Genomic DNA, 113,859 nt, shown 5'->3' with positions numbered 1-113,859 from the left:
GGGATGGAACTTCTGTCGGTCACCATCGCCGTGCTGGGCGGCGCGCATATCTTCGGCGGAATCGGGCGCATCTCTGGCACCGTTCTTGCCGTGCTGATCGTGACGACACTTCAGGTGGCCCTGCAGTTGGCGAACATCTCGCAAGCCTGGCAACTGGCCGCCATCGGAATTCTGCTGATCGGCAGCGTCATGGCCGACAATGCGGTGGGCGACAAGCTGCGCGCGCGGGCCCGACGCGCAGCCTCCTGATCAGCTTGCGGTCCAGCCGAACCAATCGTTCTGAACAGCGCCCGCGTCCGAGCCGCGGGCAGGATCGGTAACATCGAGCCCCCGTGCCTCGGCCAAGGCGAGGCAGAGCGTCTGGCAAAACAGCCCGGCCTCGAGCGCGACGAGCAGCGGGCCTTCTTCGCCCGCGAACCCGGCATGGCTGACCGATAGCCCAAGCCGCCTAAGGCCGTCCTTCATCGCCAAAGTGCGCGAATCCGCCACGTGTCCTGACCCGCACAGCACTGCATGATCGCCTGGTCGCAGCATGAATTGCGCGCCGTGCGCGAAATTCTCGGCCTCGAACGTCCAGGCCGGAAGGCCCCCCGCCTCGTGCAGCTTGGCCGCGCCGTATCCGGCCGAGCCCAGCGCCGCGTCGCCCCCTAAAAAGAAGAACCGCGCCTCAGGGGACAGATCCGTAGCGGCCGATTGCGCCTGGTCCAACGCGGCTTCGGTCCGTCGTTCGAACATCGCGCGTATGGACGGGCCGTCGATCTCGCCCGCCAGCGCAGCCAGCGCCAGAAGCGTGACGTGATAGTCCAACCCGTGCGGGATCGCGCGGCTGACCGGCTCGTAGGGCAACGGCAAGACATCGTCCGCGGTCCGCGCCAAGGCGCTGTCGGTCTTGAGCGTCACGGCGACGGTACGCGCTCCGGTCTTGCCCGCCGACGCGACCGCCTCGATGGTACGACGGGTGGAGCCTGAAATACTGACAGCTACCACTGTGTCGCCCGCCTCGATCTCGCCCGACCAAAGCATCTGGGCGGCGGAGGCAGCGCGGACGGTCCAGCCCTTCGCACGATAAAGATGCGTCAGGCTCTGTGCCGCGAAGAGACTGTCGCCGCACCCGCCAAGCCAGATCGTGCGGTTTTTCGGCGGTCGGATACGCGCGGCCGTCTCCGACAACGGGGCCGCTGCCTCGGCCAGGGTGCACGGCTGCTCGTCCAGTTCGCGGCGCATCAACGCGTGGCTTTCCGAAGGCGTCATCGGCCGTGCTCCTTTCAGGCTTCGCGGGTCGCTACGGCGGCGGCAACGTCTGCGGGCGCGAGCGACCCAATCTCGGTCAGGATAGATGTGACCAGTTCGGGCGGAACGATCTCCAATTCCGGCGCGGCGGTACTGGCCGCCTCACCATCGCGCAACAGGAAGTCGTAGTCCCGCAACGCGGGCGGCGGCAGGTTGGCGGCAAGCCTGTCGCCGACCTTGAACAGGTCTGCAGCCCCGTGGACCGGGACGCCCAGCGCCCTTGCACAACGCGCTGCAAGCGTCGAGCCGATGGTGTTGCTGATGCCGCCGTCTACTGTGACGCTCTCGGCGCCCAGTAGCACCGCGTCGGACTGCGACACGGCATAGTCCAGCGCGGCGTCGGGCAGGAACCGTATCGGAACGCCGAGATCCGCAAGCGCGGTCATGTAACGTCGCCCCCCGTCGATCGCCCGGCTCTCGGGTATGACGATGGCGTCGAGCCCGTCGTCGCCCGCCATCGCGCGGACAAGATCAGCGACCGTGCTCGAATAGTCGTAGATCAACGGGCACCTGACCCCCGAGAGGGCCGCGACGCCCTTCTCGATAAGATCGCTCCGCCTGCGATTGGCAGCGTCGCCCCAGTCGGCCGCCCGAGTCTCTAGGAGTTCGGCCGCCTCGTCCGCCGACATCTCCGCGACGCCAGCCGTCTGCCAGCGGAGCGCGTTTGCGACGATGGGCGCCCCGATCCCCCGCGTTTCTTCGATGAACCGTGCCAGTTCCAGCGCCTCGTCGCGCCCCGTCGGCCGGGCCACTCGCGCGACGCGCGCCACCAGCGGCAGTGCGAGCGACACATGGTTCGACGCCCCCAGAACGCCTTCATCGACGATGTCACGCAGGCCGTCCATCGTGTGTTCGTCGGGCGGGGGAAAGTCCTTGTCACGGCACAGCTTGGCGAACTCGAAACGGCGGTCAGGCATTTGACCTCTCCGGTGCCCGGCGCCCGAGAAAGGCCTCGACTTCGGCACGTGTGGGCAGACCGTCTTGCGCGCCGTATGACCGGATCGATATCGCGGCCGCTGCATTTGCAAAGCCGAGCGCAGCCTCAGCACTCTCGCCGCCTAAATGCGCGTGAAGATATGCGGCGGCGAAGGCATCGCCCGCGCCTGACGTGTCCGTGACGCCAACGGAATGGCCGTCGACCTCGGTCGTCGTATCCGCGGTCTCGACGCGCGCACCCTGGCTGCCCAGCGTGGTCACGATAGTCCGGTTGGACTGCGCCCTTAGCGGAGCCAACCGACCTTCGATCTGCTTGCGGCTTTGTTCGCTGACGAAAAGGAGGTCGACCTGCTCGACCAACTCCGCCACCTGTCCGCCGTCGGCTGGCAAATCTGCCGCCTCAAGGTCCAGCGAGATCGAAACGCCGGCTGCGCGCGCCAGCGAGATCGCCCGCTCGGCAAGGTCGTGTCGCGTAAAGGTCAGGTGCATGTGCGCAACCCCGTCGAAGGCCGCAGGCTTCACGTCGCGGGGCTGCGGCAGATAGGCCGGGCTGACCGCTTTCACCAGCGACTTCTCGCCCTCGTCGTCCACCATGATGACGCAAAAGAACGTCGCCACGCCGGGCAGGTTGGTGACGTGGGAGAGGTCGAGCGCTTCGCGCCGCAGCGCCGCCAGCGCCTCTCGCCCCATGGCGTCGTCGCCGACTGTTCCGAGAAGGCGCGTCTTTGTTCCCAGGCGGCTGGCCCCGACAGCAACGTTTGCGGCCATGCCACCGGCAGTCTGCGCCACGCGCGCGCCATCTACCTTCTGATCCCGACCGGGCGGGCTTGGCACCCGGATGATGATGTCCATGTCGATATCACCGATACACAGGAGCACGGGCGAGTGGGGCAATTCGGTCATGCTATGCGCCGGCCTCCGCTACCTCGATCGCTCCAAGCTCCCGCGCGGTCGCTAACCTGCCCTGTGCGCCAAGCGACGTCATCGACAGGCTGGCCCCGTGTACGGCATGAGAGAGCGCGGCGTCGAAGGAGCCGTGCGCGAGCCACGAGGCGAGGAAGATTCCCGTGAAGGCGTCGCCTGCGCCGGTGGCGTCGGCGATTTCGACCACGGGAACCGGGCAGTCGACCGCGGGCAGGCCCGGCCGCAGAAGCGTCGCGCCATCGGCTCCACGGGTCAGCAGAATTGCCTTGCTCCGCGCGCGGGACGTGAAGTCGAAAAGTTTCTGGGGGTCGTCGGAGAGACCGGGCACCAGGCGAGCGAGGCCATCCAGCGTATCCTGGTTCAGAAAAAGCAGATCGAAGGTCTCGATCATCGCCCTGGCAGCGTCCTCCGTCCATTCGACGGGCAGACCGGCGGAGTGCAGCGAGATCAAGTAGCCGGCGGCGTGCAGATCGTCCTTCACCTCCTTGGCGGCCGAGAGATGAAAGCCGTCGAAATGAACGCATGCGGGCGCCTCGTGCGGTGCCCGGTGCGACAGGTGCCGGGCGAGAAAGTCCACCGGGATCTCGAAGGGCTCATTGACGATTGTCCGCCGACCGCCATCCTCGACCAGCACGATGCACCGCGACAGCCGGGCCCCCGGTTGCTGAAATGCCCCGCTGACGTCGATCTGCACGGCGGCCAGTTCTTCTAGGACCCAAAGACTGTCGGCGTCGTTGCCCAAGTGCGTTACCAGTTCAACGGCAATATCAAGAGGTGCGCCTAGCCCCGCCGCGAAGGCTGCGACGTTGGCCGCCGGTCCGCCGAGCATCTTTTCGATGGATTGCGAGGTCGCGCGATCACCCGGGTGGGGAACTTCCCCGATCCGCACCATGTAGTCGATAGAGACGTATCCGACCGAGATCAGCCGGGGCACGTCAAGCCGCGCCGCCGGCTTTTGACGTGGCCGGCGCGCGATAAGCGAACGCGCAAGGCTGTTTGGACGGTAATCCAACGTGGTAATCGCATCGAGTACGGCCTCTCGCGCCGACTTGGAGACCGACTTGCTGTTGTTGAGGACATGCGAAACCGTTCCGACCGATACATTGGCGAGACCCGCCACATCCCGGATGGTGGCGCGACGACCCTGTGATCTGCCTTCAATCTTTCCCAAGGCCACCTCGCGATCACGACTCCGTTGAAACGTTTCACCGATCCCACCTTGCCTGTCAACGACTACACGCTGAGCGTTCCAAACCGAAACCTAGAAACACGCCTTTGCGGAGATTAACGCGTGTCCTCGGTTATTTCGGCCAGTCAGCAACTGCCAATCGAACCTGCAACTTCGGCACTAAACTTTATTGCAGCCTAGGTGGTCTGTCCCGGCTGAAGATGGCGATGGCCCCGTTATACTGAATTAACGGAATACGGGATGTTGGGAGCGACTGGCTGCCCAAGCGCTCCACCGTAATGCTTGACGCTAAGCTATACCGCTTAAGCGGCGTGAACCGCCCCGGCTTTATCGGAGAGCGTTTCGTTCAACGGGTCAGGCGGCCTTATCGCGGGGTTGGGGCTGTTCAAGATGTCGTCGCTCAGCTTCTGCCGGCGGGATGTAACCTATCGAGCCCAAGAGCCGATGCTGGTTGCACCAATCCGCCCAATGGAAGGTCTCCCATTCGACCGCCTGCATGGTTTTCCAGGGGCCGAGCTGCTTGATGACCTTGGTCTTGAACGGGCCGATGACGCTTTCCGCGAGCGCGTTATCGTATGAGTCACCCACCGTGCCGACGGATGGATCGACCTCTGCATCTGCCAGGCGTTCAGGGTACTTGATGGAGAGATATTGCGATCCGCGGTCCGAATGATGGATCAAGCTCTTGTTCCCTATGGGCTTTCTTTGCCGTAGCGCCTGCTCGAGTGCATCGAGGACAAACTGGCTGGTCATCGAGGTCGATACCCGCCAGCCCACGACCCGACGGGCGAATACGTCGATGACAAACGCGACGTAGACGGTCCCCGACCAAGTCGGGACATTCGGGCGGTTCAGGAGCGATGTAGGTTTCACGGCGGGGCGTCGACCGGACCAAAGATGCCAGATGGACGCGAACGGTTAGCCGAGGCGCAAATGCAGCGCTGGGCGAAATGGCGGCTGAGAGGCTGCGAGTTGATTGAGGCAGGTTTGGTCGCTCCCAGCTTTGCCAAGATGATAGCGCTGGTTAATTGATTAGGACATGCCGGGCATGGAACCGCTTAGCGCGGCAACCGTAGAGACGAACACCTCCTTGGAAACCTCGGGCGAGCCCTCATCTGCCAGCACTTCGCATGGCACGATAAAGCCCCAAGTTCCATCAGCGCGCAGAAGCAGCATAGAACCAGGTTCCGGCTCCAAGGCCGGAATAGAGCGGTCGACTAAAAAAAATCGCATCTTCGGCGGATTGGCTCCGGCTTGTTTGTCCATTGTTCGGGTCAACGCTACCCGTTCATTCTGTTCTCGATCCTGCCGAGCGAGATCAGCACCCATCGCGGCCAAGTCCCAAGCGCCTGCTTCCGGCATTTTGCGCAGACTTTCTTGAAGGCCTTTGAGGGCCAGGTTCGGTTCGTCCAGTTTATCGGGGCGTTAATTCTTGCGACGAGCTTCCAGCCAGCGCGACAGGTCGTGAATGCGGCGCATCAGCGGCGGTCTAAGGAGCAACAGTGATGCAGCTTGGAGGAAAATAACGACACCTGCGACGGTTTCGCCGTAGCCCCCAGACCATCTAAGAAGCTCATCCCAGAAGAACCACAACGGAATTCCAGGCAGGAGAAGGAGACCAACTGAAAACCATCCCTCGTAAGCGTCTGCTACATTCCTTGGGGTCATGGCCGCCGGAATTTAAGTTAATTTGCCCGCACAGTAGCCTCCCAGCCGGCTCAAGTCATCCGGCTTGTTCCGGGGCAAACCGTGTCGAGATGAGGGATGGCTTGGGGGGCGAGGCCGCCGGGCTAACGAAATATGTGCGAAATCTCAACAAGATACGCCGAAGCGATGGCGGAGACGAAGGGATTCGAACCCTCGAGACGGTTTCCCGCCTACTCCCTTAGCAGGGGAGCGCCTTCGACCACTCGGCCACGTCTCCGCTGATCCGTATAGCGGGGCAAGCCACGGAATTACAAGGCGAAATTCCCCGTTCCGCCAAAAGGGTCATTTGGGCCCTCAAACCCTTGAAATGGCACCGAAAGGAACGGGAAAGCACCGGTTGTAGGTAAAATTTGTCAACTGAAATCTCACTTCCCAACGACAGCTGCGCCGGGCTCCTGCCGTTCGGACAAGCGATTCACGGCGCACCTTGAGCCGGCGACTTGCCCGTGTGGCTGACCCTCTGCCGATCTGCACAACCGGCTTCAACTGATTGGTGACCATCGCCGTCGCGGGGCATTTCCGCAGCCGGAAAACGATCCGAGTTCTTCATCCAGTAGGGCCGAACATGACCAAGATCAGGACAGCCACAAGCTTGAAGGCGGATCGACAGGCCACGACGAAACCAAGCCGTGCTAAACAGTGGCGTCCTGGGGTCGCTTATAGCATATCGGTGAGGCCAGCCGTTTGATCGCAGAGAGTCAGCGTCGCGAGTTCCGCCGCGATCACAAGCTTTCCTTAGGAAGCGCTTTGGCCGGGGCCGCAGCTCAAGGGCCGGGTTGCATCGGGTCCCTCTCGCAAGTCGGTGTCGGTTTCCGCTCTATAAGTGAAACCCGCGTCCTCGCGATCGCCCTCCAGCGCCCTCCAATACTGGGTCTGATGGAAGGCACTATTGCTGTACGCTGGCGTGTCGGCCCCGAAGGTAGCTTAAACTTCGTCGGTTCCTGTCCAAAGGATGGGGAGTAGCTCAAAAAGCGGACGAAGATAGGCCCTTCCAGGTTAAGGTGAAGCGAACCAAAACGGTTTACGGACATCCCCAATCTTTAACGTGCTCGGTCGATCCCCAAGTCGATCTCGACACGCACCGGCCACGCTTCGTGCAAACGCACTCCAGGAGTGTATCTACGCACGAATGGGGCCGATCCATGTCGGTTTACTGAAAAGACCAATGCCCCTTTTGGCGCGTCATAGGTGCGGTCTCAGGTTTTCAGTTGGCGCCCCAAGAGATCGAGCAGTACGAACTCTGCTGCATGGCGGCCCCGGGAGCGTATCAGGAAGTCTTCGCTCGACGCTGCCCGGTCCGTGTAAAGCCGTGATAGGTCGCGTATCGAAGCGGTCACACCACGGTTCAAGAAATCTAGCACGGAGGCATGTGTGGGGCCGTCCAGAGGTTCGGGCCGAATGACCAGGAGGACGGTGCTCGCTTCGGTGATCTTGAGGCCCAAAAGCGGATTTCGTGTCTGGACTACCAGAGCGGGCTGACCGGCGATATTCACGGCATCGACAGTAACGTCGTATTGGGCAACCGCGGTACCAGCCGCTTGGGCGAGTTGGTCAAAGGCCTCCTCTGCCTTTGTACCTTCTGCCCGGTAGTAGAGTTCGACCGATCCGCCAAGCAAAGGCGCGCTTTGCATCGGTATGGTTACGCCCACGTGTCTTGCTTGCGCAAGGAGGCCAAGCCAGCCTGTGCGATAGTATGTGCCAGCAATCGGCTTGCTATAGCCGTTGTCGATAATCTCCAGAACGCAGTTGACGGCTTTCTGGTAGTTTTCCTTGCCGATGACAGCCTGACCCACGGTCTGGTAGTCGGCGACGATATCATCTGCCAGCGTCCCGACGGCACATTGGGCCAAGAAGACCTCGCGGCATGCAGCTACAGATTCTCGGTTCTTGATCCCCGGTTCTATCTGCTGCCACATCTCGTCGAACTCCGTATTGCCCTTCAAGAGCCTCGGCAAGTTCTCAGCTGCAAACGTATCGAAGGCAGCGACCCATGTCTGGCGCGCCGCATAGATCGCGGTGTCGTTCAAAAGCGCCGCGAGACCCCAGGTGAGCATCATTGACCACGGGTCCGATTTTGTAGGTGTCAATTCGAGCTCTTCTGCCGTCATGGGCATCGCCTTGGTGACGGTCACGAGGTTCCTTTTTAGGTGTTCCATCAGGTTCGCGTCCGGCTCGCTCAGGACGGTCAGCAGACGTTCCAACCGCTTGGCCAGTTTGCGACCGACAGTATTGGTTTGGATCGCCTCGCGGATCATCGTCGAGAAGTCGTCCACGAAATAGGGAAGCGTCGGCACGGGCGTCGCAATGCCGTCAATCCCCTCTGCCTTGACGATGTGGAGCACGCGCCAGTGCTCGCGCAGTTCGACCGTGTTGCGGGCGGAGACACCGATATCGATCAGCTCTCCGTTCACACCAGCTGGCCTGAACGGTTCGGTGGCGCGCATCGGTTCGGCGTGTTCGGCCTGCAAGGCAAGACGTGAAAAGAGCCGCGGACCATCGTGAGCGGCCAGTTGCAGAGGCTGCGGATCGAGAAGCTGGTCCCTATGCCTCTCCAACAGCTCGGTATAGCCGAACCGGGCCTCATCCAAGAATATGGCCACAAGGTCGTTAACCCGCGCGAAAGCGGTGTACCAATCCTCGGGCCTCAGGTCCGGATTAATCAGGATCCCTGTGTCCCAGTCGTTGCCGCCCTCCTGGGGACGATGAAGCGCGGTGTACATCGCGCGCCCGCCCTTCAGGAAGTAGCGCAACACTTCGTTCCCGACGCCGAAATCCTGCTTGAGCCGCAGGTCGAGCGCCTCAAGTCGCTGGCCGAGATCCGTGATCCGTTCCTGGTGCCATCTGGCCATCCAGGTCCAGTCGGGACGGTGCATGACGCCCGTCACGGACCCGCTTGCGTCCCCCTTGGCCTTCAGGTCCATCGGCTTGCCAGGAGCCCCGCCAACGAAACGATGCATCAGCCGGTAAAGATAAAAGGGACCGATATTGTAAAGGCTGCGCGGAGAAGCAGCCGCGGCATTCGGTTTTCCGAGCTGCTCGACAACCTCGGTGTTCACATCGTCAAGCTGTCGTTCGGTCTTGGGCCCGTCGCCCTCCGGGTTCTTGTCGGCCCAAGCTCTGACGATGTCCTCTGTCGATGCCAGATCTTTGTAGCCAAGATACTGGGCGACGTCGCGGATTGGCTCGCTCGCAAACTCGACCGTGTCGCGTGACGTTATCGAATCTAGGATCTCCGCTGCTTCCCCGACGATCCCGCAGAGGGAGTTGTAGGTCCGCGAGGGGTCGCTCTGGGCGATCACCTCCAGACGTCTGATCTCGCTTTGCAAGCCGAGAATTCGCTCGTCGATCAAAAGCTCGGTGTTCGGCGCAAGCAGGATCGGGCTGTCCTTGTGCAAGGCGTAATAGCCTGAAAGGGCTTCGAATGCCGCGTCGAGCTTTTCCTGCGGATCGCCGGCATGGCTGACGGCCTTCTGAACGGCGGCGACATAGGAGGTTTCCATCATGCTCATGGGGTGTACCGCCAAGGCCGACCATGCGGTCGCGGCCGGGTCCTGGGGGCCATCGACGACGGGTGGTCCGTTATCCTCGTCTTTCACAGCATCGGTGGCGATTTCGGCGAGGTGATCAAAGTATTCGCTAAGGGTGGGCATTGTTCTCTCCTACGGGGGCTGATGACCGCCCGGAAGAATCCGGGCGGTCGTTCGGGCGTGGGTGAGATCACTGAGGCGCGGGCTGTACCGTCACACCCCAGATCGCGGTTTTTCCCTTCGGAAGCGTATAATGGTAGCTCAAAGAGCCATCCGCGTTGAGCTGGTAGCTCGACGTGTGCGTCCCGCTCGCCTTGGCCGAGAAGAACGGCCAGACACCGAATTGCGCTTCGGTCTTGATCTGTTCGAACTCGCTTTGGCTGTAGCTCGCCTCGCTGGTGACGGTCAGCTCCAGATCGGTAACAAGGACTATCTGCGACACGCGCCGGGCGAGACTGCCGGTTTTCTCGTTGAAGAAGGTGTACCAGTCGCCCGAGTTCGATTCCGCGTCCCAGACGTTGAAGTCGTCCTTCGCATTATAGCCGTGCGTGACCATCGAACCGTTGTACCACCCCGCAGCCTGCGTCGGCATCGTCGCGTAGGAGCCGATCCGCCCCTTGATCGAGAAGGCGGACTGAGAGGCCTTCTCGTCGCTCGCGGAATACTCGCCGTTCGCGCCGCCGAAAAAGATCTCGTACATACCTGACGCCCCACCGGAGACGATGGTACTTGTGCTCTTAGTGTCCATCGAGTTGGTGCTGAAATCGATGTCGACCGACTGGCCGTTGGCAATCGCCTTGTTCGCGTTGGAGATCGTACCCGTGTAGCTGGGTAGGCCAAATGGCTGGTTTGCATCGTTGACGAAAGTCGTCTGGAAGTTCGGGTTCGCGTAGTCCCTGAAGGCGTTGGAAAGCGGGTCGTTGGCCGCTTGGGCCAGGACCTGACGCCCCGCCTTCGCCATGGTCGGGTCAAGGTTGCCCATCGCAAAGGCGTCGAACATTTGCTCCACCGTCGCGTACTTCGTGGCGTTCGTTTTGGCGAAGATCTTCCACTCGGCATACATCGGCCCAAGGGCTTTCTTCATCCCCGCAGCAGTCGAGGGCAGCAGGCAGTTCAGAAAACTCCCATAGGCATTGTAGCGCGTTCCGCTGCCCGAGGCGTCGAAGAACGCCATGGCGGAGTAGGGCGGGACACTGTCGGCCATGAGAAACAGTCCGCTCGAATCGTCGGTCTGCAAGCCAAGAGTACCCTGTGCGGCCTGAAAGGTCTCCGGATCGAGGCCCATCGCGTCCATGATGTAGTTGCGCCACCCGACGTTCATCTGCTCGACGCGGGCCTGTACGTTGGCCCCGCGCTGCACCTGCATCATGATCTCGTTGTAGCGTTCCTCGATGAATGCATCCTGCATAACTGATCTCCCGGTTGCTGTCTGGCGTGGACGGGATGTCCGCGCTCAGGCGACCGGACCACGGCAGTGCAAGACCACCGCAAGAAGCGGACGAAGATCAGCGCAAGAAATGCGTAAAATCGAAGAGACCCTCTGAGACGAGGGTCCGAGGACTTTCAAATCAGGGCGGCGTCTGGATAGGGGGGCAGGGGATCGAGCCGAAGCGCGGCCTCCCATTCACCAAGCGACATGCCTGAAAGGTCTGCCGGTGCAGCGCCCGTCGGGATGGCTGCCGGGGGCAAGGTGACATAGGGAACGCATGCCAGCGAGCATCCGACAGTGCCCGATGAAATCTGCAGCGCTTTGTGCCCGATGAAGATTTCCTTGTATTTCACCCCCTGGTCCTGGCCGCACCGCAGGATCGACCGAGCGATGTTCTGCTGAAGATCGAGAAGCGCTTTCTCTCCGCTCGCCTCGGTATCCGCGGCGTCCTCGATAAAGAGATTCGCGCAGGATGTCCGATCCTCGGCGATCGCGATGGCCAGACCGGCCCAGACTGTTGTGCTTTTCTGCGGATTGACCGTGCGGGACTTGTTGGCGCAGACGACCATTGCCCCGGGTAGGGGGTTGAACCGCCTTTGGTCCCGCGTACCGAAAAGACGGTAGCCCGCGTCGAGCAAGGGAGCGATTGACCGGATCGGCACCGGAACCCCATCATGCCGCTCCAGCGTCCAGCGGGCCGTGACATCGTCAGCCGCCAGATCATCGTGGCGTGCCAGATCGTAGCCCCACACCGCGCCGTTGAGCCCGCAGAACGAAGAAGCTGTCAGCATATTGATCTGACCGATATATGCATCCTCGCATTCGGCCCGATCATAGGAAACGATCCCCTCTAGTCCCTCGTCCATATCCGCCTCGACCGTCCCGACAGAGAGCTTGAGCGCAGCGATATAGCCAGGCCCGGTCGCGGGCGGGTTCATGTATCCCGCGCAATTGTCGGGGAACGGGCCCATGGCACCGTCGATCACGTCCTTGATGTCCATCCTGGTTATCCTCGGTCTGCTGCTGGCGGAACGACATGTGCGTCGACTTGGGCATCCGGATCATGGCGTCCCTGTGCGGCATCCGAATACTCGACGATCAGCCTGTGTGCCCCCATGGGAAGCATGTGGGGCGGGTTGTCCAACGGCGCCGAGGCGACCTGCGAAAGGGAGGCCGGATCAAAGGACAGCGCCTTCGCAATCTCGCCGAGCTTACGTCCGCGCACCGTGCTCAAGCCGCCGCCGCGATCCTCGAAACCAGAGGCAAGCAACGTGCGCGCGTCCGGCGCCTCCGGTGCGGCCACCGTTGCCGGCGGGTTGGACGCGGCCTCTACGTGTGTGGTGCCCGGAGTCAGCGACAGCCTACGGCGCAAAGTGAAGCGACAGGCCGTCTGAGGATCGTCAATCGTGTGCGGGTAGCAGTCGTGGTAATAGGCGTCCGCGACGCTGATGCGCAGGTTCGCCTCGCTCAACCACGCCGCACCGAGGCCTGAGAAGTGCTGGGTCCCATGCGCGTCCCGACCCATGTACATCGCATTCAGTCCGGTCCAGAACCCATCGGGCGCGTAGTGAAGATAGTCATCCTTGTTCTTGAAATAGAGGTAATCGCCAGGAATCCATGGATCGCCCAGATCGGCGGCGATCATATAGATCTGAACCGGATTCTTGCTTGAGCCTATCGACCAAGGGCCGACATACATCGTGCCGAACGCCTTGGCAGCCTCGTCGAAATATGTCGGGCCCAGCCCATTCAAAAGGCCCAGATAGACGGCCATCTGAAAGGCACCGGCGCATTCGCCACGAAAAGGAAAGATGTTCCCGATCGAGGGGGCCATCACCGAATGCGGTGGCGCGGTATCCCTCTGGACGAACATCGCGCTGTAGGGCTGGCCGGGCCGCATGAGCGTCCAGTTCGGCGACTCGGTTTGCCCGTGCTCGGGGTACCATCCCATCGAAGATTGCAGGCCGATCGTCGCTGAGAAATAGTCGGCGTCATACGCGCCTGAGTTGAAATTCCTCATTGTCTGCATGGCCTCGATCCGGAACGAGATTTCGCTCTGTGCATCCTTGAGTGTTGCGAACTCGATCGCCGTTTTTGCGCCCTGCATCGCCTGAACGATCTGCAACCTCATTGGGTCGACAAGCGGAGAGGCCTCCCCGGGCTTCAGCGTCGCGAAGCCAAGGTCACCGTGTTTCTCGGGTGAAACCACGAGGGGTCGGATCACGGTCTCGAAACTATCCGGATCGTTGCCGATAGAGCGCCCCGCCACCCGAAGACCTTCTTGATACGACATTTGTATTCCTCCTGACCGATATGGTTGCTCGAACGCGGGACCGCTAGCGGACCACCCTGCTGGCGCCACCGAAACCGATCGTCGTCAAAGCCTACAAAATCTTCATAAGCTGTCGAGGATCTGATTGTGTCGTAGGGTAAACTAATCCCACGGAGACGATCATGACCGAGGTGCCCCAAGCAACGTCATTTCGCCTTCTCGGGCCGTTCGAGATTGCGGCGCATGGCGGCCGTCTCACGCGATTTCCCACGCGTCGCGCGCAGGCCCTCCTTTGCGTCCTTCTCCTGGAACACGGTCGCTCTGTTTCGCGTGAGCGGCTGTGCGACATGTTCTGGCCGAACGCCGATGCCGAGGGCGCGCGAGCGAGCCTGCGGCAAGAGCTGGCGGTCGTGCGGCGGGCGCTTCGTCAGATCGGAGTCGAGCCCCCTGAATCGGTGCAGGACGGGGTTCGATTCACTTTATGCGGGTGCGTTTGCGACATCCTGGAGTTGCAGGCGCTGGACAGCGCGCCAAGTCTGGACCTGTTGTCCGCCCTTTGCCGTGGCCCACTCTGCGAAGGCATGGTCGGCCCGACGGAAGCGTTCGAGGACTACGTCTCGTCCCACCGCCTGCGCCTCTCCGAGCGAGCGCTGGCGCTTGGCCTGAATCTCATGGAACGGATGGCGCTGGGCAAAGCCGAAGGTGATTTCGTATCGACCGCCAAATGGGTGTTGGAGCTCGATCCGGCGCAAGAGGTCGCGCATCGCGCCTTGATGTCCCACTACGCCAAAATCGGTCAGGCGGTCCTTGCCTTGCGCCAGTACGATCTCTGCCGAGAGATCATGAAAACCGAATTCGACATCGACCCGGAGCGGGAAACAGAGGCGCTTGCGGCGCGCATCCGGGCCGGCACACAAGGCGGTGAAGCCAGCGCTGCCGTCGACACGGTTACGTCGCGCCGTCCGCTCGCCATACTCGCTATTGCGGCAACGCCAAGCAGGTCTGCGGGTAATCCCGAAGGTCCCGACGCCTTGCGTATTCTGTCAGACGCGTTGACCGAGCTTGCAGACGAAGTATGCGTCCCGCTCGGAGGAGAGCTCGCCGGTGCCTTCGGTGCGCAGGTTTTCGTGGCCTTCGGTGTAAACGGGGCCCAAGAGCACGATCTGGAAAGCGCGGTGCGCGCGGGGCTGCGGCTCGTGCATCAGGGCATCGCGCCGGACGGACCCATCATTCGCTGTGCGCTTGACTACGGACCCTGTGTCTTGGGGCGGGGAAGCGATATGGGGACACGGTTCGACGGGCTGCCGCTGCTATGGACGCAATCCCGTCTTGGCACGATCCCGCCGGGCGAATTCTGGATATCCGATGCCATCCGGGCCGCCTTGCCTTGGATCGTCGCGGTTCAAGTCGACAAGGCGGCGGCGGCCTGGAGGATAGACAGGTTGGACGGCCGGGACACGCGCTTCGACCACCAGAAGCGCAGTCAGCGACTCACGCGTTTCGTCGGGCGGGAGGCAGAAACCGACAGGATCGAAGCTGGTTGGCGCGAGGTCGAAGCCGGCAGCGCCGTTCGGCTTCACATTGAGGGTGAGCCGGGCATCGGAAAGTCGCGCCTTTGCCATCAGTTCGCAACCAGCCTCGAACTCCGGGGCGGGCGCATCCTGCGATTTCAAGGCTCGCCGTTCCTGACCGGCGTTGTCTTGGGACCCTTCACGGCTCTCTGGGATGAGGCGTCATCGCCACCCGGCAGCCGTGCCGACGCACGCCTGAACCGGGCCAAGGCGGATATCGCGGCTGCAATACGGCGAGCAAGTGCGGATCAGCCGATGGCCGTTCTGATAGAGGACATCCAGTGGTGTGATCCAACGACTTTGGACTTCATAGAAGACCTCGGCTCGTTGCTGGACGGTTCCCCAATCCTCTTGCTGACGACCGGTCGCGGGTTCGGGCGGGACCGTCCCACCAATGAAGTCTTGCGACTTCAGCGACTCGATCCGGTCAACGCCTGGGACATGGCGGCCACGATCCTGCCAGATCGGGTCGGCAGGCGCATTATGGAAGACATCGTGCGGCGCTCCGCAGGCATACCGCTGTGCATCGAGGAGTTTTGCCGCGTCGCTGCAGAACACCCGCTGGTGCCCAGCCTAACTGACATTCCCGCGAGCATCGAGGCGGCATTCTTTGCGCAGATTGACCGGCTTACCGAACCTGAACGCGCGCTACTCGAAGCCGCGTCTCTCCTTGGTCATCGGTTCGAATACGGTCTGCTCTCTGCCACCTACGATCTTGAACTGGCGCGGATGCGTCCCTTGCTAGATGCGCTGCGGCGCGAGGGTCTGCTTTACGTGACCGGTCGCCTGCCGCATGCCATTCTGGAATTTCGAACAGCTGTTGTCCAAGAGGTCGTCCGGCGGCATCTGTCCCAAGACAGAAGCAGGGCGTTCTCGGCGCGTGCCGCACGCTACCTCGAAGTCCGATACCAAAGCGGAGAACATGCGGCCGCTGCCATGGCTGCGGCGCATTGGGCCGAAGCGGACGCGCCACTCAAGACCGTGGAATGGTCCCTCAAGGCCGCCAGGGGCGCGATCGAGTTGTCCGCCCCGCAAGAGGCCGTGGCGCATCTAGAGCGGGCTCGTGCCCAAATCGTGCATCTCGCGCCACGCCAACAAACCGTCTACGAGATCGAGACGCTCTCGCTGCTGGGCCCTCAGCTATTGGCCGCGAAGGGCTTCGCTGATCCCGAGGTCCACGAGGTGAACGACAGACTGCGAGCGCTCGCCGTTGAAAAGAAAAGCCCGCTGGCGCCGCAGGCCCACTGGGGACTTTGGTCGTACCTCGTCGTGCGGGCGGAGCTGGATCAGGCTGCCGAAGTTGCAACGGCCCTGCGTCGGTCTGAAATCGATGCGCCTCGCGCACCGCGGTGGCTCGGGCCTGGTCTGCATTACATGGATGGCCTCAATGCCTTCTACCGGGGCGAGTTCCGGCGCGCCCTGATCGAGTTGGAGGCGGGGGATAAGACGGTCCCGGACGATCACGACGTTTCGAACGTGGATATCCTGGGCATTGACCTCAGTGTCGCGGCAGGTGCCTACCGCGCCTGGTGCCACGCCTTTCTCAAAGACGCGTCGTCTGCATCGGAGGAGGCCGAAGCCGCGGCTCTGCGCGCGGAGGACGGAGGTCACGGGTTCAGTAGCGCATTCGCCAGGGTAATGGCGGCCGTGTCATATCTTTTTCTGGACCGCCCGGATCTGGCAGCCCCCCACGCCAAAATCGCGGCTTCGCTGGCCGAGGAGTACTGTTTCGCACAGATCAGTTCTCAAGCAACGATCTGCTTGGGACATATCGAGGGGCTCTCGGGCGATCGTGGGGGCCTTTTACGCCTCGAACGCGGCTTGAATATGTATCTTGCGACCGGCGCTCGCCTCGCGGTGCCTTATGCACGGTACTGGCTCTGCCAAGGGTATGCTCGTGCAGGAAGACGGGCAAAGGCGGATGAGCAAATCAGGCTGATCAAAGCCCACGTCTCTCGAACCGGCGAGCGATATTTCGACAAGCACATGCAGCGAGGTGAACAGATTTGAATCTGAGGCTCAAGATTCACGACAAGGGTTAAGGGCCGTCCATTGATATGGAGCTGCGATTCTCGACCTCGGCCGAGCGATTTGATCTCTTTTGCGGCTGTATGGAGCGCCAACGCTTCCGTGCGGTCGTCAGAGCAGCCTGCGTTTTGACAGGTTCCGCATCAACGCGCCGGTGCCGAACGTCCATTCCGGGGCGTCCGTGGACAGGCGCACGACGTTCCGCAAGCTACCGAGGCGGGCCTCGCTGATCGTTACGACGTCCCCCACCTTGTGCGTGAATCCGGCGGACGGGGCGTCGCGATCCTGCGTCGGGGCGAAGAGCGTGCCCAGGAACAGGAGAAACCCGTCGGGATACTGGTGATGCCGCCCGATGGTCTGCGCGACGATGTCGGCGGGATCGCGGCTGATCTTGCGCATGGAGGAGAGGCCGTTCAGCTCGAATCCATCCTCGCCTTCGACACGAAGGGCGACGTCCGCACTGCGCACGTCGTCCAACCCGTAGGTCTCGTCGAACAGCCGCAGCATCGGGCCGATGGCGCAGGACGCGTTGTTGTCTTTGGCCTTGCTCAGCAGCAAGGCCGAACGCCCTTCGAAGTCGCGCAGATTGACGTCGTTGCCCAGCGTGGCGCCCTTGATCTCGCCGCGGGACGTCACCGCAAGCACGACCTCGGGCTCGGGGTTGTTCCAGCTCGACATCGGGTGGAGGCCGATCTCGGCCCCGTGCCCGACGGCGGCCATCGGTTGACACTTGGTGAAGACCTCCGCATCCGGCCCGATCCCCACTTCCAGGTACTGGGACCACAGACCCTCGGACAGCAGGACGCGCTTGACCTTGGCGGCCTGCTCGGACCCCGGGACCAGGCCCGACAGGCTCTCGCCGATCACATCGGCTACGCGGGCCCGGATGTCGGCCGCGCGCGCCGGATCGCCGGCCGCCTGCTCCTCGATCACGCGCTCGACCATGGACTCGGCGAAGGTGACGCCTGCTGCCTTGATCGCCTGAAGGTCGGCGGGGGCCAGAAAGGTGGGCTGCGCCCCGTCGGGGGCCCGCGATGGGTCGGGAAGCGCCAACCGCTCGCCATCTGCATCGCGAACGAACGCCAGCGTATCGTCGCGTTCGAGCAGGTCGCGCAGCGTCGGCGCTTCGCGGCAGGTGATGTCCATCAATTCACCGTCGCGACGCACAACGACGCAAGGGCCCCGGTCGGGCCGCAGCACGCGCCCCACCAAGGTGCCATCGTCGGGAAGGGCCGCGCTCATGCGTTCGCCCGGTGCTGGCGCGGGCGGGCCGACAGGCGCTCAAAGCTGGCCGGAGACGCCCGCCGGGGCAGGAAACATCGTGAAGATAGCGCCATCATGTCCTCCGTTGTGCGGTTGTGCGCGTTGGCAATTGCTATACTCGAGCAGGACGGCACATCAACCGGTGGCCCGTGAACTCGGGGCAGGGCAGCGACGACATGGAACGGAGACCCGGCATGAGCAAACCGACCATCGGCTTCATCGGCGTGGGCTACATGGGACACGGCATGGCGAAGAACCTGATCGCCTCGGGCTATCCGCTGGTGGTCAAGGGCAACCGTAACCGGGACCCGGTCGAGGATCTGCTGACGCGCGGCGCGCAGGAGGCGGCGACCCCCCGCGAGGTCGCGGAACGCAGCGATATCGTGCATCTGTGCCTGTCGAACTCGGCTCAGGTCGAAGCGGTGATCCGCGGCGAGGACGGGATCCTCGCCTCCGGCAAGGACGGCCTCGTGGTCATCGACACCACCACCGCCGATCCGACATCGTCCGACACGCTCGCCGCCGAACTCGAGGCGGCGCAGATGACGCTCGTCGATGCCCCGCTGGGACGAACGCCGAAAGAGGCCGAGGCCGGAACGCTCGACACCATGGTCGGCGCAACCCCGGAGATGTTCGAGCGTCTTCGCCCCGTGATCGCGTGCTGGGCCGGCAACATCAGCCATACGGGCGGAACCGGGTCCGGCCACCGCATGAAACTGATCATGAACTTCATCTCGATGGGGTACGCCGCGCTTTATTCCGAAGCGCTGGCGACCGGGGTGAAGTCCGGGCTGACACCGCAGACGATCCACCGCGTGATCGGGTCCAGCCGCATGGCGAACGGCTTCTACGAAACGTTCATGGCCTATGCCATCGGCCGCGACCCCGAAGCGCACAAGTTCACCATCCAGAACGGCGCCAAGGACACGCGCTATGCCGCCTCGATGGCGCGCGACGCCGAGGTCGCGAACCTGCTGGGGGCGGCCATCGCCAACAGCTTCCAGCTTGCCGAAAGCGCAGGGCATGGCGACGATTACGTCCCGATGTTGGCCGATATCGTCGCCCGTCAGAACGGCTTCGACCTGGCCAAGGCGGTGCGGGCGGGACACCGCGAAGAAGACTGAGGAGGACATCATGAGCGACACGAAGGCCAACCGCCGATTCCGCTCGCAAGAGTGGTTCGACAACCCGAACAACCCCGGGATGACGGCGCTGTATGTCGAGCGTTATCAGAACCAGGAGTATACCCGGGAGGAGCTGCAGGGCGAAAAGCCGATCATCGGGATCGCCCAGACCGGCAGCGACATCGCGCCGTGCAACAAGATCCACGTCTTCCTGATGGACCGGATCAAGGCCGGCATCCGTGCGGCCGGCGGCATCCCGATGGAGTTCCCGGTTCATCCCATCCAGGAGACCGGCAAGCGTCCCACGGCCGCGCTCGACCGCAACCTGACCTATCTGGGGCTGGTCGAGGTGCTTCACGGCTACCCGATCGACGGGGTCGTGCTGACCACCGGCTGCGACAAGACCACGCCGGCGCTGCTCATGGGCGCGGCGACGGCGGACCTTCCGGCGATCGCGCTGAATGGCGGGCCGATGCTGGACGGCTGGTGGAAGGGCAAGCGCGTCGGGTCGGGCACCATCATCTGGGAAAGCCGCCGCCTGCTGGCCGAAGGCAAGATCGACTACGAAGAGTTCATGAGCCGGGTCTGCGCGTCCGCCCCGTCGCTCGGTCACTGCAATACCATGGGCACCGCGTCCACAATGAATGCGATGGCCGAAGCGCTTGGCATGACGCTGACCGGGCAGTCCGCGATCCCCGCACCGTTCCGCGAGCGGATGGAGGCGGCCTACCGCACTGGCCAGCGCATCGTCGAGATGGTCCATGAGGATCTCAAGCCGTCCGATATCCTCACCCGCGAGGCCTTCGAGAACGCGATCGTGACAAACTCGGCCATCGGTGGCTCGACCAACGCGCCGCCGCACCTTGTCGCCGTGGCGCGTCATGCGGGCGTCGAACTCGACACCCGCGACTGGCAGACCGTCGGCTTCGACGTTCCGCTGCTTGTCAACATGCAGCCCGCCGGTGAGTACCTGGGCGAGAGCTTCTATCGCGCCGGCGGCGTCCCCGCCGTGATGGCCGAGCTTGCGAAGGCCGGGCGCCTTCATGGCACCTGTATGACGGTGTCGGGACGCAGCATGGGCGACAACCTCGACGGGATCGCGGTCATGGACCCCGAGGTGATCCGGCCCTACGACCGGCCGCTGCGCGAGAACGCCGGCTTCCTGGTCCTGGGTGGCAACCTCTTCGACACCGCCCTGATGAAGACGTCCGTCATCTCGCCCGAGTTCCGCGCCCGCTTCCTGGAGCAGCCGGGCCACGAGGGCATCTTCGAGGCTCGTGCCGTGGTCTTCGAAGGTCCCGAAGACTATCACGCGCGCATCAACGACGCGGCGCTTCAGATCGACGAGCAGACGATCCTGTTCATCCGCAACGTTGGCTGCATCGGCTATCCCGGATCGGCCGAAGTGGTGAACATGCAGCCCCCCGACGCGGTGTTGCGCAAGGGCATCAAGCACCTGCCGACCGTGGGGGACGGGCGGCAATCGGGCACCTCCGAAAGCCCCTCGATCCTGAACGCCTCGCCCGAGGCGGTCGTCGGGGGCGGCCTGGCCTACCTTCAGACCGGCGACCGGGTGCAGCTGGACCTGAACGCCTGCACGTTGAACGCGATGGTCGACGACGCCGAATGGCAAAGCCGCAAGGACGCGTGGCAACCGCCCGAGATCCGCAACCAAACCCCGTGGCAAGAGATCTACCGGACCCACGTGGGTCAGCTGGGCGAGGGGGGATGCCTGGAACTTGCCACCGCCTACCGCCGCGTCGCCCGCGACCTGCCGCGCGACAACCACTGAAACGGCGTGAGGGCCGGTCATGCGAATGGCCGGCCTCGATTCCTATACCGCGCATCTCCCGCAAGATACTGTTCGGGCCAAATGTGGTATGGCGGCCCTTCCATAGTGCGCCTGGCTCCCCGTCCGCGAACTGCCTTTGCGGGGTCGTTCTACCACGCCGCTGGGGCGAATCGTATGCCTCTCAGAACGCCGATCACTAGCTCGCTGGTTTCCGTTGTGTTTCGACCCAAGGGGTTCGGGCCGCCAAGCGAAGTCGCCGTGCGTCTCATCGCGTAGCGGACGTCATTTTGATCGCCGCTTAAATCAGCAGTAATCTCCGCGCGTAAGGCTTAGGCAAATGGGTCCTTGGGGCTAAGCATCGATGAGAGTCCTGGCGCCAGATGCGTGGGCGAAATCAGCGGTAGATTTCGATCCTAGCATCCTCGCCCGATCGGACGGCGGCCCGGTACATCCCTTCGCAATTGAAGGGCAGCGCAAGATTTCCGTGGCGATCCACGGCGATCACCCCGCCCGAGCCATCGTTGCGGCCTAGGTCTTCCATTACGACATGGCGCGCGGCGTCTTCAAGAGATTGCTCTCCATGACGCATTCTGGCGGCAATCTCGGCACCCGCGGTCCAGCGGATGAAGATTTCGCCATGGCCGGTGCCCGAGACTGCGCAGGTCGCGTCGTCGGCGAAGGTGCCCGCCCCGATCATCGGTGTGTCGCCCACGCGTCCCGGCGCCTTGGCGGTCATACCCCCGGTTGAGGTCGCCGCGGCTACATGGCCCGAGGCATCTCGCGCCACCGCGCCGACCGTTCCGTGCCGACGGGCGGGGTCGTCGTTCGTCTCGCCACGGGCCAGCAGCGCAAGCGTTTCCTGCAGGGCATCCCATCGGGCCTGAGTGAAGAAATAGGTCTCGTCCTCGAAGGGCAGGCCCGCGTCGTGGCCGATCTTCAGGGCATTGGGGCCGATCAGGCAAACATGGTCGGTACGCTCCATGACGGCCCTCGCCAAGCGGATCGGGTTCCGGGGGCCGAAGATCCCCGCGACCGCACCGGCGCGGCGGTCGCGTCCGTCCATCACGGCTGCGTCCATCTCGTGCTTGCCGTCGCTGGTGAAGACGGCGCCACGGCCCGCGTTGAACAGCGGTTCGTCTTCCAGCGCCGCGACTGCCTCGACCACCGCGTCGAGCGCCGCGCCGTTGTCGCGCAGGACCACCTCTCCGGCTTCCAGGGCGCGCGCCAGGGCGGCGCGATATTGGGCCTCGCGGTCCGGTGTCATGGTGGATTTCAGAATTGTGCCGGCACCGCCATGAATGGCAAGGGAATAGCTCATTTTTTCCTTTCGGCCCGGCCATGACCATGCAGTGGCGGGCGATTTCGGCATGGGTGGCGATCCGGGCCAGAAGTGTCTCGGGGATGAAGATCCGCGAGCGATAGCCGATGATATGCAGGTGCACTGTCACCAGAACAAGCCATTCTCGGCGCGCGCTCCTTCGAATTCGCGGATAAAGATGTCGAGGACATCGCCGGGCGGCGTGTAGGGCCGTTGCGCGCCCTGCCGGTTCATGAAGTAGACCGCGTCATCGCGGATCCATTTGACGGGAAGTTCGACGATCCCGGTGGGCCGCCCCTCTGCGACGATTTCGTAGGGGTCGCGCCAATATGCGACCTTCGTCGGCAATGTCGCGCAGGGGGATCTGGGCACGTTGATGGTCTATAATATTCCCATTACGGACCTTGTCTTTTCACGCCTTCCGGCGACGCTGGAACTGGTATTCGTCTCGGTCTGCATCGCAACGCTCATCGGCATTCCCTCCGGCCTCTATTCCGGATACCGGCCCGGAACAGCCGGGGCGCGGGCGATCATGGCCTTGTCTGTCCTTGGATTCTCGGTGCCGACCTTCTGGATCGGGATGCTCCTCATCATGACTTTCGCGGTCCAGTTCGGCTGGCTGCCCTCCGGGGGCGCGGCGATCTGGGAACCGTCCTGTGGTTCCAGACCTCGCTGGCGACTGGCGCGGGCTGAAGCCTCGTGATCATGCCGGCGGTCAACCTGTCGCTGTTCAAGATGGTCCTCCTGATCCGCCTGGCCCGCGCTGGAATGGTCGAGGCAATGTCCACCGACTACGTCAAGTTCGCCCGGGCACAAGGGCTGCCGGATCGTCAAATCGTGTTCCGCCATATCCTGCGCAATATCTCGATCCCCATCGTGACCGTCTTCGGGCTGGAGCTTGGATCGACTCTGGCTTTCGCGGTCGTGACCGAAAGCCTGTTCAACTGGCCGAGGGTGGGCAAGCTGATCATCGACTTAATTCTTCAACTCGATCGTCCGGTAATGGTGTCGTACCTCGTGCTGGTCGTGATCCTGTTCGTGTTGATCAACCTGACCGTGGATCTGGTCTATGCGCGTCTTGACCCCCGTGTTCGCCTAAGGGGAGGCAGCGCATGACGGACGCCGCCACGCCCCGCGACACCGCGACCACGACAGGAGAGACGCTTGCCATCCCGTCCGCCGCGTCGCGTGAGATCCGGGCCGAGCGTCTGCGGAACTTCTGGGGGACTACCGCCAGTCGCCCGTGGCCGTCCTGTCGCTGGTGGTCATCGTCTGCCTGCTGCTTCTGTCGTTCGGCGCGCCGCTCGTCGCGCCGCAGGATCCGTACGACATGGCGGCCCTTGATTGGCTTGATGCGTTCCTGCGGCCAAGAACCGAAGGTTCGGGCGGTTATGTCCATATTCTGGGGACGGACAATGCGGGCCGGGACATGCTGTCGGCAATTTTTTAGGGCCCGAGGGCCAGTTTCGTCATCGGGCTGACGGCGGGCGCGTTGGCCCTGACCATCGGGGTCGCGGTCGGACTGACAGCCGCCTATTTCCGGGGCCGGCTGGAAAGCTTGCTGATGCGCATCGTGGCTCTGCAACTCTCGATGCCGGCGATCCTGTTGGCGTTGGTGATGGTGGCGGTGCTGGGGCAGGGGGTCGGGCAGATCATTGCCGCCCTCGTCGTGGCGCAATACGCTTATTTCGCCCGGACGACCCATGGCGCGGCGACCGTGGAGCGCAGCAAGGATTATATCGAGGCGGCGCGGTCCACCCCGCTGCCTACCTCACGCGTGCTCTTCCGCCATCTTCTGCCCAACGGCATGCCGCCCCTGATCGTCGTCGCCACCGTGCAGGTGGCCAGCGCGATCGCGCTCGAGGCGACTTTGTCCTTTCTGGGCGTGGGCCTGCCGCTGACCGAACCGTCGCTTGGGTCACTGATCTCGAACGGGTTCAAGTACATCCATACCGACCGCTATCGGCTGTCGATCTACCCCGGGATCTTCCTGATGATCACGGTCGTCGCCATTAATCTGGTCGGGGACCAGGTGCGCACGGTCCTCGATCCGAGGCATGCGCCATGACCGCCGCGCTGGACGTCCAGTATCTGACCACCCGCTTCGTGACCCGAACGGGCCACGTCACCGCAGTGAACGACGTGAGCTTTTCGGTCGGTCCGGGGCGTATCCTCGGCCTCGTCGGGGAAAGTGGATCAGGCAAGAGCGTCACGGGCTTTTCCGTGATGGGTCTGATCGACCCGCCGGACAAAAATTTCCGCCGGTTCCGTGCTGGTCGAAGGCGAGGATATGCGCCGCATGTCACCCGAGGCCCAACGCCGGATGCTCGGTCGCAAACTGGCCATGGTCTTTCTGGATCCGATGATGACCCTCAATCCGGTTCTACGGGTGGGCGACCAGATGGCCATGGCGGTGCGCGTGCATGCCAATGTCTCGAAAACGGCCGTATGGGAGCAAGCTCGCCAAAGGGAGCATGCATGACGATTTCCAAGGAACTTCTGGACGAACTGCTGAAGGGCGTAGAGCGCCCTGAGGACTTGCTCGGCGACACCGGGCTGATGAAAGAGCTGAAGATTAGGCTCATGGAGCGAATGCTGGGCGCCGAGCTGACGGCGCACCTTGGCTATGAGGATGGCAAGGAAGCGCCTCCGGGTCAGAGCAACCGCCGGAATGGCACGTCGACCAAGGTGCTGAAGGGGCAGGACGGCGAACTGCCGCTGGCTGTGCCCCGCGACCGCGACAGCAGCTTCGAGCCGGAGCTGGTGAAGAAGGGCCAGACCCGGATCGACGGGATGGATGACAAGATCGTCGGCCTCTACGCGGCCGGGCTGACGGTCCGGGACATCCAGGCCCATCTGCTGGATCTCTGTGGCCTGAAGGTCTCGCCCGACCTGATCAGCCGCGTCACCGACGCCGTTCTGGACGAGGTCCGGGAATGGCAGAGCCGGGCGCTGGAGAGGATGTATCCGATCGTGATCTTCGACGCTCTGCGGGTGAAGATCCGCGATGCCGACAGCCGGACGGTGAAGAACAAGGCCGTTTATGTCGCCCTCGGCGTCACCCGAGACGGCCAGCGTGAGGTTCTGGGCCTGTGGATCGCCGAGAACGAGGGCGCCAAGTTCTGGCTCTCGGTGATGAACGAGCTGAAGAACCGGGGCACGCAGGACATCCTGATTGCGGTCGTCGACGGGCTCAAGGGCTTCCCCGAGGCCATCACTGCGGCCTTCCCGGACGCCATGGTTCAGACCTGCATCGTGCATCTGGTGCGCCATTCCTTGAATTTCTGTTCCTGGAAGGACCGCAAGGTCGTGGCCGCCGATCTGCGACGGATTTACAGCGCCCCGACCGCCGATCTCGCCGAGGCCGAGCTCGATGCCTTCGAGGAAAAGTGGGCCGGGAAATACGCGTCCATAGCCCCGGCCTGGCGCAGGGCCTGGCAGGAAGTGATCCCGTTTTTCGGATTCGACCCGGCGATCCGCAAGATCATCTACACGACGAATGCCATCGAGAGCCTGAACCGCGTGATCCGAAAATCGATCAAGGCGCGGGGTTCCTTCCCCGCCGACGAGGCCGCGACCAAGCTGATCTATCTCGCGATCCGCAACTTCGAGAAGGACGGTCGAAATGTCAGGGAATGGTTTGCGGCCCGCAATCAATTCGCCATAATGTTCGGCGAGCGCTTCGACGCTTGAGTATCCCAAACCGCATGGACCGGGCCGGATACACAAAGTTCAGGACACTCCCCAAGCCCCTAGGGGCATTGCTCAGCAATGCCCCGCCGACCAGTGGATGTCCTGCACGATGCTGCTCGATCAGAAGCACATGGTCCGTGACTTTGACAAACAAGCCGCCGAACACCAAGTCCGTATCGTTATCCTCAACCGGTGTACCGGCTTCTGCATCCCCGTTGCGGATCACTTCGCGGAACGTGGATGTCCGGCCTTCAGGCGGTTCAGGCAATAGTGCCCGTCAACTCGCTTCGCGCAAACTATTGGGTTGGGAAAAATCCGCAGCGGCATCCGCGGCGACTGCTTCGACCATTGCTCCCTCGTCGGTCCGTTCGATGTAGGACGTTGGTGAAGCCGGAACATCGTTCGGTCGGGTTTCGGCGTTCATTCGGAAGTAGGAAATGACCCCCGTTAGTTCCGAGGAATGTGACGCTAGTTCTTGGCTGGTACTTGCGGACTGTTCTGCAGCTGCAGCGTTTTGTTGGATGACAGTATCAAGTTCGCGGATGGCCTGATTGATCTGTTCAGCCCCGATGTTCTGCTCACGCGTAGAGGCGGAAATCTCGGATACAAGATCCGCGGTGCGTTGAATGTTCGGCACCAGGGAATCCAGCATACGGCCAGCCTCACCTGACAGATCCAGGGTTTCTGCGGATAGCGTTCTGATCTCGGCCGCAGCCTGTTGGCTGCGTTCGGCCAGTTTGCGGACCTCTGAGGCTACGACTGCAAAGCCCTTGCCGTGTGTACCGGCACGCGCGGCTTCTACTGCGGCATTGAGAGCTAGAAGATCGGTTTGCCGTGCAATCTCCTGAATGATGTTGATCCGTTCCGCGATCGTTTTCATGGCCTGAACCGCGTTGCCCACGACTTCGCCGGAGCGCTTGGCTTCTTCTGAGGAATGGTTGGCGATCTTTTCGGTCTGGCTGGCATTGTCGGCATTCTGGCGAATGTTCGCAGTCATCTCTTCGACCGACGCCGACGCTTCCTGCACCGCTGAGGCCTGCTGGTTTGAGCCGGCCGACAGCTGGGTTGCCGTCTGGTTCATGTCCGAGGCGCTGTCGGCTACATAGGCTGCGCTGGAAGAAGCCTTCGAAATGACGCTGCGGAGGCGAACCACCATGTCGCGAAGCGCGATGCCAAGTCTGTCCTCCTGGGATCGTGGCACGACTTCGACGTCGAGGTCGCCTTTCGCGATACCTTCTGCCGCGTGGCTCATGCCTTTGAGATCTTCAATCATTATGCGCATTGCCGAAAGCAGCATGCCGATTTCGTCCCGACTGCGGCTTATCGCATCAGCATTTAGATTGCCCCGTGAGACACTGCGAACGACGTCGACCGCCTTTTCAAGTGACCGTCCCAGATAACGCACGAACAGAACGGCCGCGCCCAGCGAAAGCAGGATGGGGACCAGCGCGAACAGGGCAGACCGGAGCGCGAACGACATCCAGTTCGAAACGAGGTCGCTTTTTGTGACCCCGACGTAGAGGATGCCGTCCACATTGCCCGCTGCGTTCCGGATCGGATAGTAAACCGTATAGTAATCTTTGCCCAGGATTTCAGCTTGGCCACGGAATGTCGTACCCGCTGAAACTACCGGATGCACGGCCCCGCCGACGCCGAGGACTGTGCCGACGGCGCGTTCTCCATCTGGCTTGATGATGTTCGTCGTACGCCTGACGAACTCGCCCTGCGTTTCATCGAAAACAAAAATGGTCGCGGTTTCCCCGGTAACTTCGCCGACGAGGTCGATGAGAGAGTGGTCTTCGAACGAGGGTTTCCCGGCCCACGTAATGCTTTGTAGGCCCCCGTTCGCGGCCCAATCCACGGTGATGTCGGGCACGCTGAGGTCCACGAGCGCGGCAGCTGTTTCCAAGCTTCGCTCCAGCTCCTGTGCCGTGCTGACCTTGGCCTCCGTGTAGACCTGCTGGACGAGCAGAATGGCCGCGGTCCCGACACTGGCTCCGATAACGAGAGCAAGTACCTTGGATTTTATCGAGTGAAGAAAAGATAGACGTCTCATGATCGCGCTCTCGTTCGAATGGGCTTCGGAACGGGGATAGAACGGGATTCGAAATATTGAGTAAACGAAAGCCAGGGGCCGTTTCTGCTCTGCCCGGTTGGGGCAGTTCAGATCCGCTTCGCGGGATTTAGGCGTCCCCGGCCACCTGACCCGGCTCGCCCCTGAAGCTTGCAGAGATCGGAAAATGTCGTTGCGATCTGGACGCGCAGGCCCTTCCGGCACGGGACACCTTTGCCCGAACGAACGACGTGCGCGGGCAAGCAGGGCGAACAAATGGGCATATTCTTCTTTCTCGTCAGAGAGTTCGACAGAACTCTGGCAATCACATGGAGCTCAATCGGCTCCCTTCACGACAAGTGGCGTATCGGGATCGGGGCGGGCGATTTTTTGGATCAGGAAGCCGGCCGCCGCGATGCCGAGACCTAGCAGGTCTGTCAGAAGTCCGCCTTCGATCATGAAGAGCGCTGCCACCACGCAGGCTACGCGGATGAACCATGCGGATCGGCTGCCCAGGAACCAACCCTGAACACCGGACGATAGGAAGAACACGCCGACAATCGCCGTCAGGCCGGCTCGGGCCACCTCGAACCACGTACCCTCCATGAGGAGTGCGCCGTTGTAGAAGAACATGAACGGCACGATGAACGCGGCGATCCCGATCTTGAAGGACGTCACCGAGGTCTCCATCGGGTTCGCCCCAGAAATCCCTGCAGCGGCGTAGGAGGCCAATGCAACTGGTGGAGTGATGGCCGACAGGACCGCAAAGTAGAAGACGAAGAAATGCGCCGTCAGGGTGGGGATGCCCAGGTTCACGAGACCCGGTGCGACGACCGACGCGGCAACCGCGTAGGCTGCGGTCGTAGGCATGCCCATCCCCAAAAGGATCGCGATGCACATGGCGAAGAACAGCGCCAGAAGCTGGCTGACCCCCGCAAGACCCAGAAGCACGTTCGAGAATCTCGCACCGACACCCGTCAGAGAGATGACGCCGACAATGATCCCCGCGCACGCACAGACCGCGATGATCTGGATGGACATGATGCCTGCAATCTCGAACGCTTTCCAGGTCGATCGCGGCCCCATGCGGTAAGGCGTAAGCCAGCTGACGACGGCAGCGGATATCGTCGCAAGGGTGCCGGCGCGGATCACGGAATACCCCGCGAACAGGGCATAGATCAGGATTACGATGGGCAGGAACAGGAACACCCGCTTGGCAAGCGCCTTCAGCTTGGGCAGCTCGTCCGAGCTCATGCCCCGCATCCCCAGCTTGGCCGCCTCGAAATCGACCATGAAGTACACCGAGATGAAGTACAGCGCGGCTGGAATGATGGCGGCGACAGCGATGTCGGTATAGGGAATCCCGGTAATTTCGGCCATGATGAACGCGCCGGCGCCCATGATCGGGGGCATGATCTGCCCGCCCGTAGACGCCGCTGCCTCGACCGCGCCGGAAGTATTCCGCTTGTACCCGACCTTCTTCATCAGGGGGATCGTCAGCGACCCGGTAGCGACCACGTTGCCCGCAGAGGTCCCGTTGATCATGCCCATCAAACCGCTCGCGAAGATCGCGACCTTGGCTGGCCCGCCGCGTGACCGTCCAGCTGCCGCGAAGGCGAAGTTCACGAAGTAGTCCCCAACCTTGGACGCCTGAAGAAACGCGGCAAAGATGATAAACAGGATGATGTAAGTCGATGAAACGGCGGTCGTCGGGCCTAGAATGCCGGCGTCGGTATAGACTTGGCTGAAGAACCGCTCCCACGAGATGGCGGGCGAGTTCAAAAACCCCGGCAGGTATTGCCCGGTGAACACGTAAAGCAGGAATATCCCGGCGATGATGATCAGCGCAAGGCCCGTGACCCGGCGCGTCAGTTCCATGATCAGAAGCGTGCCGGCAACGGCGGCGATTGAGATGCCGATGGGGGCGAATGGCGTCCCGGTCGAATTCCGCATGAGAGTGCCGTAGATCGTGACAAGGTACGTCGCCACAGCAACCGAGCAGACACCCAGAACGAAATCGGGGGCCGCAAAGCCGCCGCGATGGCGACGATGCATCCAGCCAAGCACGATGCCGCCGACGGTCGCGATCATCAGCGGGACGCCATAAAGCCAGATCTCGTTGAACCGGATGCCGGGGTCCATTCCGTTCCAGCTGACTCCGCCGGAAATCTGGACGGCGAAATAGATGGCCGCGCCCAAGGACACCAGCGCAGGGACCATCAGCACAAGGCTGAGATATCCCAGAAGGGGTGTCTCCGTCACCTCGTCCTTGTCGTCGTCGAACTGGAAGGAGGCGAACAGCAGGAAGCCCAGCATCAAGGACCCTGCGACGTGGACGATCCGGAAGTTCCACGTCTCCATCGGGAAGGTTGGAAGAAAGGGCAGCTCGATCCCGGTCATCCCTTCGATCGACAGACCGTTCAGCGCGGCCATGTGGAACGCCGCATAGATCGCGGCGAACCCGCTGATCGTATAAAAGCGCCAGCCTTCGAAGATGCGTCGATTGCTTTCGATCGCTTCGTCGTCGACACCATCGGCGATGGCGATGTCATCCTCGGGTCGCTTGGTGTCTGTCATGCCGGTTTCCCCCTGACCATCCTCGGTCAAGCCACGCCTGCGCGCAGCTTCAGCTTACTCGAAAGGGCCGCGCCCCAAGGGGACGCGGCCCGAACCGATCCGCGTGATCCGGGGCTCAGCCCCCGTGGATCATGTCGTCGGGAATGTCAGCGCCGGCATTTTCCTCGAACCAGGCGGCCGCACCGGGGTGCCACATCATGACCTGGTTGCGATCCCAGTTTTCGGGGAGCGTGGACTCGGCGGCGCGGTGGATATTCACCATCCGGTCGTTGTCGGACATGACGACGTCCACCACGGCGTTGACGAAGCTGTCGGGCAGACTGCAATCGGCGATCGCGAAGTTCCACATTGAAACCGACCGCGCCGCCTCTTCCAGCGTGGAATAGGTGTCGGCGGCAATCTCGAACTGGGACACGGGGAAGGCGTCGATCAGCTGCTGCTGTTCCTCTTCCGTGAATTCGATGATGTTAACGTCGGTCTGAACCTCAAGCTGGCTAACCGCAGGGACCGGTACGCCGGCCGCGAACGCGATGACGTCCAGCAACCCGTCCTGAAGCTGTCCGCCCAGGTCGGACCAACCGCCGTTGCGACGCTCGTATTCGACGCCAAGCGTGTCCATCATGCGCGGGAAGTAGGTGTCCGACGTCGATCCCGCCGGGCCGAAGCCGATCCGGGCGCCGTCGGGAATGTCCGAAACGCTCTCGATCCCCGAGGAGGACAACGCCGTCACGGAGAAGGGCGTCTGGTACATCGGGAATATCGCGCAGGCGTTCGTCATCTCGAGGCCGGGGGCGATCGGGTTCTCACCGGCGATCGATTCGGCGGCCGGGCCCATGGTCGTCATGCCGAATGCCGCGTCGCCCGTGTGGACCAGCGCCATGTTTTGCATCGGGCCGCCGGTTACTTCGGCACCGCCCGAGAGGCCAAGCTCCTCGGCGACGAGGTTCGCCCACCCTGAGCCATATGCGAAATACGTGCCACCCTGGCTGGCGGTGCCGACGGTGAAGCTTTCGGGCCATTCGCTGCGGTCGGCCTCGCCCTGCGCTTGGGCGGACCCAAGGGCCAATGCGCTCGCCGCAGCGGCAAAAACGGTCAGTCTGATCGGTGTCGTCATTTTCATCTCCTCCCGGAAGAATGTTTTTATTCGTGGCTCAAAACATGTCGTGACCATCGCCATGGCGCAACCGTAAACGGGAATACGCCTTGTCGCAGGGCTGGCGGGCACAAGGAGATCCCAGAAGAGCTTAGGCCGGCGGCCATTCCGGCCGGGGGAGTGGCCCGGCTTCCCGCGGGGCAGCTCTTTCGAAATGCCGCCAGCAAAATCTTCCCCATGTAAAAGTTCTGCGTCATATATTTGACCGAAAGTTCACGGAGGGCCTGATGGACGATACGGAAAATGGCGCCGGTAAACCGAGAGGTCCGAAGCCGAAGATCGCGACGATGGAAGAGCTGTCGTCAGCCATCGGCGTCTCGCGGCCGACGTTGTCCCGGTATTTCCAGGACCCAAGCAGCGTGCGCAGTTCGACGGTGGCGCGGATCCGCGAGGGGCTGGACCGGGTCGAGTATGTGCCGAATTTCTTCGCAACGCGCATGAACCGGAAATCTACCGGGATGATTGGCGTGATCATCCCCTATCTCAATGACCTGTTCTTCACGCGCCTGCTGGAGAGCATCGAGATCGCGGCGATGGAAGCGGGCTTCACCGTCATCACCCAGTGTTCCCATTCCGATCCGGCGATCGAGGCGCGCGCCGCCGAGACGTTCATGTCCATGAGCGTCGATGGCGCGCTGGTCGCGCCCCTGGGCAACCAGAGCGATTTCGAGATTCACGAGAGGCTGAATGCCCGGCTGCCCTTCGTTCTGTTCGACAGTCGTCCCTCGACCATGCCGGGCGTCGATTTCGTCGGCACGGATCATACGCAAAGTACGGGCAATATTGTCGAGTACCTGTGCCGGGTCGGTGATCCGCCGGTGTTCCTTGCGATGCCGCGGGTCAACTTCAACGCGGTCGAGCGTGAGGTCGCCTATGTCGCGAAGATGGAAGAGCTTGGCCATGACCCCTTGATCGTCGGGACGGAGGCGGTCCGGCCCGATTGGCATTTCGAACCTCATGGGTTCGCCATCCTCGACCATTTCTTTTCGCGCGGTCAATTTGCCGACCGCTCGATCCTGTGCGTGAACGATCGCGTGGCGATCGGGGCGCTTCAGGCCGCGGCGACCCACGGGCTCGACCCGGGCAGGGCCCGCCGGGGCGGTCTCCGCATTGCCGGGCATGACGATTACCCCCTATGCCCCCATACGATTCCCGCTCTGACCACCGTCGCACAGGACGTCGAAGCCATCGGTCGTGCTGCGGTCGCGCGGTTGGTCAAAAAGATACGCGCGGAAAATAAGCCGGACGATCAACTCGTTACTCTGTTTGACGGCGTACTAAAAGTGCGGGAATCGGCCTGATCGGCTACTTATGCCGCTTTGCAGAAACGAATTTCGGAGATTATTATTGACGACCAATGCAGATTTCCGCATTACTTTTACGTGCGTAAATCGCACCTATGGGAGGATACCATGACGACTAAGCGCACCCTGATGGGGTCGGCCGTGGGCTTCGGCCTTGCCGCTGGCCTCGCGACTGCCGCCATCGCCCAGGACACCACGACCCTGACCATCGCAACCGTGAACAACGGCGACATGATCCGGATGCAGGGCCTGACCGACAATTTCACCGAACAGCATCCCGACATCGAACTTGAATGGGTCACCCTGGAAGAGAACGTGCTGCGTCAGCGCGTCACCCAGGACATTGCGACCAGCGGCGGTCAGTTCGACGTGATGACCATCGGCGTCTACGAGGTCCCGATCTGGGCCGAGCAGGGGTGGCTGACGCCGCTCGATAACCTGCCCGAAAGCTACAACGCGGACGACCTTCTTCCGGCCGTCCGCGGTGCGCTGAGCCAGGATGGACAGCTCTACGCCGCGCCGTTCTACGGCGAATCCGCCATGGTCATGTACCGCACCGATCTGGCCGAGGAAGCGGGCGTCACCATACCCGATCAGCCCACCTGGGCCGAGATCCGCACCGCCGCCGAAGCGATGACTGACGAAGAGAACGGCGTCTACGGCATCTGTCTGCGCGGCAAGCCCGGCTGGGGCGAGAACATGGCCCTGATCGGCGCCATGGCCAACAGCTATGGCGCCCGCTGGTTCGACATGGACTGGCAGGCCCAGTTCGACAGCCCGGAATGGAACGAGGTGCTGACCGACTACCTCGACCTGATGACCAACTACGGCCCCCCGGGTGCCGCCGCCAACGGGTTCAACGAGAACTTGTCGCTGTTCCAGCAGGGCAAGTGCGGCATGTGGATCGACGCCACCGTCGCCGCATCCTTCGTGACCGACCCCGAGGATAGCCAAGTCGCCGACAGCGTGGGCTTCGCGCAGTTCCCCAACAAGGAAGGCGTGGACAACCGCGGCAACTGGCTGTGGATTTGGACGCTTGCCGTGCCCGCCGGCACCGACGCCAGCGAAGCCGCGCAGGAATTCGTGGCCTGGGCAACCAGCCAGGAATACACCCAGCTCGTGGCCGAGGAAGAAGGCTGGCGCGCCGCGCCTCCGGGCACCCGCACGTCGCTGTACGAAAACCAGGAGTATCTGGACGCGGCGCCGTTCGCGCAGATGACGCTGGACTCGATGAACGCGGTGGACACCAGCGCCCCGGCCGAGGGTGAAATCCCCTATACCGGCGCGCAATACGTCGCCATCCCTGAGTTCCAGGGCATCGGCACCGCCGTGGGCCAATCGTTCTCGGCCGCGCTGGCTGGGCAGATGGACGCCGAACAGGCGCTTCAATCTGCCCAGCAGATCACCCAGCGCGAGATCGACCGCGCCGGATACGGCGAGAACTGATCGCATCGGACCGGGGCCGCGTCTTATGGCGCGGCCCTGACCACCGGCCATTGGGGTCGGGCGCGTGGCTTTGCGCAGCTTATTCAGGCGGACATAGGGGAGGGGGGCTTATGGCGACCCAGCATTCCCGCGCAGCTGCGCGGATCATGATCGCACCGTCGGTAGTCCTGTTGCTCGCGTGGATGTTGATCCCGCTGGGCATGACCCTCTACTTCTCATTTCTGCGCTACAACCTATTGATGCCGGGGAACAATCCCTTCGTCGGGTTCGAGAACTACGCCTATTTCGTCACCGACCCCGCCTTCCAGGCGGCCATCGTCAACACGCTTCTGCTGGTGGGCGGCATCCTTCTGATCACCGTCGTGGGCGGCATTGGCCTTGCGGTGCTGCTGGATCAGCCGATGTGGGGCACGGGGATCGTGCGGATCATGGTGATCTCGCCCTTCTTCGTGATGCCCACCGTCTCGGCGCTGGTGTGGAAGAACATGTTCATGAATCCGGTGAACGGGCTTTTCGCCTACATCGCGGACGTCCTGGGGATGCAGCCTTTCGACTTCCTGACCCAGGCGCCGCTGGCCTCGATCATCGGGATCGTCTCGTGGCAATGGCTGCCCTTCGCGACGTTGATCCTGCTGACGGCAATGCAGTCCCTCGATAGCGAGCAGCTTGAAGCGGCCGAGATGGACGGCGCCTCTGCCTGGAGCCGCTTTTACCACATCAAGCTGCCGCATCTGTCGCGCGCGATCACCGTGGTTATCCTGATCCAGACGATCTTTCTTCTGTCGATCTTCGCCGAGATCCTCGTGACCACCAATGGCGGCCCCGGCACCGCGTCCACCAACCTGACCTATCTCGTCTATGCCGAAAGCCTGCTGCGCTTCGACGTGGGCACCGGCAGCGCGGGCGGCGTCATCGCCATCATCCTCGCCAACATCGTTGCGATCTTCCTGATGCGGATGATCGGCAAGAACCTCGACGCGTAAGGAGACCGACCCATGGCCCGTGCCGTCACCACCAAGACCAAGGCGATCAACACCGCCATCGCCTGGACCATCGCGATCCTGATCTTCTTCCCGATCCTGTGGACCATCTTGACCAGCTTCAAGACCGAAGGGACGGCCATCGCCGACCCGCCCGTCTTCCTGTTCTTCGACTGGACGCTTGATAACTACGCAACGGTGCAGGAGCGGTCCAACTACTTCCGGCACTTCATGAATTCGGTCGTGATCTCGGTCGGCTCTACCGTGATCGGCCTGATCATCGCGATCCCCGCCGCCTGGGCCATGGCCTTCGTGCCGGGGCGACAGACCAAGAACGTCCTGATGTGGATGCTGTCGACCAAGATGCTGCCCCCCGTCGGCGTGCTGGTGCCGCTTTACCTGATCTTCCGCGACTGGGGGCTGCTGGACACGCGGATCGGCCTGATCATCGTGCTGACGCTGATCAACCTGCCGATTATCGTCTGGATGCTCTACACCTATTTCCGCGAGATCCCGAACGACATCCTGGAAGCTGCCCGCATGGACGGCGCCACGCTACGGTCCGAGGTCATCTATGTCCTACTGCCCATGGCCGTGCCGGGCATCGCCTCGACGCTGCTGCTCAACATCATCCTCGCCTGGAACGAGGCGTTCTGGACGCTGAACCTCACGGCCGCCAACGCGGCGCCCCTGACGGCCTTCATCGCCAGCTATTCCTCGCCCGAAGGGCTGTTTTACGCGAAACTCTCGGCGGCCTCGACCATGGCCATCGCCCCGATCCTCATCATGGGCTGGTTCTCCCAGAAACAGCTCGTCCGCGGCCTGACCTTCGGCGCCGTGAAATAAGGAGACTTCCCATGGGACGCATCACGCTTGACCAGGTGCAGAAAAAGTTCGGCGACGTGGAAGTTATCCCGCCCCTGGATCTGACCATCGAAGACGGTGAGTTCGTCGTTTTCGTCGGCCCCTCGGGCTGCGGCAAGTCCACCCTTTTGCGCCTGATCGCGGGTCTTGAAGACGTGTCGGGCGGAGAGATCCGCATTGACGGCAAGCCCGCCACCGACCTGCCGCCCGCCAAGCGCGGCCTTGCCATGGTGTTCCAGAGCTACGCGCTCTATCCGCACATGACCGTGCGAAAGAACATTACCTTCCCGCTGAAGATGGCAGGGATGAGCGAGGAGGAGAAGAAGCGCCGAGTCGACCACGCCGCCGAGGTACTGAACCTGACCGACTACCTCGACCGCCGGCCGGGCCAGCTTTCGGGTGGCCAGCGCCAGCGTGTTGCGATCGGGCGTGCCATCGTCCGCGAACCCGCCGCCTTCCTTTTCGACGAGCCTCTGTCGAACCTCGACGCGGCCCTGCGCGTGGGCATGCGGCTGGAGATATCCGAACTGCACGAACGGCTCGCGACGACGATGATCTACGTCACCCACGACCAGGTCGAAGCGATGACCATGGCCGACAAGATCGTGGTTCTGCGCAAGGGCCATATCGAACAGGTCGGCAGCCCGCTTGAGCTTTACCGCACGCCCCGCAACCTTTTCGTCGCCGGTTTCATCGGCTCGCCCACCATGAATCTGATCGACGGGGACGAGGCGGGCAATCACGAGGCCCAAACCATCGGCATCCGGCCCGAGCATATCTCGGTCGGCGATGGGCCATGGCAGGGGACGGTCGGCGTGTCCGAACACCTTGGGTCCGATACGTTCTTCCACGTCCACGACACCGGACTGGCCGAGACCATTACCGTCCGCGCCCCCGGTGAGGTCGAGCATCGGGCCGGCGACACGATCCGCCTCGCGCCTCAGATGGACAAGCTGCACCGCTTCGGATCCGACGGTTTGCGGATCGCGTAACCCGCGGCGATCCTCCCCCCCCCTCTGCGATAGCGTTTTCCCCGGGCCACTATTTGAGGTTTCCGAATGACCATCCCCTTGTCGAATGCCACCTTGAAGGACCTCCCGGATGGTGCGCGAACCCCGTCCTACGACCGCGCGACACTGACCCCCGGGATCGTACATATCGGCCTGGGCAATTTTCACCGGGCGCACCAGCAATGGTATCTGCACCGTCTGATGAACCGGGGGCGGGCCCTTGACTGGGCCATCGTCGGGGCAGGCGTACGCCCCGCAGATGCCACCGCGCGGCAGAAGATGCTGGATCAGGACGGTCTGACGACGCTGATCGAACTGGATCCGTCCGGCAAATCTGCCGAAGTCATCGGCCCCATGATCGACTTCGCGCCCGTTACCGCGGGGAACGCGGACTTGATCGCCCGCATGGCTGCGCCCGAGATCCGGATCGTGTCCCTGACCGTGACCGAAGGTGGATACTTCCAGACCGCGGACGGCTCGTTCGACGCGGATCATCCCGATATTCGACACGATGCCGCGACCCCCGACATGCCGAAAACGGCGTTCGGCGCAATGGTCGAGGCGTTGCGCCGCCGCCGGGAGGCAGGGCAGGGGCCCTTCACCTGCCAGACCTGCGACAATCTTCAGAACAACGGAGAGATCCTGCGCCAGACGGTCGTGGGCCTCGCCAAATTGTCCGACCCGGATCTGGCGGACTGGATCGACCAGTCCTGCACGTTCCCCAACTCCATGGTCGATTGCATCGTCCCCGCCACCGGCCCGGCTGAGCTTTCCCTCGTCCGCGAGTTCGGGATTGCCGACGCTGTTCCCGTCACCCACGAGAATTTCCGTCAATGGGTGATCGAGGATCGCTTCTGCGCGGGGCGCCCAGACTATGACGCGGTCGGCGCCACCTTCACCGACGACGTTCATGCCTACGAGGCGATGAAGATCAGGTTGCTGAACGGCGGGCACCAAGTCATCGCCAACCCCGGAGAGATCCTCGGGGTCGAGACCATCGCCGGCTGCATGGAACACCCTCTGATCCACGCCCTGTTCCGCAAAGTCGAGATCGAGGAAATCGCGCCCCATGTCCAGCCGGTGCCGGACATGACGCCGGCCGCCTATATCGAGCTGATCGGAACGCGGTTCGCTAACCCCGAGATCCGCGACACGACCCGTCGCGTGGCCTTCGACGGATCGTCCCGGCATACCGGCTTCATCCTGCCGGTGGTGCGCGACGCGCTGAAAGCCGACGCGCCGGTCGAAGGCTTGGCCCTGGTCGAGGCGCTCTGGGCGCGGATGTGCGAAGGAACGCGGGAGGATGGGAGCGAGATTGCCCCGAACGATCCGCACTGGGATGACCTTCAGCGCGCGGCAATCGAAGCCAAGTCCCGTCCGCGCGCATGGCTGGAGCAGCGCAGATGGTACGGCGATCTGGCCAATGCGTCCCGGTTCGCCGACGCGTTCGACCGGTGGCTGGACATGATCTGGTCGCAAGGCACCGAAGCCGCGTTGAAACAGTATACGGCGCAGTAGCCCGGCCCGCCGATTCAGCGGGGCAGGGTCACTCCAGCGGAAGACCCACGTAATTCTCGGCAATGGACCGTGACGCGGTCTCGGACCCGGCGATGTATTCGAACTCTGCCCGCTGCATCCGTTGCTCGAATGGGGAGTGGTCGGGGAACTGGTGCAAAAGCATTGAGAGTTGCCACGAGAATCGTTCGACCTTCCACACTCGTGCCAAAGCCCTGGCGGAATAGGTGGCAAGCTCTCGATCGGTTCCGTCGCGGTAAAATGCGATCAAGGCGCGCGACAGCAGTCGAATATCGGCCACGGCAAGGTTCAGGCCCTTGGCGCCCGTGGGCGGGACGATATGCGCGGCGTCGCCCGCCAGGAACAGATTTCCGTGGCGCATCGGTTCGGCGACGAATGACCTCAGCGGCGCGATACTCTTTTCGAACGATGGTCCGGTTTGCAGGTTGGCCGCGATGCCCGGGCCCAACCGCAGGGCAAGCTCGTCCCAGAAGCGCCCATCGCTCCAATCCTCGACGCGATCACCGGGGTCGCATTGCAGGTAGTATCGGCTTCGGCTTTCGGAACGTTGCGAGGCCAGGGCGAAGCCACGCTCGTGATTGGCATAGACCAGTTCATCCGCGACGGGCGGTTTCTCGACCATGATCCCCAGCCAGCCGAAGGGGTAGGTCCGTTCGAACGTCTTCAGGATCGTCTGCGGAATGCAGGTCCGGGAGACACCGTGAAAACCGTCGCATCCGGCGATGTAGTCACAGGAAATCTCGAACTCGCCCCCATCATGGGTGAAGCGGACCGTGGGGCGGTCGGATAAGAGGTCGTCAGGGCGCGCATCGTCGACGTTGAAATAGAAGGCCTGCCCTTTCGCGTTGCGCCGGGCGAACAGGTCCTTGGTCACCTCGGTCTGGCCGTAGACCGTGACGGATTGACCTGTCAGCCCGACAAGGTCGATCCGGTGGCGGTCCCCGTCGAACGCCAGGTTGAACCCGTCGTGTTTCAGCCCCTCGGCATGACACCTGTCGGCCACGCCGGCCTCTTCCAGGGCCGTGACCGTGCCCGGCTCCAGCACGCCGGCCCGGATCCGGCTTTCGATATAGGCCTGATCCCTGCGATCTAGCACGACCGTGTCGATCCCGGCATTCGCCAGAAGCTGCGACAGCAACAGCCCGCTGGGCCCCGCGCCGATGATACAGACTTGCGTTCTGACGGCCTTGGTCACGATGTCCCTCCCAGAAGCTACGTTCACTTGTCCTTGGCCGGCCCGGCGTAGCGTGCCCCAGTCATAGCCTGAAAACGCCCCTTGCGCGAAACGCCGCCGCACCCTTCGGACTGCCGTGCCCTGTATACAAAATTCTGGCGCTGATGCGAATGCAAGCCAAATGTCCCCCCGATAATGAAGTGATTGACTTGATTCTGTATACAGATACGCTTTGACCGACTCGGGAGGAGTTCAAGGTTCATGTCGCGGCATACCCGTCAGGCGCAATTCGCCCGTGCGTTGATCGAGCTTCGGTCCCTGGTGGTCGACGGCTCGATCCCTGCCGGCACGCGCCTGACCGAAACCGCGATGGCCGAACGCTTGCAACTGTCGCGCACCCCCCTTCGCCAGGCCATGGATCGCCTGGTGGACGAAGGGCTTCTGGAGCGGATCGAGACGGGCGGATGCCGGGTGGCACGGTTCACTATGGCCGACATCCTCGACGCGATCGAGATCCGCGGCGTTCTGGAAGGGACGGCGGCGCGCCTTGCGGCCGAGCGCGGGATCTCTGCCGAGCGGTCCGCGCAGATGGGCGACATCCTTGCAGGCCTGGATACGGCCGTCGACCCGGCGCGCTTCGACTTCGAAAGCTATGTTCGCCTGAATGACGACTTCCACAGGCTTCTGCCCGAGCTTTCGGGGTCCGAGATCGTCGCCCGGGAAGTGGCCCGTGCCTCGCGGCTTCCCGCGGCATCCCCCGGTGCGTTCATGCAAGGCCAGGAACTGATCCCCGACTTTCGTACCAGCCTGACCCGGGCCCAGCATCAGCACCGCTGCATCTTCGAAGCGATCCTGGCGCGGGAAGGCACGCGCGCCGAAGCGCTGGCGCGCGAGCATGCGCGGCTGGCGCGGATGAACCTCGAATACATCACGACACAGCGACCGAACCTGGCTGACCGCGTGCCCGGTCTTGCGCTGGTCACCGAATGACCCACTGAATGAAAACGGAGGAGACGAATATGGCAAGCCTCAGCGATGTGATGAGCCAACACCCCAACCCGGTGCAAATGCTGCGCAACAGCCGGATGGGCATCTATGTATATCCTGTGGTGGCGCCCGAATTCACGAACTGGCGCGACGAGCAGCGGGCCTGGCGCGACAGCGCGGTCCTGTTCGACCAGTCCCATCACATGGACGAGCTGATCGTCGAAGGCCCCGACGCCGAGGCGTTCCTGGCGCATGTCGGCATCAACGGCTTCGCAAATTTCGACACCAACCGTGCCAAGCACTTCGTGCCGGTGACGCCCAACGGTCACGTCGTCGGCGACATGATCATTTTCCGCGAGCGGGACGACAAGTTCATCCTGGTCGGTCGCGCCCCCACCGCCAACTGGACGAAGTTCCAGGCCGCGATCGGCAAGTGGAAGGTCCGCCTGCACCACGACCCCCGCTCCCCCTCTCGTCCCGATGGCGAGCGGGTACTGCGCACCCACTACCGTTATCAGATCCAGGGGCCTGATGCGCCCAAGATCTTCGAGAAGATCAACGGTGGCCCGATCCCGGAGGTCCCGTTCTTCCACGTGGATCGCATCAATGTCGGATCGCGCCGGGTGCAGGCCCTGCGTCACGGCATGGCCGGTGCGCCAGGGCTGGAGATCTGGGGCCCCTACGCGGACAAGCACTATATCGAGTCGACGATCCTGCAGGCCGCGCGCGATCTGAAGATCGACATCCACCAAGTCGGCAGCCGGGCCTATTCCACAAACACGCTGGAATCGGGATGGATCCCGTCGCCACTGCCGGGGATCTATACCGGTGACGGCATGCTGGCCGAGTATCGCGACTGGCTGGGCGCCGACAGCTACGAGGCGAACGGCACCATCGGCGGCAGCTTCGTCTCCGAGAATATCGACGACTACTACGTGAACCCGTTCGAATTGGGCTACGGCTTCTACATCGGGTGGAAGAAGGACGATTTCGTCGGCAAGGCGGCGCTTGAAAAGATGAAGGGCGCGTCTTCGAACCGCAAGAAGGTCACCTTCGAGTGGAACAAGGAAGACGTCCTCAAGGTCATCGCCTCGGGGTTCGAGGACGGCACGCCCTACAAGTGGATCGACTTCCCGCAGCCGAACTATGCCTCGTCCTCGGCCGACATGGTGATGCAGGACGACAAGATGGTCGGCATGTCGATGTTCAATGGCTACAGCTATAACGAGCGTTGCGTGCTGTCGCTCGGCGTTGTCGATCAAAGCGTTGAAGTCGGAGACGTGCTGACGATGCGCTGGGGCGAGCCCGAGGAGACGCAGAAAACCTCGGGCGAGAAGCACAAGCAGGCCGAAATCCGCGTGCGCGTCTCGCCCACGCCCTACAGCCGCGAAGCGCGTGAGAACTACGGCGGCGGCTGGCGCAAGACGACGGCCTGACGCAAAGTGAACCCCCGGCCGGGACGTCAGAAGCTCGGCCGGACCGCACATTCAACGTCTTCTGGGAGGAAACGACATGACCCTGACACGCATCCTGGCCGCATCGGCCCTTGCGGGAGCCTTGGCACTGCCGGTCGCGGCGGCCGAGATGAAGTTCGCGAACTTCACCCCACCGTTCCATACGATCAACGCCAGCGTGATCGAGAAGCTGAACGAGGACCTTTCGGCCGCGACGGATGGCGAGCTGACGGTCCGCGGCTATCACGGCGGCGAGCTGGGCGCAGGCCCGGCCGAGCAATATGTTCGCGTCGTTCAGGGTGTTGCCGACATGGCCTGGGGTCTGCCCGGATATACCTCGTCGCAATTCCCCAAGACCATGATTGCTGAGCTTCCGACCGCCCTGGAGCTGGAACAGCCCGGCTACGAGGCCCTCTGGAACGCTTATGGCGAGCTGGAGGAGGAGTTCCCGCGGACGAAGCCACTGGCGCTTTGGACGTCCGAGCCCAACATCTTCATCATGAAGGACCACGAGATCCGCTCGCCTGAGGACTTGGACGGTCTGAAGGTGCGCGTCGCGGGTTCGACCTCGGCCGAGGTGGCCGAAGCGCTGGGTGCGACGCCGGTGCAGATGCCGATCAACCAGGTTTACAACGCCATGCAGACCGGCCTGATCGACGGCGTGATCACCGGTGCCTCGACCCTGTCGGACTTCAAACTCGACGAGGTGGCCAACAGCTATACCCTTGGCGCGAACCTCGGCCGGCTGGTCTTCTACACCGTGATGACGCAGTCGACCTATGACGCGCTGCCGGACGATCAGAAGGCGGCGATCGACGAGGTGGCCGGAGTGCCGCTGTCGCAATCCGCCGAGGATGCATGGAACGCGACCGCGGACAGCGCCATGCAGGCCGCGCGGGACAGCGGCGACAACACGATCGTCGACCTGAGCGAAGAGGAAGCTCAGGCGTTCTCGGACGCCGTGGCCGAAGTGACGCAAGCCTATGTCGACGAGGTCGGCGGGCAGGCCGTGCTGGACGCGATGCAGGCGGACCAGGGCAGCTAAGTGCCGGAGATCCTGCGCAAAATCGCGGACGGGCTGATTGGCCTGTCCGCCTTTGTGGGTGCGCTCGGCGTTCTGTTCGAGGTCGTGGTGATCGGCGTGGACGTGACCGGGCGGGCTTTCGGCACGCCCCTATATGGCAGTCAGGATCTGTCAACCATGACATTCGTCATCGTGGTCTTCGGGGGGATGGCGATCTGTGACCGGATCGGTGGCCATATCTCCGTGGATGTCTTCGAGTCGCGCTTTCCGGCTGCGATGAACCGGTGGATCAACGTCGGCTCCGCCCTTCTGGGGGCCGTGATCTTCGTCTTCATCGCATACGCCGTTGCAGAGAGTGCGAAGCTCAGTCTGCTGCTGAACCTTTCGACAAATCTCCTCGATCTGCCCAAGGCGTGGTTCCAGTGGGCCTTGTGTGCTTTCGCGCTGATCACGGCCTTCGGGATGCTGGTCCGCGCGGTCGAGCTTGCAATTTCGGGGCGCGACGTCACCCGTGAACGACAGCAGCAGGTCCTGGAATGAGCGGTGCCACCCTTGGGACGGCGGGGATCGTCGTCCTGCTTGTCCTTCTGATTTTCCGGATCCCGGTCGCGTTCGCGATGTTCCTCGTGGGCTTCATCGGGATCATCGCCCTGAACGGCTGGAATGCCGCGCTGGGCCTTCTGGCGTCCGAGACGTTCACGCTGGCCTCGAACCCCGAACTGGTGATCATTCCGCTTTTCATCCTGATGGGCAATGTCGCGACCGTCACGGGAATGAGCCGACAGCTCTATGACGCCGCCTATGCCGTGATCGGGCAGGTGCGCGGCGGCCTGGCCTCTGCCACGGTCATCGGATGCGGCGGGTTCGCGGCGCTGTCGGGGTCGTCGGTCGCATCGGCTCTGACGATGGGCAAGGTGTCGCTCGCGCAGATGGACCGGTTCGACTATGACCCCAAGCTGTCGACCGGCGTCGTCGCCGCGGGCGGAACGCTGGGTATCCTGATACCGCCCTCGACAGGCTTCGTGATCTACGCCATCCTGACCGAACAATCCATCGGCCGCCTGTTTTTGGCGGGCGTATTGCCGGGCATTCTGCTTCTGGCGGCGTTCATCAGCACCATCGCGATCATATGCTGGCTGCGCCCTGCGATGGGTCCGGCGGGGCCGTCCACCACGCGGGCCGAGAAACTGCGCGCGCTGGGCGGCGCCTTCCCCATCTTCGCCGTGATCGTCCTGACCATTGGCGGCATCTATGGCGGCTTCTTTTCGCCGGTCGAGGCGGCAGGCGTCGGGGCCGCGCTGGTCATCCTGTTTGGCTTCGTCACCCGTCGTCTGGGGCCGATACGCCTGTGGACTGCGGCCCGCGAAAGCATCGCGACGACGGCGACCGTAATGCTGATCCTAATCGCGGCACACCTGATCAACCCGTTTCTGGCGCTCAGCCACATCCCCACTGCCGTTGGCAACCTGCTGACGTCGCTGGACTTGGGCGCAATCGGAACGCTGGCAGCGATCCTCGTCATTTACTTGGTGCTTGGCTGCTTCCTGGAAGGGTTCGCCATGCTGGTCCTGACCCTGCCAATCTTCTTCCCGGTGATCCTGGACCTGGGCATCGACCCGATCTGGTTTGGCGTTCTCGTGGTTCTGACGCTCGAGATGGGGCTGATCTCTCCACCCGTCGGGATCAACGTCTTCATCGTGAAATCCGTGGCACCGAATGTCGAGTTGGGCCAGATCTTCCGTGGCGTGCTGCCGTTCTGGCTGGCGATGGTGGTGACGCTCGCGATCCTGATCGCGCTTCCGCAGATATCGCTGATCCTTCCCAACACCATGTTCGACTGACGGGGACGTCCCCGCCCGCAACAGAGGAGACCGGACGCATGAAGATCCTGAACTTCTTCCGCAGCTCTCCAGCGGCCGAAAGCAAGGAACTGGCGGCATTCCTGTCGGGCTTTTCGATCGAGGTGATGCCGAAGACCCTGGCCAAGATCGACGACTTCGCCGGTCTTCTGCCCAAGGGCACGCGGGTCTATGTCGCGCATATCGAGGGGACGCCCATCGACGACATGGTCGCCACGACCCGGCGCCTGACGGAGGACGGCTTCAATGCCATGCCCCACGTCCCTGCGCGCTGGATCGACAGCCGGGCAACGCTCGACACGTGGGTGCGGCGCTACGCCGAAGAGGGCGGCGCGCGGCAGGCGCTTGTTCTGGCCGGCGGCGCGCGGAAGGTTACAGGCGATTTCGACAGCTCGATGTCGCTTCTGGAAACGGGGCTGTTCGACAAGTACGGCTTCGACCGGCTGCATGTGGCCGGCCATCCCGAAGGCAATCGCGAAATCGACACCGATGACAGCAATCGGATCGTCGATGATGCCGTGCGATGGAAACAAGATTTCGCCGACCGCACGGATGCGAAGATGGCGATGGTTACGCAATTCGTCTTCGACGCAAAGCCGGTCATCGAGTGGGAGCAGCGCCTGCGCAAGGCGGGGATCCGTCTACCCGTCCATGTGGGCGTGGCGGGCCCCGCCAAGTTGCAGACCTTGCTGAAATTTGCGGTCGCCTGCGGGGTTGGTCCATCCTATGCCGTCCTGCAAAAGCGCGCCAAGGACGTGACCAAGCTGGTCAAACCGTTCGAGCCGAGCGACGTCCTTGCCCAGATCGCCGAATATCGCGCCCGGACGCCTGATACCCTGGTGGAGTCGGCTCATATCTTCCCGCTTGGGGGTATCCGACAGGCGTCCGAATATGCCCGGGGGATGACGTCGCCCGAAGCCAAGGCATGACGCGGGACCGCCGCGCAATATACAGACCGGAGGGACCTATCCTGTGACCCATGACATCGCTCACCTCGGCCATGTTGAGATGCTGACGGACCGTTTCGACGAAAGCCTCGATTTCTTCACCCGGGTCTACGGGCTGAAACTTTCGGGCCAGGACGCCGACAGCGCCTATCTACGCGCTTGGGACGATTACGAATATCACTCTCTGAAGCTGACGCGGTCGGACCGGACCGGCGTCGGGCATATCGGCTATCGCGCCGCCAGCCCCGAGGCGCTGGAGCGGCGAGTCGCCGCCATCGAGGCGTCCGACTACAAGACGCATGGCTGGGTCGACGGCGATGACGGCCACGGCCGGGCCTTCCGCTTCGAAGACGGGTTCGGCCACCTCTTCGAAATCTACTATGACACTTGCTGGTACGACCCCGGGGACACGGCCGATCGTCCCGCGCTCAAGAACACCGCGTCGGCCTATACCGGTGCCCCGCCCCGCCGGATCGACCACGTCAACCTGCTGGCTGACGACATCACCGCCTTCCGCACCTTCATGGAAACGTGCCTGGGGTCGCGCGTGACCGAGTATATCCAACTCGACAACGGGCGGATCGGCGGCTGCTGGTTCACGGTCAACAACAAGACCTATGACCTCGCCTGCACCGAAGAGCATGGGCGCGGGCAAGGGCGTCTGCACCACGTCACCTACGCCACCGACCAGCGCGAGGATATCTTGCGCGCTGCCGACATCTTCCTGCAAAACGGCGTCCATATTGAAACCGGTCCCCACAAGCACGCCATTCAGGGCACGTTCTTCCTGTATGTGTGGGAGCCTGCGGGCAACCGCGTGGAACTGGCGAATGCCGGCGCCCGCCTGATCCTGGCCCCCGACTGGAAGCCGGTGAAATGGACCGAGCCCGAGCGCAAGAAGGGCCAGGCCTGGGGTTTGAAGACGATCGAGACGTTTCACACTCACGGCACGCCGCCTGTCGAATAGGTGGCTTTTACCGGGGCGTGCTCAGGCCCGCAGGTCGTCCGCAGGGAGAAGGTGCTGCGCTTCGACGTGGCCCATGGGCGTCGCCCGCCAGATCATGCTGGTGCGGTTTCTGACGACGTGCCCGCGCCCGGTCGGGGCGCCCAACCGAAATCGCAGGACGGTTACATCGTCTGCCGCCTTCGGAGATCGGCCATGCCCGAGATTGGCCCGTTCCCACGTGCGAAGCTTGTGAAGCCCCCGGGCCGCCCCGAATTGCGTCAGGTCGGCCATCGCGGCCGCCTGCGTCTGTAAGGCGTATTCCGTCCAGACCCGCGCATACCCGTCACTGCCCAGAATGATGTCGGACTCCATATCGACCAACCTCCGGCTTCGGTGACCCCTTACGACGCTTGCCGCGTCGATGGTCACGGCCGTGCTTGACAGATCTCTGACCTGGGCGTCCCGCCGCTGGCGCATTCGTTCGATCATCGGCCCGGTTTCCGGCAACCCGATCTTCGGCAACGGGGGCGGAAGCGGAAAGGCGGGTGAAGGGCGCGTCCGGGCAGAAGGCACAGTCAGGTGGAAGCAATCCGCAAACTCAAGGCTGTCAACCACGTATCGCGCCCCGTCGCGGGAGACCCGTAGATAGGTCATCGCAGCGACCGGAAAATCGTGGTGATCCAGATTGGGCCCCGCGCGGGCGACGAACCGGTCCCGCAGGTAGGACAAGGCACGGCCCAGCGCACCATCGGTCAACTCGCCATGGCGCAAGCACGTCGTCAGTTCCCGGGACAGCGCCCGGGCGAACCAGCCCGCGTCGCTCAGGTGGGGCAGGACCTTGTTTGGACGGGCTGAGACGGACGTCGCGCCATCGATCACCCACGCGTGCAGGACGCCTGGGCGGTACAGCAGGCCGAAAGCATCGTCGCTTGGCGCGGAGCCGGGGGCGCTGTGCACGATCTCGATCGGCGCGGCCGGGATTACAGAAGATCGCGATAACCGTCCCATTTTTCCTCGTTCTTGCTGACGAAGCGGTAATACTCGATGTCCTCCAGCTCAGCCGCTGCGTCCGCGTCCACCACGACCTTGCAGCATGTGTGCATCTGAATGGCCGAGGCGCTGATCCGGGCGGTCAGAGGCCCTTCGACCGCGCGGGCGACCACTTTGGCCTTGGACGCCCCTGACGCCAGAAGCACCAGTTCGCGACTGTCGAGAATCGTTCCCACGCCCATGGTCAGGGCGCGTTTCGGAACCGCGCTGCTGTCACCACCGAACATGCCGGCATTCTGGCCGCGGGTTGTCGGGGTCAGGATCTTGTCGCGCGTGCGCGAGCGCAGCGCGGAAAGTGGCTCGTTGAACCCGATATGCCCCGACTCGCCGATCCCCAGAAGCTGAAGGTCGATCCCGCCCGCCTCGGCGATCCGGGCTTCGTAGGCCGCGCCGGCTGCGGTCAGGTCGGGTGCCATTCCGTCCGGCAAATTCGCGCGGGCGGGATCGATATCGACGTGATCGAAGAGGTGATGCCGCATGTAGCTGATATAAGAGTTCGGATCATCGGGCGGCAGGCCGACATATTCATCCAGGTTGAACGTCGTGCAATGCGCGAAAGAGACGCCGCTGGCCACAAGGTGGGCATAGACCTCTTCCATCGTGCGGCCGGTCGCGAGGCCCAGGACCAAATTGGGCTTGGCCCTCAACCGCGCCTCGATCAGGCGGGCGGTCAGGGCGACGGCGCGCTGGCGGTCGGGGCAGGGAACGATCTCCATGTCTTACCTCAGGTCGGGAATGTCGCGGCCGCCTACGACCACGCGGGTCAGCGACAGATCGGCGTCCAGAACCAGCAGATCGGCGCCGGCGCCCGGCGTGAGACGGCCCAGATCGGGCAGGCCCAGCCAATCCGCGGGATAGGTCGACAGCCGCCGCGAGGCTTCGTCCAGGGGAAGCCCGATGGACACGAGGTTGCGCAAGGCCGTGTTCATCGTCAGCGCCGACCCGGCCAGCGTGCCGTCGGGCAGGCGCATCGCCCCCTCGAACTTCTCGACCTCGTAGGACCCCAGGCGATACGTGCCGTCGGGCATCCCCGCGCCGCCTGTGGCGTCGGTCACGCCGTACAAGTGGGGAATCGCCCGGCGGGCGGCGAGGATCGCGCCGGCCTCGACATGGATCAGATCGGGGATGATCTCGGCAAAGTCGGCATGGGCGAAGGCGGCCCCGCACAGGCCGTTGTCGCGATGGGCCATTACGCTCATCGCGTTGTAAAGGTGTGTGATGCCGGCACCCAGCGCCAAGGCCGCCTTGGCGCGGGCATAGTCGCATAAGGAATGACCCAGCTGCACGCGGATTCCCGCAGCCTGAAGCGCGTCAAGGAGTGCATCGTCGGGATCCATCTCCGGCGCTAGTGTCATGATGCGGATGCGCGCGCGCGCGGCCCAAGCCTTCAGCTGACCGGCATCGGCGGGGCGAGCGAAGGGCGGTTGCGCCCCCAGCTTGCCCGGATTGACGAACGGCCCTTCCAGATGCGCGCCCAGGGGGCGTGCCCCGTCTTCGGGCGGATCCTCCATGACGTCGCGCACGGCATCCAGGAACGCGTCCAGATCGCCGGTCGGCGCGGTGACCGATGTCGGGCAGAACGCGGTGGTGCCATGGCGCGCGTGCAGTCGCGCGGCCGTGCGGATTGCCTCGGTTCCCTCCATCATGTCGGCGCCGCCCCCGCCGTGAACGTGCAGATCGACGAAACCTGGCAGCACGTAGGGTGGCGCGGGCTCCGGCACCGGGTCACCACGCACCGCGGCGATCCGGGTGTCATACGTCAGGCGGCCGTCGATCCAGCCCTGCGGTGTTAGGATCGTGCCGTCGATCTGTCGGGTCATGTCAGCTCCGTCACGAAATCCCACCTGTCCCCGCGGAAGGTCGAGCGTGTAAACTCGACCGCCCGATCCTCAGCGGTATACCCGATGCGGGTGATCAGCAGCGCGGGCGATCCTGCCTGTACGTCCAGCAGGTTGGCCGCGTAGGCATCTATGGCAATTGCCGTCAGGCGCTGCACCGCCCGCACCGGGCGCATGCCCCTGGCTTCCAAAGCGGCGTAAAGCGATCCCGTGATCTGCTCCGGGTCTGGCAGCGCTTCGTTCAGCACCGTCGCGGCTTCGAGGGCCAACGGTTGCCCATCGGCCGAGCGCAGGCGGGTGATGCGCGTGACCGGATGCCCGGGGGCGAGGGCCAACCCGATGACCTCCTCGGGGCTGGCGCGACCGACGCCGCTTTGAATGAGGCGGGATTCAGCCACCATGCCACGGGCGGCGACATCCTCGGAAAAGCTCGTCAGAACCGAAAGCGGCTGCATGACGCGTCGGGCGACGAACGTCCCGGCCCCGCGGCGCTGTTCGATCAGGCCACGGCTGCTCAGTTGCTCCATGGCCTTCCGCACGGTCACCCGGCTGACGCCGTGCTGTTCGGCCAGGGCGCGTTCCGGGGGCAGGGCGATTCCGGGCGATAGCGCGCCATCCTCGATTTGCCGGGCGATGCTGTTGGCCAGCGCGCGATAGCGGGGCAGGCTGCCGTTGGGGCCGTCATCCATGGCGCAACTCGTCTTCGGACACAGGCACCGCCTCGTCGCGCCATCCGCGGCGGCCCATCAGGATCAGACCATCCAGGGCATTCCCTTTGGGTGGTGTTACCCGCGCCGCCAGCCGCGCCGGCAGACGTGGGGCGAAAACCGGCCCCAGTCCCCCCAGAAGGGACAGAGGGCCCCCATCGTCGATGGCTTCGATGGCAATCTCAAGCTCGCGCGTCGCCTCCTCCATGATGCCAGCGGCCACGTCGTCCCCCGCGGCGGCGCAGTCTATGACGACAGGGGCCAGCGTGGCGAACTTCGTGGCGTTCGCATCCGAAAGCCACGTCTGAACCGAATTGAAGGTGTCGCCGACCTTGGATCGCAACGCCTCGAACAATTGCGCGGTTTGCGCAAAGCGGCCATCCATGTGTCGACTGTACGCCGCAACGGCGCGGCGCCCGATCCAGGCCCCGCTGCCCTCGTCACCGATCGCGAAGCCCCAGGCGCTGGCGCTTGACACGTGGCCCTTCCGGCTCAGTGCGTAGGCTGCAACGCCAGTGCCGACTGCCAGGACCACACCCGGCCGCCCTTCGTGCGCGCCCAGCAAAGACGCGAACCCATCCGTGACGATGACGATATCATCGCAGACCTCCCGGCCCAGGGCGCGAAACCGCGCCTGACGTTCCGGCGACCGGCCGCCTGCCAATCCGCAGACAAGGCGTGCGCCGATCTGCGACGCACCGGATTGCGTCGCGATCGAGTGCAGGCCTTTCGCTATATTGCGCCAAGCCTGCTCGACCCCTAGCGTCAGGCTGGAAGGGCCGGAGGCAACCTCGGCCAGAACGGCACCATCTGCGTCCACGGCACGCAGGCGCGTTCCGGTGCCGCCCCCGTCGATGGCGATGATGTCGATCTGGCGCATGATGGTCCGTGCGTTGCGATGCGCCTCCATACTATCAGGCAACTCTTTTTCCGGGCAATACCAAAACGACGTATTGGTATTGCTGTGGCTTTAAATTGGTCTTGATAATGGTCTGGTCATCCGCAATGCTCAACCGTGCTGACGATTCGACCAACGCAAATGTCAAAGGCCGTGATCTACGGGATATATGGCAGGTTGGGCAGAAACGCGACTGAACTTCGGCGTGCCCCTGGCGCGCGCCGGCCGTCTGTTCCGCCCGGAATGCGGAATTTTCGGAAGGGCCAGGCCAAACATAACAGGGAGTACGAGATGAAGCAGATGATGATGAAAACGACGGCGACCGCCGCGCTTTGCCTCGCCGCAGGTGGCGCGCTGGCGCAGGAGGTTACGCTGACCATCGAAAGCTGGCGGTCCGAGGATCAGGCGATCTGGGACGACACGTTGATCCCCGCCTTCGAGGAAAGCCACCCCGACATCAACCTGGATTTCCAGCCGACCGCGCCGACCGAATATAACGCCGCCCTGAACGCGCGGTTGGAAGGCGGCACCGCGGGCGACCTGATCACCTGCCGGTCCTTCGACGGATCGCTGCCGCTGTACGATCGCGGCCAGCTTGCCGATATCTCGGACCTCGAGGGCCTGTCGAACTTCCCGGACTTCGCCAAGGCGGCATGGTCCACCGATGACGGCCAGAACACGTTCTGCGTGCCGATGGCCTCGGTCATCCACGGCTTCATCTACAACGCCGACGCCTTCGAGGAACTTGGCTTGGAAGAGCCCGGCACGGTCGAGGAATTCTTCGAAGTTCTGGAGGCCATCCAAGAGGACGGCACCTACATCCCGCTGGCCATGGGCAGCGCGGACCAGTGGGAAGCCGCCACGATGGCCTATACCAATATCGGCCCGACCTACTGGAAGGGCGAGGAAGGGCGTCAGGCCCTGATCGACGGCGACGCCGCGTTTACCGACGAGGAATTCGTCGCCCCCTACGAGCAGATGGCGCGCTGGACCGACTACATGGGATCCGCCTATCAGGCGCAAAGCTACTCGGACAGCCAGAACCTGTTCACGCTGGGCCGCGCCGCGATCTATCCCGCCGGCTCGTGGGAGATCACGGGCTTCACCGATCAGGCGTTCTTCGAGATGGGGGCCTTCCCGCCGCCCGTCGCGGCCGAGGGCGACACCTGCTATATCTCGGACCACACCGATATCGGCATCGGGATGAACGCAAACACCGATCACCCCGAAGCGGCGCGCGCCTTCCTGGAATGGGTGGCAAGCGCCGAATTCGCCGAGCTTTATACAAACGCTCTGCCGGGCTTCTTCTCGCTGTCGAATGCCGAGTTCGAGGTCGACAACCCGCTGGCGCAGGAATTCATCTCGTTCCGGGAAGAGTGCGAGTCGACCGTCCGCGTCGCCAGCCAGATCCTGTCCCGTGGCGAGCCGAACACCTGGAACACCATGTGGGTGAACAGCGCCAACGTGCTGAACGATTCGATGACGCCCGAAGAGGCCACGGCGGATCTGCAGCAGGGCCTTTCGTCCTGGTACGAGCCGCAGCAGGACTGATCCCGGATCGCGCCCGCCCCTGACCGGGCGGGCGCATCCCCGTATCCGAAGGTTTGTCCATGACCGAGATCGTTTCCGAGGCGAGCGGGCACAGCAAGACCAAGCGCCGGCGCCGCAAGACCGGTGGCATTTCGCATATCGTCGTGTTCCTCGCGCCGGCCGTGCTGATCTATTCGATCTTCTCGATCTATCCATTGATCGAAAGCCTGCGCCTCAGCCTGTTCGACGGGCAGTCCGACGGCAGTTCGGTCTGGATCGGTTTGGGCAACTACGACCGTCTTCTGTTCGACGCGAACTGGGCCGTGCGGTTCTGGAACGCGCTCTGGAACAACCTGATCCTGTTTTTCATCCACATGATCGTGCAGAACCCGTTGGGCCTGCTACTGGCCGCGCTTCTGTCGCTGGCGCCCCGGTTCGGCGGCACCTATCGCACGCTGATCTTCGTGCCGACGCTTCTGTCGGTCGTCATCGTCGGTTTCGTGTGGGAGCTGATCCTGTCACCGCTCTGGGGCGTGGCTGAAGGACTGATGTCAGGCGTGGGGCTGGGCTGGCTCTATGCGCCCTGGCTGGGGCTTGAAAGCTCGGCGCTGACGGCGGTCTCGCTGATCTCGGTCTGGCAATATGTCGGCATCCCGATGATGCTGATCTACGCGGCCCTCCTGTCGGTCCCGGACGAGCTTCTGGACGCCGCGCGGGTGGACGGCCTGTCAGGGTGGGCGATCTTCTGGAAGGTCAAGCTGCCGCTGATCCTGCCGACGCTGGGGATCGTGGCGATCCTGACCTATATCGGCAACTTCACCTCGGCCTTCGACCTGATCTATTCGATCCAGGGGGTTCTGGGGCCGCCCGATTATTCCACCGACATCATGGGTACGCTGATGTTCCGGACCTTCTTCGGACAGCAGACCCAGATCGGCGACATCTACATGGGCGCCACCGTGGCAAGCATGATGTTCTTCATCATCCTGATCGGCGTGACGATCTACCTCGTCGGCGTGCAGCGCCGCCTGACCCGCTACGAGATGTGAGGCACCAGCGATGAGCACCGTCGACACAACCCGCGCAAGACGTGGCCGAATGGGCCGGATCGGTACCGCCGCGGGCGTTCATGCCGTCCTTCTGGGATACACGCTGATCGCGATCTTCCCGGTGCTGATCGTGGTGATGAACTCGTTCAAGAACCGGCGGGGCATCTTCACCGAACCGCTTGCCCTGCCTGGCCCCGAGACCTTCAGCGCCGAGGGCTACGCCACCGTCCTGACGGAGGGCAATTTCCTGCTGTATTACGGCAACTCGCTGATTGTGACCGTCGTCTCCCTGTTCCTGATCCTGCTTCTGGGCGCAATGGCGGCGCACGCGCTGTCGGAATACCGCTTCAAGCTGAACGCGCTGCTGAGCATCTACATGATCCTGGGGATCATGGTGCCGATCCGGCTGGGCACGGTCGCCATCCTGCAACTGATGGTGGACCTGAACCTCGTGAACACGCTGATCTCTCTGATCCTCGTCTACACCGCGCAAGGTCTGCCGATCGCGGTCTTCATCCTGACCGAGTTCATGCGGACCCTGTCGCGCGACATCAAGGACTGCGCCCGCGTGGACGGGCTGTCGGAGTACCGCATCTTCTTCGAGGTCGTGGTGCCGCTGATCCGTCCGGTTCTGGCGACCGTCGCGGTTTTCTCCATGATCCCGATCTGGAACGACCTGTGGTTCCCGCTGATCCTGGCGTCGTCGGATGCGACCAAGACCGTCACGTTGGGCGTGCAGCAATTCATCGGACAATACACCGTCAACTGGAGCGCGGTCCTCGCCTCGCTCTCCATCGCGATCCTTCCCGTTCTGGTGCTGTATGCAATCTTCTCGCGCCAGCTCATCTCGGGGATCACGGCCGGCGCGGTAAAAGGATAACAACCATGGCCCAACTGGTCCTGAACGACGTTCGCAAGCGCTTCGGCAAGACCGAGGTGATCCACGGCGTCGATCTTGAGGTGAAGGACGGCGAGTTCGTCGTCTTCGTCGGCCCCTCGGGCTGCGGAAAATCCACGCTTCTGCGCATGATCGCTGGGCTGGAAGAGGTCAGCGGCGGTGACGTGATCATCGGTGACGAGCGCATGAACGAGATCGCGCCGTCGGACCGGGGCATCGCAATGGTGTTCCAGTCCTACGCGCTTTACCCGCACAAGGACGTCTACGGGAACATGGCATTCGCCCTGCGCCACGCGGGCGAGGACAAGAAGGTGATCGACGAGCGGGTGCGCAAGGCCGCCGATATCCTCGGCCTCGAACCCCTGCTGAAACGCCGCCCCAAGGAGCTTTCGGGCGGCCAGCGCCAGCGCGTCGCCATCGGTCGGGCCATTGTGCGCGATCCGGCGATCTTCCTCTTCGATGAGCCGCTGTCGAACCTTGACGCGGCCTTGCGCGTACAAATGCGGGTCGAGATCCTGCGCCTGCACCAGCAGCTGAAGACCACGATGGTCTACGTCACCCACGACCAGGTCGAGGCCATGACTTTGGCCGATCGCATCGTCGTCCTGCGTGACGGCCGGATCGAGCAGGTAGGCACTCCTCTGGAACTGTATCACCACCCGCAGAACCAGTTCGTCGCCGGCTTCATCGGGTCGCCCAAGATGAACTTCCTGCCCGCGCGGTCTGAAGGTGGATCGGGGAGGGTGACCGTGCCCGGTTCGGACCCGATCGACGTTCCGGTGAAGGGAAGCCCGGATGTCAGCGACCTGACCCTGGGCATCCGGCCCGAGCATGTGGGCATCGTCCCGCCGGACCAGGGCACGATCACCGGCGAGGTCATGGTGGCCGAGCGTCTGGGCGGTGAGACATATCTGCATGTCGACCTTGGCGCCGATGATCCTTTCGTGGTCAAGGCGGACGGCAGCGCGGCGCAGAAATCGGGCGAGCGGATCGGATTGCGGTTCCCGCCCGAGGCGCTGCATCTGTTTGCCAAAGACGGCGCGGCGTTCGAGCATCGCGAACGCCACAGCCTGATCGCCTAGAGCTTCAGGGGCGCGACCGCTTCGGCCGCCCCCTGGATCAGGTCTGCCGCGTCCTCCTGCGATTGCACGATGCGCAGGAACAGCAGGTCCATCAGGGCAAGCTGCGCATCGCGCGACGTGATGGCTGCGGACCGCACACGCTCCTCGTCGGCAACGGTGAACAGGGCGATTCCGGCAAGTTCGGCCAAGGGGTTGGGGTGCAGGCCGGTCACGGACAGGATCGTCGCCCCCCGCTGGTGGGCCGCCTGGGAAATGCGCAGCGTCTCAAGACTTCGCCCCGATTGCGACAGCGCGACCGTCAGGTCGCCGGGGCCAAGGCTGGCGGCATTCGCCATCTGGATGTGGCTGTCGGCATCGAAGCTGGTCACGCGCCCCAGCTTTTGCAGCTTGTACCCGAAATCCCGCGCGACCAGGGACGACGCGCCTACGCCCACAAGCTGCACCCGTCGTGCGTTCGATATCGCGCCACGGGCCGCGTCCAGATCGGACGCAGAGTTGGCGGCAAGGGTTTCGCGCATGGCGTGGATTTTGCTGCCCAGCAGCTTTTGCAGGGTCAGCGCCAAGTTGTCATGCGCTTCGATCGTGCCGTGTACCACCTCGTCCGATCCACCGACCCGGCGCATCGCGATGACTTGGCTGATTTCCATCTTCAGGTCTTGGAACCCGGCAAAGCCAAGCTTCTGGCAAAATTTCACCACGCTCGACTGGCTGCGACCGGCGGCGTTGGCCAGATCCCCCGAGGATTTGCGCAAGATGCCTTCGGGATCGTCTAGGATGACGCGCGCGATCTCTCTCTCGCCCTCGGTCAGACTTTCAAGATGCGCTTCGATCTTCGCAAGAACGGTCATGGCGCCCCCTGGAACGACATTCGATGGAATGGACTATTGCAACCAATACCCTCAGAGGGAATAGTTTATTCCAAAGCCTGATGCGACTCACCGGAGGATCGGCATGTCCGCCGCCACGCAAAGCGATCTTCGCGCCCTCGTGTCCGAGGGGCGGAACCCCCGCACGACAGAGGTCGACCGCCTGCCCACTGAAGACATCGTCGGCCTGATGAATGCCGAGGATGCCGGCGTCGCCGACGCCGTCCGGGCCGAACTGCCGAACATCGCGCGGGCCGTGGACCGCATCGCGGCGGCGTTCGCGGATGGCGGGCGGCTGATCTATATCGGGGCGGGGACCAGCGGACGGCTGGGTGTCCTTGATGCCTCGGAATGCCCGCCCACGTTTTCAGTGCCTCCGGGCATGGTGATCGGCCTGATCGCCGGGGGCGACGTCGCGCTTCGCAATTCCATCGAAAACGCCGAGGATGACGAAGGGCAGGGCGCCCGGGACCTCGAGGGGATCGACCTGAAAGACCGGGACGTCGTCGTCGGGATCGCCGTCAGCGGCAAGACCCCCTATGTCGTCGGCGCCCTGAGACATGCGCGCGGCGTCGGCGCGGCGACGGTCGCGTTGTCATGCAACCCTGACTCTGTCATCGCGCAAATGGCCCACATCGCCATTTCCCCCGTCGTCGGCCCCGAGGTCGTCACCGGCTCGACCCGGCTGAAATCGGGGACGGCGCAGAAGATGGTCCTGAACATGCTCAGTACCGCCAGCATGATCCGCATCGGCAAGACCTATGGCAACTTGATGGTCGAAGTCGCGGTGTCGAACCGCAAGCTGGCCGAACGAGCCGTCGGCATCATCATGGACGTGACCGGTTGTTCCGAGGACGCGGCGCGGGCCACGCTCGACGCGGCCGGCGGGTCGGTGAAGCTGGCGATCCTGATGGAAATGACGGGCCTTGACGCAGACGCGGCGCGTTCAGCGATTGACGCGGAAGGCGGAGTCCTGCGGCGCGCGATAGAGAAAGCGGGGGCCAACCCCGCATGAACCTCAAGGGAGACATTACATGACATTCTCAAGACCTCTTGCTTCGGCCCTCGCCCTCGGTCTTGCGGCCGGGATCGCGGCGCCTGCTGCTGCCCAGACGCTGAACGTCGCCTGGTCGCAGGATGCGACGGGCCTCGACCCCCACACCCAGACGGCCTTCGCGTCGATCCGCCTTCTGGAGCTTCTTTACGAGCCGTTGGTGCGCCTTGGCCCGAACTTGGAAATCCAGCCCGCCGTCGCCGAAAGCTGGGAGTTTTCCGAAGACGCCACCACCCTGACGTTCAACCTGGACCCCGACGCGACCTTCCATGACGGCAGCCCCGTCACGGCGGCGGATGTCAAAGCCTCGTTCGAGCGGATCCTCGATGAGGCGACGGGCGCGTCGGCGCGCGCCAACTATACCTCGATCACCGCGATCGAGACGCCGGACGACCAGACCGTGGTCTTCCAGCTGGATGGTCCGAACGTGCCGATCCTGAACGGCATGGCGTCGATCAACGCGGCCATCGTTCCCGCGTCCGCCATCGAGGCCGGGACCGTCGGGACCGAGGTCATGGGATCGGGTCCCTTCACGCTGGACGCGCGCACGCCCAACGCGAATGCCAGCCTGACGGCTTTCGACGGATGGCATGGCGGCGACATTGCCTATGACGGGATCGAGGTCAGCGTCCTGCCCGACGAGACCGCGATCCTGGCCAGCTTGCGCGCCGGGCAAGCGGATTTCGCACTTCTCAGCGATCCCCTGGTGGCAACGCTGGTCCCGCGCGAGGACAGCCTTCAGCTGAACACCGCCCCGACGCTCAGCTACCATGTCCTGCAACTGAATGCCTCGCGCGACCCGATGGGCGAGCTTGCGGTGCGTCAGGCGATCTCTTGCGCGCTCGACCGGCAGGATATCCTCGACGCGGCGCTTTTGGGCGAAGGTGAAGTCACCGGCCCCCTGACCTCGCCCGCCTATCGCAACGATCCTTCGACCCTGTTCTGTTACGAGCAGGATCAGGACCGGGCACGCGAACTTCTGGCCGAGGCCGGGTACGAGGACGGCTTTTCCGCCACGATCATGGCCGCCAACGGAGAGCCGCCCACCGCCGCGGCCGAGGCGCAGCTGATCCAGTCGCAATTGGCCGAGGTCGGGATCGACCTGACCATCGAGATGCAGGAGATGAACGTCTATATCGACAGCTGGCTGGCCGGCGATTTCGACATGGCCGTCGCGCTGAACGGCGGGCGTGCGGACCCCTACACGATGTACAACCGCTACTGGACCGAAGACGGGAACCTGCAAGGCGTCGCGAACTACATCGACGACACGCTGGACAATCTGATGCAGGAAGGCCGGGTCGAGACGGACGAGGCTGTCCGCAAGGAGATCTTCGCAGAGTTCGAGCGTCATCTGGCCGAGATGGCGCCTTGGGTCTGGCTTTACACCGGCTATACCTACACCGCGCAGCGCGAGGGCGTGGATGGGTTCGAGGCGACGCCGACCGGATCGCTGTTCGGCCTGGTCGACGTGACGCTGTCCGAGTGATCCTGACCGGGGCGCCCGAGGGAACCGCATGAGCTACGTCCTGCGCCGATTGCTAATGTTTCCCGTCGTGATGCTCGGCGTCTCGGTCTTCGTTTTCGTGGCGATCAGGTTGGTGCCCGGCGACGCCATCACGGCGATGCTGGGCACCGAATCCGGCCTTCTGACGCCCGCACAGCGCGAGTCGCTGACGGCGTATTTCGGGCTGGATCAGAACTGGGCGGTGCAATACTGGCGCTGGCTGACCGGTCTGCTTCAGGGCGATCTGGGGCTTTCGGTGACCTACGGACAGCCGGTGTCGCGGATCATAATCGACCGCTTTCCCCTGACGCTGGAGCTTGCGCTTCTGTCCATGGTGATCGCCCTGATGATCGGCTTGCCCGCGGGCGTATTCGCGGCCACGCGGGTCGAGCGTCCTTCGGATCTGATCGTGCGGGTCTTCGCCATGATCGGGCAGTCCACCCCGAACTTCGTGCTGGCGCTTCTTGCGATCTATATCCTGTCGGTGGTCTTCGGGATCTTGCCGACCATGGGCCGGTTCGTTCCCCTGACTGAGGATCCTCTGGGCAACCTTGCGCAGATGATCCTGCCCGCAATTGCCTTAGGGACCGCCTTCGCTGCGGCTGTCACGCGGATCTCGCGCGCGGCGATGCTGGATATCCTTGGCGAGGACTACGTGCGCACCGCCCGGTCGAAGGGGTTTTCTCAACGCTATGTCATCTGGCGTCACGCCCTGCCGAACGCCCTGATCCCGGTGATCACGCTCAGCGGAGTCGAGTTCGGGTACCTGTTGGGCGGCGCGGTGATCGTCGAGCAGATCTTCGCCCTGCCGGGGCTGGGGCGCGTGGTTCTGGATGCGATCCTGCAACGTGATTACGCGCTCGTTCAGGGGGTCGTCCTGTTCATCGCGTTCAACTTTCTTCTGGTGAACCTGCTCGTCGACTTGGCCTATGCCGCGCTGGATCCCCGCATCCGGTACGGGGCAAGCTGATGGCGGTCCTGCGTGCGCTTCTGCGGCATACGTCCGGCCAGATCGGGGTGGTCGTCATCGCGGTTTTCGCCGTCGCCGCCGTGCTGGGTCTGCTGGGCCTGACGCCCCACGATCCGCTGGCGCAGGACCGGCTGGCGCGGTTGCAAGGCCCCGGTGCGACCTACTGGATGGGGACCGATCTGTTCGGCCGCGACATCCTCAGCCGGTTGATGGTGGGGATCGGCCAGTCCTTCGCGGTGGCGCTTCTGTCCGTCGGTCTTGCGGCGGGGGCCGGAACGGTTCTGGGCCTGACCGCGGCGTGGTTCGGCAAGCTGTGGGACGGGGCCGTGATGCGGGCGATGGACGTGCTGCTGGCGTTTCCGGCCATTCTGCTGGCGCTGTTGATCGTCGCGATCCTGGGGCCGGGCCTCGTCACCTCGGTCGTGGCGATCGCCATCGTCTACACGCCGATCTTCACGCGCGTTGTGCGCGGCCCCGCGCTGTCGCTGAAGACCCGCAGTTTCGTGGACGCGGCACGCACGTTCGGCAGTTCGCGCCGCTACATCCTGATCCGCCACCTTCTGACGAACCTCGTCGCGCCCCTGACCGTGCAGATCACCCTGGCGCTGGCCTGGGCCCTTCTGACCGAGGCGGCGCTGAGCTTTCTGGGCCTCGGCACGCAGCCGCCTAGCCCGTCGCTTGGCCTGATGCTGTCGGACAGCCGCAACCTGATGGAGACGGCGCCCTGGATGCTGATCTTCCCCGCCCTTGTCATCATGCTGTCGGTTCTGGGCTTCAATCTGCTGGGCGACGCCCTGCGCGACGTGTTCGATCCGCGGACCAGAAGGGCGCTGGCATGACGCTTCTGTCGGTCAGGGACCTGCGCGTAGGATTCGGGCGGGAAGGGCACGAGACCGAGGTCGTGCATGGCGTCGATTTCGACGTCACCGCCGGAGAGACGCTGGCCATCGTCGGCGAAAGCGGGTCCGGCAAGTCCGTCACCGCAATGGCGATCAATCGGCTGATCGATTTCGGCGGCGGGCGGATCCTGGGCGGGCGGGCGACGTTCGACAGGAAGATCGACCTTGCCACCGCGTCCGAGGGGCAGATGCAGCGCCTGCGCGGTCGCGAAATCGGGATGATCTTCCAAGAGCCGATGACCTCGCTCAACCCGGTTCTGAAGGTCGGCACGCAGATCGGAGAGGTGTTCCGCAAGCAGCATGGCCTGTCGGGACGGGCCGTGCGGGACGCGTCGATCCGGGCGCTGGACCGCGTGCGCATCCCGGACGCCGCGCGCCGGCTGGACCAAGCCCCGCACCAGATGTCGGGCGGGATGCTGCAACGGGTGATGATCGCCATCGCACTGGCGGGCGAGCCGCGACTTCTGATAGCGGACGAGCCGACGACCGCGCTTGACGTCACGATACAGGCGCAGATCATGGGACTTCTGGCCGAGCTGAAGCGCGACACCGGGACCGGCCTGATCTTCATCACGCACGATATTGGCCTCGTGGCGGGTCTGGCGGATCGGATCATGGTGATGCGGGGTGGTGAGGCGGTGGAAAACGGCGCGGCCGACCAGGTGCTGGACCGGCCCGCTCATGACTATACCCGCCACCTGCTGGGTGCGGTGCCCCATTTCCGGGCCGGGCAGGCTGCGCGGACCGACGGCGCGCGCACGGGGCAGGTCCCCGCGCTGGATGTCCGCGGCCTCAGCGTGCGGTTCCCCGTAGGGGGTGGGTTCCTTCGCAAGACCCGCGGGGTGGTTCACGCCGTCGATGGCGTGTCCTTCGACCTGGTCCCCGGAGAGACGCTGGGGATCGTCGGCGAAAGCGGCTCGGGCAAGTCGACCACGGCGCGGGCGATCCTCGACCTCGTGCGCCCCTCGGCCGGGAGGATCGAGACGGGGGGCACGGCTGCCGTCCAGATGGTGTTCCAAAACCCGAACGCGTCCCTCAACCCCCGGATGACGGTGCGCGGGCTTCTGGCCGAACCTGTGATCGCCGCCGGACAGAATGTGGATGCCGATGTGCTAGAGCGAATGCGCACGCTGCTGGGGCGGGTGGATCTGCCCGACGATCTGGATCGGTTCCCGCACGAATTTTCCGGCGGCCAGCGTCAGCGCCTGTGCATCGCCCGCGCCCTGATGCTGAACCCGAAGGTTCTGGTGCTGGACGAGGCCGTGTCGGCGCTGGACGTCTCGGTTCAGGCGAAGGTGCTGGATTTGCTGGTCGATCTTCAGCGAGAGTTCGGGCTGGCCTATCTGTTCGTCTCGCACGACATGGCCGTGGTGGAACGGATCGCGCACCGGATCGCGGTGCTATATGCCGGACGCATTGTAGAGGTTGGCGCGGCACGCGATGTCCTGTCGTCTCCGCGCCATCCCTATACGCAGAAGCTCATCTCGGCGATTCCCTCGATCGATCGCCGACGGATCGACTACACGCTGGACACCGAAGAGGTGCCGTCGCTTCTGCGCCCCGTGGGATTTGTCCCGCCGGACCAGACGTGGCAGGAGGTCGGCCCCGACCACCGGGTCGCCAAGGAGCCATTGTCATGAAGATCGACCGCGCCCTGTCCTTGATCGACGCGGCCATAGACGCGGGCCGCATCCCCGGCGCCGTTCTTGGAGTGATCGACGGGGACGACCGGACCTTGGTCGCACAGGGTCAGGCCGCGCGCATCCCCGCGCCCGAGCCGATGAGGGAGGAGACCGTCTTCGACCTCGCCTCCCTGACCAAGGTGATCTTCACGACCGAACGCATTCTCGGCCACGTTCGGGCCGGTCGCATGGCCCTCGACGCCCCGCTGACCGACGTGATCCCTGATCTGCGCCAATACGACCTTGCGGCCTGGGAACGGCAGGTCACTGTCCGGCAATGTCTGGGCCACCAGACGCCCTTCCCGGCGGTCGAGCCGATCTATACCTACGGTAGCGACCCGGCGACGCTGCGCGCCTTTGTCCTTCAGCGCGAATGGCGCCATCTGGCGACACCGGTCTACTCGGACATCAACTTCATTCTTCTGGGTATCGCGCTGGAACGGATCGAAGGGCGGGGCATCCAAGACGTGGACCCCGGTCCCGGTTTCACGTTCCATCCCGACCCGGAAACCTGCGCCCCGACCGAGGTCTGCTCATGGCGGGGGCGTCTGATCCGGGGAGAGGTGCATGACGAGAATTGCCATGCGCTGAAAGGGTCGGGGCATGCCGGTCTGTTCGGAACGGGGACGGCGGTCCTCGACTTCGCGCAGATGGTGCTGGCCCGCGGCCCGACCGAGATCGCGCAGCCCCTGTCTGACACGCGGACCCACGGGTGGGAACGCCGCCATGCCGGTTGGTCCGGGGGCATGGCGTGTTCGCCCGCGACCATTGGCCATACCGGGTTTACGGGTACCGGTCTTTGGGTCGACTTCGACGCCGGCCGCGCCTGGACCCTGCTGACCAACCGCGTCCACCCCACACGCCATGCCGACAGCGGGATCGCAGACCTGCGCCGCGATGTCGGCGACGCCCTGAACGGAGAGTGACAATGGATCCTGACTGGACCGTCGGACTGATGACCGGAACCGTCCTCGACGGGCATATCGACGTGGCGCTCTTGCGCAGCGACGGCACCCGCGTGATCGAGTTCGGGCCCTACACCCTGGCGCCCTACGACACCGAAACGCGGGACATGCTGGCGCGATGCCTGTCCGAAGCGCGCGCCTGGAATTTCGAGGGCCCCGAGCCAGCGATCTTTGCCGACGCGGAAGACAGAATCACCCGCGCCCAGTCGGACGCCGTGCGCAACCTCGTCACGGATGCAGGCCTTTCGGTGGACCAGATCGCTGCCGTCGGATTCCACGGTCAGACCGTGCTGCACCGTGCCCCGGACGAGGGTCGAAAGGGGCAGACACGGCAGCTTGGCGACGGGAAACTGATGGCCGACATCCTGGGCGTTCCGGTTGTCTACGATTTTCGAAGCGGGGATATGGAGGCCGGCGGCCAGGGGGCACCGCTGTCGGCGATCTATCACGGGGCGCTGCTACGCGATCTGGAAGATGGCGCGGGGACGGCCGTTCTGAACCTCGGCGGTGTGGGCAACGTGACGGCGCGCGATGCCGACGGGACGTTGATCGCGTTCGACACGGGGCCGGCGAATGCCCCGATCAACGATCTTGTGGCTTATCTGGGCCTCGGGGATATGGACCGTGGGGGAAAGCTTGCGGCCGCTGGACGGGTGGACGACGCGCGACTGACCGCGCAGCTGAAGCACCCGTACCTTGCGCGGGACTATCCCAAATCGCTCGACCGGTTCGATTTCGGGCATGACTGGGTACATGATCTGCCCCCCGAGGACGCGGCTGCCACGCTGACGGCCTTTACCGCGTCTGCCGTTGGGCGCGGCCTCGATCTTCTGCCGGAACGGCCGGATCGGTTGATCGTCTGCGGCGGCGGGCGCCACAATCCGACCCTGCTTCGGATGATCGAGACCTATGCCCGCATCCGGATTGAGCCTGCCGAGGAAGTGGGCTGGCAGGGCGACGCCATCGAGGCGCAGTGCTTTGCGTTTCTCGCGATGTGTCGTCTTGGGGGTATCCCGGTGACGTTCCCGACAACGACGGGTGTGCCCGAACCCATGGTGGCCGGCCGTATCGCCAAGGCGGCGAACGCCTGAATCTCGGGTCATGGTCGCCCCGGGCCAGTCCTCGGGAAACCGACGGCGCGAAACTCCGTTGGGCGAGGAAGCCCCAAGGGATTGAAGATGGTCGAAACGCTCGTCACCGACATACCCGACGCCTTGCAGGATCGGATACGGCAGGTTCTGGATCGCGCCTGCGGCCTGGAACGGATGCTGGCCACCGCCGAAAGCTGCACGGGCGGTCTGGTCGCATCTCTCTTCACCGATGTCGAAGGCAGTTCCCATGCCTTTGACCGGGGGTACGTCGTTTATACGGATCGGGCAAAGGCCGACATGCTGGGGGTGCCGCCCGATCTTCTGAATCGGCATGGGGCTGTTTCGCGCCCCGTTGCGATTGCCATGGCCGATGGGACGCTGGACAGGTCCGCGGCCCATGTCGCGTTTTCGGTAACCGGATTTGCCGGTCCCGCGGGAGGCGCCGAAGAAGGCCTGGTTCATTTCGGATGCGCCGTCCGCAACCGCAAGACCTTGCATCGCGAGGAACATTTCGGCTCGATCGGACGTAGCGGCGTCCGCCTCGCGTGTTTGCAGGTCGCGGTCGAAATGTTCGAGGAAGGATTGGAATGACGGATCGTCTTTCGCCGGAAAGCTTTTATGCCCTGCATCGGCACGGGTTCGTCCGGGTGGGGACCAGCACGCCACGCGTGCGGACCGCCGATGTCGCCTATAATCGCGACGCCATCCTCGAAGAGGCCAAGCGCGCCCACGCGGCGCGCGTAGACCTTCTGGTCTTCCCCGAGCTTTGCCTGTCCTCCTATGCGCTCGACGATCTGCACATGCAGACCGCGCTACTGGGCGCGGTCGAGGACGCGCTGGACCGGATCGTGCGGGAAAGCTCGGATCTGGATCCGGTGCTACTGGTGGGCGCGCCGATGCGGCAGGGCGGAAAGCTTTACAACTGTGCGATCGTGATCTCGCGCGGGCGCGTCCTTGGCGTGGTGCCGAAATCCTACCTTCCGAACTACCGCGAATACTACGAGAAACGTTGGTTTGCCCATGGCCGGAACGTCAGGGGCAGAACCATGCGTTTGGGCGACACGGATGTGCCCTTCGGCAGCGATCTGATCTTCGAAGCCTCGGATCTGCCGGGGTTCGTCCTGCACGTCGAGATTTGCGAGGATTACTGGGCAGCCATCCCTCCCTCGTCCGAGGCCGCGCTGCACGGCGCCACGATCCTCGCGAACCTGTCGGCGTCGAACATTACCATCGGCAAATCGGACGAACGCCACATGCTCTGCCGATCGCAATCGGCGCGGGCGATGGCGGCTTACGCCTATTCGGCGGCTGGCCCGGGGGAAAGCACCACGGATTTGGCCTGGGACGGGCAGGGCGCGATTTACGAGCTGGGCGACCTGATGGCCGAGTCCGAGCGCTTTTCCCTCGATCCGCAGCTTTGCCTGGCCGATATCGACACGCAGCGCATCTTGAACGAACGGATGCGCACCGGGACATATTCCGACTCGGCCGAGATGTCGCACCGCGAATTTCGTCGCATCCCCTTTGACCACCGGCCCCATTTTCAGGATGCCGGTCTGATCCGCCCGATCCGGCGCTATCCCTATGTGCCCAACCGGCGCAGCCACCTCGACCAGGACTGCTACGAGGCGTTCAACATCCAAGTCGAAGGCCTGCGCCGCCGGTTCGAGGCGACAGGCGGGGGACGCATGATCATCGGCGTATCTGGTGGCCTTGATTCCACGCACGCGCTGATCGTGGCCGCGAAGGTTTGCGACAAGCTGGGCCTGCCACGCACGACGATCTTGGGATACACGATGCCGGGCTTCGCCACCGGGGACGAAACCAAGGGCAACGCGTGGAAACTGATGCAGGCGCTGGGCATCGAGGCGGCCGAGATCGATATCCGCCCGGCTGCCGAGCAGATGCTGACGGACATGGGGCATCCCTTTGCCGGGGGTGAACCGGTCTATGACGTCACCTTCGAGAATGTGCAGGCCGGGCTGCGCACGGATTACCTGTTCCGACTGGCCAACCAGAATGGCGGCTTTGTCATTGGTACTGGCGACCTGTCCGAACTCGCGTTGGGCTGGTGCACCTACGGCGTCGGCGATCAGATGAGCCATTACGCCGTCAATTCAGGCGTGCCCAAGACGCTGATCCAGTATCTCGTGCGGTGGACCATGCAGACCGACCAGTTCGACGCAACGACGGTCGAAGTCCTCGAAGCGATCCTGGGCACCCGGATCTCACCTGAGCTTGTCCCCCAGGGCGAAGAGGAAGAGCTTCAGTCGACCGAGGACATGATCGGCCCCTACGACCTGCACGATTTCTTCCTGTTCCATATCATGCGCTACGGGCTTGCGCCCTCGAAGGTCGCCTTCCTGGCGTGGCATGCTTGGCACGATGCCGGGCAAGGCAGCTGGCCGATCGACTTTCCGGCGACGGCCAAGCGGGAATACGACCTCGCCGAGATTGCAAAGTGGCTGGAAGTGTTCCTGCACCGGTTCTTCGCGTTCAGCCAGTTCAAGCGGTCCGCCCTGCCCAACGGGCCCAAGGTATCCCCCGGCGGCGCCTTGTCTCCCCGGGGCGACTGGCGCGCGCCCTCGGATGCGGTCGCCGGACCATGGATCGACGAGCTGAAGCGCGGCCTGCCGCCGATCTGACGGAAACCGCTGTATCAGCCATCGTCCAGATGGCGACCGATCGTCGGTCTGATTCTAGAAGTCCCCTGTGCCTCGGTGTCCAACAGTCTCGACCGGGTGTTCCGGCGTAAGGCCAGTCGGTGACCCGCCCTTGGTGGGCGGGTCGAAGCGGTTGCGCTTAGCGTGCGAACTTCTTGTGCTTCACGCGCGTCGGGCGGACGGCATCCTCGCCCAGACGGCGCTTCTTGTCTTCCTCGTAGGCCTCGAAGTTGCCCTCGAACCATTCGACATGGCCGTTCCCCTCGAACGCCAGAATATGCGTGCAGAGGCGGTCGAGGAAGAAGCGGTCGTGAGAGATGATGACCGCGCAACCTGCGAAATCCTCCAAAGCATCCTCTAGCGCCCGAAGCGTTTCCACGTCCAGATCGTTCGTCGGTTCGTCGAGCAGCAAAACGTTGCCGCCCGATTTCAACAGTTTCGCCATGTGGACGCGGTTGCGCTCGCCCCCCGACAGAAGGCCGACCTTCTGCTGCTGGATCGTGCCCTTGAAGTTGAATGCCCCGCAATACGCGCGAGAGTTCATCTGCGCATCGCCCAGGTCGATCACCTCGCCGCCGCCCGAAATCTCTTCCCAAACCGTGGCCTGCGGGTCGAGCGCGTCGCGGGACTGGTCCACATAGGAAAGCTGCACCGTATCGCCCCAATCGACTCGGCCCTGATCCGGCTGATCCTGCCCGGTAAGGCAGCGGAACAGGGACGTTTTGCCGGCGCCGTTCGGCCCGATCACGCCGACGATCCCGCCCGGGGGCAGCGCGAACGAAAGTTCGTCGATCAGCAGCTTGTCGCCCTTGACCAGCCGCAGGTCCTCGACCTCAAGCACCTTCGACCCCAGCCTCTCGCCGCTGGGGATGACGATCTGGGCGTTGGCGATCCGCTCGCGCACCGACTGTCCCGCCATCTTCTCATAGGCCTGGATCCTGGCCTTCGACTTGGCCTGCCGGGCCTTGGCCCCCTGACGGATCCAGTCAAGCTCGCGCGACAGGGTCTTCTGCTTGGCCTTGTCCTCGCGGGCTTCCTGCTCCAGCCGCTTGGCCTTCTGGTCCAGCCACGCGGAGTAATTGCCCTCGTAAGGCAGGCCGCGCCCGCGATCCAGTTCGAGGATCCAGCCGGTGATCGAATCGAGGAAATAGCGGTCGTGCGTGACGATCAGGATCGTGCCCTTGTAGTCGATCAGGTGCTGCTGCAACCAGCTGATCGTCTCAGCATCCAGGTGGTTGGTCGGTTCGTCCAGAAGCAGCATCTCGGGCTGTTCCAGAAGCAGCCGGCAAAGGGCGACGCGGCGCCGTTCGCCGCCTGAAAGGCTGTCGACGGGCGCGTCGTCGGGCGGGCAGCGCAGGGCCTCCATCGCAATGTTGATCTCGGTGTCCAGGTCCCACAGGTTCTGGGCGTCGATCTCGTCCTGAAGCGCGGCCATCTCGTCGGCAGTCTCGTCCGAGTAATTCATGGCCAGCTCGTTGAAGCGTTCCAGCTTCGCGCGCTTGGCGGCGACCCCCTCCATCACGTTGCCGCGCACGTCGAGGCTGTCGTCAAGCGCGGGCTCCTGCGCAAGATACCCGACGCGGACCCCCTCGGCGTGCCAGGCCTCGCCCTGGAAATCCTTGTCCATGCCTGCCATGATCTTCATCAGCGTCGACTTACCGGCACCGTTCGCGCCAACGACACCGATCTTAACGCCGGGCAGGAAGTTCAGCTTGATGTTCTCGAACAGCTTCTTGCCGCCGGGGATCGTCTTCGAGACGCCGTCCATGTGATATACGAACTGATAGCTGGCCATCGGGGTGCGTCCTTCGCCGGGAATGTGCGTTTCGCCCCATCTAGGGGATTTGCGCGCCGGTCGAAAGGTCTGTTGCGCGCGCCAGCCCGCCATTTCACCCTTGTGAAAATACCCATGGCGGTCCGGATCGACCGGGCGCGCGGATCAAAGTATCTCGTCCTCGTCGAACATCGGGTCCGCCTCGAGGTCGGCGGCCAGTTGCGTCAGGCGATCTTCGGCATCGTCGACCGGCACGTCTGCCAGATGATAGACCGCGTCGCCTTCGTTCGCGACCGGCATCGTCGCGCGCCCCATCACCACCGCGGTCGCCGGGGCGACGATCTCCGTCTCCTTGGTTCCAAAGGGATTGGCGACGATCGCCAGGGTCTGCCCGGCCTCAACGGTTTCACCCACTTCGCGGAACAGGCGCAGCAGACCCCCGGCCGGCGCGCGTACCCAGGACGAATTGCGCACCGTGATCGGCGTCGCCTCGCGCCGGGGCAGACCCTTGCGGGCGATCATACCCAATTTGTGCATCACGCGCAGACATCCCGAGGCGCCGATGCGGGCCGACATCTCGTCGAAGCGCAGCGCTTCGCCCGCTTCGTACAGCAGGATGTCGACCCCAGCATCGCGCGCAGCCGCCCGGAGGGAGCCGTCGCGCAACTTCGCACGGATCACCAGCGGTGCGCCGAAGGCCTGCGCGAGGTCGAGCGTGTCTGGTTGCGAGGCCGAGACGCGGATCTGCGGCAGGTTGGTGCGGTGGATCGCAGCCGAATGCAGGTCGATTCCCACATCCGACCGGGCCACGATCTCGGTCATCAGGATATGCGCAAGACGCGAGGCCAGCGAGCCTGACTCGCTGCCGGGAAAGCATCGGTTCAGGTCCCGGCGGTCAGGCATGTAACGCGAGTGATTGAGAAACCCGAACGTGTTGACGATGGGAACGACCAGAAGGGTGCCGCGCAGGTTCTGGACCTGGGGGGCATGAAGCAGGCGACGCGCTATTTCGACACCGATGATTTCGTCCCCGTGCACGGCGGCGGACACGAACAATGTCGGTCCGTCGCGCCGCCCATGGATCACGTGGACAGACATCGTGACCGGGGTATGGTCGGACATGACCGACACAGGCAGCTCCACCGTGCGGCTTGTGCCGGGTTCGATGATCTGCCCGCCGATCTTGAAAGGGAGCCGGGTTATCGGATCAGTTCCTTCAAATTCCGTCCGGTTCGCGCAACAGACGGCCGTACCCGGCAATCCGGTCGAGATAGGCAGTTTCGATGCAGTCGGGGGAGGTCCCGCAGGTGTCGCGTTCGGCCAGCCACACATCGGGGTTGGGTGGCTTTCGGTTCATCGTTGAATCCAGCTTGGACAGCGCGGCGTCCAGATCCGCCAGGAAGGGCGTTGCGCAGATCGTCGCCTCGGTCGCTGACAGGCCGGGGTTGTCGCACTTGGGCCGTGCCGGCGGGGCGGCGCGGGTGGTCAGCACGTCGCGCAGTCGCAGAATGCGGGTGTCGTATGCGTCTGCGATACAGCCGACATCGGTACCGCACGAATCGCGACGCTTCAGCCAGTCTTCCTGCGATACCGGCAGGCCGTCACCGCCGTCGTTCTGATTCCACAAACTGTTCAGTGCGGCGTCGCGCCATTGAAGCGCCGGATCGTTGCAGATGGTGCGTTCGGCCGGGTTCAGCCCCGAATACTCGCACCAGTCCTGCGCCGCCGCGGGCGCGGCGCAGAACAGGCCCAGAAGGATAGCCGTGCGGATCATTGCCCGACCGCGACGCCTTCGCGGCGGGGATCGGCACCGCCGCGCAACGTCTCTCCGTCGATCTGGATGGCGTGAAGACCCGAGGTCAGGTCACGCAGGTTGGTCTCGAACCCCATCTCGCCCAGCGGTTCGGCCAGATCGGCAATCGCGGTGCCTTCCTCAAGGTCAAAGGTGCCGAAGCGGTTCACGGCATGCGGGGCGCCCAAGGCCTGCTGCACGTCCATGCCCCAGTCGACGTGGTTGATGATGGCCTGCGCCACGTACCCGATGATGCGCGACCCGCCGGGCGACCCGATGGCCAGGACAGGCGCACCGTCCTGCATCACGATCGTGGGCGACATCGAGGAACGGGGACGCTTTCCGGGCTCGACCCGGTTGGCGATGGGGTCGCCATCCTGATGCGTCGAGAACGAGAAGTCCGTCAGCTCGTTGTTCAGAAGGAACCCGCCCGGCGCCATCAGGCGCGAGCCGAAGCCGTTCTCGATGGTGGTGGTCATCGACAGAACGTTTCCGTCCGCGTCCACGATCGAGATATGCGAGGTCGAGGGAAATTCGATGGACTGGTCGGTGGCCCAGTTCATCGCGTGCGACCATTCCGGCGCGCCGGCGCTGACCTCGTTCAGCGCTTCGCCGCCGTTCAGTAGCATGGCGCGGCTTTCCAGGTAGGCGGGGGCGACAAGACCATCGGTCGGCATCGGCACGAAGTCACTGTCGGCCATGTATTCGCCCCGGTCCGCGAAGGCGAGGCGGGAGGCATCGCCGATCAGGCGCCACGCTTCGGGGCTGAGGGGGCCCATTTCCCCAAGGTCGAACTGGTTCAGCATGCCGAGGATCTGGCCCACGGTCAGCGCGCCCGAGGAGGGCGGCCCCATGCCGCAAACGTCCCGGTCGCGATAGGCGGCACAGACGGCGGGGCGTTCCTTGACGCTATAGATCGCCAAATCGATCAGCGACAGCACGCCGGGGTTGCCTTCGGCGTTCGCCACGGTGTCGACGATGCCTTGCGCGATCTCTCCGTTATAGATCGCGATGGATCCGTTCTGCGCGATGGCGTCGAGGGTGTCGGCATACGCCGCGTTGGTCAGGGTGTCGCCCGCGGCAATGGGCTGCCCTTCGGGATAGAAATAGTCGGCGGTGGACTGGAACCGGGTCAGGCGATCCTGATCGTCGGCCACCAGCGTGGCAAGCCGGGGCGAGACCGTGAAGCCCTCGCGCGCCAGCGTCGTGGCCTCGGTGAACAGGTCCGCCCATTCGAGGTTGCCCCATTTGCTGTGGGCTTCCTCCATTAATGCCGGTGTACCCGGTGTCCCCACGGAACGTCCGCCGACCACCGCGTCGTAGAAGTCCAGCGGCTCGCCATTCTCGTTCTGGAATAGCTGCGGGGTGGCGGCCAATGGTGCGGTTTCGCGGCCGTCGAGCGTAGTGAGCTCGCCGCTTTCGGCATCGTACCAGACCAGGAAGGCGCCGCCGCCCAGGCCGGAGGATTGCGGCTCGACCAGCCCCAGAACGGTCTGCACGGCAACCATTGCGTCGGCCGCCGATCCACCCTGTTCCAGCACCTTGGCCCCCGCTTCGACGGCCAGCGGGTTGGCGGCAGCGACCATCCAGTCCTGGGCTTCGGTGGGTTCGCCGTTGGCCTTCGCCTCAAGCGCTTGCCGAACGCGATCCGGAAGACCCTCGAAGGCCGCTGTCTCGGTGGCCGAGGTGCCTTCGGTCGTCACCGCATCGGCGGCTTGCTGGGCCGTTGCGGGCGTTGCGATGCATAGGGCAAGGACAAGGGCGCGGCGCATGTGGAGTCTCCCGTTCGGTTCAACCTTTGGGAAGGTGTGGCGATGGGCCGCGCGGGCAAGGGTCAGCGGCGCCAGCTGCGAAAGCTTGCCGCCAGAACGAGGATCGAGACGGTCGCGATCATCAGCGTCGCCAACGCGTTGACCTCGGGCGAGACTCCCAGCCTAACTTTCGAGAAGATGACCATCGGCAGGGTCGATGCGCCGGGCCCGGCGACGAAGCTGGCGATGACGACATCGTCGAGCGACAGCGTGAAGGCCAGAAGCCAGGCCGAGATCAGAGCAGGCGCAAGGCCGGGCAGGGTTATGTCGAAGAAGACCCGCAAGGGGTGCGCTCCAAGGTCCTGCGCCGCATCCTCGAGCGCCCGGTCCAGCGACACCATGCGCGCCTGAACGACCACGGTTGCGAAGGCCGTGCCGAAGGTCGCGTGGGCGATCACGATGGTCAGAACGCCCCGCCCGGCGGGCCAGCCGATCAGGTTGTCCATCGCCACGAACAAAAGCAGCAGCGACAGGCCGATGATGACCTCGGGCATGACAAGCGGCGCGGTCACAAGCCCGCCCAGGGCCGGGCGCCCCCGAAAGCGGCCGTGCCGGATCAGTGCCAGCGCGGCCAGCGTTCCCAGCACTGTGGCCAGCGTTGCCGACAGAGTGGCGACCTTGATGCTGATCCACGCGGCCCCAAGGATCTGGTCGTCCTGCAGCAGTTCGGCATACCAGCGCGTGGAAAAGCCCGACCACACTGTCACTAGGCGGCTTTCGTTGAAGCTGTAGATCACCAGGCTGAGGATCGGCGCGTAGAGGAAGGCGAAACCCAGTAGGGTGATGGCGCGCAGCATCAGCTTTCCTCCTGCGCCTGGATACGGCGCAGAAGCGTGATCGGCAGGGCCAGGACCAGCACCATGACGATCGCGACCGCGGCGGCCACCGGCCAATCGCGGTTCAGGAAGAACTCGTTCCACAGGACCGATCCGATCATCAGCGTGCCCGGCCCACCCAGAAGCGCGGGGATGACGTATTCCCCCACGGCCGGGATGAAGACCAGCATGGATCCGGCCAGAACACCGGGCATCGACAGAGGCAGGGTCACGGTCAGGAACGTGACAGCGGGACGCGCCCCCAGATCGGCCGCGGCCTCCAGCAGGTCGCCGTCCATCTTCGACAGCGTGGCATAGAGCGGCAGGATCATGAACGGCAGGTAGGTATAGACGATGCCCAGATAGACCGCGAAATCGGTCTGCAGGATCACCAGCGGCTGGTCTATCACGCCCAGCCAGAGAAGGACGTTGTTCACCAGGCCATTGGCCTTAAGAAGTCCGATCCACGCATAGACCCGCAGCAGGAACGAGGTCCAGAAGGGCAGGATCACCAGCATGAGCAAGAGGTTGCGTCGCCCCGTCGGGGCCCGGGCGATGGCGTAGGCCATGGGATAGCCGAGCAGCAGCGCGATCAGGGTCGAAACTGCAGCGATCTTCAGCGACGAGAGATAGGAAAACAGGTAGAGCGGGTCTTCGGCCAAAAAGATGTAGTTGCCCAGGTTCAGCGTCATCGTCAGCAGACCGTCCGCCCATTCGAACAGTGGCAGATATGGCGGCTGGGCGATGGCTGGCTCCGAGACGGAGATCCGCAAAAGCACGAGGAACGGGACGAGGAAGAACAGCCCCAACCACATTAGGGGAAGCGCGGCGACGAGGCGCCTCATGACGGCAAGACCACGACGGACTGACCGGAGAACCCCAACGCCACCCGGTCGCCCGCGGCGATGGCCGCCCCCTCGTCACGGACGCGGTTGGTTCGGGTCACACGAACTGTCATGCCGGTGTCTAGCGTGACGTGGAACACCGATAGTCCGCCCTGATAGACGATGTCCCGGATCTGGCCCGACAGGTGGTTGTCATGGGCCTCGGAAGGCGCCCGGCCGATCACCAACTTCTCGGGGCGCAACGCGACGGTGACGGATTGCCCGACCGTGCCGGTGATCGCGTGTGGAATACGAATAGGACCGCCCGCTTGAGGGCTATCGATCACGGCATCGGTGTCGCGATCCTGGGTTATGGTCCCGTCGAACAGGTTCACCGTGCCGATGAAGCCAGCAACGAACCTGCTGCGCGGGAACTCGTAGATCTCGCGCGGGGTGCCGACCTGAACGATGCGCCCCTCCTGCATGACGCCCATGCGGTCGGCCAGGGTCATTGCCTCTTCCTGGTCGTGGGTCACGACGATGAACGTGATGCCGAGTGTTTCCTGGATTTTCTTCAGTTCAAGCTGTGTTTCCTCGCGCAGCTTCTTGTCGAGGGCCCCCAGAGGTTCGTCCAGCAGCAGAAGCTTCGGCCGCCGAGCAAGGGCGCGGGCCAAGGCCACGCGCTGCCGCTGGCCGCCGGAAAGCTGGTCCGGTTTGCGTCCTGCCAGCTTGTCGAGTTGGACCAGCTCCAGCATCTCGCGGACGCGGACCACGGTTTCGGCACGGCCGATTCCGGCGCGCCGCAGGCCGTAGGCGATGTTCCGTTCCACGGTCATGTGGGGAAACAGGGCATAGGACTGGAACATCATGTTCGTATCGCGCCGGTGCGGGGGCACGCCCGCCATGTCCTGCCCGTCGATCACGATCCGCCCCCGGGACGGCGCATCGAACCCCGAGAGCATCCGCAGAAGCGTCGATTTCCCGCTGCCCGATCCGCCGAGGAGGCAGAACAGCTCTCCCTGGCGGATGTCGAGCGAGACGTCGTCCACGGCATAGACGTCGCCGAAGGTCCGGGTGACGGAGTCGATCCGGAGAAGGGGCTGGGGATCGGTCATGTATGGTCCCGAATGAAACTGGGGCCGCCCGGAGGGAAAGCGGGCGACCCCGGCTTGGCCTAGAGCCCGGTCTTGAGCGAGGTCCAGGCGCGCGTCAGCGCGCGGTCGTAGCGCGCCGAATGGGGTTTGGCGGAATACATTTTCTGCAGCGTCGCCTCGGGCGGGTAGATGCCTGGATCGGTGCGCACCTCGTCGGCCACCAGCTCCGTGGCCTCACGGTTGGCATTCGCATAGAACACCGCGTCCGAGATCGCGGCCGTTACTTCGGGGCGCAGGAAGTGGTCGATGAAGGCGTGCGCCGCGTCCGGGTTCGGGGCATCCGCCGGGATCGCCAGCATGTCGAAGCCCAACTGCGCGCCTTCCTCAGGGATGACATACCGGATGTCGACACCGTTCCCGGAATCGGCCGCGCGGTCCTTGGCCTGCAAGATGTCGCCCGAATAGCCAATGGCCAAGCAGATATCCCCGTTCGCCAGGTCGTTGATATACTGGGACGAATGGAAATAGCGGATATGCGGCCGGATGGAGGTCAGAAGCTCTGTCGCCTGTTCCAGATCGCCCGCATCCTCGGATGTGGGATCGAGGCCCAGATAGTTCAACGCGGCGGCTGTCATCTCGGTCGGGGAATCCAGCAATGCGATCCCGCAATCGGCCAGCTTCTCGGCATTCTCGGGGTCGAACACGATCGACCAGCTGTCGATGTTCGCATCCTCGCCCAGACGCTGGGTCACCATGTCCACATTGTAGCCCGGACCGACCGAATACATCATCCACGGGATGCCGAAGGTGTTCCCCTCGTCATTGGCCGAAACGATGCGCATGATCTCGGGGTCTAGGTTGTCGTAATTGGGGATCTTCGTGCGATCGATCGGCTGGAACACCCCCGCCTGGGCTTGGCGCGCCATGAACTCCAGCGAGGGGACCACAAGGTCGTAACCGGTCGATCCGGCGAGCAGCTTCGCCTCGACCACTTCGTTCGAGTCGAACACGTCGTAATTGACGTTCGTGCCTGTCTCGGCCTCGAAGTTCGGGATCGTGTCCTCGGCAATGTAGTCGGACCAGTTGTAGAAGTTCAGCTCCTGCGCCTGCGCGGCGAAGGGGGCCGCGATGAGGATCGCGGCGAGTGTCGTCCGGGTCATGGGAAACTCCAACAAGGGACGGGGGATCATGGTCAGACGCCCAGCCGGTCGCGGGTGGCGTACCACCACGCGCCGAGGACCGAGTAGGGGACGCGGAAGGTGCGACCGCCGGGGAAGGGCAGCCACGGCATTCCGGCGAAGGTATCGAAGCGCGTCAGGTCGCCGTGGATCGCCTCTGCCAGGATATGACCGAACAGGTGCGAGCCGACGACGCCGTGGCCCGAATAGCCCTGCGCGAAATAGGTATTGTCGCCGATCCGGCCCATCTGCGGCACACGCAGGAACGACAGGGCGAAGTTGCCGGACCACGCGTGGTCGATCTTCGTGCCCTTCAGGTCGGGGAACAGGCGCAGCATCGCCCCCAGAAGCTTGGCCTTGATGTCCTTGGGATCGGTGCCGCCATAGACGGACCCTCCCCCGAACAGCAGGCGGTTGTCGGCGGAGATGCGGTAGTAATCCAGGATATAGCGGACATCCTCGACACAAGTATCTGCGGGCATCAGGGCCTTCGCGCGGTCCGCGCCCAGGGGTTCGGTCGCCATGATCTGCGTACTGACCGGCATGACGCGGGATTCGAGGTTGGGCAGAACGCCCTTCAGGTAGGCGTTGCCGCACAGGATCAGGGTCCGCGCCTCGACCTCGCCATCGGCCGTGCGGATCAGGGGCCGGTCGCGGTGCGTGTCGGCGAAAATGACGGGCGACATCTCGTGGATCGTGCCGCCGAGGGTTTCGACCGCCGCAGCCTCGCCCAGAGCAAGGTTCAGCGGATGCATGTGGCCGCCGCGATGGTCGATCATGCCGCCGGCATACGCGTCAGTGGCGGCGTGGTCCCGGATTTGGGCGCGGTCGAGCATCTGGAAATTGTCCAGCCCGTAGGACGCCCAGAGATCGCGCTTTTCCGACAACTCACGCATGTGGCGCGCGTTGAAGGCGGCAAAAACGTTGCCCTGTTTCAGGTCGCAGGCGATGTCGTACCTGGCCACGCGGTCGCGGATGATGTCGCCGCCTTCGTTCACCAGCCCTGCGACGAACCGTGCCGTGTCGTCACCGAAGCGCTTGCGGAACACATGCAGCCCCGCGTTCAACCCGTTGACGATCTGGCCGCCGTTGCGGCCCGACGCGCCCCAGCCGATGCGCGCGCCTTCGATCAGGGTGACCTTGTGCTCCCGCTCCAGCAGGGAGATGGTGGCAGACAGACCGGAATACCCGCCCCCGACGATGCAGACATCCGTCTCGACACGCCCTTCGAGGCGCGGGCGCAGGGGCGCCGGGTTTGCCGTGGCGGCGTAGTAGCTGGGCGGATAGGCGCCCGATCCTGCGTAAGGGTGGGCGGGCATGTCCATCAGACCGCTTCCAGATAGGAATGATATTCGAAATCGGTGACGTGCCGGGTGAAGCGCCCCAGTTCCTGCCGCTTACACTGCTCGAACATGCGCAGCAGGCGCGGGGCGTAGATGTCACCGACATGCACGCCGCGGGCGAAGGCGTCGATGGCCGAGGCCCAGTCGGGCGGCAGCCGGTCCAGCCGCATGGAATACGCGTCACCTGTCACCGGATCGGGCGGGGTCCACTCCCGTTCGATGCCCAGAAGCATGCCGCCCAGGATCGCGGACAGCACGAGGTAGGGGTTCGCATCCGCGCCCGCGACGCGGTGTTCGATCCGGCGCGCGCGGTGGTCGCCGCCGGGAATGCGGATGGCGACGGTACGGTTTTCATAGCCCCAAGCGACGGCGGCGGGGGCGTGTGCCCCTGGCAGCAGGCGGCGATAGCTATTCTCGTGCGGGGCGAAGATCAGGCCGTTCTCGGGCAGGGTCCGGATCAGGCCGGCCACGGCGTTGCGCATCAAGGTCGTGCCGTCGGGGCCCCCATTGTCGAAGACGTTGCGCCCGTCCTTGTCGATCAGCGAGACATGTGCGTGCATGCCCGACCCGGCGCGGTCGCCATAGGGTTTCGCCATGAAGGTCGCGGCGAAGCCATGCTTTCGGGCAAGGCCGCGGACGAGGCGCTTGAACAGCACCGCGTCGTCGGCCGCTTTCAGCGGATCGGCGAGGTGGGTGAAATTGATCTCGAACTGGCCGGCGCCGTTTTCCGAGATCGCGCTGTCGGCGGGGATGTCCTGCGCCCTGCAGCCGTCGTAGATCTCGTTCAGCAGGCTGTCGAAATGCTGAAGCTCGTCGAGGCTGAGGGCGCCGTCCGAATCCAGCCGCTTGCCGGTGACGGGCGATCGCGGGGGTTGGGGGGCCGCCTTCGTGGGATCGACGATGTAGAATTCCAGCTCGGTCGCGACGACCGGGGTCAGGCCATGGGCGGTGAAACGGTCGACCACCGCCGCCAGCGCACGGCGCGGATCGCCAAGGAAGGGGCGCCCGTCCTCCTGCCGGGTCCAGAGCTGGACGAACGCGGTGGGCCGTTCGGTCCAGTTTACCAGTGACAACGCCCGGCCGGTGTGCTCGCAGATGCCGTCGGCGTCGCCGGTTTCGAACACCAGATCGCTGCCCTCGACATCCTCGCCCCAGATATCCATGCCCAGAAGCGACAGGGGCATCCGCAGGCCGCCATCGCGCACCTTGGAAATCTGGTCGGCCGGTAGCCGTTTGCCCCGCATCACCCCATTCAGATCGCAGATGCAGGCAAAGACCGCGTCCACCTCGGGGTGGTCGGTTTCCAGCCTGTTGATCGGGGCCGTCTTGGCCATGTCTGCGAATCCGAAAAATGTGATACCTATTTCCGCCTTGTGATATAATTTCTGGACAAGTGTCAATCGGCGTGTCACGCCCGGCTTCATCATCGGCGCGCGAGGAGGGGTCGAGGATGCAGATCACAGCGCTTCCCGACATCGCCAGAGGGTCCGAGATGACGGGCCAGGAGTACGCCTATCGGCGGCTGCGCCATGCGTTGATGGTGGGGTGGCTGACCCCCGGTGCGTCCCTGACCATCCGAGGTCTGGCGGAAAGCCTTGACCTCAGCCCGACGCCCATTCGCGAGGCGCTGCGCCGGCTAAGCTCCGAGAACGCGATCGAGGTGTTGGGCAACCGGCGGCTGCGGGTGCCCGATATGACGGCAGGCCGGTTCGAGGAACTGGTGGCCCTGCGCGAGACCCTTGAAGTTCATGCGGCCGCGCAAAGCTTGCCGCACGTGTCGGATCTGGTGATCAGCCGGATGGAGGGGATCGACCGGGGAATCTGCGCCGCGCAGGCTGCGGGCGATCTGGATGCGATCACCGGGCTGAACCAAGACTTCCACCGGACCTTGTACGAACTGCCCCCCGATCATGCCGCGATGCCGCTGATCGAAAGCGTATGGCTTCAGCTGGGCCCTTTTCAGCGGCTGGTGAAGGAAGACCCGGATACGGTCGAACCCGCCGACGCCCATGATGCGATCCGCGCGGCCCTTGCGGGGCGTGATGCCGTTGCGCTGGACGCGGCCATCCGCCGCGACGTTCGGTCCGCCGCGCGCCGGGTGGAGCGGTATCACTTCACGAAAGTCACGCCCGCTTAGGTGTCATGCGTGTAGTACATCGGCACGAAGCGATAGCCTTCGGATGCCGCCTCGATCACGCCAGCACCGGGGAAGGTGATATGGCTGCCCAGGATTGGCGTACGGTCCACCGTCACCCGGTCGAGAATCTGTTTACGGGTTGCGCGTGCCGCGTCGATATCCACGTCGAAGCCGGTCCCGATCTCGGGGTTGGCCAACTGGACGGGCGCGATATGAACGATGTCGGTCCAGATCAGCATGGTCTTGTCGCCATCCATGATCTCCAACCCCGAATGTCCGGGCGTATGGCCCGGCAGCGGCAAGGCGCGCAGGCCGGGGGCGATGTCCGTCTCGCCCGCGAAGGTCTCGTGCTCGTATGCGGAAAGGAACGATTGCGCGAGGTCGTTCCCGGCGAAGTGATCCTTGTCGGCCTGATGGACGCGCAGATGGGCCTTGGGGAAGGTGGCCTTGCCGTCGCTCATGAGGCCCGCGATGTGATCGGCATGCATATGGGTGACATAGACGGTGTCGATATCCTCGGGCGAGAATCCCGCAGCCTGAAGGTTCGCCGGAACCCGACCCGTCTGTTCGCCCATGTTCCCCGCGACCCCGGCATCGACCAGGATCGTACGGTCGCCCGTTTCGATCACGAAGGCGTTCAGGCCAGACCGCCAACTCTCCGGGTCGGCGTGGTGCATGTGCAGAAGGCGGGCATATTCGGGCGCGTCCACACCCTTTAGATTGTCGAGGCCCAGGGGCAGGGGCCCGTCCGAAAGGGCGGTGATGCGGATCGCGCCGACATGAAGGCGCTGGGCGTCGGGAAGGCGGGTCATGGAAGTCCTCTTGTCAAAGGTGCCCCGGCTCGGGGCCGGGGCGGTCTGTTGTATCAGGCGCGGTAGGGGTAGGCCGCGTTCACCATGCGGTAGCCTTCGCCTTGGGGGGCAATGTGGCCCATGCCGGGGAAGTCTATATGGCTGCCTGCGATCATCATGCGGTCAGCCACGACCCGGTCCAGAAGGGCCGCGCGCGTCTCTGCCGCCTGTTCGGGGTTCACGTCGAAGCCGATGGTGACCTCGGGGCGGGCCAGCTGGACGGGGGCGGCGTGAACGATGTCGGCCCAGATCAGCACGGACTGGTCGCCGGAATCCAGCACATAGCCCGTATGGCCGGGGGTGTGGCCGGGCAGGAACATCGAGGTGAGGCCCGGCGCGACCTCGACCTCGTCGCCCGAGATGACGTTCAGCCGGTCACTGTATTGATCCAGAACGGTGCGGGCGATCTGGAAGAACTGCTCGGACCCTTCGGCCATGTTGGCGTCGTCGGTCCAGAAGGCGCGCTCCTGCTCGTGGACGGTCAACTCGGCATTGGGGAAGACGGCCTCTCCGCCCTCGACAGCGCCGCCCATGTGGTCGGGGTGCAGGTGGGTGGCGATCACGCGGGTGATGTCCTCGGGCGCGGTGCCGGTGGCCGACAGGTTCCCCAGCAGGCGTCCCAGATCGGGGCCCATCGCGCCGCCGGTGCCGGCGTCGATCAGCATCTTCTCGCCATTCGCTTCGACCAGGAATCCGTTGACGGCGGCGCGGAACGTGTCGGGGTCGCGATAGGCGTCCTGCATCAGCGTGGCGTAGCCTTCGGCATCGATACCCTGAAGCGCCTCTGGCCCGATGCGAAGTGCGCCGTCGGACAGGACGGTGACGGCCATGTCCTCGCCCAGCGGAAAGCGAAGGGCGTCGGCCAAGGCGTTTGTGCCGGTGGTCCCGGTGTGGCTGGCGGCGCGGGCCGTGGCGGGGACCAGCGGCAGGGCGGCACCGGTGGCAAGCATTTGACGGCGTGTGAGCATGGATCATCCTCCGTGGGGTGGCAGTTGGGCGGCAAGCTAGAACGGAAAGGCGGCATGTCAGGATGACGGATCTGAAGGCGATGATGGCCCGCCACGCACAGACCGGGCGGGTGACGTGGATCGGCGTGCGGTCCGGGCGACGTGCACAGGTGCAGGCGGTCGATGCCGCGCGGATCGTTGAACAAGGTCTAGAGGGGGATCATGGGCGGCCGGGTAAGCGCGCCGTAACGCTGATCCAGGCCGAGCACCTGCCGGTGATCGCGGCACTTCTTGGACGGGATGTCGTTCCACCAGAAGATCTGCGCCGCAACGTCGCGGTGGCCGGGATCAATCTGGCGGCCCTGAAGAGGGAGGACGTCAGGTTGGGCGACGCCGTCTTGCGGATCGAGGGGCCGTGCCCGCCGTGTTCGCGCATGGAAGAGACGTTCGGCGCCGGTGGCTATAGCGCCGTGCGGGGCCATGGTGGCTGGTATGCAAGCGTCATTTCTGGCGGTGATGTCGCAGTGGGGGATCGGGTCGCATTGGCAGACGGCTTCTGATCCGTCACCTCCGTATGCGGCACCGTGGAAGAGGGACGCATGGACTGGTCTGAGCAGGTGAACGCCTATTGCGAACGGATGGGCCCCGGTCTTTGGTCCGAACCCGCGAACGCGGTCACCAATGTGGCCTTCATGGCGGCGGCGCTTTGGCTGTGGCCGAATGCCCGCGGGATCGAACGTGTGCTGTGCGCCATACTGTTCGCCATAGGCATCGGGTCGGGGCTGTTTCACACCTATGCCACGCGCTGGGCCGCGCTGACCGACACGCTGCCGATCCTGCTGTATATCCTGACCTACATCTATGCCGCGAACCGCCGCTTCTGGGGGTGGCCGGTCTGGGCGGCGGCCCTGGGGGTGCTCGCCTTCTTTCCCTATGCCACGGCGACCGGCTGGATCTTCGACCGGCTGCCCGGCTTCGCCGTGTCGTCCTTCTACTGGCCCGTCCCGCTTCTGATCGCGGCATACGGGGTGCTTCTGCGCCACCGGTTGCCCGGGGTGTCGTCGGGGCTTCTGGTCGGGGCGGGGGTTCTTTGTCTTTCGCTGCTGGCGCGATCCCTGGACATGGCGCTGTGCGATTGGTGGCCGGTCGGCACGCATTTCGCCTGGCATCTTTTGAATGCGGCGATGTTGGGATGGATGATCACCGTCCTGCGACGGCACCGCCTTGAACCGGCGGGGACCGGCGGGTAAAGCCCCGAACGACAGAGTTCAGAGGTGCCCCATGTCGATCGACATCGAGACCGCACGCCGGGTGGCGAAACTTGCCCGCATCCGCGTCGAGGACAATGACCTGCCCGCCCTGGCGGGAGAGTTCAACGACATCCTCGGCTTCATCGAACAGCTCTCGGAAGTGGATATCGACGGCGTCGAGCCCATGACCAGCGTCACGCCCCAGCGGCTGAAGCGGCGCGAGGACGTGGTGACCGATGGCGGCCAGCAGAAGGCCGTGCTGAATAACGCGCCGGATGCCCGCGAGGGCTTCTTCGCGGTCCCGAAAGTGGTCGAGTGAGGGCTGGAACATGACCGATCTGAACACCCTGACCATCGCCGCCGCCCGCGACGGGCTGAAGAAGGGCGACTTCACCAGCGCTGAGCTGACCGAAGCCTGCCTGACGGCGATCGACGCCGCCGATGCGCTGGGCGCTTTCGTCCATAAGACACCCGAAAAAGCGATGGAGCAGGCGAAATCCGCCGATGCCCGTGGCGAGGGCGGCGCGCTGAACGGCATCCCTCTGGGCATCAAGGACCTGTTCTGTGTGCGCGGGGTCGACAGCCAGGCGGCCAGCCGCATCCTCGAAGGATTCCGCCCCGAATACGAGTCCACCGTGACCACAAAGCTGTGGGCGTCGGGTGCGGTCATGCTGGGCAAGCTGAACATGGACGAGTTCGCCATGGGCTCGTCCAACGAAAGCAGCGTCTATGGCGACGCGGTGAACCCCTGGAAGGTGGACGACCGCAAGCTGACGCCGGGTGGCAGCTCGGGCGGGTCGGCGACGGCGGTGGCGGCCGATCTGTGCCTGGGAGCGACCGGCACCGACACGGGCGGGTCGATCCGCCAGCCTGCAGCCTTCACCGGGATCACGGGCTTGAAGCCGACCTACGGGCGGTGTTCGCGGTTCGGGATCGTGGCCTTCGCCTCGTCGCTGGACCAGGCGGGGCCGATGACGAAAGACGTGCGCGACGCCGCGATCCTGCTGCGCGAGATGGCGGGACACGATCCGCTGGATTCGACCAGCGTTGACATAGCCGTCCCCGATTTCGAGGCGGCGCTGACCGGCGACATCAAGGGCAAGACCATTGGCTTGCCCAAAGAATACCGCGTCGACGGCATGCCCGAGGAGATCGACCGCCTTTGGTCCGAAGGGCGGCAGATGCTTGTGGATGCCGGCGCGAAGGTCGTAGATGTCTCGCTGCCGCATACGAAATATGCGCTGCCGACCTATTACGTGATTGCGCCTGCCGAGGCGTCCTCGAACCTCGCGCGTTATGACGGCGTCCGGTTCGGGCGCCGTGCCGTCCCCGATCAGGGCGATGGCGTGACCGAGATGTACGAGAAGACCCGCGCCGAAGGGTTCGGAGACGAGGTCAAGCGCCGCATCATGGTTGGCACCTACGTCCTGTCCGCGGGCTTCTACGACGCCTACTACAATCGCGCCCGCAAGGTCCGGACCCTGATCAAGCGTGATTTCGACGAGGTCTTCGCGCAGGGGGTGGACGCCATCCTGACGCCGACGACGCCGTCTGCCGCGTTCGGTCTGGGGGAAATGGCGCACGCCGATCCGGTGCAGATGTACCTCAACGACGTGTTCACGGTAACGGTAAATCTGGCAGGCCTGCCCGGCATCAGCGTGCCGACGGGGCAGGGGGCAACCGGCCTGCCGCTGGGGCTGCAGTTGATCGGCCGGCCGTTCGAAGAGGGCGATCTTCTGAACGTCGCCTATGCACTGGAACGTGCGGCCGGCTTTGTGGCCAAACCGGATCGCTGGTGGTAGGGATTGCGCACCTTGGGTGTTTTTCGAGGTATAGAACGGACATGGTTATGACGCGTCTTCTACCTTCGATCCTGCTGTGCGCCTTCGCGGCTGCCTGTGCCCAGTCGGTGCCGGAAAGCAATCCGGACTTCACGCCAAGCCGCGTCGATATCGGACGCGGCGTGGGGTTCGGCGATTATGAAAGCTACGAGGCCGCCCGTCTGGCGCAGGATCGTCAGACTGCCAGTGCGCCCGCGGCCGCCGTGCCGACCAATCCCGTGATTTCCTCAGAAGAGTTGCAGGCCGCCGGTCTGCCGGCCGGGGGCCAAGGACTTCCCCCGTCCGGCACCATAGATACGGCGGCCCTGCCTGAGAGCGGCCCCGCCGCCGCTGCGTCGGCGCCCGCCCCGTCGAGCAGCCCGGGAATTTCCGACGAGCAGAGCTTCGCGGCCGTTTCCGCGCGTGAAACCATCGAATCGGATGCCGAACGGCTGGCCCGCAACCGCGCGCAGTATCAGGTCGTTCAGCCCCGTGCCGTTCCGCAGCGGGAAGGTCAGTCGGGGCCGAACATCGTTCAATACGCCCTGAACACAACGAATGTCGTGGGGCAGCCTGTCTATCGGCGCGGCGGCTTCTTCCAGGAACGGCGCTTCCGGAGCGCCTGTGCCGGTTTTGCCTCGCCCGATCTGGCGCAAGAGGCCTTCCTGGCTGAGGGCGGCCCCGAGCGTGACCGCCTGGGGGTGGATCCCGACGGCGACGGATTTGCCTGCAGCTGGGACCCCGCCCCGTTCCGGGCGGCGCAGGGCTGAACTGAAGTTCCACGACCGACCCTCGCCCAACCATGGGCCGCGTCGGGGCGGGGTTTTGCCCGACCTCGTTGTCCTCCATTTCACGGCCATGCGGTGCCCGGAGCGGGCAATCGCGCGTCTCAGCGATCCGGAAGCGGAGGTGTCGGCCCATTACCTGATCGACCGGCAGGGGCGTGTGGTCCGGTTGGTGCCCGAGAGCGAACGGGCATGGCACGCCGGGGCCGGTGCTTGGGGACCTGTCCGGGATGTGAACAGCCATTCCATCGGCGTGGAGCTTTGCAATGACGGGCAAATGCCGTTTGCCCATGCCCAGATGAACGCGCTGCAGCTGGTCCTGCGCGGGATCAAGGCCCGCTGGTCCATCCCCGCGGCCCGCGTCATCGGCCATTCAGACTGTGCGCCGGGGCGGAAGGTCGATCCGGGACCACGCTTCGACTGGACCCGTTTTGCGAGGCTAGGCTTGGCGGCCCCGACCCCGGGCGGGGAAGCGGAAGGCGACCTTCAGAATGCCCTGGCCCGCGCTGGCTATACCTCCAATGCGTCAATCGAGGCAAAACTGGCGGCACTGCGGCTGCGGCATCGACCGCATGCGAGCGGCCCAGCTGACTCGCGTGATCTTGGTATTTTGAAGGGGCTTGCCGGGCAGGCAGCGATTGACCCGGTGCCGGCCAACGGCTAGACATCCTCGGCGCGGATGACCGGGTGACCGCGTGGCTTTCGGGCCACGAGGAAAGTCCGGACTCCAGGAAGCGACGGTGCCGGGTAACGCCCGGGCGGGGATCGGCGGGGCAACCCGCCGGCGACCCGACGGAAAGCGCCACAGAGAACAGACCGCCGACGGATTCGTCCGCAGGCAAGGGTGAAAAGGTGGAGTAAGAGCCCACCGGGGGGCCGGCAACGGTCCCCGCATGGCAAGCCCCACCGGGAGCAATGCCGAATAGGGGATCCAGGGCTGCTTCCGCCAGGGTCCCGGGTAGGCAGCTAAAGCCTGTCGGCAACGGCAGGACGAGAGGAATGGTCACCATCCGGTGCAGACCGGATACAGAATCCGGCTTACAGGTCATCCGCGCGCCGAAACGCTTTTCTAACTTTAGTTGACGTAGTATCTCCTCCGAACGACTGGGAGGAATCGCATGACCGGCATCAACTACAGTCACCTCGGGGACGACCGAAAGCTCGTGGAAGAGATGGACGGTTGCACCCCGGTCGTGACGCTCGGTTATCTGGGGCGGGCGGGACATTGCGTCAAGCTGGTTGATCTGGATGGACGCATCGGCGGTGTCAGCGAGAATGGCCTGTGCGCGATGGAAGTTGCCCGGAAAGAAGCGGTCATCGGGCTTGAGTGGTGGGTTCTATGGCCCGAAAACATGCGACATGTGCTGCGGAACGCGGTCACGCGCAGCCGTCTTGGAGAGGTCGTCCGTTTCGTGGGCAATTGCCCGACGATGAACAAGTGGCCGAAGCTGTGGGACGTTACGGTCTCGCCGATGCGCGACCGCCATGGTCGAATTGTGCGCCTTCTCGTGGTCTCACGCGAGATGGGAAACGCCAAAGCATCCTGAGCGTTAGAGGTTGACAGGGCTGGCGCAGCGCGTAGAAGGCGGCTTCAGCTTTCTGCAACGGATTTCAGTCCGGGGTGGCCGCGCCGCCCGACCGAGGAGATAGAGTATGGCGAAGCCGACAACCATCAAGATCCGCCTGAACTCGACGGCGGATACGGGGCACTTCTACGTGACCAAGAAGAACGCGCGCACGATGACCGAAAAGATGTCGGTCCGGAAATACGACCCCGTCGCGCGCAAGCATGTCGAATACAAGGAAGGCAAGATCAAGTAATCTTGCCGACCATTCAATCGAAGATGCCGCCCCCTGCTGGGCGGCGTTTTTCGTTTGTGGAGTGTTCTGGGGTATGCCATCTTGTCGCATCCCGGGCACGAAGACGGGTTTGTCCGGTTGGGACCGAGAGGAAACAACAGGATACCAAAATGACACCTTCTGACACATATGCTCAGAGACAGATCGGCCTGCACTGGCTTGTCGTCGGGTTGGTCGCATTTCAGTTCTTCACCGGCGGTGGCATGGCGTCCGCCTTTGAACAGGGGCTCTCTCTCGAAGCAGGAGCAACGGGCACAGCGGTGGTTCATGGCGTGATCGGCACGTCCATCCTGATCGCGATGCTGGGCCGCATCGCCGTCCGCCGCCGCTATGGCGCGCCGGCGCCGCCGAGGACAGAGCCGAGTTGGCTTCAGAAGATCTCGCGCGGGAATCACATTCTGTTTTATGTCGTTCTTATCGGCATGCCGCTGGCGGGACTTCTGGCCGTTTTGACCGGATCACATCTCGTCGCGCAGGTGCATGCAATCACGTCCAAGGTTCTTCTGGCGCTGATCGCGGCGCACATCCTCGGGGCGGTGCGGCACCTGACGAAACGGGACGGCGTTGTAGGGCGGATGCTGCCAAAGCGGACGAGCTGACCGTCACGCAGCAAGAAAAGCTCGGATCGCGGCTTCGAATTCCCGCGGCTTTTCCGCGTGGAGCCAATGCCCCGCCCCCGGGATCGCGGCGAACCGCGCGTGAGGGAACAGCGCGCGTATGGCGTCCCGATCCCCTCGCGTGACATAGTCGCTTTCCCCGCCTGCAAGAAACAACGTCGGTGCCTCACAAGAGCCGGTCAGATCGGGCCAGCCGACGATCTTTGCCATTTCCCGCCCCAGGACACCCAGGTTCAACGCCCACCGCTTGGCCTGGACATCCAGGCTTTGCAGTAGGAACGCCCTGACGCCCGGAGAGTCGACCGTTTCCGATAAGGCCTCGTCGGCCGCGCGACGCGTGTCCAGCTTGTCCACCGGGAGCTGTTGCATCGCCTCCACAAGGTGGCTCTGCGTATGGGTATAGGCCACTGGCGCAATATCCGCGACGATTAGGCGATCAACAAGCTCGGGGCGGGTGAGAGCCAGCGCCATGGCGGCCTTTCCGCCCATGGAATGGCCCAGGATGTGACTGGGTCCATCAAGCGTCTCGGCCAAATCTTCGGCCATGGCGGGATAATCGTGCACATCCACCCAGCCCGAGCTGCCATGATTGCGCATGTCCACCACAGTCACGCGAAACACGTCGGACAGCCGTTTCTGGATGACGCCCCAATTTCGCGCCGAGCCGAAAAGCCCGTGCGCGATCAGAAGCGGGGGACCGTCCTCGGGGCCCGTGACGACCGTGTTCAGCTTCATGTGGTGACCATGCAAGGATGCGACCCCCCTATGAGGGGGCGCCTGGTTCGATTACAGATCGGGGTAGATCGGGTAGCGGCCGCAAAGCTCGGCGACTTCGCTGCGCACCTTGGCTTCGACCTCGGTGTTCCCGTCAGGCCCGTTCGCGGCGAGGCCGTCTACAACCTGAACGATCCAGTCCGCGATCTGGCGGAACTCCGGCTCTCCAAAACCGCGGGTGGTGCCGGCCGGCGAGCCCAGACGAATCCCCGACGTGATCGTCGGCTTTTCGTCGTCGAAGGGGATGCCGTTCTTGTTGCAGGTGATGTGCGCCCGGCCCAACGCCGTTTCGGTGGCGTTGCCCTTCACGCCCTTAGGCCGCAGGTCGACCAAAAGAACGTGGCTGTCGGTGCCGTTCGTCACGATATCCAGACCGCCCTTCATCAGCTGATCGGCCAGCGCCTGCGCATTCAGGATGACCTGCTGCTGGTACGCCTTGAACCCAGGCTGAAGCGCCTCGCCAAAGGCCACGGCCTTGGCGGCGATCACGTGCATCAGGGGACCGCCCTGGATGCCGGGGAAGATGGCCGAGTTGAACTTCTTGGCCAGCGCTTCGTCGTTCGTCAGGATCATGCCGCCGCGCGGACCGCGCAGGGTCTTGTGCGTCGTCGTGGTCGCGACATGCGCATGCGGGAAGGGCGAGGGGTATTCGCCAGCCGCCACCAGCCCCGCGAAATGGGCCATGTCGACCAGCAGATAGGCCCCAACGCTGTCGGCGATCTGACGCATGCGGGCGAAGTCGATCACGCGCGGAATGGCCGAGCCGCCAGCGATGATCATCTTGGGCTGATGCTGTTTCGCCAGATCTTCGACCTGATCGTAGTCGGGCAGCATGTCGTCGCGCTTCACGCCGTACTGGATGGCGTTGAACCACTTGCCCGACTGGTTGGGCTTGGCGCCATGGGTCAGGTGCCCACCGGCATCCAGGCTCATCCCCAGGATGGTGTCGCCCGGCTGCAGAAGCGCGGTGAAGACGCCCTGGTTGGCCTGGCTGCCCGAATTGGGCTGCACGTTCGCGAACCCGCAATCGAACAGTTGCTTGGCGCGATCGATCGCCAAGGTCTCGGCGATGTCGACATACTGGCACCCGCCATAATACCGCTTGCCCGGATAGCCTTCGGCGTACTTGTTCGTCAGCACGGACCCCTGGGCTTCCATGACCGCCCGGCTGACGATGTTTTCGGAGGCGATCAGCTCGATCTCGTCGCGTTGACGGCCAAGCTCCTGACCCATGGCGGCGGAAAGCTCGGGGTCGATCTGGGACAGGCTTTTTGTGAAGAAGCCTTCGTCGCGATGGGGCGCATTCATCGGGCGTTCCTTTCAGCAAGGGTGGGCGCTGGCTTCCCATACCCCGAAGCAGGGCCGCGGGGAAGGGCGAGCCCCGACGCGCCGCTTGTCATTCGCGACCTCGTGCGCAACGGTCCGCCCGTGGAGGAGCGTCGATGTCTAACAAGATTGCCTTTTCGGCAAGCCGGAGCGAGACCGCGCAACAGGCATTGGGCGCGCTGTCGCGGCTTTATGGCGCGGCGGCGCTGGATCAGGCGGATGTGATCGTCGCTTTGGGTGGCGACGGGCACATGCTTCGCACGCTGCACGAGACTCAGCACCTGCGCGCGCCCGTCTACGGCATGAATTGCGGCACCATCGGTTTCCTGATGAACGAGTATCGAGAAGATGGCTTGCTGGAGCGGCTGGACGCGGCCGAGCGCGAGGACATCAACCCGCTGAAGATGACCGCGCGGCGGGCGGACGGCACGATCGAGACGCATCTGGCCATCAACGAGGTATCGCTTCTGCGTCAGGGTCCCCAGGCAGCCCGCCTGTCCATCTATGTCGACGGTCGAATGCGGATGGAGGAACTGGTTTGCGACGGCGCGCTGGTGGCGACACCCGCGGGGTCGACGGCCTACAATTATTCGGCCCATGGTCCGATCCTGCCCATAGGGTCGGATGTCTTGGCGCTGACCGCAATGTCAGCGTTTCGCCCCCGCAGGTGGCAGGGCGCATTGCTGCCGAAGACGGTCGAAGTCCGGTTCGATGTTTTGCAGGCAGAAAAGCGACCGGTGATGGCGGACGCGGACGGCCACTCGGTGCGAGATGTCGTTTGCGTTAAGGTCCAAAGCGCGGACGACATCGTTCATTCGATCCTGTTCGATCCCGGCCATGGCCTGGAGGAACGTTTGATCCGAGAACAGTTCGCCTAGAGCCGGGGTGCTGGTCCCAGAGGGACTGGCCCCATGAAAATACGCCCGTCCCGAAAGCTCAGCGGTACTTCGATCCGGTTTCCGGCCCCCGACAATCCGGACAGAAGCGACAAGCCTTGCCGGGCCTGGGACGCCTGATCCTGTGGAATGAGCCCGGCCGTGGCCGCGAGCTCCAACGCGCGGGGCCAGTTGTTCAGCGCGACGGAAAGCTCGCCCGCAAGATATCCATCCGCGCCAACCTGCAGGTCACCCGAAGCGTCGAGCCCGACATCGCCCCAATCGATGTCCAGGGTTTCGATGTTGATGGCTTCAATTCTGACTTCGCCGCCCTGGTAGGTGTCCCTGTCGATGGGGCGGTCCAAGGTAAGGGTCGCGTTCAGGTTTGCCCCGTCGATCGTGGCAGCCCCGCCCAACTGACGCGCCAACGTGTCGGGCAGTTTCACATCGTCAAGCGTGATGCCGATATTCTGGACGCGACCGTCTTCGGCGCCCTCGGGGATGCGCGTGGCGGCCAGCAGCCGCTTAGCACTCAGATCGCGCCCCGCCGACGATATAAGCAAGTCTTCCACGACCAGATTCGCATGATCCAGCGGGAGTGACGGCGAGGGGGAGAATGTCGCAGAGGCCCTTGCGCGGTCTGTGTCGATCGCGGCGGCACCAAAGGGGCCTGTCAATTCCTGCGTATCGGGCAGGGCGATGATCACCTGGTTCGGACGGTAGCTCAGCGCGAGGATTTGCAGGAAGGGCGCGCTCCACGTGATGCCGCTTGAGGGGAAATGGACCTGCGGCTGTTCGATCATCGTGTCGAAACGATTGGGAAAGCCGGCAACTTCCAAGCTGGCGGTATCAACCTCGATGCCGCCCTCGCGCGCCTCGTTGATCGCGGACCGGATCGCGGATTCGAGAGCTTGCGCGCCGACGAACCAGTATCCGGTCCAGCCGAGCGCCAGAATGATCACAAGGATGGTTAACAGTCGCATGGCCGGCCTTTCGCAAGGGTCGGCCAAGCGATATAGGCGCCGGCATGATGCAACAAGGTCAACAAAGCCCGATGTGGGTGTTCGGCTATGGGTCGCTGGTGTGGAACCCAGAATTCTCCGTGGCCGAAACGGTCGTCGCCCGACTGGACGGCTATGCCCGGTCGTTCTGCATGTCGTCCATTCACCACCGCGGGACACCTGAAATGCCCGGGCTGGTGCTGGCACTGGATGCGCGGCCGGGGGCCACATGTACCGGTCTGGCCCTGAGGGTCGAGCCGGGGCACGAGGCGCAAACGCTCGGGATGCTGAGGGAGCGTGAACTCGTGTCCTCCGCTTATCTCGAACGGCGTCTTCCGCTCGATCTGCATGACGGTCGGCGGATCGAGGCCGTGGCCTACATCATCGACCCCACCCACGAGCAGTACCTGTCCGGAATGGATCTGGAAACACAGGCCCGGATTATCGCGCAGGCCCAAGGCGGGCGTGGATCGAACGAAGAATATCTGTTCAATACGACGACGCATTTGACGCAATTGGGCATTTCGGACCCGGATCTCGACTGGTTGAGCACACGTGTCCGTAACCTTAAGGGGCTATGAACGGGGCGGTCTTGGCGACCCTATGCCCTTGATTTAAGGTCGCACCCCAGAAACCAAGCAGGACGGGCCATATGAAGCGCCAGACGGATCGCGCAGAGCGACCGACCTTCACGCAGCCAATCCGGCAGATCGTGTCGATGATCTTGGTCCTGGTGCTGGTGGGCATCGGGACATTCTTCGCGCTGCCCAACGTCATGCCGGTGTTCCAGGCGAACCCGCTTCTGAACGGGTTCATCACCCTTGTCTTCCTGATAGGCGTCGCGGCGTGCTTCTGGCAGCTTTTCCAACTAGTGCAATCGGTTAGCTGGATCGAAGGGTTCACCTCCGATGACCCCGAGCACCGGTTGTCCTCGGCCCCCAGGTTGCTGGCACCATTGGCAACGCTGATGCGTTCGCGCGGGCGGGAGATGCAGATTTCGTCCTCCTCCTCGCGCTCGATCCTGGATTCGGTCGCGACCCGGATCGACGAAGCCCGCGATATCACGCGCTATCTCGTGAACCTTCTGATCTTCCTTGGCCTTCTGGGCACGTTCTACGGCTTGGCGACGACAGTCCCGGCAATCGTCGAGACGATTCGCGCGCTGGCCCCCGTCGAGGGGGAGGACGGCATGGCGATTTTCGGGCGCCTGATGGATGGGCTGGAAGCCCAACTTGGTGGCATGGGCGTCGCCTTCGCATCGTCCCTGCTTGGTCTGGCCGGATCACTGATCGTCGGTCTTCTGGAGCTTTTCGCAAGCCACGGGCAAAACAGGTTCTACCGTGAACTCGAGGAATGGCTGTCCTCCATCACTCGTCTGGGTTTTGCGGGTGCGGACGCGGAAGGGGGAATGGAGTCCGGCCAGGTTGCCGCGCTCGAGCACGTGATCGGGCAGATCGACCGCCTTGAGGACCTGTTTCAGCGCAGCGAAGCTGGGCGAAGCGATACCGATCGCCGACTGTCCGACATCGCCACGGGGTTGGATCGCCTGCACGAAAGACTTGAGGGGGAAGCCGATCTGGCGGTCATGCTGGATCGGGTGGCCACCGGGCAGGATCGTTTGGCCGACGCACTGGGCAATGCCACGGGCGGCGCGCTGGACGCTGAAAGTCGGATGCGCCTGCGGTCCATCGACGTTCAAATGCTGCGGATCCTGGAAGAACTTGCAGCTGGCCGACAGGAAACCACCAGTGAATTGCGCCAGGAACTGCGTCAAATCTCGCGGGCCCTCGGCCGGACGGCGGGGTAGGCGATGCCACTGTCACGACGAGCGACATCGCGGGTGACGGCGAATATCTGGCCGGGGTTCGTGGACGCCGTCACGTCACTTCTGATGGTCATGACGTTCGTCCTGACGATCTTCATCGTGGTTCAATACGTCCTGCGCGAAGAAATCTCGGGCCAGGAAAGTGAGCTGAACGCCCTGACCGCGGAGATCGCGGGATTGACGCGGTCCCTCGGGCTGGCCGATGCCCGGACCACCGAGCTGGAAGATGAACGCGAAGCACTGCGGGCGGAAACCCAACGGCAATCCGATTTGGTCGCATCACTGCAATCCCGGATCGATCGCCAGGAAGGGCAGATTGCCAGCTTCGAGGAACAGGTGGCCTCGCTGTTGGCCCGACAAGATCGGGATCAGGCCGCGATCGCGGGGCTTGAAGGGGAGCGCGACGAACTGGTCTCCGACCGCGAAGCGCTGAACCTCGCGCTTGCCCAGGCCCGCGACGAGATCGACATTGCGTCAGAACAAGCACGTCTTGCTGCGGCCCGGAGAGAAGCTCTTGAAGCGCTGGTGGCTAGCTTGCGGACAGAGGCCGGTGAACAGGGTGATGCCATTGCGTCCCTCGAGACTGCCCTGTCCGAGGAAGAGGCCGCGCGCCTGACCGAGGCGGCCGCGGCCGAAGCTCTGCGCGACCGTCTGTCCGAAAGCGAGGCCGAACTGACCGCCATGTCCCTTGCGCTGGAAGAGCAACGACAGCGCGCGGAAGAGACCCTGACCCTACTGGCAGCTGCCGAATCGATCGAGGACGAGCTGAACGCGCGCCTCGCCGCGGCCCTTCTCGCCCGGGACGAGGCGCTTGAGGATCAGACCGATCTGGATGCGCGTCTCACTGCCGCGCTGGAACGCAATGCCGAGTTGAGCGGTGCCGATGAGAGGCTTCAGGCAGCCTTGACGGCGCAAGAGGCCGCCGAGGTCGAGATCGATCGAACCGATGCCCTGCTGCAATTGGCCTTGGCCGAGCAGGATGAACAAGCGGCCGAGATGGCCGCGATCTCGGACGCGCTGGAAGCTGCGAAGGCTGCGCGGATCGCGTTCGCGGGGGATCTGGAAGACGCCCGGGCGCGTCTGGCCGAAGCACAAGCCGAAGTCGATGAACTGCGCGAATTGGCCGGCCGGGAGGCCGATGAGCGCGACCGCCTGGCTGCGGCCCTGACCGAAGCCCGCGCCGAGTCAGCCGCCCTGCGAGAAGTGCAGGAGGATAGAACTTCGCTTCGGGATCAGCTTGAAGAAGCTTTGGCCCTTCGCCTCCAGGCCGAGACCCGGGCACAGGAACGACTGACCGAGGCGGAACGCCAAGCGGCGCTGCTTGCGACGGCCCGCGAGGAACTGTCCCAGCAGGAAACGCTGACGGAAGATAGTCAAAGACAGGTCAGTGCATTGAACGCCCAGGTTGCCCAACTGCGCCAACAGCTGAGCTCACTGCAGGGTCTGCTGGATCTGGCCGATGAGGCCGATGTCGAAAGTCAGGCCCGGATCGAAACGTTGGGACAACAGCTCAACGCCGCTTTGGCCCGCGAGGCGATCGAGCAGAAGCGTCGCGCCGAATTGGAAGCGGCCGAGCGCGCGAGACTGGAAAACTATCAATCGGAGTTTTTCGGACGTTTGCGCGAGGTTCTGGGCGACCGCGAAGGCATCCAGATCGTCGGTGACAGATTCGTATTCTCGTCCGAGGTTCTGTTTCCGTCGGGCTCGGCCACCCTATCCGACGCCGGGCGGGCGCAAGTGGACGAAGTGGCCTCGCTGCTGAACGAGGTTTCCGACGAAATCCCCGATAACATCGATTGGGTCATCCGCGTCGATGGCCACACGGATGATGTGCCCATTTCAGGAACAGGTCAGTTCGCGGATAACTGGGAGCTGAGCCAGGCGCGGGCGTTGTCCGTGGTCCGGTTCATGGCGGACGAACTGAATTTCCCGGAATGGCGCCTGGCACCAACGGGATTTGGCGAATACCGCCCCGTCGATCCGCGCCAAACGCCTGAAGCCCGGGCCGCGAACCGCCGGATCGAACTGAAGCTAACCGAACGCTAGGTCATCGCAGCCGAACCATCGTATCCTCCGTGTCGATTGACTGACCGTCGCGGATCAATTCGATCCGCCCTGAATAGTCGCCCGCGGGCCATCCACCGGCTGGTGTGCGCCGTCCAATGGCGTGAAACAACTGGGCCTTTGCCGCCTCGATCATCTGATCCTCCGACATGACTTCTTCGTCGGGGCCGTCGATCCGCATGCGCAAAATATCACCCGCCTGCGCCCCGAACGCGTATCCCCAGATCACGAGGGCAGGGGCATCAGCGGACATGTTTGCCGAAGCTGCGGTTCCGGCCTTGATCGCGCTGTAGTCCGGAACCCCGTCGGAGAAGCCGGAGGCGATCAGGCCGCCCGGACTGTAATCGATCGCAGGCGTGAACAATTGCTGGCCCTGATCTTGCGTACAATCCTGCACGGCCTTTGGCGCGAATGGGTCAACGACATCCCCGGATCGGCGGACGGACAAGTGAAGGTGGGGAAACATTGTCCGGCCTGAAAGACCGATCTCGCCGAGAACCGTTTCGGGGGTGACCTGATCACCCGAAGCGACTGAGATACTGTTCAGCTTCATGTGACAATACTGCGTCTCCCAGCCGTTTGCGTGGTCGAGGACAACGCCATTGCCGCAATCGCGCCCGTCGAGCCCTTCGGCGTTCGCGTCATTGGATGCGATGTCCGGCATCCCGTCACGGACCCCGCGAACCACCCCCGGTGCGGCGGCAAGGACATCGACCCCGCGTGCCATCGCGTCGAGAGAGGGCAGGGCGAAATCCGTGCCTTTATGTCCGTCATAGCTGAGGGGGCCGCACGTATGGTCCCGCGCATCTGGACTGGAATCGTGATCGACATATTGCTGGATAAAGCACGTCTGGCCGAGATCGCAATCGACGGGCTGTTGGAGAACGATCTGCTGAGAGGCCGCAGGCGCGGCGACAAGCATCAAGGGAAGTGCGAGACGCATCAAAGCCGGACCCTGAAGGAAGAACGCCCCGGCGATGGTGACCGGGGCGTTCAGGACTTATTCTGCCGTCAGAAGGGGCGGCTTTTTCGAGGAAAGACGGCGCGTCTCCGGCGGGTCGATCCGCAGATCGATTTCGCCATCCTTCACGCCGACCTGCACGACACCGCCTTTGGCAAGGCTGCCGAACAGCAGCTCTTCGGCCAGAGGCTTCTTGATGTGCTCCTGGATCACGCGACCCAACGGGCGGGCGCCCATCTTGTCGTCGTAGCCCTTGTCGGCAAGCCACTCGGCGGCTTCCTGGGTCAGTTCGATGGACACGTTGCGATCCATCAACTGTGCTTCGAGTTGCAGCACGAACTTCTCGACCACACGCATGATCACCTCTTTAGGCAATCCGCCGAAGCTGATCACCGCATCCAAGCGGTTGCGGAACTCAGGCGTGAAAGTCCGCTCGATCGCGGCGGTGTCCTCGCCCTCGCGCTTGTCGCGGCCGAAGCCGATGGCTTCCTTGGCCATGTCGGAGGCCCCCGCATTCGAGGTCATGATCAGGATCACGTTGCGGAAATCGACCGCGCGGCCGTTGTGATCCGTCAGCTTGCCGTGGTCCATCACCTGTAGAAGGATGTTGAACACGTCCGGGTGGGCCTTTTCGATCTCGTCCAGCAGAAGCACGCAATGCGGGTGCTGGTCCACGCCGTCGGTGAGCATGCCGCCCTGGTCGAACCCGACATAGCCCGGAGGCGCGCCGATCAGACGGCTGACCGCGTGCTTTTCCATGTATTCCGACATGTCGAAGCGCAGCAGTTCGACGCCCAGGGTGTCGGCCAGTTGCTTGGCGACTTCTGTCTTGCCGACGCCGGTTGGGCCGGCGAACAGGTAATTGCCGATGGGCTTTTCGGGCTCGCGCAGGCCGGCCCGCGCCAGTTTGATCGCAGCCGAAAGGGCGGTGATCGCCTTGTCCTGGCCGAACACGACCCGCTTCAGCGTGCCTTCCAGATCCTTCAGCACGGCCGCATCGTCCTTCGAGACGTTCTTGGGCGGGATGCGGGCGATCTTGGCGACGACGGCCTCGATCTCTTTCGTGCCGATGGTTTTACGGCGCTTGGATTGCGCAACGAGGTGCTGCGCCGCGCCGGCTTCGTCGATCACGTCGATCGCCTTGTCAGGCAGCTTTCGGTCGTTGATGTAACGGGCTGACAGTTCCACGGCCGTCTTGATGGCATCGTGGGTGTAGCGGATGTCGTGATGCTCCTCGAAATAGGGCTTCAGGCCCTCGAGGATCTTCACGCTGTCGTCCACGGTCGGCTCGTTCACGTCGATCTTCTGGAACCGGCGGGACAGGGCGCGGTCCTTTTCGAAATGCTGGCGGAACTCCTTGTAGGTGGTCGAGCCCATACAACGCAGCTTGCCGCCCTGAAGCGCGGGCTTCAGCAGGTTGGACGCGTCCATAGCGCCGCCGGATGTTGCACCGGCACCGATGACAGTGTGAATCTCGTCGATGAAGAGGACGGCGTCGTCATGTTCTTCCATCTCCTGCATGACGGCCTTCAGGCGTTCCTCGAAGTCGCCGCGATAGCGAGTTCCTGCCAGAAGCGCGCCCATGTCGAGCGAGTAGATCGTCGTCTTCGACAGTACCTCGGGCGTCTGTCCTTCGACAATCTTCTTGGCCAGACCTTCGGCGATGGCAGTCTTGCCCACGCCCGGATCACCCACCAGAAGCGGGTTGTTCTTGCGACGGCGGCAGAGGACCTGCACGCAGCGCTCCACCTCGTGTTCCCGCCCAATCAGCGGATCGACGTCGCCCTTCTGCGATTTCGCGTTAAGGTCGACGCAGTACTTGGCCAGAGCCGAATCCTTGGCATCCACGTCTTCCACCTGACTGTCATCGTCGGACTCTTCTTCCGGCGCGCCGGCGACGGGGCGCGTTTCGGATTGCGAGGGGTCCTTGGCCACACCATGCGCGATGAAGTTCACCGCGTCGTACCGGGTCATGTCCTGCTCCTGCAGGAAATAGGCCGCGTTAGATTCCCGCTCGGCGAAGATGGCTACGAGGACATTTGCGCCCGTCACCTCTGTCCGACCGGAAGATTGCACGTGGATCGCCGCGCGCTGGATGACGCGCTGGAATGCGGCGGTCGGGACGGCTTCGTTGCCCTCGGTCTCGGTCACGAGGGTCGAGAGGTCGTCGTCGATGAATTCGACGAGGGTCTGCTTCAACTCTTCCAGATCGACAGAACAGGCCCGCATCACCTTGGCGGCGTCAGGTTCGTCGGTGAGGGCCAGAAGAAGGTGTTCCAGTGTGGCCAGCTCGTGATGGCGCGTGTTGGCCAGGGCCAGAGCCTGGTGAATGGCTTGCTCGAGCGTAGTGGAGAATGACGGCACGGGCAGTGCTCCTTATCGTTCTGGCAGTTCGGCGAGGGGCGCCGTTCCACCTTGGCCTTGTTGTCTTAAAGCTTGGTTGTTGTGGGCCCAGCTTCAAGGAAATTCTGGTCGCGGGTCGTCACAATCTTCGTGAGTTGCGAAAGAGTGCCGCAGGGCCGGTGAAATCTTGCGCCGTTCTGGCATGCCGAATCAGAAGGAATCTTTCCTGGACCTGATCTCGGCGAAGGCGGAAACGTCGTCGGCCTGAGGCATAGATATGAGGTCTTTCACCTCCTGCAAAGAGGCGCGTAGGAACGGGTTGGTCGCTTTTTCCTCAGCCAGGGTCGAGGGAACGGTGAACGCATTCCGATCCCGGGCCTCTTCGATGCGCTGCATACGGGCCTTCAGGTCGGGGTTGTCCGGTTCTATCGACAGGGCGAAACGGCCATTGTTCAGGGTATACTCGTGACCTGAATAAATCAGTGTCTCTGCCGGTAGGTCGGCGAGTTTCGACAGGCTGTTCCACATCATCTCGGGCGTGCCCTCGAAGATGCGTCCACAGCCAAGGGCCATCAGGCTGTCGGCGGTGAACGCGGCATCCGCATCGGGGATGTGGAAGGCGATATGTCCGACCGTATGACCCGACACGTCATGCACGCGGACCTCGTGGCCCTCGAACTGGAAGGCGTCCCCTTCGGCGACCTCGCGGTCGAGCTTCGGCAACCGTGTGGCATCGTCGCGCGCGCCGGTCACGGCAAGCCCCGGATGCGCCTGTTTCAGCCCTGGCAGGCCCTCCACGTGGTCGGCGTGATGGTGAGTGATCCAGACTTCGTGCAGGTCCCAGCCGCGCTCTTTGAGCGCATCGAGGATCGGCGCCGCCTCGGGGGCGTCGACGAGAGCGGTCCTGTTGTTCTTACGGATCAGGAAGGCGTAATTGTCGCTTCGGCAGGCGACGGTGACGATCTCGATACTCATTTGCTTGCCCCCATGGGTTTGGTGCTATTGTGGGACAGTAAGACGAGCGGACGGGGCGGCAATGCATCTGGATGTGCAGGACCTGCACAACTTCTATTACAAGACCCGCCTTGGTCGCGCGGCGCAACGGGCCGTGCGCGAACAGGTTGCGGCATTCTGGCCCGACGTGACCGGGGATACGGTCCTGGGGTTGGGGTTCGCCGTGCCGCTGCTGCGCCCCCTGAAACGTCAGGCGCGGCGGACGATCGCCCTGATGCCCGGGGCGCAAGGCGTGATGGCCTGGCCCCCGGGCGAGGACAATATCTCTGTCCTGTGCGACGATACGCTGCTTCCGATACAAACCGGGTTCGCGGATCGGTTGATCCTTCTGCATTCCCTCGAAACGTCTGAAACGCCGGGCAATCTGCTCCAGGAGTGCTACCGGGTGCTCGGTCCCGGTGGGCGAGCACTGTTCATCGTCCCGAACCGGGCAGGCCTTTGGTCACGCAACGATCGAACGCCGTTCGGGTTCGGACGTCCCTTCAGCCTGGGCCAACTGGAGGGGCAGCTGCGCAGCTACGACTTCAATCCACGCGGACACGCCGCAGCCCTCTATCAACCGGTCTCGGAAAAGCCGTTCTGGTTGAAATCGGGGAACATGATTGAACGGTGGGGCCGGTCCATCACCGGGCGCTTCGCCGGTGGTGTCCTGATGGTCGAGGCGTCGAAACAGGTGCCTGCCCGCGCCGGGGGGCAGGGCATCCGCATCGCGCGTCCGCTGCGGGTCCTCGAAGGAGCTGGCCAACCGGTGCCAGGTCGGGCGCGTCATTCGGGTGTCTGACCTTACCGTTAGCGACGAAACCGGGGCAGTCCACGGCGATGTGACAGTTGCGGCCCCGGAACTGCTCTGCTAGAGCGACCACGATTTCGACGAACGGCCCGTTGTGGTCCAAAACCGGCACCTTGTCCCAACGCCTTCCGGGCGCTGGGTCGGGGTGCGAAATAACATCGAAAGGGTGGACGTGTCCGAACCGGCTTCGATCTCATCTGGCATCGCTCAACGCTATGCCACGGCCATTTTCGAATTGGCCAAGGAAGACAACGCTCTCGACCAGATCGCCAGCGATGCCGACACCCTGATGTCGGCGCATGCCGAAAGCGAAGCGTTCCGCGACCTGGTCCATTCCCCGATCTATTCGCGCGATCAACAGCAGCGGGCCATCGGAGCGCTTGCCGACAGGATGGGTCTGCACGGCATCACCGCAAACACGCTGCGCCTGATGGCCTCGAAGCGTCGTCTGTTCGTGACCCGCGATCTGGCCCGGCAGCTACGCGAAATGATCGCGCGGGAGCGTGGCGAGGTTACGGCCGAAGTGACCGCCGCTCGCGACCTTAGCGACGCGCAGCGCCAAAGCCTGGCCGAGGCGCTTAAAAATGCCGTCGGTCGCGACGTGAACATCAACCTTTCCGTCGATGAGCGCCTGATCGGCGGTCTTGTCGTCAAAGTCGGCTCGAAAATGATCGACACGTCGATCCGCACCAAGCTCGACTCCCTCCAGAACACCATGAAAGAGGTCGGATAAATGGGCATCCAAGCTTCCGAAATTTCCTCGATCCTGAAGGATCAGATCAAGAACTTCGGACAAGAGGCTGAAGTCGCCGAAGTCGGGCGCGTACTGTCCGTCGGCGACGGGATCGCCCGCGTCTACGGCCTTGATAACGTGCAGGCCGGCGAGATGGTCGAGTTTCCGGGCGGCATTCAAGGGATGGCGCTGAACCTGGAAGCCGACAACGTCGGCGTCGTGATCTTCGGGTCCGACCGGGACATCAAGGAAGGCGACACCGTCAAGCGCACCAACTCCATCGTGGACGTCCCCGTGGGCGACGCGATGCTGGGCCGCGTCGTTGACGGCTTGGGTAATCCCATCGACGGCAAGGGCGAGGTTGCAACGTCCGAGCGTCGCGTGGCCGACGTCAAGGCGCCCGGCATCATGCCCCGCAAGTCGGTGCACGAGCCCATGGCGACTGGCCTCAAGGCCATCGACGCGATGATCCCGATCGGCCGCGGCCAGCGCGAGCTGATCATCGGTGACCGCCAGACCGGCAAGACCGCTGTCGCGATGGACGCCATCCTGAACCAGAAGAGCTATAACGACGCCGCCGGCGATGACGAGTCGAAGAAGCTGTATTGCATCTACGTCGCCATCGGTCAGAAGCGTTCGACCGTTGCCCAGCTGGTCAAGAAGCTGGAGGAAACCGGCGCGATCGAATACACCACGATCGTCTCGGCCACCGCGTCCGAGCCTGCGCCGATGCAGTACCTCGCCCCCTACTGCGCCACTGCGATGGCCGAATACTACCGCGACAATGGCCGTCACGCACTGATCATCTATGACGACCTGTCCAAGCAGGCCGTGGCTTACCGCCAGATGTCGCTGCTTCTGCGCCGTCCGCCGGGGCGTGAAGCCTATCCGGGCGACGTGTTCTACCTTCACTCGCGCCTGCTCGAACGGTCGGCGAAGATGGGCGATGACTATGGCAACGGTTCGCTGACCGCCCTGCCCATCATCGAAACCCAAGGCGGCGACGTGTCGGCCTTCATCCCGACCAATGTGATCTCGATCACTGACGGCCAGATCTTCCTGGAAACCGACCTGTTCTATCAGGGTATCCGCCCAGCCGTGAACACCGGTCTGTCGGTGTCGCGCGTGGGCTCGTCTGCACAGACGAACGCGATGAAGTCTGTCGCCGGCCCCGTAAAGCTGGAACTGGCGCAGTACCGCGAGATGGCGGCCTTCGCGCAGTTCGGCTCAGACCTCGACGCGGCCACGCAGCGCCAGTTGAACCGCGGCAAGCGCCTGACGGAACTGATGAAGCAGCCGCAATATGCGCCGTTGACGAATGCCGAGATCGTATGCGTCATCTATGCGGGCACCGAAGGGTATCTCGACGACGTGGCCGTGGACGACATCAAGCGGTTCGAAGAGGGCCTGCTGAGCTCGCTTCGCACCAAGAACCGCGATGTGCTGGACTGGATCACGAACGAGGATCCGAAGATCAAGGGCGACGCGGCCGATCGGCTGAAGAAGGTGCTGCAAGAATACGCCGCAGACTTCAAATAAGTTCGGGACACGGCGAAGGAGGAGGCTGAATGGCCAACCTTAAGGACCTCAAGAACCGGATCTCGTCGGTCAAATCGACCCGCAAGATCACGAAGGCCATGCAGATGGTCGCGGCCGCCAAGCTGCGCCGTGCCCAGGAAGCGGCTGAGAACGCGCGCCCCTATGCGCAGCAGTTCGAGGCTGTCATGGGCCAGCTGGCGGCAAGCGTCGGCGACAGTCCGACCGCGCCGCTACTGCTGCGCGGGACCGGCCAGGAGGAGACCTTCCTTCTGGTCGTGATGACGGCCGAGAAGGGACTGTGCGGCGGCTTCAACACGAACATCGTGAAGCGCGCTCAAGTCCGGATCCGTGACCTGCAAAGCCGGGGCAAGACGGTGAAGATCGTCACGGTCGGCAAAAAGGGCCGCGCCGTGCTGCGCCGGACCCACGGCGACATGCTGATCGATCACGTCGATCTGTCGGATGTTAAGACGGTCGGGTACGGCAATGCGCAGGAGATCGCGCAGGGCGTCCTGAAGCGGTTCGATGCGAGCGAATTCGACGTGGCCTATATCTACTACGGCGAATTCGAAAACACGATGACGCAGGTCCCGACCGAGCAACAGATCATCCCGGCGCATTTTGATGCGCCCGAGGGCGATGCGGCCAGCGGCTCCAACACACTTTTCGACTACGAGCCGTCGGAAGAAGCGATTCTGGCCGATCTGCTGCCGCGTAGCGTGTCGACGCAGATATTCGCTGCGCTTCTTGAGAATGCGGCGTCCGAACAGGGCGCGCGGATGACCGCAATGGACAACGCGACGCGGAACGCGGACGACATGGTCGAGAACCTGAACCGCGAATACAACCGCACCCGCCAGGCCGTCATCACGAACGAGCTGATCGAAATCATTTCGGGCGCCGAGGCGCTCTAAGACGAACCGGAGAAACACCATGGCTGACGCAAAAGGCAAAGTGACCCAGGTCATCGGCGCCGTCGTCGACGTTCAGTTCGATGACCACCTGCCCGAGATCCTGAACGCCCTCGAAACCGACAACCACGGGAACCGCCTCGTGCTGGAAGTCGCCCAGCACCTTGGTGAGAACACCGTCCGGACCATCGCGATGGACTCGACCGAGGGTCTGGTACGTGGTCAGCCCGTGTCCGATACCGGCAATGCGATCCAGATGCCGGTTGGCGACGTGACGCTGGGCCGCATTCTGAACGTCGTAGGCGAGCCCGTGGACGAAGGTGCCCCGCTGAACGCAACCGAATTCCGGGCGATCCATCAGGTCGCGCCCGACTTCGCGCAGCAGTCGACCTCGTCCGAGATCCTCGTGACCGGCATCAAGGTCATCGACCTGCTCGCCCCCTATTCCAAGGGCGGCAAGATCGGCCTCTTCGGCGGTGCCGGCGTGGGCAAGACGGTTCTGATCATGGAACTGATCAACAACATCGCAAAGGTTCACTCGGGCTATTCCGTGTTCGCCGGCGTGGGCGAGCGGACCCGTGAGGGCAACGACCTCTACCACGAGATGGTCGAATCCAACGTCATCAAGCCCGACAACCTGTCAGAAAGCCAAGTGGCGCTGGTTTATGGCCAGATGAACGAGCCGCCGGGGGCCCGCATGCGCGTTGCGCTGTCCGGGCTGACCCTGGCCGAGCACTTCCGCGATCAGTCCGGGTCGGACGTTCTGTTCTTCGTCGACAACATCTTCCGCTTCACGCAAGCGGGCTCCGAGGTGTCGGCGCTTCTTGGACGTATCCCCTCGGCCGTGGGCTATCAGCCGACGCTTGCCACAGACATGGGCCAGATGCAGGAGCGGATCACATCGACCAAATCGGGTTCGATCACGTCGATCCAGGCTGTCTACGTTCCTGCCGATGACCTGACCGACCCCGCGCCTGCCACGACCTTTGCCCACCTCGATGCAACCACGGTTCTCAACCGTTCGATCTCCGAGCAGGGCATCTATCCGGCCGTGGACCCGCTCGACTCGACTTCGCGCCTGATGGACCCGTCCATCCTTGGCGAAGAGCACTATCAGGTGGCCCGTGACGTTCAGGGCATCCTGCAGCGGTACAAGGAACTGCAGGACATCATCGCCATTCTGGGGATGGATGAACTGTCGGAAGAGGACAAGCTGTCCGTGGCGCGCGCCCGGAAAATCCAGCGTTTTCTCAGCCAGCCGTTCGACGTGGCGAAGGTCTTCACCGGCTCCGACGGGGTTCAGGTCCCGCTGGAAGAAACGATCTCGTCCTTCAAGGCGGTTGTCGCTGGCGAGTACGATCATTTGCCCGAAGGTGCGTTCTACATGGTAGGCGGCATCGAGGACGTGAAGGCCAAGGCCGACAAGATGAACGCCACCGCCTGATTCCTGAGGGGTTGCTCAAGAAAGCGACCCCGCCTACTGGAGGACCGAAATGGCCGACACGATGCAGTTCGACCTTGTCAGCCCCGAGCGTCGCGTGGCGTCGTTTCAGGCGCGCGCGGTGAAGATCCCGGGAAGCGAAGGCGACCTGACCGCAATGCCCAACCACGCGCCGCTGATCACGACGCTGCGCCCCGGCATCCTGCATGTCGAGGGAGAGCGTGGCAGCGACGAGTATATCGTCACCGGCGGGTTCGCACAGATCACGCCCGAGGGGATCTCGGTTCTGGCCGAGGAAAGCTATCACCGCGACGAAATGAGCCAGGAAATCCTGGACCGCATGGTCGAAGACGCTGCCGAACGTCAGCGAAAGTCGATCGAGCAGTCGCACAACGAACCTGGACCGACCGACGACGCCGCAAAGTTGTTGTCCGACATGATGGCCGTAGGGTCTCATATCGGGTTGTCGGCCAAGCAGCCGTCGCTTTGACAATCGGGGGGCGACTTCGCCCCCCGCCTTCTTCTGCATGCCCGATATTCTGAGAAACCCCGTCATCCAGACCGGAACGACGCTGGTTTTTTCCCATTTCGACACAGATGGCCCAATGTGGACCGACACCGGCCCTCGCGTCGTGCGTCGCACGGTGCGTTTTGAAACGCCGTTCACGTCGGTTCCCTCGGTTCAGGTTTCGGTGTCACTGTGGGATGTCGAGACGTCGTCTAACCTGCGCCTTGAAGTTCTGGCCGAAGACGTGACCGAGGAGGGCCTCGTCATCGTTGCAAAGACGTGGGACGACAGCCGGATCGCGCGCCTCGGCGCGAGTTGGATCGCGATAGGGGAGGGCGTCGATCCCGACGCCTGGGATCTGGACTAGCCCCTAGAACGTCACCTCGACGCCGGGCAGGTGAAGCTCTCGGATAAGGTCGCGCAGTTCCTGGCGGGCCGCGACATTCGACAGGTTCAATCCGCCCACTCCCAGATCCTTGAGATCGAGAAGTGTCAGTCCGCGCGGAAACAGTTCCCGGAAGATAACCCGTTCCGAAAAGCCGGGTGAGACGCGGAAACCGATACGCTTGGCCAGATTATCGACAGCTTCGCCCATGCGCTTCTTGTTGCGCATCTGCTGTGCGCCCAAGCGGTTTCGCACCACGATCCAGTCGATGGGGGGCAGCCCGGCCCGTGCCCTCAGCTGACGGGCGTTCCAGACCATTTCGGAATAGACCGACGGCCCGAGAATCTTGTTCGTCTGGCCGTCGACCTTCGCCAACAGGTCAAAATCGACAAAACTGTCGTTCAAGGGCGTGATCAGGGTATCCGCCAGCGAGTGGGCGACCTGGCTGAGACGGGTATGGGATCCCGGGCAGTCGATCAGGATGAAATCCATCTCGGACTCAAGGCCGGCGACCGCGGCGGACAGCCGCTGATCCTGGATGTTCTGTCCGGGCTCGATAGCCTCCTGCGAGATCTCGGGCAGCAGGCGGTATTCGGGGACCGGAAGGTTCAGGCCTGATGCCTCGATATAGGCAAGCCGGTTTTCGACATAGCGCCCGAAACTTTGCTGCCGGAGATCCAGATCAAGGGCGCCGACCTTGTGCCCCATGCGAACCAATGCGGTCGCCACGTGCATCGAGGTCGTGGACTTTCCCGAACCACCCTTCTCGTTCCCGACGACAATGATATGCGCCATGCTGCCCCGTTTGATTGGTCTTTTGGTCTCTATATTGGCGGAAGATCGCCAAGGAAAGCAAAGACGCGCCTAAAGGGGAAAGAGGAAATGGATCGCGGCACAGGTCGCAAGGCCGACTACGATGTTCATTGGGACACCGATGCGCAGGAAGTCGGTGAAAGTGTAGGCCCCTGTGCGATAGACCAGCGTATTCGTTTGATACCCGATGGGGGTCGCGAAACTGGCAGAGGCGGCGAACATGACGGCCACGACCAGCCCGCGCGGGTCGAGGCCCAGAGGTTCGGCCGTCGCGATGACGATCGGCGTCAAGACGACGGCCACGGCGTTGTTGGTCACCAGCTCGGTCAGGATCGAGGCCGTGAAGTAGATCGCGAGCAAAAGGCCGAAGGCCGGAAGCACTTCCAGAAAGGGGATCAAGGCAGAGACCAAGAGCTCGACCGCGCCAGACTCTTCCAACCCGCGTCCGACGATCAGCATGGCAAATATCAGGATCAGGATGCCGCCGTCCACCGACCCCCACGCCTCGTCATTGTCGATGCATCTCAGCACGAGAAGGCCTGCCACGGCTAGAAGGGCAAGGATTCCGATCGGTGCAATGCCCAGGGCGGCCAGTCCCACCACGGCCGCCAGCGCCAGCAGGGTCAGCGGCGCCTTGGTGCGGCGGAAGGCGCGCCCTGACGGGCGCGAGACCGACAGCAGATCACCCGCCTCGGCAAGATGCTTCAGACTGGATGCGCTGGCGCGCACCAGCAGACGGTCCCCCATGCGCAGCCGGGCTGCGGCGAGGTCGGGACCCGCCACGTGATTGTGCCGATGCACACCCAGGACGCGCACACCGCCCCGTGGTCCGACTGACAGGTCCGAGATACGGGGCCGGGGAACAGTCGAGCGTGGTGTCAGGATCGCCTCTACGGTCAGCGTATCCTCCTCTGTGGGATCGGCGCCGCGCTTCAGTCCGGTGACCAGGGCTTCGATCCCCGACAGGGTCAGCAGTTCGGAGGTCGTCGCCTGAAGCAGGACCGTGTCCCGCGCCTCAAGCGGGATAGCGTCGAAATCGCCGCGGATCGTCTCTCCGCGCCGCCGGAGTCCGGTCACCCGAATGCCGGCGCGATTGAATGCGGGCACGGCGCCCACGGGCATTCCGATGCCCTCAAATCCGGGCATGACCGAAATGTCGGTCAGATAAACGACGTCTTCCGCGGCGCCTGCGATGCTTGCCGCGGTCCGATGTGGCAAAAGGCGAGGTCCGATCACCAGCATCGTCGCGATCCCGGTGACTGCAGCAATCAAGCCGACGCCCGAAATCTCGAAGATCGAGAACCCCTGAAGCCCCGATCCACGTGCAATTCCATCGACCAGAAGGTTGGTCGAGGTTCCGATCAACGTGCATGTCCCGCCAAGGATAGCGGCATAGGAGCGGGGGATCAGAAGCTGCGTCGGTGCAAGGCCAAGGCTTTTCGCCATGCGAACGACCACCGGGATCAGGACCAGAACCACAGGGGTGTTGTTGACGAAAGCAGATGCCAGGATCGTCGCACTCAGGAAGATCGCCACGCCGGCGATCGGCTGCTTTTCCGCGCGCGTGACCACGAGGTCTGCCAAAGCATCCATCAGACCGGTTCTCACCATCGCGCCTGATATGATGAACATCGCCGCAATCGTGATCGGCGCCGGGTTCGAGAACACGGCCATCGCATCGTCGTAGGGCACGAAGCCCAACAGGATGAATACAGCTGCGCCGCCGGCCGCAGTGACGTCTGGTGGGTATTTCTCGGTCAGGAAAGCAGCAAAGAGTAGAACCAAGAGGCCGAGCGCGACATAGGGCTCGAAACCGTTCAGGGCGATCATTTCAAGCCACGACTCCGCAGGGCCAATTTACTAGAACGCCATCGTTACCACGTGTGTTCCAGCTTCAACGAAAAACGCCGCCCCGGGGATGGGACGGCGCTTCAGTGCGTATCGAGCTGGGCTTAGAAGCCGAGGCCCTTGTACTTGTTCTTGAACTTCGACACGCGGCCGCCGGTGTCCATGAGGCGGGTCGAGCCGCCGGTCCAGGCCGGGTGCACCGAGGGGTCGATATCCAGCGACATCTGATCGCCTTCGTTCCCCCAGGTCGAGCGCATCTGGACCACGTCGCCGTTGACCAGCTTGATGTCGACCACGTGATAGTCGGGATGAATGTCCTTTTTCATGGTCTTTCCTCAGCTCTCGGGGGTGGCGCGGGGATCTTTGGCCTTGGTGTCCTGGCCAGCGTCCTGCGAGGGGATGTGAGCATGCGCGGCGCCTTTCTTGGGCGCGCGATAGTTGGTCTGCTCGGCGATACGGGCCGACTTGCCGCGACGGTCGCGCAGATAATACAGCTTCGACCGGCGAACCTTGCCTCGGCGGATCACGGTGATCTCGTCGATATTGGTTGAATAGAGGGGGAACACACGCTCCACGCCCTCACCGAAGCTGATCTTGCGGACGGTGAACGATCCGGCGATGCCCTGGCCGTTCTTGCGGCTGATGCAGACGCCTTCGTAGTTCTGCACGCGGGTCCGCGTGCCCTCGGTAACCTTGTAGCCCACGCGGATGGTGTCGCCGGCCTTGAAATCCGGGATTGTCTTGCCGAGCTCTGCGATCTGCTCGGCTTCGAGTTGTGCGATCAGGTCCATGCCTGTCACTCCTATCATTGCCCAGGGTTTATCCCCGGAGGTGTGCGCAACCTCAGAGCTCTCGGTCTTCGTTCGGGTCCCTTCCATGCGCCGCACAGAAAGCCCGCCAGAGATCAGGTCGCCGTTCCTTCGTCAGCCTTTCGGCCATCGCCCGCCGCCAGTCCGCGATCTTGCCGTGATGCCCCGACAGAAGAATGTCGGGAATGTCGCGGCCGGCCCAGCTGGCGGGTTTGGTATATTGGGGATGTTCCAGCAGGTGGTCGGAGAAGGACTCCTCCTCCGTGCTGGCCTGATTCCCAAGCACGCGCGGTATAAGGCGGACCGTAGCGTCAATCAAGGCCTGTGCCGCGATCTCGCCGCCGGTCAGGACATAGTCGCCCAAGCTGATTTCCTCGACCTGGTGGGCGTCCAGAACGCGCTGGTCCACCCCCTCGAACCGACCGCACAGAAGGGTGATGCCCCTGGTCCGGCTCAGCCTTTGCGCGGTGGCCTGATCGAAGGGGCGGCCGCGGGGCGACAGGTAGATCACGGGCCAGTCGGCGGGATCGGTCGGCGTGCCGCCCCGGGCGACGCGCAGGGCCCGGTCCACGATGTCCGGCCGCAGCACCATACCGGCGCCGCCGCCCGCGGGCGTGTCGTCCACGTTGCGATGTTTGCCTTCGCCGAAGGTCCGCAAGTCGATGGGTGTCAGCCGCCACAGGCCTTCGTTCAGGGCCTTGCCGGTCAGCGACAAACCGAGCGTGCCGGGAAAGGCCTCGGGGAACAGCGTGACGATCTTAGCCTCCCACGCACCCTTCACCGACGGCACGTCGGACATCAGGTCCCGTGGCCGTAGCGAGGGGGAGATCGACAGACGACCGTGAGAGCGGGAGGGTGGTTGCGACATGGGCACCGGGTGGCCCCGGCGCCCAGCCTTGTCAAGCGTCAGGCGGCCAAGCCGATGATCCCGAAGAGGATCAGCAGAAGCACGATCAGCGCCACCAGGATGAGTATCTTCGCTCCGGTCAGGGCGATGCCCGAAATACGGCCAAATCCGAGAAGCGCTGCGATGGCCGCAACGGCGAGGAGTATGAGAATGAGTTCAAGCATGTCGGTCCTTTCAGAAAGTCGGTCGAGTGCGACCGTTTGACTCCCCAACGGGAACCGACGCGCGCGCGTTCCTTACCCGTCGAGCAGTCCCTCGGGGGGATCGATCACGATGCGGCGTGCCGTCAGATCCACGGTCGGCACGATGGCGCGGGTGAACGGGACCAGCACTGTTTCGGACTGACCTTTCACCGTGATTTCAAGAAGATCGCCTGGGCCTTGCTCGATCACGCCGCGCACGGTGCCGATGGCGGTTCCGCCCGTGTCGACGACCTCGATACCGACCAGATCGACATAGTAATACTCGTCCTCCTCCGGGGCGGGCAGGCGGTCGCGGGGGACGTAGAGGCGGGCGCCTTTCAGGGCGTCGGCCTGCTCTTTCGTGTCGATGCCGGTCAGGCGCGCGGCGAAGCCGTTCTTGAGGGTCGCGCCAAGGCGAATTTCGACGCTGCGGCCGTCTTCGAGCTGCACGGGAGAGTAGGCGGCGATGGCTTCGGGTTGGGCGCAGAAGCTTTTCAGGCGCACCTCTCCGCGGACCCCGAAAGAGCCGGCGATGGCGCCGATGCAGGTCAGATCGCTCACGTCACACCCTTCGTGGGAGGAGGGGATCCGGCCCGCCGCACGCGGCCCGAATCCCGTTTCGCATCAGTGACTTGATGTCACTCTTCGGCGGTCGCCTCGGACGCGGCAGCGGCCTTGTCGGCCTTCTCCTGGGCGCGTTCCTGCGCTTTCTTGCCCGGCTCGGCCTTCTTCATGTTAGCGCGCTGTTTCTTGGGCAGCACATCGGCGGCCTCGAGGAAGCGGGCGATGCGGTCGGTGGGCTGGGCGCCGTGGCCAAGCCAGTATTGCACGCGCTCAAGGTCCATGATCACGCGACGCTCGTCGCCCTTGGGCAGAAGCGGGTTGTAGGTGCCCAGTTTCTCGACGAAGCGGCCGTCGCGGGCATAGCGCGAGTCGGCGGCGACGATCGAATAATGGGGGCGCTTCTTGGAGCCGCCGCGGGCGAGCCGGATTTTCATAGCCATGTCATTGTTCTCCTGAGATTTTCCGGTGGTTGTCTTTGACCTGATCGACGATCAGGCCATGGATGTGCTGCGCGAAGTCCGGGTCTAGCCCGGCCTCTTTGGCCAGCGTTTCGATGCGGGCGCGCTGGCGCGCCTCGCGGTCGGGGTCGAAGGCGGGCAGCGTGTCCCGAGCCTTCAATGCGCCGACCTTGGCAGTCTGGCGAAAGCGTTCGGCAAGGGTGTGGACGAGGATTTCGTCCAGCCGGTCGATGCGCGCGCGAAGCTGGTCGAGCGTCGGTTCAGCCATGCCATCCCCCCCGAAATTGCGACGGGCAAACGTCCTGCACCCGCCGGATGGCCGTCACGCCCGCGACGGTCACGGGCCGGACATGCGCCGGGCACGCGCCGGACATATGCCGGGCCTCTGTCGGGACGGTGTGACGGTTGGCACCGCGCGCAGGATCAAGGATGCGTAAAGCGATCATCTGGGATCCCCCACGTGGCGAAAGACGAGATCCGCGGGATCGGGGCGGTCGGCCGTCACGTCTTCCTCTCCGCCCAGACGCCGGGCGACGCCGGCGCTGCCCGCGTTGTCGGGCGAGACGTAGGAGACCAGCGAGGCCGGCCGAAGCTCGCGACGAATCCAGTCGAGGAACGCGGCGGCCGCCTCGGTCGCGTAGCCGTGCCCCTCGTGCCCGTCATAGAGCATCCATCCCAGTTCGAGGTCCGGAAATGCGGGGATGTCGTTCAGCACGACCTGACCCACGGCGATCCCATCCTCGGCTCGGGTGATCGTCAATGCG

General features: G+C 63.8%; 106 protein-coding genes, 1 tRNA gene, 1 other RNA gene and 2 pseudogenes (2 of these 110 cut by a window edge). 58 read left to right on the top strand and 52 right to left on the bottom strand.

Annotated elements, in window-relative coordinates:
* Positions 1-249 carry the final stretch of an ABC transporter permease gene (locus PAA8504_RS11820; protein WP_146190489.1) on the top strand. The gene continues 720 nt to the left of window position 1, outside the view, so only the last 249 of its 969 coding nucleotides appear in the window; its start codon lies beyond the left edge, outside the window; the stop codon is at positions 247-249.
* Here PAA8504_RS11820 and PAA8504_RS11815 read toward each other — a convergent pair whose 3' ends face one another.
* The 11 genes and pseudogenes from PAA8504_RS11815 to PAA8504_RS11765 form a co-directional block, all read right to left on the bottom strand.
* On the bottom strand, positions 250-1,251 hold the full coding sequence (locus tag PAA8504_RS11815) for an SIS domain-containing protein (RefSeq protein ID WP_108894376.1): 1,002 nt from the start codon (positions 1,249-1,251) through the stop codon (positions 250-252).
* Between the two features lie 14 nt (positions 1,252-1,265).
* A complete protein-coding gene (locus PAA8504_RS11810; RefSeq protein WP_181375773.1) occupies positions 1,266-2,207 on the bottom strand; it encodes an eIF2B alpha/beta/delta subunit family protein in 942 nt (313 codons plus the stop codon).
* Positions 2,200-3,129: a carbohydrate kinase family protein gene (locus PAA8504_RS11805; protein WP_108894374.1), complete on the bottom strand. Its 930-nt coding sequence runs from the start codon at positions 3,127-3,129 to the stop codon at positions 2,200-2,202. The genes PAA8504_RS11810 and PAA8504_RS11805 overlap by 8 nt, the downstream gene beginning before the upstream one ends.
* Position 3,130: 1 nt before the next feature.
* On the bottom strand, positions 3,131-4,321 hold the full coding sequence (locus PAA8504_RS11800; RefSeq protein WP_146190488.1) for a PfkB family carbohydrate kinase: 1,191 nt from the start codon (positions 4,319-4,321) through the stop codon (positions 3,131-3,133).
* 372 nt (positions 4,322-4,693) lie between these two features.
* A pseudogene (locus tag PAA8504_RS11795) lies at positions 4,694-5,179 on the bottom strand (DDE-type integrase/transposase/recombinase); the annotation flags it as partial.
* A gap of 192 nt (positions 5,180-5,371) precedes the next feature.
* Positions 5,372-5,668: a hypothetical protein gene (locus PAA8504_RS21795; RefSeq protein WP_146190487.1), complete on the bottom strand. Its 297-nt coding sequence runs from the start codon at positions 5,666-5,668 to the stop codon at positions 5,372-5,374.
* Between the two features lie 505 nt (positions 5,669-6,173).
* Positions 6,174-6,263, bottom strand: a tRNA-Ser gene (locus tag PAA8504_RS11785).
* A 979-nt stretch (positions 6,264-7,242) separates the two neighbouring features.
* A complete protein-coding gene (locus PAA8504_RS11780; protein WP_146190486.1) occupies positions 7,243-9,441 on the bottom strand; it encodes a hypothetical protein in 2,199 nt (732 codons plus the stop codon).
* 322 nt (positions 9,442-9,763) lie between these two features.
* Positions 9,764-10,981 (bottom strand): hypothetical protein, encoded by a 1,218-nt coding sequence (locus PAA8504_RS11775; protein WP_108894369.1) that lies wholly within the window; start codon positions 10,979-10,981, stop codon positions 9,764-9,766.
* A 155-nt stretch (positions 10,982-11,136) separates the two neighbouring features.
* Positions 11,137-12,003: a histidine decarboxylase, pyruvoyl type gene (locus PAA8504_RS11770; protein ID WP_108894368.1), complete on the bottom strand. Its 867-nt coding sequence runs from the start codon at positions 12,001-12,003 to the stop codon at positions 11,137-11,139.
* A gap of 5 nt (positions 12,004-12,008) precedes the next feature.
* Positions 12,009-13,295 (bottom strand): TGL-type protein-glutamine gamma-glutamyltransferase, encoded by a 1,287-nt coding sequence (locus PAA8504_RS11765; RefSeq protein WP_108894367.1) that lies wholly within the window; start codon positions 13,293-13,295, stop codon positions 12,009-12,011.
* Positions 13,296-13,456: 161 nt separating this feature from the next.
* Between PAA8504_RS11765 and PAA8504_RS11760 the strand changes: the two genes are divergently transcribed.
* Complete coding sequence (locus PAA8504_RS11760; protein WP_108894366.1) at positions 13,457-16,855, top strand: ATP-binding protein; 3,399 nt, start codon at positions 13,457-13,459, stop codon at positions 16,853-16,855.
* A 129-nt stretch (positions 16,856-16,984) separates the two neighbouring features.
* Here the strand turns inward: PAA8504_RS11760 and PAA8504_RS11755 are convergent, their stop codons facing one another.
* Positions 16,985-18,115, bottom strand: a complete 1,131-nt coding sequence (locus PAA8504_RS11755; RefSeq protein WP_108894365.1) for a fumarylacetoacetate hydrolase family protein — start codon at positions 18,113-18,115, stop codon at positions 16,985-16,987.
* Between the two features lie 197 nt (positions 18,116-18,312).
* On the opposite strand from PAA8504_RS11755, the gene PAA8504_RS11750 reads away from it, so the two are divergent.
* Both PAA8504_RS11750 and PAA8504_RS11745 read left to right on the top strand, forming a co-directional pair.
* Positions 18,313-19,260 (top strand): NAD(P)-dependent oxidoreductase, encoded by a 948-nt coding sequence (locus PAA8504_RS11750; RefSeq protein WP_108894423.1) that lies wholly within the window; start codon positions 18,313-18,315, stop codon positions 19,258-19,260.
* A 10-nt stretch (positions 19,261-19,270) separates the two neighbouring features.
* The gene (locus tag PAA8504_RS11745; RefSeq protein WP_108894364.1) at positions 19,271-21,052 is read left to right on the top strand and encodes an IlvD/Edd family dehydratase; all 1,782 of its coding nucleotides are present in this window, start codon (positions 19,271-19,273) and stop codon (positions 21,050-21,052) included.
* Between the two features lie 394 nt (positions 21,053-21,446).
* Here PAA8504_RS11745 and PAA8504_RS11740 read toward each other — a convergent pair whose 3' ends face one another.
* Both PAA8504_RS11740 and PAA8504_RS11735 read right to left on the bottom strand, forming a co-directional pair.
* On the bottom strand, positions 21,447-22,370 hold the full coding sequence (locus PAA8504_RS11740; protein ID WP_108894363.1) for an isoaspartyl peptidase/L-asparaginase family protein: 924 nt from the start codon (positions 22,368-22,370) through the stop codon (positions 21,447-21,449).
* Positions 22,371-22,496: 126 nt separating this feature from the next.
* Positions 22,497-22,742, bottom strand: coding sequence for a polysaccharide deacetylase family protein (locus PAA8504_RS11735; protein ID WP_245897601.1), 246 nt, complete (start codon positions 22,740-22,742; stop codon positions 22,497-22,499).
* 4 nt (positions 22,743-22,746) lie between these two features.
* Here PAA8504_RS11735 and PAA8504_RS22480 point away from each other — a divergent pair, with 4 nt between their 5' ends.
* The 6 genes from PAA8504_RS22480 (at position 22,747) to PAA8504_RS11715 (ending at position 26,063) form a co-directional block, all read left to right on the top strand.
* On the top strand, positions 22,747-23,073 hold the full coding sequence (locus PAA8504_RS22480; RefSeq protein ID WP_245897600.1) for an ABC transporter permease subunit: 327 nt from the start codon (positions 22,747-22,749) through the stop codon (positions 23,071-23,073).
* A gap of 2 nt (positions 23,074-23,075) precedes the next feature.
* The gene (locus PAA8504_RS22475) at positions 23,076-23,486 is read left to right on the top strand and encodes an ABC transporter permease (protein ID WP_245897599.1); all 411 of its coding nucleotides are present in this window, start codon (positions 23,076-23,078) and stop codon (positions 23,484-23,486) included.
* Between the two features lie 127 nt (positions 23,487-23,613).
* Positions 23,614-23,820: a hypothetical protein gene (locus tag PAA8504_RS22470; protein WP_245897598.1), complete on the top strand. Its 207-nt coding sequence runs from the start codon at positions 23,614-23,616 to the stop codon at positions 23,818-23,820.
* Positions 23,821-23,862: 42 nt separating this feature from the next.
* Complete coding sequence (locus PAA8504_RS22465) at positions 23,863-24,438, top strand: ABC transporter permease (RefSeq protein ID WP_245897597.1); 576 nt, start codon at positions 23,863-23,865, stop codon at positions 24,436-24,438.
* A 231-nt stretch (positions 24,439-24,669) separates the two neighbouring features.
* Positions 24,670-24,852 carry a hypothetical protein gene (locus PAA8504_RS22460; RefSeq protein ID WP_245897596.1) on the top strand — a complete coding sequence of 61 codons (183 nt, stop codon included), beginning with the start codon at positions 24,670-24,672 and terminating at the stop codon, positions 24,850-24,852.
* Positions 24,849-26,063 carry an IS256 family transposase gene (locus PAA8504_RS11715; RefSeq protein ID WP_108894362.1) on the top strand — a complete coding sequence of 405 codons (1,215 nt, stop codon included), beginning with the start codon at positions 24,849-24,851 and terminating at the stop codon, positions 26,061-26,063. The genes PAA8504_RS22460 and PAA8504_RS11715 overlap by 4 nt, the downstream gene beginning before the upstream one ends.
* Positions 26,064-26,340: 277 nt before the next feature.
* On the opposite strand, the gene PAA8504_RS11710 is transcribed toward PAA8504_RS11715, so the two are convergent.
* The 3 genes from PAA8504_RS11710 to PAA8504_RS11700 all read right to left on the bottom strand — a co-directional run bounded on the left by PAA8504_RS11710 (position 26,341) and on the right by PAA8504_RS11700 (position 31,807).
* Positions 26,341-28,119, bottom strand: coding sequence for a methyl-accepting chemotaxis protein (locus PAA8504_RS11710; protein WP_108894361.1), 1,779 nt, complete (start codon positions 28,117-28,119; stop codon positions 26,341-26,343).
* Between the two features lie 333 nt (positions 28,120-28,452).
* A complete protein-coding gene (locus PAA8504_RS11705; protein WP_108894422.1) occupies positions 28,453-30,693 on the bottom strand; it encodes a TRAP transporter permease in 2,241 nt (746 codons plus the stop codon).
* A gap of 115 nt (positions 30,694-30,808) precedes the next feature.
* Positions 30,809-31,807 carry a TAXI family TRAP transporter solute-binding subunit gene (locus PAA8504_RS11700; RefSeq protein WP_370739688.1) on the bottom strand — a complete coding sequence of 333 codons (999 nt, stop codon included), beginning with the start codon at positions 31,805-31,807 and terminating at the stop codon, positions 30,809-30,811.
* A 266-nt stretch (positions 31,808-32,073) separates the two neighbouring features.
* Here PAA8504_RS11700 and PAA8504_RS11695 point away from each other — a divergent pair, with 266 nt between their 5' ends.
* The 6 genes from PAA8504_RS11695 to PAA8504_RS11670 all read left to right on the top strand — a co-directional run bounded on the left by PAA8504_RS11695 (position 32,074) and on the right by PAA8504_RS11670 (position 38,968).
* Complete coding sequence (locus PAA8504_RS11695) at positions 32,074-33,147, top strand: LacI family DNA-binding transcriptional regulator (RefSeq protein WP_245897595.1); 1,074 nt, start codon at positions 32,074-32,076, stop codon at positions 33,145-33,147.
* A gap of 111 nt (positions 33,148-33,258) precedes the next feature.
* Entirely contained in the window at positions 33,259-34,596 is a 1,338-nt protein-coding gene (locus tag PAA8504_RS11690) for an ABC transporter substrate-binding protein (RefSeq protein ID WP_108894359.1), read from the top strand.
* Positions 34,597-34,706: 110 nt separating this feature from the next.
* A complete protein-coding gene (locus PAA8504_RS11685) occupies positions 34,707-35,579 on the top strand; it encodes a carbohydrate ABC transporter permease (RefSeq protein WP_108894358.1) in 873 nt (290 codons plus the stop codon).
* 12 nt (positions 35,580-35,591) lie between these two features.
* Positions 35,592-36,422 carry a carbohydrate ABC transporter permease gene (locus tag PAA8504_RS11680; protein WP_108894357.1) on the top strand — a complete coding sequence of 277 codons (831 nt, stop codon included), beginning with the start codon at positions 35,592-35,594 and terminating at the stop codon, positions 36,420-36,422.
* 11 nt (positions 36,423-36,433) lie between these two features.
* Positions 36,434-37,432, top strand: coding sequence for an ABC transporter ATP-binding protein (locus tag PAA8504_RS11675; protein ID WP_108894356.1), 999 nt, complete (start codon positions 36,434-36,436; stop codon positions 37,430-37,432).
* Between the two features lie 66 nt (positions 37,433-37,498).
* On the top strand, positions 37,499-38,968 hold the full coding sequence (locus tag PAA8504_RS11670; RefSeq protein WP_108894355.1) for a mannitol dehydrogenase family protein: 1,470 nt from the start codon (positions 37,499-37,501) through the stop codon (positions 38,966-38,968).
* Positions 38,969-38,996: 28 nt separating this feature from the next.
* Here PAA8504_RS11670 and pobA read toward each other — a convergent pair whose 3' ends face one another.
* Complete coding sequence (gene pobA, locus PAA8504_RS11665; protein ID WP_108894354.1) at positions 38,997-40,181, bottom strand: 4-hydroxybenzoate 3-monooxygenase; 1,185 nt, start codon at positions 40,179-40,181, stop codon at positions 38,997-38,999.
* A 240-nt stretch (positions 40,182-40,421) separates the two neighbouring features.
* Here pobA and PAA8504_RS11660 point away from each other — a divergent pair, with 240 nt between their 5' ends.
* The 7 genes from PAA8504_RS11660 (at position 40,422) to PAA8504_RS11630 (ending at position 47,398) form a co-directional block, all read left to right on the top strand.
* Positions 40,422-41,150 (top strand): GntR family transcriptional regulator, encoded by a 729-nt coding sequence (locus PAA8504_RS11660; protein WP_108894353.1) that lies wholly within the window; start codon positions 40,422-40,424, stop codon positions 41,148-41,150.
* A 29-nt stretch (positions 41,151-41,179) separates the two neighbouring features.
* On the top strand, positions 41,180-42,583 hold the full coding sequence (gene ligM, locus PAA8504_RS11655) for a vanillate/3-O-methylgallate O-demethylase (protein WP_108894420.1): 1,404 nt from the start codon (positions 41,180-41,182) through the stop codon (positions 42,581-42,583).
* 76 nt (positions 42,584-42,659) lie between these two features.
* Entirely contained in the window at positions 42,660-43,646 is a 987-nt protein-coding gene (locus PAA8504_RS11650; RefSeq protein WP_108894352.1) for a TRAP transporter substrate-binding protein, read from the top strand.
* Positions 43,647-44,165 carry a TRAP transporter small permease gene (locus PAA8504_RS11645; RefSeq protein WP_108894351.1) on the top strand — a complete coding sequence of 173 codons (519 nt, stop codon included), beginning with the start codon at positions 43,647-43,649 and terminating at the stop codon, positions 44,163-44,165.
* Positions 44,162-45,466, top strand: coding sequence for a TRAP transporter large permease (locus tag PAA8504_RS11640; RefSeq protein ID WP_108894350.1), 1,305 nt, complete (start codon positions 44,162-44,164; stop codon positions 45,464-45,466). The genes PAA8504_RS11645 and PAA8504_RS11640 overlap by 4 nt, the downstream gene beginning before the upstream one ends.
* Positions 45,467-45,504: 38 nt before the next feature.
* Positions 45,505-46,413: a methylenetetrahydrofolate reductase gene (locus PAA8504_RS11635; RefSeq protein ID WP_108894349.1), complete on the top strand. Its 909-nt coding sequence runs from the start codon at positions 45,505-45,507 to the stop codon at positions 46,411-46,413.
* A gap of 43 nt (positions 46,414-46,456) precedes the next feature.
* On the top strand, positions 46,457-47,398 hold the full coding sequence (locus PAA8504_RS11630) for a VOC family protein (protein ID WP_245897594.1): 942 nt from the start codon (positions 46,457-46,459) through the stop codon (positions 47,396-47,398).
* A 21-nt stretch (positions 47,399-47,419) separates the two neighbouring features.
* Here PAA8504_RS11630 and PAA8504_RS11625 read toward each other — a convergent pair whose 3' ends face one another.
* Genes PAA8504_RS11625 through PAA8504_RS11605 form a run of 5 tightly spaced genes read right to left on the bottom strand, consistent with a single transcriptional unit; the run spans position 47,420 to position 51,894 of the window.
* Positions 47,420-48,385 (bottom strand): hypothetical protein, encoded by a 966-nt coding sequence (locus PAA8504_RS11625; RefSeq protein ID WP_108894348.1) that lies wholly within the window; start codon positions 48,383-48,385, stop codon positions 47,420-47,422.
* Positions 48,358-49,143, bottom strand: coding sequence for a glucosamine-6-phosphate deaminase (gene nagB / locus PAA8504_RS11620; RefSeq protein WP_108894347.1), 786 nt, complete (start codon positions 49,141-49,143; stop codon positions 48,358-48,360). Before nagB ends, PAA8504_RS11625 begins: the two co-directional genes overlap by 28 nt.
* A 3-nt stretch (positions 49,144-49,146) precedes the next feature.
* Entirely contained in the window at positions 49,147-50,247 is a 1,101-nt protein-coding gene (locus PAA8504_RS11615; RefSeq protein ID WP_108894346.1) for an N-acetylglucosamine-6-phosphate deacetylase, read from the bottom strand.
* Positions 50,244-50,954: a GntR family transcriptional regulator gene (locus tag PAA8504_RS11610; protein ID WP_108894345.1), complete on the bottom strand. Its 711-nt coding sequence runs from the start codon at positions 50,952-50,954 to the stop codon at positions 50,244-50,246. The genes PAA8504_RS11615 and PAA8504_RS11610 overlap by 4 nt, the downstream gene beginning before the upstream one ends.
* Positions 50,947-51,894, bottom strand: a complete 948-nt coding sequence (locus PAA8504_RS11605) for a glucosamine kinase nucleotide-binding domain-containing protein (RefSeq protein WP_146190485.1) — start codon at positions 51,892-51,894, stop codon at positions 50,947-50,949. The genes PAA8504_RS11610 and PAA8504_RS11605 overlap by 8 nt, the downstream gene beginning before the upstream one ends.
* Before the next feature lie 267 nt (positions 51,895-52,161).
* On the opposite strand from PAA8504_RS11605, the gene PAA8504_RS11600 reads away from it, so the two are divergent.
* Genes PAA8504_RS11600 through PAA8504_RS11585 form a run of 4 tightly spaced genes read left to right on the top strand, consistent with a single transcriptional unit; the run spans position 52,162 to position 56,429 of the window.
* Entirely contained in the window at positions 52,162-53,421 is a 1,260-nt protein-coding gene (locus PAA8504_RS11600; RefSeq protein ID WP_370739687.1) for an ABC transporter substrate-binding protein, read from the top strand.
* A 59-nt stretch (positions 53,422-53,480) separates the two neighbouring features.
* Positions 53,481-54,449, top strand: coding sequence for a carbohydrate ABC transporter permease (locus PAA8504_RS11595; RefSeq protein WP_108894343.1), 969 nt, complete (start codon positions 53,481-53,483; stop codon positions 54,447-54,449).
* A 49-nt stretch (positions 54,450-54,498) separates the two neighbouring features.
* A complete protein-coding gene (locus tag PAA8504_RS11590) occupies positions 54,499-55,329 on the top strand; it encodes a carbohydrate ABC transporter permease (RefSeq protein WP_219928926.1) in 831 nt (276 codons plus the stop codon).
* Positions 55,330-55,334: 5 nt separating this feature from the next.
* Positions 55,335-56,429, top strand: a complete 1,095-nt coding sequence (locus tag PAA8504_RS11585) for an ABC transporter ATP-binding protein (RefSeq protein ID WP_108894341.1) — start codon at positions 55,335-55,337, stop codon at positions 56,427-56,429.
* On the opposite strand, the gene PAA8504_RS11580 is transcribed toward PAA8504_RS11585, so the two are convergent.
* Entirely contained in the window at positions 56,426-57,277 is an 852-nt protein-coding gene (locus tag PAA8504_RS11580; protein ID WP_108894340.1) for a MurR/RpiR family transcriptional regulator, read from the bottom strand. The two genes, PAA8504_RS11585 and PAA8504_RS11580, sit on opposite strands and share 4 nt — an antisense overlap.
* 103 nt (positions 57,278-57,380) lie before the next feature.
* On the opposite strand from PAA8504_RS11580, the gene murQ reads away from it, so the two are divergent.
* From murQ to PAA8504_RS11535, 9 genes are all read left to right on the top strand, one after another.
* Positions 57,381-58,310 carry an N-acetylmuramic acid 6-phosphate etherase gene (murQ, locus tag PAA8504_RS11575; RefSeq protein WP_108894339.1) on the top strand — a complete coding sequence of 310 codons (930 nt, stop codon included), beginning with the start codon at positions 57,381-57,383 and terminating at the stop codon, positions 58,308-58,310.
* A gap of 19 nt (positions 58,311-58,329) precedes the next feature.
* The gene (locus PAA8504_RS11570) at positions 58,330-59,838 is read left to right on the top strand and encodes an ABC transporter substrate-binding protein (protein WP_108894338.1); all 1,509 of its coding nucleotides are present in this window, start codon (positions 58,330-58,332) and stop codon (positions 59,836-59,838) included.
* A 28-nt stretch (positions 59,839-59,866) separates the two neighbouring features.
* Positions 59,867-60,826, top strand: a complete 960-nt coding sequence (locus tag PAA8504_RS11565; RefSeq protein WP_108894337.1) for an ABC transporter permease — start codon at positions 59,867-59,869, stop codon at positions 60,824-60,826.
* Positions 60,826-61,665, top strand: a complete 840-nt coding sequence (locus PAA8504_RS11560; protein ID WP_108894336.1) for an ABC transporter permease — start codon at positions 60,826-60,828, stop codon at positions 61,663-61,665. Before PAA8504_RS11565 ends, PAA8504_RS11560 begins: the two co-directional genes overlap by 1 nt.
* Positions 61,662-63,365, top strand: coding sequence for an ABC transporter ATP-binding protein (locus PAA8504_RS11555; protein ID WP_108894335.1), 1,704 nt, complete (start codon positions 61,662-61,664; stop codon positions 63,363-63,365). Before PAA8504_RS11560 ends, PAA8504_RS11555 begins: the two co-directional genes overlap by 4 nt.
* The gene (locus PAA8504_RS11550) at positions 63,362-64,333 is read left to right on the top strand and encodes a serine hydrolase domain-containing protein (protein WP_108894334.1); all 972 of its coding nucleotides are present in this window, start codon (positions 63,362-63,364) and stop codon (positions 64,331-64,333) included. Before PAA8504_RS11555 ends, PAA8504_RS11550 begins: the two co-directional genes overlap by 4 nt.
* A 2-nt stretch (positions 64,334-64,335) precedes the next feature.
* Positions 64,336-65,463 carry an anhydro-N-acetylmuramic acid kinase gene (locus PAA8504_RS11545; RefSeq protein ID WP_108894333.1) on the top strand — a complete coding sequence of 376 codons (1,128 nt, stop codon included), beginning with the start codon at positions 64,336-64,338 and terminating at the stop codon, positions 65,461-65,463.
* Between the two features lie 87 nt (positions 65,464-65,550).
* Entirely contained in the window at positions 65,551-66,054 is a 504-nt protein-coding gene (locus PAA8504_RS11540) for a CinA family protein (RefSeq protein WP_108894332.1), read from the top strand.
* Positions 66,051-68,108 carry an NAD(+) synthase gene (locus PAA8504_RS11535; protein WP_108894331.1) on the top strand — a complete coding sequence of 686 codons (2,058 nt, stop codon included), beginning with the start codon at positions 66,051-66,053 and terminating at the stop codon, positions 68,106-68,108. The genes PAA8504_RS11540 and PAA8504_RS11535 overlap by 4 nt, the downstream gene beginning before the upstream one ends.
* Before the next feature lie 157 nt (positions 68,109-68,265).
* On the opposite strand, the gene ettA is transcribed toward PAA8504_RS11535, so the two are convergent.
* From ettA to PAA8504_RS11490, 10 genes are all read right to left on the bottom strand, one after another.
* Positions 68,266-69,921: an energy-dependent translational throttle protein EttA gene (gene ettA / locus PAA8504_RS11530; protein WP_108894330.1), complete on the bottom strand. Its 1,656-nt coding sequence runs from the start codon at positions 69,919-69,921 to the stop codon at positions 68,266-68,268.
* A 144-nt stretch (positions 69,922-70,065) separates the two neighbouring features.
* Positions 70,066-71,103, bottom strand: coding sequence for a succinylglutamate desuccinylase/aspartoacylase family protein (locus PAA8504_RS11525; protein WP_245897610.1), 1,038 nt, complete (start codon positions 71,101-71,103; stop codon positions 70,066-70,068).
* Between the two features lie 13 nt (positions 71,104-71,116).
* A complete protein-coding gene (locus tag PAA8504_RS21790) occupies positions 71,117-71,674 on the bottom strand; it encodes a lysozyme inhibitor LprI family protein (RefSeq protein WP_146190484.1) in 558 nt (185 codons plus the stop codon).
* Positions 71,671-73,464, bottom strand: a complete 1,794-nt coding sequence (gene ggt, locus PAA8504_RS11520; protein ID WP_108894328.1) for a gamma-glutamyltransferase — start codon at positions 73,462-73,464, stop codon at positions 71,671-71,673. The genes PAA8504_RS21790 and ggt overlap by 4 nt, the downstream gene beginning before the upstream one ends.
* A 62-nt stretch (positions 73,465-73,526) precedes the next feature.
* Positions 73,527-74,300, bottom strand: a complete 774-nt coding sequence (locus PAA8504_RS11515; protein ID WP_108894327.1) for an ABC transporter permease subunit — start codon at positions 74,298-74,300, stop codon at positions 73,527-73,529.
* Positions 74,300-75,163: an ABC transporter permease subunit gene (locus PAA8504_RS11510; RefSeq protein WP_108894326.1), complete on the bottom strand. Its 864-nt coding sequence runs from the start codon at positions 75,161-75,163 to the stop codon at positions 74,300-74,302. Before PAA8504_RS11510 ends, PAA8504_RS11515 begins: the two co-directional genes overlap by 1 nt.
* Positions 75,160-76,257 (bottom strand): ABC transporter ATP-binding protein, encoded by a 1,098-nt coding sequence (locus PAA8504_RS11505; protein WP_108894325.1) that lies wholly within the window; start codon positions 76,255-76,257, stop codon positions 75,160-75,162. The genes PAA8504_RS11510 and PAA8504_RS11505 overlap by 4 nt, the downstream gene beginning before the upstream one ends.
* Before the next feature lie 59 nt (positions 76,258-76,316).
* Positions 76,317-77,396: a polyamine ABC transporter substrate-binding protein gene (locus tag PAA8504_RS11500; RefSeq protein WP_108894417.1), complete on the bottom strand. Its 1,080-nt coding sequence runs from the start codon at positions 77,394-77,396 to the stop codon at positions 76,317-76,319.
* A gap of 32 nt (positions 77,397-77,428) precedes the next feature.
* Positions 77,429-78,739 carry an NAD(P)/FAD-dependent oxidoreductase gene (locus tag PAA8504_RS11495; RefSeq protein WP_245897593.1) on the bottom strand — a complete coding sequence of 437 codons (1,311 nt, stop codon included), beginning with the start codon at positions 78,737-78,739 and terminating at the stop codon, positions 77,429-77,431.
* Complete coding sequence (locus PAA8504_RS11490) at positions 78,739-80,091, bottom strand: glutamine synthetase family protein (RefSeq protein WP_108894324.1); 1,353 nt, start codon at positions 80,089-80,091, stop codon at positions 78,739-78,741. Before PAA8504_RS11490 ends, PAA8504_RS11495 begins: the two co-directional genes overlap by 1 nt.
* 116 nt (positions 80,092-80,207) lie before the next feature.
* Between PAA8504_RS11490 and PAA8504_RS11485 the strand changes: the two genes are divergently transcribed.
* The gene (locus tag PAA8504_RS11485) at positions 80,208-80,894 is read left to right on the top strand and encodes a GntR family transcriptional regulator (protein WP_108894323.1); all 687 of its coding nucleotides are present in this window, start codon (positions 80,208-80,210) and stop codon (positions 80,892-80,894) included.
* On the opposite strand, the gene PAA8504_RS11480 is transcribed toward PAA8504_RS11485, so the two are convergent.
* Positions 80,891-81,706 carry an MBL fold metallo-hydrolase gene (locus PAA8504_RS11480; protein WP_108894322.1) on the bottom strand — a complete coding sequence of 272 codons (816 nt, stop codon included), beginning with the start codon at positions 81,704-81,706 and terminating at the stop codon, positions 80,891-80,893. The two genes, PAA8504_RS11485 and PAA8504_RS11480, sit on opposite strands and share 4 nt — an antisense overlap.
* Before the next feature lie 53 nt (positions 81,707-81,759).
* Positions 81,760-82,713 carry an MBL fold metallo-hydrolase gene (locus tag PAA8504_RS11475; RefSeq protein ID WP_108894321.1) on the bottom strand — a complete coding sequence of 318 codons (954 nt, stop codon included), beginning with the start codon at positions 82,711-82,713 and terminating at the stop codon, positions 81,760-81,762.
* A 62-nt stretch (positions 82,714-82,775) separates the two neighbouring features.
* On the opposite strand from PAA8504_RS11475, the gene PAA8504_RS11470 reads away from it, so the two are divergent.
* The 10 genes from PAA8504_RS11470 to PAA8504_RS11425 all read left to right on the top strand — a co-directional run bounded on the left by PAA8504_RS11470 (position 82,776) and on the right by PAA8504_RS11425 (position 89,006).
* Positions 82,776-83,252, top strand: a complete 477-nt coding sequence (locus tag PAA8504_RS11470; protein WP_108894320.1) for an MOSC domain-containing protein — start codon at positions 82,776-82,778, stop codon at positions 83,250-83,252.
* A gap of 39 nt (positions 83,253-83,291) precedes the next feature.
* Complete coding sequence (locus PAA8504_RS11465; RefSeq protein WP_108894319.1) at positions 83,292-83,942, top strand: ceramidase domain-containing protein; 651 nt, start codon at positions 83,292-83,294, stop codon at positions 83,940-83,942.
* Between the two features lie 31 nt (positions 83,943-83,973).
* Positions 83,974-84,261 carry an Asp-tRNA(Asn)/Glu-tRNA(Gln) amidotransferase subunit GatC gene (gene gatC, locus PAA8504_RS11460; RefSeq protein ID WP_108894318.1) on the top strand — a complete coding sequence of 96 codons (288 nt, stop codon included), beginning with the start codon at positions 83,974-83,976 and terminating at the stop codon, positions 84,259-84,261.
* A gap of 10 nt (positions 84,262-84,271) precedes the next feature.
* Positions 84,272-85,744 carry an Asp-tRNA(Asn)/Glu-tRNA(Gln) amidotransferase subunit GatA gene (gene gatA / locus PAA8504_RS11455; protein WP_108894317.1) on the top strand — a complete coding sequence of 491 codons (1,473 nt, stop codon included), beginning with the start codon at positions 84,272-84,274 and terminating at the stop codon, positions 85,742-85,744.
* Between the two features lie 47 nt (positions 85,745-85,791).
* A complete protein-coding gene (locus PAA8504_RS11450; protein WP_108894316.1) occupies positions 85,792-86,532 on the top strand; it encodes a hypothetical protein in 741 nt (246 codons plus the stop codon).
* A gap of 55 nt (positions 86,533-86,587) precedes the next feature.
* Complete coding sequence (locus PAA8504_RS11445) at positions 86,588-87,211, top strand: N-acetylmuramoyl-L-alanine amidase (RefSeq protein WP_245897592.1); 624 nt, start codon at positions 86,588-86,590, stop codon at positions 87,209-87,211.
* Positions 87,212-87,222: 11 nt separating this feature from the next.
* An RNA gene (gene rnpB / locus PAA8504_RS11440) (RNase P RNA component class A) lies at positions 87,223-87,604 on the top strand.
* Positions 87,605-87,665: 61 nt separating this feature from the next.
* Positions 87,666-88,094 (top strand): PAS domain-containing protein, encoded by a 429-nt coding sequence (locus PAA8504_RS11435; RefSeq protein WP_108894315.1) that lies wholly within the window; start codon positions 87,666-87,668, stop codon positions 88,092-88,094.
* 106 nt (positions 88,095-88,200) lie between these two features.
* Positions 88,201-88,368, top strand: coding sequence for a 50S ribosomal protein L33 (rpmG, locus tag PAA8504_RS11430; RefSeq protein WP_108894314.1), 168 nt, complete (start codon positions 88,201-88,203; stop codon positions 88,366-88,368).
* 149 nt (positions 88,369-88,517) lie between these two features.
* The gene (locus PAA8504_RS11425; RefSeq protein ID WP_181375771.1) at positions 88,518-89,006 is read left to right on the top strand and encodes a cytochrome b; all 489 of its coding nucleotides are present in this window, start codon (positions 88,518-88,520) and stop codon (positions 89,004-89,006) included.
* Positions 89,007-89,009: 3 nt separating this feature from the next.
* Here the strand turns inward: PAA8504_RS11425 and PAA8504_RS11420 are convergent, their stop codons facing one another.
* Together PAA8504_RS11420 and glyA are read right to left on the bottom strand one after the other, a co-directional pair.
* Complete coding sequence (locus PAA8504_RS11420) at positions 89,010-89,759, bottom strand: alpha/beta fold hydrolase (protein WP_108894312.1); 750 nt, start codon at positions 89,757-89,759, stop codon at positions 89,010-89,012.
* Positions 89,760-89,810: 51 nt separating this feature from the next.
* Positions 89,811-91,106 (bottom strand): serine hydroxymethyltransferase, encoded by a 1,296-nt coding sequence (gene glyA, locus PAA8504_RS11415; RefSeq protein ID WP_108894311.1) that lies wholly within the window; start codon positions 91,104-91,106, stop codon positions 89,811-89,813.
* Positions 91,107-91,240: 134 nt separating this feature from the next.
* Here glyA and PAA8504_RS11410 point away from each other — a divergent pair, with 134 nt between their 5' ends.
* Positions 91,241-92,002 (top strand): NAD kinase, encoded by a 762-nt coding sequence (locus PAA8504_RS11410; RefSeq protein WP_108894310.1) that lies wholly within the window; start codon positions 91,241-91,243, stop codon positions 92,000-92,002.
* Here the strand turns inward: PAA8504_RS11410 and PAA8504_RS11405 are convergent.
* A complete protein-coding gene (locus PAA8504_RS11405; RefSeq protein ID WP_108894309.1) occupies positions 91,999-92,982 on the bottom strand; it encodes a DUF2125 domain-containing protein in 984 nt (327 codons plus the stop codon). The two genes, PAA8504_RS11410 and PAA8504_RS11405, sit on opposite strands and share 4 nt — an antisense overlap.
* A 44-nt stretch (positions 92,983-93,026) precedes the next feature.
* On the opposite strand from PAA8504_RS11405, the gene PAA8504_RS11400 reads away from it, so the two are divergent.
* The 3 genes from PAA8504_RS11400 (at position 93,027) to PAA8504_RS11390 (ending at position 96,871) form a co-directional block, all read left to right on the top strand.
* On the top strand, positions 93,027-93,581 hold the full coding sequence (locus PAA8504_RS11400) for a gamma-glutamylcyclotransferase (protein ID WP_245897591.1): 555 nt from the start codon (positions 93,027-93,029) through the stop codon (positions 93,579-93,581).
* Positions 93,582-93,652: 71 nt separating this feature from the next.
* Complete coding sequence (locus PAA8504_RS11395; protein ID WP_108894308.1) at positions 93,653-94,807, top strand: biopolymer transporter ExbB; 1,155 nt, start codon at positions 93,653-93,655, stop codon at positions 94,805-94,807.
* 3 nt (positions 94,808-94,810) lie between these two features.
* Positions 94,811-96,871, top strand: coding sequence for a peptidoglycan -binding protein (locus PAA8504_RS11390; RefSeq protein WP_108894307.1), 2,061 nt, complete (start codon positions 94,811-94,813; stop codon positions 96,869-96,871).
* Between the two features lies 1 nt (position 96,872).
* Here PAA8504_RS11390 and PAA8504_RS11385 read toward each other — a convergent pair whose 3' ends face one another.
* The 3 genes from PAA8504_RS11385 to gloB all read right to left on the bottom strand — a co-directional run bounded on the left by PAA8504_RS11385 (position 96,873) and on the right by gloB (position 101,168).
* Positions 96,873-97,832: a M23 family metallopeptidase gene (locus PAA8504_RS11385; RefSeq protein ID WP_108894306.1), complete on the bottom strand. Its 960-nt coding sequence runs from the start codon at positions 97,830-97,832 to the stop codon at positions 96,873-96,875.
* A 57-nt stretch (positions 97,833-97,889) separates the two neighbouring features.
* Positions 97,890-100,214, bottom strand: a complete 2,325-nt coding sequence (clpA, locus tag PAA8504_RS11380) for an ATP-dependent Clp protease ATP-binding subunit ClpA (RefSeq protein ID WP_108894305.1) — start codon at positions 100,212-100,214, stop codon at positions 97,890-97,892.
* Positions 100,215-100,403: 189 nt separating this feature from the next.
* Positions 100,404-101,168: a hydroxyacylglutathione hydrolase gene (gloB, locus tag PAA8504_RS11375; protein ID WP_108894304.1), complete on the bottom strand. Its 765-nt coding sequence runs from the start codon at positions 101,166-101,168 to the stop codon at positions 100,404-100,406.
* A 61-nt stretch (positions 101,169-101,229) separates the two neighbouring features.
* Between gloB and PAA8504_RS11370 the strand changes: the two genes are divergently transcribed.
* The 7 genes from PAA8504_RS11370 (at position 101,230) to PAA8504_RS11340 (ending at position 107,496) form a co-directional block, all read left to right on the top strand.
* Positions 101,230-101,988, top strand: a complete 759-nt coding sequence (locus tag PAA8504_RS11370) for a class I SAM-dependent methyltransferase (RefSeq protein WP_108894303.1) — start codon at positions 101,230-101,232, stop codon at positions 101,986-101,988.
* A gap of 175 nt (positions 101,989-102,163) precedes the next feature.
* A complete protein-coding gene (locus PAA8504_RS11365; protein WP_108894302.1) occupies positions 102,164-102,730 on the top strand; it encodes a F0F1 ATP synthase subunit delta in 567 nt (188 codons plus the stop codon).
* Complete coding sequence (gene atpA / locus PAA8504_RS11360; RefSeq protein ID WP_108894301.1) at positions 102,731-104,269, top strand: F0F1 ATP synthase subunit alpha; 1,539 nt, start codon at positions 102,731-102,733, stop codon at positions 104,267-104,269.
* A 29-nt stretch (positions 104,270-104,298) separates the two neighbouring features.
* A complete protein-coding gene (locus PAA8504_RS11355; protein ID WP_108894300.1) occupies positions 104,299-105,183 on the top strand; it encodes a F0F1 ATP synthase subunit gamma in 885 nt (294 codons plus the stop codon).
* A 19-nt stretch (positions 105,184-105,202) separates the two neighbouring features.
* Positions 105,203-106,624 (top strand): F0F1 ATP synthase subunit beta, encoded by a 1,422-nt coding sequence (gene atpD / locus PAA8504_RS11350; protein WP_108894299.1) that lies wholly within the window; start codon positions 105,203-105,205, stop codon positions 106,622-106,624.
* A gap of 49 nt (positions 106,625-106,673) precedes the next feature.
* A complete protein-coding gene (locus PAA8504_RS11345) occupies positions 106,674-107,111 on the top strand; it encodes a F0F1 ATP synthase subunit epsilon (protein ID WP_108894298.1) in 438 nt (145 codons plus the stop codon).
* Positions 107,112-107,148: 37 nt separating this feature from the next.
* Positions 107,149-107,496 (top strand): H-type lectin domain-containing protein, encoded by a 348-nt coding sequence (locus tag PAA8504_RS11340; RefSeq protein WP_108894297.1) that lies wholly within the window; start codon positions 107,149-107,151, stop codon positions 107,494-107,496.
* Positions 107,497-107,499: 3 nt separating this feature from the next.
* On the opposite strand, the gene PAA8504_RS11335 is transcribed toward PAA8504_RS11340, so the two are convergent.
* The 10 genes and pseudogenes from PAA8504_RS11335 to PAA8504_RS11290 form a co-directional block, all read right to left on the bottom strand.
* Positions 107,500-108,309 (bottom strand): division plane positioning ATPase MipZ, encoded by an 810-nt coding sequence (locus PAA8504_RS11335; protein WP_108894296.1) that lies wholly within the window; start codon positions 108,307-108,309, stop codon positions 107,500-107,502.
* Positions 108,310-108,378: 69 nt separating this feature from the next.
* On the bottom strand, positions 108,379-110,157 hold the full coding sequence (locus tag PAA8504_RS11330) for an SLC13 family permease (protein WP_108894295.1): 1,779 nt from the start codon (positions 110,155-110,157) through the stop codon (positions 108,379-108,381).
* A 122-nt stretch (positions 110,158-110,279) separates the two neighbouring features.
* The gene (gene rpmE, locus PAA8504_RS11325) at positions 110,280-110,501 is read right to left on the bottom strand and encodes a 50S ribosomal protein L31 (protein WP_108894294.1); all 222 of its coding nucleotides are present in this window, start codon (positions 110,499-110,501) and stop codon (positions 110,280-110,282) included.
* Between the two features lie 87 nt (positions 110,502-110,588).
* A pseudogene (rplS, locus tag PAA8504_RS11320) lies at positions 110,589-110,966 on the bottom strand (50S ribosomal protein L19); the annotation flags it as partial.
* A gap of 52 nt (positions 110,967-111,018) precedes the next feature.
* Positions 111,019-111,852, bottom strand: a complete 834-nt coding sequence (gene trmD, locus PAA8504_RS11315) for a tRNA (guanosine(37)-N1)-methyltransferase TrmD (protein ID WP_108894293.1) — start codon at positions 111,850-111,852, stop codon at positions 111,019-111,021.
* A 38-nt stretch (positions 111,853-111,890) separates the two neighbouring features.
* Positions 111,891-112,055, bottom strand: coding sequence for a DUF1328 family protein (locus PAA8504_RS11310; protein WP_108894292.1), 165 nt, complete (start codon positions 112,053-112,055; stop codon positions 111,891-111,893).
* A 72-nt stretch (positions 112,056-112,127) separates the two neighbouring features.
* The gene (rimM, locus tag PAA8504_RS11305) at positions 112,128-112,634 is read right to left on the bottom strand and encodes a ribosome maturation factor RimM (RefSeq protein ID WP_108894291.1); all 507 of its coding nucleotides are present in this window, start codon (positions 112,632-112,634) and stop codon (positions 112,128-112,130) included.
* A 77-nt stretch (positions 112,635-112,711) separates the two neighbouring features.
* Positions 112,712-113,077, bottom strand: a complete 366-nt coding sequence (rpsP, locus tag PAA8504_RS11300) for a 30S ribosomal protein S16 (RefSeq protein ID WP_108894290.1) — start codon at positions 113,075-113,077, stop codon at positions 112,712-112,714.
* A gap of 1 nt (position 113,078) precedes the next feature.
* Positions 113,079-113,363 carry a chorismate mutase gene (locus PAA8504_RS11295; RefSeq protein WP_108894289.1) on the bottom strand — a complete coding sequence of 95 codons (285 nt, stop codon included), beginning with the start codon at positions 113,361-113,363 and terminating at the stop codon, positions 113,079-113,081.
* Positions 113,364-113,537: 174 nt separating this feature from the next.
* Positions 113,538-113,859, bottom strand: the 3' portion of a protein-coding gene (locus tag PAA8504_RS11290) for a GNAT family N-acetyltransferase (RefSeq protein ID WP_108894288.1). 218 nt of this gene lie beyond the right edge of the window; 322 of the gene's 540 nt are visible here — the last part of the coding sequence; the start codon falls outside the window, past its right edge; the stop codon is at positions 113,538-113,540.

It is taken from the genome of Palleronia abyssalis (genome assembly GCF_900302445.1).
GTDB lineage: Bacteria > Pseudomonadota > Alphaproteobacteria > Rhodobacterales > Rhodobacteraceae > Palleronia > Palleronia abyssalis.
The sequence above is the reverse complement of the archived record's forward strand: the minus strand, read 5'-3'. Positions and strand labels throughout refer to the sequence as shown.

Excerpts from the sequence above, each read along its gene's own strand:
- PAA8504_RS11295 (WP_108894289.1), bottom strand. The coding sequence starts at position 113,363 with ATGGCTGAACCGACGCTCGACCAGCTTCGCGCGCGCATCGACCGGCTG.
- rpsP (WP_108894290.1), bottom strand. The coding sequence starts at position 113,077 with ATGGCTATGAAAATCCGGCTCGCCCGCGGCGGCTCCAAGAAGCGCCCC.
- PAA8504_RS11405 (WP_108894309.1), bottom strand. The coding sequence starts at position 92,982 with ATGCGACTGTTAACCATCCTTGTGATCATTCTGGCGCTCGGCTGGACC.
- gloB (WP_108894304.1), bottom strand. The coding sequence starts at position 101,168 with ATGAGTATCGAGATCGTCACCGTCGCCTGCCGAAGCGACAATTACGCC.
- PAA8504_RS11410 (WP_108894310.1), top strand. The coding sequence starts at position 91,241 with ATGTCTAACAAGATTGCCTTTTCGGCAAGCCGGAGCGAGACCGCGCAA.
- PAA8504_RS11625 (WP_108894348.1), bottom strand. The coding sequence starts at position 48,385 with ATGGGACGGTTATCGCGATCTTCTGTAATCCCGGCCGCGCCGATCGAG.
- ligM (WP_108894420.1), top strand. The coding sequence starts at position 41,180 with ATGGCAAGCCTCAGCGATGTGATGAGCCAACACCCCAACCCGGTGCAA.
- PAA8504_RS22460 (WP_245897596.1), top strand. The coding sequence starts at position 24,670 with ATGTCACCCGAGGCCCAACGCCGGATGCTCGGTCGCAAACTGGCCATG.
- ettA (WP_108894330.1), bottom strand. The coding sequence starts at position 69,921 with ATGGCCAGCTATCAGTTCGTATATCACATGGACGGCGTCTCGAAGACG.
- PAA8504_RS11570 (WP_108894338.1), top strand. The coding sequence starts at position 58,330 with ATGACATTCTCAAGACCTCTTGCTTCGGCCCTCGCCCTCGGTCTTGCG.
- PAA8504_RS11755 (WP_108894365.1), bottom strand. The coding sequence starts at position 18,115 with ATGAGCGCGGCCCTTCCCGACGATGGCACCTTGGTGGGGCGCGTGCTG.
- PAA8504_RS11810 (WP_181375773.1), bottom strand. The coding sequence starts at position 2,207 with ATGCCTGACCGCCGTTTCGAGTTCGCCAAGCTGTGCCGTGACAAGGAC.
- PAA8504_RS11815 (WP_108894376.1), bottom strand. The coding sequence starts at position 1,251 with ATGACGCCTTCGGAAAGCCACGCGTTGATGCGCCGCGAACTGGACGAG.
- PAA8504_RS11390 (WP_108894307.1), top strand. The coding sequence starts at position 94,811 with ATGCCACTGTCACGACGAGCGACATCGCGGGTGACGGCGAATATCTGG.
- PAA8504_RS11500 (WP_108894417.1), bottom strand. The coding sequence starts at position 77,396 with ATGACCCGGACGACACTCGCCGCGATCCTCATCGCGGCCCCCTTCGCC.
- PAA8504_RS11340 (WP_108894297.1), top strand. The coding sequence starts at position 107,149 with ATGCCCGATATTCTGAGAAACCCCGTCATCCAGACCGGAACGACGCTG.
- PAA8504_RS11485 (WP_108894323.1), top strand. The coding sequence starts at position 80,208 with ATGCAGATCACAGCGCTTCCCGACATCGCCAGAGGGTCCGAGATGACG.
- PAA8504_RS11540 (WP_108894332.1), top strand. The coding sequence starts at position 65,551 with ATGGTCGAAACGCTCGTCACCGACATACCCGACGCCTTGCAGGATCGG.
- PAA8504_RS22480 (WP_245897600.1), top strand. The coding sequence starts at position 22,747 with ATGGTCTATAATATTCCCATTACGGACCTTGTCTTTTCACGCCTTCCG.
- glyA (WP_108894311.1), bottom strand. The coding sequence starts at position 91,106 with ATGAATGCGCCCCATCGCGACGAAGGCTTCTTCACAAAAAGCCTGTCC.
- PAA8504_RS11700 (WP_370739688.1), bottom strand. The coding sequence starts at position 31,807 with ATGACGACACCGATCAGACTGACCGTTTTTGCCGCTGCGGCGAGCGCA.
- PAA8504_RS11335 (WP_108894296.1), bottom strand. The coding sequence starts at position 108,309 with ATGGCGCATATCATTGTCGTCGGGAACGAGAAGGGTGGTTCGGGAAAG.
- PAA8504_RS11465 (WP_108894319.1), top strand. The coding sequence starts at position 83,292 with ATGGACTGGTCTGAGCAGGTGAACGCCTATTGCGAACGGATGGGCCCC.
- PAA8504_RS11600 (WP_370739687.1), top strand. The coding sequence starts at position 52,162 with ATGAAGCAGATGATGATGAAAACGACGGCGACCGCCGCGCTTTGCCTC.
- PAA8504_RS11610 (WP_108894345.1), bottom strand. The coding sequence starts at position 50,954 with ATGGATGACGGCCCCAACGGCAGCCTGCCCCGCTATCGCGCGCTGGCC.
- PAA8504_RS11595 (WP_108894343.1), top strand. The coding sequence starts at position 53,481 with ATGACCGAGATCGTTTCCGAGGCGAGCGGGCACAGCAAGACCAAGCGC.
- PAA8504_RS21795 (WP_146190487.1), bottom strand. The coding sequence starts at position 5,668 with ATGGGTGCTGATCTCGCTCGGCAGGATCGAGAACAGAATGAACGGGTA.
- murQ (WP_108894339.1), top strand. The coding sequence starts at position 57,381 with ATGTCCGCCGCCACGCAAAGCGATCTTCGCGCCCTCGTGTCCGAGGGG.
- PAA8504_RS11370 (WP_108894303.1), top strand. The coding sequence starts at position 101,230 with ATGCATCTGGATGTGCAGGACCTGCACAACTTCTATTACAAGACCCGC.
- PAA8504_RS11385 (WP_108894306.1), bottom strand. The coding sequence starts at position 97,832 with ATGCGTCTCGCACTTCCCTTGATGCTTGTCGCCGCGCCTGCGGCCTCT.
- PAA8504_RS11505 (WP_108894325.1), bottom strand. The coding sequence starts at position 76,257 with ATGACCGATCCCCAGCCCCTTCTCCGGATCGACTCCGTCACCCGGACC.
- PAA8504_RS11555 (WP_108894335.1), top strand. The coding sequence starts at position 61,662 with ATGACGCTTCTGTCGGTCAGGGACCTGCGCGTAGGATTCGGGCGGGAA.
- PAA8504_RS11710 (WP_108894361.1), bottom strand. The coding sequence starts at position 28,119 with ATGAGACGTCTATCTTTTCTTCACTCGATAAAATCCAAGGTACTTGCT.
- PAA8504_RS11675 (WP_108894356.1), top strand. The coding sequence starts at position 36,434 with ATGGGACGCATCACGCTTGACCAGGTGCAGAAAAAGTTCGGCGACGTG.
- PAA8504_RS11695 (WP_245897595.1), top strand. The coding sequence starts at position 32,074 with ATGGACGATACGGAAAATGGCGCCGGTAAACCGAGAGGTCCGAAGCCG.
- PAA8504_RS11715 (WP_108894362.1), top strand. The coding sequence starts at position 24,849 with ATGACGATTTCCAAGGAACTTCTGGACGAACTGCTGAAGGGCGTAGAG.
- PAA8504_RS11425 (WP_181375771.1), top strand. The coding sequence starts at position 88,518 with ATGACACCTTCTGACACATATGCTCAGAGACAGATCGGCCTGCACTGG.
- PAA8504_RS11685 (WP_108894358.1), top strand. The coding sequence starts at position 34,707 with ATGGCGACCCAGCATTCCCGCGCAGCTGCGCGGATCATGATCGCACCG.
- PAA8504_RS11680 (WP_108894357.1), top strand. The coding sequence starts at position 35,592 with ATGGCCCGTGCCGTCACCACCAAGACCAAGGCGATCAACACCGCCATC.
- rpmE (WP_108894294.1), bottom strand. The coding sequence starts at position 110,501 with ATGAAAAAGGACATTCATCCCGACTATCACGTGGTCGACATCAAGCTG.
- PAA8504_RS11650 (WP_108894352.1), top strand. The coding sequence starts at position 42,660 with ATGACCCTGACACGCATCCTGGCCGCATCGGCCCTTGCGGGAGCCTTG.
- PAA8504_RS21790 (WP_146190484.1), bottom strand. The coding sequence starts at position 71,674 with ATGATCCGCACGGCTATCCTTCTGGGCCTGTTCTGCGCCGCGCCCGCG.
- PAA8504_RS11690 (WP_108894359.1), top strand. The coding sequence starts at position 33,259 with ATGACGACTAAGCGCACCCTGATGGGGTCGGCCGTGGGCTTCGGCCTT.
- PAA8504_RS22475 (WP_245897599.1), top strand. The coding sequence starts at position 23,076 with ATGCCGGCGGTCAACCTGTCGCTGTTCAAGATGGTCCTCCTGATCCGC.
- atpA (WP_108894301.1), top strand. The coding sequence starts at position 102,731 with ATGGGCATCCAAGCTTCCGAAATTTCCTCGATCCTGAAGGATCAGATC.
- PAA8504_RS11515 (WP_108894327.1), bottom strand. The coding sequence starts at position 74,300 with ATGCTGCGCGCCATCACCCTACTGGGTTTCGCCTTCCTCTACGCGCCG.
- PAA8504_RS11550 (WP_108894334.1), top strand. The coding sequence starts at position 63,362 with ATGAAGATCGACCGCGCCCTGTCCTTGATCGACGCGGCCATAGACGCG.
- PAA8504_RS11560 (WP_108894336.1), top strand. The coding sequence starts at position 60,826 with ATGGCGGTCCTGCGTGCGCTTCTGCGGCATACGTCCGGCCAGATCGGG.
- PAA8504_RS11470 (WP_108894320.1), top strand. The coding sequence starts at position 82,776 with ATGACGGATCTGAAGGCGATGATGGCCCGCCACGCACAGACCGGGCGG.
- PAA8504_RS11310 (WP_108894292.1), bottom strand. The coding sequence starts at position 112,055 with ATGCTTGAACTCATTCTCATACTCCTCGCCGTTGCGGCCATCGCAGCG.
- PAA8504_RS11805 (WP_108894374.1), bottom strand. The coding sequence starts at position 3,129 with ATGACCGAATTGCCCCACTCGCCCGTGCTCCTGTGTATCGGTGATATC.
- ggt (WP_108894328.1), bottom strand. The coding sequence starts at position 73,464 with ATGCGCCGCGCCCTTGTCCTTGCCCTATGCATCGCAACGCCCGCAACG.
- PAA8504_RS11770 (WP_108894368.1), bottom strand. The coding sequence starts at position 12,003 with ATGGACATCAAGGACGTGATCGACGGTGCCATGGGCCCGTTCCCCGAC.
- PAA8504_RS11480 (WP_108894322.1), bottom strand. The coding sequence starts at position 81,706 with ATGACCCGCCTTCCCGACGCCCAGCGCCTTCATGTCGGCGCGATCCGC.
- PAA8504_RS11765 (WP_108894367.1), bottom strand. The coding sequence starts at position 13,295 with ATGTCGTATCAAGAAGGTCTTCGGGTGGCGGGGCGCTCTATCGGCAAC.
- PAA8504_RS11420 (WP_108894312.1), bottom strand. The coding sequence starts at position 89,759 with ATGAAGCTGAACACGGTCGTCACGGGCCCCGAGGACGGTCCCCCGCTT.
- PAA8504_RS11640 (WP_108894350.1), top strand. The coding sequence starts at position 44,162 with ATGAGCGGTGCCACCCTTGGGACGGCGGGGATCGTCGTCCTGCTTGTC.
- PAA8504_RS11330 (WP_108894295.1), bottom strand. The coding sequence starts at position 110,157 with ATGATCGCCCTGAACGGTTTCGAGCCCTATGTCGCGCTCGGCCTCTTG.
- PAA8504_RS11400 (WP_245897591.1), top strand. The coding sequence starts at position 93,027 with ATGATGCAACAAGGTCAACAAAGCCCGATGTGGGTGTTCGGCTATGGG.
- PAA8504_RS11635 (WP_108894349.1), top strand. The coding sequence starts at position 45,505 with ATGAAGATCCTGAACTTCTTCCGCAGCTCTCCAGCGGCCGAAAGCAAG.
- PAA8504_RS11450 (WP_108894316.1), top strand. The coding sequence starts at position 85,792 with ATGACGCGTCTTCTACCTTCGATCCTGCTGTGCGCCTTCGCGGCTGCC.
- PAA8504_RS11670 (WP_108894355.1), top strand. The coding sequence starts at position 37,499 with ATGACCATCCCCTTGTCGAATGCCACCTTGAAGGACCTCCCGGATGGT.
- trmD (WP_108894293.1), bottom strand. The coding sequence starts at position 111,852 with ATGTCGCAACCACCCTCCCGCTCTCACGGTCGTCTGTCGATCTCCCCC.
- gatA (WP_108894317.1), top strand. The coding sequence starts at position 84,272 with ATGACCGATCTGAACACCCTGACCATCGCCGCCGCCCGCGACGGGCTG.
- PAA8504_RS11705 (WP_108894422.1), bottom strand. The coding sequence starts at position 30,693 with ATGACAGACACCAAGCGACCCGAGGATGACATCGCCATCGCCGATGGT.
- PAA8504_RS11760 (WP_108894366.1), top strand. The coding sequence starts at position 13,457 with ATGACCGAGGTGCCCCAAGCAACGTCATTTCGCCTTCTCGGGCCGTTC.
- PAA8504_RS11545 (WP_108894333.1), top strand. The coding sequence starts at position 64,336 with ATGGATCCTGACTGGACCGTCGGACTGATGACCGGAACCGTCCTCGAC.
- PAA8504_RS11580 (WP_108894340.1), bottom strand. The coding sequence starts at position 57,277 with ATGACCGTTCTTGCGAAGATCGAAGCGCATCTTGAAAGTCTGACCGAG.
- PAA8504_RS11615 (WP_108894346.1), bottom strand. The coding sequence starts at position 50,247 with ATGACCCGACAGATCGACGGCACGATCCTAACACCGCAGGGCTGGATC.
- PAA8504_RS11740 (WP_108894363.1), bottom strand. The coding sequence starts at position 22,370 with ATGAGCTATTCCCTTGCCATTCATGGCGGTGCCGGCACAATTCTGAAA.
- PAA8504_RS11435 (WP_108894315.1), top strand. The coding sequence starts at position 87,666 with ATGACCGGCATCAACTACAGTCACCTCGGGGACGACCGAAAGCTCGTG.
- rpmG (WP_108894314.1), top strand. The coding sequence starts at position 88,201 with ATGGCGAAGCCGACAACCATCAAGATCCGCCTGAACTCGACGGCGGAT.
- nagB (WP_108894347.1), bottom strand. The coding sequence starts at position 49,143 with ATGGAGATCGTTCCCTGCCCCGACCGCCAGCGCGCCGTCGCCCTGACC.
- atpD (WP_108894299.1), top strand. The coding sequence starts at position 105,203 with ATGGCTGACGCAAAAGGCAAAGTGACCCAGGTCATCGGCGCCGTCGTC.
- PAA8504_RS11590 (WP_219928926.1), top strand. The coding sequence starts at position 54,499 with ATGGGCCGGATCGGTACCGCCGCGGGCGTTCATGCCGTCCTTCTGGGA.
- gatC (WP_108894318.1), top strand. The coding sequence starts at position 83,974 with ATGTCGATCGACATCGAGACCGCACGCCGGGTGGCGAAACTTGCCCGC.
- PAA8504_RS11490 (WP_108894324.1), bottom strand. The coding sequence starts at position 80,091 with ATGGCCAAGACGGCCCCGATCAACAGGCTGGAAACCGACCACCCCGAG.
- PAA8504_RS11535 (WP_108894331.1), top strand. The coding sequence starts at position 66,051 with ATGACGGATCGTCTTTCGCCGGAAAGCTTTTATGCCCTGCATCGGCAC.
- PAA8504_RS11565 (WP_108894337.1), top strand. The coding sequence starts at position 59,867 with ATGAGCTACGTCCTGCGCCGATTGCTAATGTTTCCCGTCGTGATGCTC.
- PAA8504_RS11475 (WP_108894321.1), bottom strand. The coding sequence starts at position 82,713 with ATGCTCACACGCCGTCAAATGCTTGCCACCGGTGCCGCCCTGCCGCTG.
- PAA8504_RS11510 (WP_108894326.1), bottom strand. The coding sequence starts at position 75,163 with ATGAGGCGCCTCGTCGCCGCGCTTCCCCTAATGTGGTTGGGGCTGTTC.
- PAA8504_RS11345 (WP_108894298.1), top strand. The coding sequence starts at position 106,674 with ATGGCCGACACGATGCAGTTCGACCTTGTCAGCCCCGAGCGTCGCGTG.
- PAA8504_RS11745 (WP_108894364.1), top strand. The coding sequence starts at position 19,271 with ATGAGCGACACGAAGGCCAACCGCCGATTCCGCTCGCAAGAGTGGTTC.
- PAA8504_RS11585 (WP_108894341.1), top strand. The coding sequence starts at position 55,335 with ATGGCCCAACTGGTCCTGAACGACGTTCGCAAGCGCTTCGGCAAGACC.
- PAA8504_RS11775 (WP_108894369.1), bottom strand. The coding sequence starts at position 10,981 with ATGCAGGATGCATTCATCGAGGAACGCTACAACGAGATCATGATGCAG.
- PAA8504_RS11355 (WP_108894300.1), top strand. The coding sequence starts at position 104,299 with ATGGCCAACCTTAAGGACCTCAAGAACCGGATCTCGTCGGTCAAATCG.
- PAA8504_RS11395 (WP_108894308.1), top strand. The coding sequence starts at position 93,653 with ATGAAGCGCCAGACGGATCGCGCAGAGCGACCGACCTTCACGCAGCCA.
- PAA8504_RS11750 (WP_108894423.1), top strand. The coding sequence starts at position 18,313 with ATGGAACGGAGACCCGGCATGAGCAAACCGACCATCGGCTTCATCGGC.
- PAA8504_RS11660 (WP_108894353.1), top strand. The coding sequence starts at position 40,422 with ATGTCGCGGCATACCCGTCAGGCGCAATTCGCCCGTGCGTTGATCGAG.
- PAA8504_RS11495 (WP_245897593.1), bottom strand. The coding sequence starts at position 78,739 with ATGGACATGCCCGCCCACCCTTACGCAGGATCGGGCGCCTATCCGCCC.